This window comes from Parabacteroides sp. TM07-1AC (genome assembly GCF_003480915.1).
GTDB classification, from domain to species: Bacteria; Bacteroidota; Bacteroidia; order Bacteroidales; family Tannerellaceae; genus Parabacteroides; species Parabacteroides chongii.
This window is the reverse complement of sequence record NZ_QUKD01000009.1, coordinates 166,898-282,240: the sequence shown is the minus strand read 5'-3', so window position 1 is coordinate 282,240 and position 115,343 is coordinate 166,898. Positions and strand designations below refer to the sequence as shown.

Below are 115,343 nucleotides of genomic sequence, written 5' to 3'. Positions count from 1 at the left end.
GAACACCGCCACCAGCTACATTTACCGCGCTAGCGATAGAACGCAGTAAGGGATTAGACATAGATCGCTTGTTAATTATAGCTTCACCCCCCTCTGCCTCAATCTTAACACCTCCATTTGCATGGGATGGACCAACAATATCGCCACCATCTGCATATTTTGATGTCTCCAAACTTGGTGCCTTAACATTTGTCTCCACTTTGTTTACAGAACTCTTGATTGAAGCAAACTGAGCGGTAACAGCAGCTATCACAGTCGCTAAAGATGCAAGATAATCCCATGTAGTAATGCCTTTAGTACTGGAAGCTGCTCTTGAAAGCGCAACACCTTGATTTAGCATTACTTCTGCAATAGCTAAAGTTTTAGTTAGCGCTAGTAATGCGATATTGTCATCCGCTATACTACCCAATACGCTCCCTAATGATCCAACAATAGAAGCGATGGCTGCCCGTTTATCTCTAGCATCTTTCTCCAAGTCTTCATTCATCTGTTTTGTGCTTTCCGCAATCTTAGCACGTAATCTTAATACAGCGTTCACGTAATCCTCTTCAGTTTTAAACATAGTCGCCTTTGCCTGAGCATCCATATTCACTAAAGCATCATATTCTGACTGTGCTTGTTGAATCTTTATGTTATGCTCTTCCAAAGAACCCTCACGAACCTGTAGCAGCCGGTTCTCCCATTCTAGTTTAAGCATATCTATTTGTTTGTCAAATTGCTCTTTCCGAAAAGCTTTATTTTCATCTGCAACCTGTTTGTTATATGCGGCATTTATATTGGCTTCCGATTGCCGAAGCTCTTCAGCCAGCAACAAATTAGCAGCAAGCTCAGCCTGTCGGTTCTGCTCAATCAGAGAAAGACGGAGATTATGTTCCTGTTCTGTTCCTGCTTTAACCGCAGCAAGTTGTAACTGAATACGTTTAGTTTCTTTTTTTATCTGAACCTGGATAGAATCATCAGATAATTTCTTCAAATCTGCGTCACGCTTCTCTTCAGCCAGAATTATAGAATCATTCAACGCTTTCTTTGCTGCATCAGTTAAATTCTTTTCAGTACTGAGCTTGCGTTTCAAATCTTCGATCTGTCGATCATACTGAACATTTACCGTTTGTCTCTGTTTTTCTATCCCTTCTTTAACTAAAGATAAAGCTGCATCTTCAGCCTGACGGCTCAACTCTAATTCTTTAGCCTGCTGTTGCTTTTTTATCTCCAGGGCCTTTTTTGAACTCTCTTTTGTTATGGAATTTGTCTTATTCTGAAGTTCAATCTGTTTCGTATAACTATCACGTTGTTTGTCTACTACATTTTGAAACAAATCTGAAAACTCTCTCAAATCAGATATTGTACTCTCGGAAAGACCAAGTTTAGATATAGCATCATCGGCTTTCATAGACCCACTAGAAACAGCTTCTAACATATCCCGAACTTCCTGAGTGACTTCTTTCTGACCTAACAAATTAGCCAACTTCTTTTCCCCGAGTTCGATCTGTTGCTTCATATCGGCTTGTTCTATTTCACTAGCCTGTTTTGCTGCTGCAATACGTTCTTTGGTCGATTTTGTTGTATCATCGGAAATCATTTTTAGCCGTTCAATCTCTTTCCGCCCAGCTGCACGCTGCATATTCAACATTACTTCCTGCTTTTCCAACTGCTGACTGATATCGTTCAACTCATAAGCTAGTTTTATTTCACGCTGTAATTCATCACCAATCCCGGCAAAGGTCGCTTTCATATCTTGAGCTGCCCCTTTTAAGTCACCAGAGAATACTTTAACCAATGCACCTCCAAATTTGGCAACCCGATCAATTATAACATTAATAGCTGCTCCCAATCCGGCCATGACATTACTCAGTAACTCAGTTCCCTTCTGTGTTTTTGTCAAATAAGCGACAAGAGAACCCAGCGCGACAACGATCGCACCGATTCCGGTACTGATAAGGGCAATCTTCAAAATTTTCAGCCCCGTAGAAAGTAGATTTGAAGATATGGCAGCCGCTTTTTGGGCTCCAGACATTTGAGTTGTAGCAGCAGAGTTCAATTTATAATCGGTAGTAAGTAAACCGACCTCTTGCCGTACCTTTTTGTATAGGGGCTGAAAAGGGGTAATTACACTTTTCAGAGAACTATTCACTTTTGAAAACAGGCCGGTTTCATCAGCGGCCGTTTTAATCGCTTCCTCATATCCACCAACAGAACGACGAAAGTCACCTAAACCTTGTTCCGTTGTTTTAATTTCATCATTGAGAGTTTTAATTTTCTTCTGCAAATCACGTCCTTTCGCTGATTCTCTTTCGATTTGGCTTAGATTCACATATACCTTATTCAGCCGGGAAAGTTCAGCGCGCATAGATTGCAAACTGCCTTCCTGGTCCTCTATTGATTTATTATTGTTCCTGATCTCTTGATTTAACAGTACATTATGTTTCCTCAGATTCTTTATTTCATCTTCATACTGTTTATAGGCTTCCTTTCCTTCCAGTGTCGTTTTATTCAACAGGGCTTGTTCTTCCCGAAGTTCCGCAATATCCTGCTTATTCTCCTTGAGCCGTTTCGATGCTGCATCATTTTTAATAACTACTTCTAATATTACTTGTTCTTTATTATCCGCCATACCTCTAATTTTTTATATTTGATACTCCTACTAATTAGATCCTATAATTAGACTTTATTCAAAGGATTTTACATAATATCGGATTATTATTATACCCTGACACCCTCTTCCGGGACGAGAAAACTGGCCGCTAGAAACTCCCATGCCACCGCCACCGGATCCATAGAATGTACCATTTCCGGCATTGCCCTTAATACTGCCACCACCTCCGCCGGTTTTATTACCTGAATATCCCTGCAATTCACCATTAGAATATCTTACATAACCACCGGTTGCCGCATATTTTGTTGTTGCAGTCAATTCCGGGTCTATATGAGATAAGTCTCCAAAAGGACAAAGTGTACCATCTTTGGTATAAGGATATCCACCATTGCTTTCTTTTCCCGCTTCTCCTCCTGCTACAGTATATTCTCCAAATGTTGTTGGGTTTCCTTTTTCACCACCATACGATAAAGCAGTCCAATCCCCAACTGATAATTCAAATATTTGATTTTTTGTGAAAGAAATATCTTCTACATATAATACTTCTCCACCTCCGCCACCACTGACCCAGTCTCCATTAGTGTTTACAGAGTTTGAACCGTCACCACCACCTCCGCCACCTACTATAAAGATGTCTATTTTTTTTGTATTGTCAGGCACAGTCCAAGAGGTCCGAGATATATCAGTGATTATCTCAAATTTTTCAACAAGGGGTATTTCACTTTCTTTTATCATACGGGTAACTTTCAATATAACAATACCCTGATATCCTAATCCTGGATTTCTTATCGTATTACTAAAAGTTCTATAAATAGTGCCACCTCCACCACCAGCACCGTAAAAAGCAGCATTAGCAGCAGCTGTAGAACGATTAGCCCCTTTTCCTGCGCCAGTATTCCCTCCTACATTAGCCGTAGTGGTAGTACTTCCATCTCCACCATTTGCTCCAAATAAATCAGAAGACGTAATAGCTTCCGATTCTATATCTCCAAATGGACAAGCTGTTCCATCACTCCCGATTGATGGCGATGAATTTGTTCCGGCAGTTCCACCATTACCACCCAATGCAATGAGAGTTCCAAAAGATGTATCACCTCCTTTGTTTCCCGCATTATTGGCTGTTGTTGCAGCACTCCCACCTTGTCCGATCACAACATTTATTTCTTCTCCTTTAATGAATGGCATGTTTTCCTGATATACAACTGCACCACCTTCCCCAGCATATCCAGCTGTATAGGAACCATAAGATGTGGATGCTGCAGGCAGACCACCTCCACCACCAGCACCCACTATAAACACTTCAAGTTTAACAGTGTCAACAGGAATTGTATAAATCTCCGATGATTTGATTACAACCATCTGGGTGACCTCTATCATTCCAGAAGCAAATAGCATTGATCTTCTTCTGTTCATTATTCTACGTATTCATTATAAATAAAAGGTTCAGACGCACGAACAGTATATTTCCAGTCCGCCCATAATATGCTAAGTTCGCACGCTTCTTTACCTGCCAGTTCTGGCAATTCTGATACAATAAGCAGTTTTGAACCTTCTGAACCAGCATTGGCATTTAACTTGATGGTAAAAGTTATTTTAGTGGTTGAACTACTTGTGTTTCTAATTAGCAAAGTAGTAACCGAGTTATGAAGTGGATAAAATCCTGCTGGAACAATTAGCAAATTTTTGCTAATACTCATATCAAACACCACATAACCACCAGTAAAAGGTATATTCTCACCAGAAGTAATGACCGTCTTAGCGTATGTACATGCTGCCCTTACAGTAGCATCCTGCCAACCTTCACCTGCTACACCTCTCAAATCCAATAAATAATGATATATATTGTCAGAATTTGCAACACTTTCGGATATGATAAAAGATAACAAGTAATGAACTACAGTTCCATCAACCCTTTTCATAATGGAAGTACATCGTGAATAACCTATTTTGCCTGAATGATAATTAGTCTCTGTCATAGAATATATAGGTATATTTTCTTGATATGCCCTTTCCATATCCTCTATTGTGTTACCGTTTATAAATGAACCCCAATCCAATTCACTAGTGGTTCGTACTCTATTTATTTGAGTAACATCACCTATTTCGATATATTCACTATTTGAGTTTCCCCATTCAGCTACACCTGGAGCAGTGTTTGTTAAAACCTGTCCCACTGCCCCACCTGCCGGAATAAAGTTATATCCCTCCCCTGTTGGCAGGACAAACTTATTTGCACCGGATTCTATACCTTCCAGCTTTGCTCCTTCCGCATTCGTCATTAAACGTTTCCCTGCTTCCTTCAAAACATAACGTTCGTTGGCTTCATTCTTAGTATAGTAATCTGATAAATCGACAGAAGTAGAACCTATCAATTCAAATTTACTTGAAGTTTCATCCCAGATATACTCATTATGGACATCATTTCCCGATCCGGTTTTAGGAACTAAATAGATCGTTCCTTTTACTCCGGTATCCGGCAGTTCCGGGACCGCTTTTATATCAAATTGAACGATACCAGCTATCTGTTCATTGGTGTAAGTCTTGGCTGCAGCCAGATTATCGGCTATTTCCTTTCTAAGTGGGGTATCATCATATGCTTCAGGGGCGACATACTCGACAAACGCACCAGATGTACTTCCGTCCGATTCCGGGACAAACAAATACTTTTTACCAGCTACAAGCCCGGTACCATCGGCAGACACATTACCCGATCCGATTCCAGGTTTACCTACCTGGCCTCTGGGAATACTAAAGTTCAGGATATACTTGGGATTTCCTTCCGGAGTTGTCCCATTCTCAACAACTTCTACAGAGGCCGGTTCTGTCGGTTCCAATGTAGTCGTCGTTCCCTGTTCAAATATTGCCGGTTGTCCGTCTTTTCCGGCAGGTAATGTAAGATTCAGGATATACTTCGGGTTACCGGATTCATCTGTACCATCAGCGATGAAACTGCCGGAAGGAGTGTCTCCGGATTTGGCATTGACTGATTTAAGAACCGGGGTTTTACCGGGACTACCTGTATCTCCTTTCGGGATAGACAAAGAAATTACGTATATTGGGCTACCGTCCATATCGTACTCTTTGAAGCTTATTTCAGCCGAGGCCAACTGGCCCGGTTCCAGTGTCGAGACACTCCCGGCTTCGAACTTCGGAGTTTTTCCGTTTTCTCCGGTTTTACCTGCAGGTAACACAAGATTCAATTTATACTTGGGATTACCGGATCCGTCTTCTCCATCAGCAGTCAAGGTAGCAGAGGCCTTTTCGCCATCAGAGACATTCCCTATTCCGAAGATTGCTGTTTTACCAGCCTTACCGGCCGATCCACGCGGAAGGGTCAGGTTTAGCTTGTATTTAGGCGATCCCTCCGGTGTCTGCCCGTCAGGTACGACTTCGGACGATGCTCCGGTTCCTTCCTCCCCTGTGGTCGTCGTACCGCTGTTTAACACCGGAGTTTCTCCCCGGGCTTTCTCTCCTGTGCTAACACCATTAACGACCCAGTATCCATTTTCATTAATTGAAGGGGCCGCATCATTGGCCACCTGCTTTTTGAAGTTCCCGACAGTTATACCGGCATCCGTACCACCTAAATCGGTCTTTGTTCCCAACAGATAATCATTGTCCGATAAACTGGGAAACTTTGTGAAATCTTTTATATCTTTTGTTCCTGCCATATTACTTATAATTTAATAGTGTTATCCTTGCGAAACCTTTACGGTTGTTCCATCCCTCCAAAAAGCTCCTTTGATTTTGGGATCAATCGATGATAGATTTGGAAATGTCAAAGAAGATGGTGTTATTGATACTGTATTAGAACTGTCACTCCCCAGCATATAAAGTCCTCCTGCGTGTAATTTTATATGTCGCGCTAAACCACCATCGACAGTGTGCATATACATGTTTATTTCTGGAAACGATTGTTGTCCTACTGTATTCTGAAATGAAATATTAAAAACTTCTTTATTTGATGAATTTATCATCTTTAGAGACTGATCGTCCGGATCAATAATAATCCTATTGCCATTAAGTGAACTTATGACCTTACCTCCAAAAGTACCCTTCTCAAAATAAACTTCACCATTTTCATACATTCTTGCCGGTGCATTATCCCTATTCTCATACGAGGCCCCCAACGCTATACGGGGATGAGTATCGGCATTGCCGTCAATAACCACATTCCTATTTTGACTCTGGATTGTCAGGTCAGAGAACCACCAACCTGCAATATTTGCCTCTTCGATCAATGCCAGTCCCGTCGCTATACTTTCAAATTGACCTTGAAATCTTTCCCAATATGCAGACCCGGCACTCGGATATTTATTACTAAATGAACCGGCAGACGTTTTAGCCATCCAAAAGACTTTAGTCCCTGGAGTATCTTCAGTATAAACAGCATCAACATGTTGTTCCGTCCCGGTATAGATTTTCGAAGCATCATATTTTTTTCTGAATGTCAATGAAGGACCGGCTCCTCCATCTTGACCGTCTGTTCCCGATATTCTTACAGGAGCAGACCAAGGCCCCTTTTTAAAACCACTGCTAAAAAATACAGCCTTACTCATCCAGAGCGGAAGGGTTCCAGAAGGAGGATCCCGTGCCCAACCAGAAGGAGGCAATTTATCTTCCTCAGGAGTGTCCGGTTGCGTCTCTGACCTTCTATAAACTCCATATGTGGAATAACCATCTATACCAGGATCTCCATCTTTTCCATCTTCCGCCCATTTTGCGTATATACTGGGATTAGAAAAATTACTCCATCGCCCATCTTTTTTTACCCGTTGAGACACCCATAATACTTTATACTCTGCGGTAACGCTAAGAGGGGCAGAATACCATTCCATAGGGACATGGCCATCTTCCTGGCTGTTAGTTATCGCTGGTGGCGCATAATTCTTTGAAAGGGCATAGATGTATTCGGTACTAGTACCATCTTTACCCCATCTGGACCATAGGAATACTTCGGAGAATGATCCCCAAACACCATTCGCTTTTTCACGCTTACAACTCCACTCAAACTGATTCGTTATATCTGGACCTACCGGATCGTCTGTCCAACCCTCAGGAACAAAATCCGCCACATTTTCAGAGACAGTCGGTCTGGCCGGTTTCGCGGCTTCGGTTGCGGTACGCTGAAATATCCATTCCACATCTGTACCATCCACACCATCTATTACCCGGACAATTGTAAATGCCTGTTCATAGACAGCTAGTCCCTCACAATTAATCTCCAACTTTATTTCTGCCTTTTCCTCCGTTACGCTATGAACTACGACAAGGCCATCGGTTACTGTATATGTGCATCCTGTACCCACAGAGGAAACCAGATATTTACCTTCTCCAATAACAGTACTGTACCGTAATAACTCCGTACCTTTTGTTACCTGAATTTTGGTTGATATACGAAAGTTTTGTGCAACAACCTGACTCATTCCCGTCACAACATTTTTATCACCGGTAACGATATCAACCTGTTCAGTCAATCCATCTTTCGTATTATATACAGCACTATAAGTCGACAAGGTTACAGAATATGCATCCTGTCCCTTCAAATTGTTATCCAAGCCAGGAACGTTCCAAACGTTTCCTCCGAAATAAACATTGTTCAAATAGATTGATCCTTCGGCTAGGGACTCTCCATTTATGATAAGGTCGGAAAGATCACCCCATTGCGACGAAATATGTTTCCCTGGATTAATCTCCCACGTGCTGACATTACGAAGATATCGCTGATAAATCCTTGTTGAATAAGCGGAATTCTGCCGGTTCTTATCAGTAGGATGACCGTACACGGCAAACTTCATAGCCATGCTGGGATGAATCGTTGTACCGGGTTTCAGTTCATATCTGAAATGAGCATTATCTATGATCTCTACCGGAGTAAAATAAGCAGTCGAGAAACCAACCATTGTCTTAAATCCGGCACTGTCGGTTCCTTCCGTTGTCTCATTTCCGGTCAGGTTATGAAATATGCCACGACAAAAATCATTCACATGTAATCCGGCAAGTTCGCCCTCTTCCAGCTTCAATTTCACGATCTTATTCTCTGTATCGACAGACTCGATCAAACCGAAAGCTATGGCATTCCAAAGTTCACCCGAAACAACGTCGATACGGTTAAACCGTAGTTCAGGTACTTCCAAGAACTCCCATAGTTGAAGGCTACGCATTTCGCCTTCCCCTTTTTCATTTATCCTGGCACCGGAGCCATGAAAGCCGCCTACATAATTGCCAAAGGTAGCGCCTCCTTTAAAGGCGATCGGAAACTCAGTTGAATCCGGCTTGTCTTTACGAAGGAATATTCCTTCACTGTCACTCTGAATATTATCCTTGATAGTTTTTAAAGCAACTCTTTTAGCATCCCCCTCTCCTGTATCCAATGGCAAATACATATCATTTGTCACCGTCCCGGTTTCGTCTAATTCACGAATCAGCTTTCCATCAGTAGATGTTGCAACAGCCAAAGACATTGCCGTATAAAGAGCGACCGTAGTAGGTGAAAATTTCAACGGTGTTGTCGGATTTACCAATATGGCGTTTCTCAAAGAGGTTTCACCTTCCCCCGTTACATCTACCCCATCAATGAGAGCCAGTTCTAAATCAGCTTTACCAACTTCTGTATAGTTATTTACCGATAGCAACATGTAATAATTACCATCTGCATACAATGGTTTACAAAAAGATAGATTCGGGAAAAAGGTCGGATCAAGTTTCGCCTTTCGATATGAAATTCTCGGTTTATTTGCGTAAACACCTAAATACCCCGTCCAATATCTACGGACCAGGTTGTCATATTTCAAAGGTTCAAAAGTAAATGAACGGAAAGTGACAGTTTTCATATCTGCATCTATCCATTTCCCCCAAACTTCTAGCGCAACGGTCCCATTCTCCAACAATAACCGGCACTTTGACGTTTTATTCAAAGTATATTCTGCTTTCCCTTCTTCAACTTTATAAGTATATAGAGGAATGTTTTTGTTAGTAGCAGCATAAGGAGACTGATATACCGTATTCTCCTGCTTATCGTACGTGTCTGCTGTAAACGTATATGCTCCGAACAATTTATCAACCAAATCATCTTCTGCATATTTCAGCATATTCTTTTTAGTCAATCCATAGGAATATTCCAGCTTATCATCTTTTTTATCGATAAGCATTTTTGAAATATTAATCGCTCCGGATTTATTCAGGATTACATCATCCACATTGTAGAATGATAAAACACTTCCCTGCTGTTCAACCATCAAGCCAAACACCCCCATGACAGACTTTATAAAGTCCATCGTCGATATATCCGGAAGGTTCTCCCGTATAGGATAATCCAATAAGAATGCTGTCTGGGAATAATCCTTTTCATTCTCCGGAGCAAAAGAGATAGTCAAATCTATTTCAAAATTCCCAGTCTTAAAAGGATCGTAAATACCAAAACAAATATCACCTGCACCAATGTTTCTATACTCATCAATATCTTTTGATGCACTTTCAAATATATCGAACATAGGAGGCTCACCTTCCTTAAACTCAACAGAAGGAGTGAATATACCGAACTTCCACCCAGTTGCAGCATTATTCGCTTTTACTGTACCTTTTATCCGATATCGTCCACCTAATGGAATTTTAATAAAGGTTACAGGCAATGTGCGATATATAAGGTCATGCAGTTTCTGATGATAAGGAGCATTTTGGTAACTCAAATCAGGTAGAATATCATAACGTTCCCTACCGGAGATCAGATCAGATGTTGTTGTCCCCTTGAGACGGAAAGCCAGATTCTTTGCAACGTCCTCACTCCCATTTGTTGTAGGTAACATCAACCACATTTTTTCGATCACAGATCGATAAGCGTTATTCATGACAAACGACTGCCCAACAATCATATCGAATAATGTAGACACTTTAACTGCTGGCCGTAAATGTTCGGGATGCTGTCTTTGCATTCCGTCTAACTTTGGAACCCATTTTACAAAATCCGTTTCGGTCACACTATAGTCCCAAGGAATCAAACCACTATCCGGAAAAATATCTTTTAGCTTGTAATCATTGAGACTTGTCAACCGTTTATTTCCTCCGAATTTGATCAGAACTTCAATTGTTTTACTGGCAGATTTAACGACTGCAACACCATCATCAAACAGAGTGATACCATCCCTGATTACTTTTGCTGTGTGTTCTACATGTGGGTAGTCACTTTCTACATTCACCTCCGTTGAGAAACCAAACGTCTGAATGTTATGTGCTGTTTTAGGAAGCTGGATAGTATAAGAATATCCCGACAATATCGTTGACATATCAGCAGGCTTACTCACTGCACGATTCAATACGACACCCGATCCACCTTCCGGTAAATCAACCTCTACATTATCAATGAATAGTTTATCTTTCATTCGGTAACACTATTGTTATATCAAAATCCTGCAATGCGGCTTTTGTTCGTTTATACTCTTTTGCTTCAACCTCTACATTCAACCACCCATCAAGAACAGAGGCCTGTACAATAGCACTTTCCTGAATGGCCGTAAAGTCTTCAAATGTTTCCCGGTTCACCAAAGCTGTGAACAGAGTTATTTTATTAACCTGGCTGAATGATAATTTATAAGTCAATCCTCCGATACCGGCCGTTTGAATATTCTCTAATTTCCGGCTGTCCTGATGAATACAGAATTCGTATGAATCTAACTCACCGCTACGGCTAATCCAGCGTAATGTGATATGTGCCCCGTCTCCGGAGAAATTGACAACCTTATTGCTTCCATAGACAACTTCAAAGATTCCGGAAGCGAGAGATACACCGGCTTGCACCACGGACCAGGCAACATTCTTCCGTACCATCCCATTTGACAACGTATCAATAGTGAACAAGGACTTTAAAAGTCCTGATGCATCAAACACAGCAGTGTTAGCTATTGCAGACACTTTTGTCTTCACCCCTTCAATAGTGATATCATACTCCCCTGCTCCTTCCATTATGAAAAGAACCGGATCAAAAACATACTGCGTATCCGTTGGTGCGTTTACTGTTGCCATATTATTTGTTCAATTTTATAGATTCAAACTCCAATCTCATCAAGAAGCCGACACGATCCTTTATGCGTTCAATTGTATCTGGAACCTCTGTTGTATATACATCGGCTTCGGCGCCCGTACGGCAAAGTTGTGTTCCTTCCCTGGCTATTTTACGGGAAACCAAATAAGCAAAAGAATTGCGCTCTGACTGGCTATCGAAAGAGATACCTTTATCAATTACCCACTGCTTTATGATCTGATAAAATCCTGCCGGAACCTTACCCGGCTTACGTCCAGTCTCTAATGTTTCAAAAGCCATACGCCCGAACAATATCCCGCGATTCTCTGAAACATCTGTATGCATGGAGCCAGAAGTACGACCAGAAGCTTTACGCCCGGTACTGTCAATATTAGATATTATTCGTTTCCGAAGATCCTCCAATTCTTCAAATATTATGTTCTGTACTTCTTTCATAGATTACGTTCACATATTCCGGTTATCTCTTTCAATGTCACTTCAAAGACAATGCCTGATGTCACTGCATTGAGTTTATTATATGCAACCTGGTACTTCATCACTCCACCCAAAGGTTCAAAGTATCCCGTTTCGTTCAACTTCACAATAAATCTCATGGCTAATGATTTCATCCGATCAACAACACTGTCATTGTCCTGGCCATTACCATTCAACTCGACTTTATCTAAGAATGCCAGCATCCCGTTCTGGTTGTCACGGATATTTCCATTCTTAAAGTCCAGTTCCCCGGAAGCAGGAAGAACATACACGACGGCCGGAAGTGGTGTCCTGTCAATCTCCACATTAGCCAGGGTCCAATCCTCAAAAACGAACGGTACTCCTAGTGATTCAGCAACCTGTTTCAATTTATCCTGTACTGTCATTTCTGTTTACTTATTATTTGGTTCAACCTCCTTTGATACATTCCGTTATCATAGTCGATCTTCATCATTGCATATATCCGTCTCTCCGGCAAATCGAATACTGCTTCATGAGAAATAGACAGACGTTGGGCAATCCGATCGACAACGCCAAAAACACCGTGATCGATTCCATAAAATCCTGCTTTTACTTCTTCCGCCGTCGGATTATATTTGAATGTTTTTTCGTCACGGATTCTCATACGTTCCAGTTCCCGGTAAACAGACAGACCATAGTTGTAGACAGAGATAAAAGGTTTACTCATCACTTCCTTCTCTTCTAACCCTAACAATACTTTTTGAGGAATAAACAGAAGGTCATACCTTGTATTCATGGAGGATAAGTCAATACGTTGGCCGTATGTCAGTTCTGGTATTTTCACCGGAATAAATACAGTCTCCAGCTGATCCCAAAAGTCAATACCTTTTAGCATCAGAATCACATCTTCAATAGTAGTCTTACTCGTTATCTTCATTACCAGTTATATATTGAGTTACCCGTACGCGGGGCAACAAGTCTATACATTCCCATTATCAGCATATCTAAATAGTCCGGAGACCGCTTTATTATACCCTTCATTGCTTCCTTGCTGATGATATCCTTTTTCCGGGTATCCTTATCTACATTCGCTGCAATCAACAGCTGTAGTTCTTCAGCAATGTGTTCCGCCTGATCCGGTCGGCAAATGATCTGCAACTGCCGTTTGTCTATCATCTCAGCTAACTTGTATGCACATTCGGCTTTCAGGTTCGCATATTTATTATTGAATGCAGATGCACCATTCTTAAACTCTTTGATCCCGTTTAGATAGCTCTCCAGATAACTTCCCAAACCATCACTGTCTGCAACTGTCTGGGACCTGCCGACACCACGCGTAACCATGAGCTTTCTCAAATCTGTTTCAATCTCCCGACCAGATGATTTGTCTTTATCAATCTCGATTGAAACCCGTAAGCCTTCCCAGTAACCCGCGACAAAGTGATCTCGTCCTTTCATTGCCAGGTCGGCACTTATAGCCTTCCCGCCGATCAATGCACCGGTATTGGTAAAGCAATCCATCACTGCATCGTAATCAACTAGAGAGTTCGGATCACCGTCATACTCCCAGTTACCCAGATAAAGACGTTGATACGTTACTTTGTCCTCTGTCTGACGAAGGGTATCAACATAGTCCTCTGTTACAAACGGGTTATCTTGTACTAATGCCGGTATGAATGCATACGGTGCTTTGATCTTACCGTCTTTCCAAGGCTTATAAAAAGTCTTGTATAACCAGTTCTTTTTCGGGTTACAGGTTATCAGTATTTTCGACGGGATATTATAGACATCATTCAGGTGTCGACCTGTACGAGTTTTCAACACTTCAAAAGCCAGACCGTTGATCTCTCCGGCTTCCTCTATCCATCCCCCGGTAAACTCTTTCGATCCTAACCGTTCATACATTGGGTCTTTATATGGATAATAAGTCAAATCCAGATAAACGATCTCCGAACCGTTATCGAACTTGATTCCGTCGTTTGTGACACGGTAACCGGTAAACCCGTGATATTTTGCAACTTTACTAAACGTTACCGATACTGAAGCCTGTGAGTCCTTTAGATTGTTACGACCAACAAACCAGCGTGTACCAGGCAAATGAAAGGCACATTGCATCAACCATTCACACCCTAACCAAGATTTTCCACCACCTCCCGCACCGCCGTACAGGATGAATTTATGTTCACTATCCGCTAGATAGTTGTAGGCAAGCCGCTGTTTTAAATTTATCTTCATTCATCAGCTTGCTTTATTAGCTGTTCTACGTTCGGTGTCACCGGCAGGAAATTGAAACCGGTAAACTGTATCTTATTACCGCCCGTTGTCACATCAACTTTTTGAGTTCCGTTTATTCCAAGAAGTTTACAACGCATTTCAATACATCGTTCGATACCGGCCAGATAACGCGGATCGCCCATGTTGATAATTTCCTCTCCCAGAACACGGGTAGAAGATTTCTTTTTACCTTTTGCCGGATCACCCTCACAATCATCTTTCTTCTCAACAGACTTCTTTTTCTGGTCCGTCTTTGATTTCTCCCAGGCTTCCCAATACTCGCGTTCCAGCTTGTTGATTTTCCCGAGTTCTATTGTCAATTGATTATTAACAAAATCCTTCCGGGCCTCCTCAGACTCTTTCAGTATCTCCTTAACATCATTGAATACTGTTACATGGGAAATCGTACGGCCAGTAATGGCAGATACAGACTCCGCAATCTCACGGAATGTATACGCTTTAAAGTAAAGAGGGGCAATCAACTGTTTGTCCTGCTCTTTTTCTCCTGCTTTTCTTGTTGCTGCCATTTGTTAAACCTATATTGTTAAACTATTACTCTTCTTACAAAACCATTGCTTATATATCTCATAAGAGATACGAGCTGTCATAATAGGAGGAACACTCATACCTATCAAATATTCAGGTTTAATATCGGCAAAGTCATAATCTAAAGGATATGAGCCAATGAGACACATTTCTCTTTTGTTTAGACTTCTAGGGATATCATAAAGAGCATTCACACCGGCCCCGCTTGTTAATGTAGGCGCCACATCATCTGAATGAATAATAGGGTTAGAAAACATACTAAGGCGCTTTTCTAGCCGATCTATTACATCTCCAAATGATTTATCAGATTTCCGTTTGTTATTCCATAACATTCTTTGGTATTCGGTAAGATTGTCTGACTGATCGTTCTTATCCATGATTTCTCTAAACAGGATAGGTGTTTCATTAAAGCTTAGCCACAACTTTGAAAAGCCAAGATCTTTCCTTCTACAGATAAAAAATACACGTTCGCGTTTTTGAGGAATGCCCATACTTGCAGAATTAAGAAGGAAGACCTGCACATCATATCCTATCTTCTGCACACGTTTTACGATCTCCTTTGAATAGGCGCGGGCATTACCCTGTATTATTCCTTTTACATTTTCCAGTATAGCAACCTTTGGTCGTAACTTGCAGATCGTATCAATGTAAATGAAAACAAGATCATCCAGGCGCTGCATTGCCTGACCTTCCTTGAAGCGCTTCTTTTTACCCCATGCGTTTTCCCTTTCCCCGGCCATGGAAAATGTAGAACAAGGTGGTGAACCATCCAGAATATCCAAATTATACAATTCGTTAGGTAAATCTTCTCTTTCATTGAACAGTCGAATATCTTCTGTATATAAGTACTTTGGAGAATGATTCCTGTTATATACTCTTGACACCTGTTGATCTAATTCAACCCCTCCGAGATGGTCATAGCCGGCCAGTTTATATCCCATAGATGAGCCACCTCCACAAATAAAAGTGCCAAAGACCTTCAGCCTGTGAGGTTCCATCCCTTTAAAGGGATAACCGTTCTTTATATACCACTCAAATTGTAATTTCATCATTGACATTTTCAAAAAGTAATTTACATACGGCCTTACTGGGATCAGAGTCAATAGTCATTAATGACTCTTTAACTCGTAAATAAGTTTCAGCATCAAACTTCAATATCAGTTCATGCGCGTCTTCCCATTCTTCTACATCAATTTCTCTGTTTTTATCGGAATAATCTTTAGCCTCATTTATCTCTAATTCCCATGCTTCCAGTTCATCAACGCCAAAATCTTTTACGATAGCATCAAAATCAAAGAATGATGTATCAGATGTATGGTTATCCGCTAAAGCTAATGCCTTACGCCGGGCATCTTCTGTCGATAAGTCTTTACGTTTGATCGCAATAAGTTCCGTACCATCACTTTCAATAACACGGACTTTTAAACCTAGCTCCTGGGCCTGCTCATATACACCATTTCCAGCAATGATACAATCATCATTATCAAAAAGGATAGAACGCCCGGCACCACATTCTTCAAGGCTTTTCCGGATCAGACGTTTGTTCTTGTCATCATGGATACGATAGTTATTTCGATCAATCTTTATATTACTCATACATACAGATTTATGTAAAGACAAATATAATAAAAATATCATATTGAATAATATATAATCATTATGATATTTACAAAACACAACTGTTAAGTTTATGGTTCCTTAAATATCATCACATCAAATTAATTTATACCTTTGGAAATTCATACAATAATATTATATGGCTACAATAACTCTCGAAGACCTTATAGAAGAAGGTAACAAAATTAGGAAGGGGATTTCTTATATACCTACATTAGAAAATGAATGGAGGACTTTTGACGCTTATAATCTAAAAAGTATATCAGAATATGAAATTTGGAAAAATAAGACTATCAGGTTTTTATCTTTCAAATTTACAGGAGACAGATGTATTAATGATTTTGAAAAAGCTGCTGAAGATTTTACTAAATCCTATAATTCACCTAGTTTATTTGACAAATTACTAGGAATATTGGAATCATGTCTTGTTATCCCAGAACTCCCAAAAGTTCAAAATGAGAATAATAAGACAGACAATTCTATACATGTCAATGTTAATCAATCTCAAGAACAATCTCAAGAACAGTCTTTAGCTATTGACATCTTCATTGAAGCAATAAAAGATGAGTTAACAGGCAAACAACAAAAAGAGATTAAAGCAATCATAGAAAATGAATCTGATCCTGTACAAGCTAAAAATAGACTTATAGATAAGATTAAAAGTTTTGGTTCTGATGTTGCTTCAAATGTTATTGCCAATATTATAACAAACCCTGCTATATGGGGGAATTTTTAAACGACCTATTTATAAATTATATACAAATAAAAATGAACGAATCAATTACAAAACAGGCTTTACCGTCAGAAGAATACATAAAATTGTTGGGAATTGCTCTATGTGTTTTCAATTCAAATAATGCTTTTGTCATTGAAAATATTCTAAATAATAAAGGAAAACATCAATATGATTGGTATGATTTAATTGATACAACATCAGGATCTAAGATGATGAAATTTGCAATCAAAAATACAATTACAGAAAATTCAGATGATAAAATAGCTAATTTATTTGAAGAACTATGTGATAAGAGGAATCGAATTATTCATGGTTTTCAGATAACATCAAACGGAGAGCAAATATTAGCAACAAAAGAAAAAGAAACAAATAGACAATTTATTATTACAGAAGACTATCTTATAGATTTTATTAAAGAAAATGATTGCTTGTCAACAATGCTCGATGAATTTAGGAGCTTTAACCCAAACTGCAATCATAAATAAATTTTCACTATTATCAACACACCGAGATAACAAAATTAAAATACTGCACATTATGGCAAACTATCGTATTTCTTTTTATCACAATGGCGATTATTACAAATTCGACAGATCGCTTGGCCCATCACCTAAAGATGGATACATTTTTGAAATCGCTTATAGAAGTGAAATTAGATCATATATGGAAAGACATGGACTAAAAGGTAATTATGAAAGTCCTTATGTCGAGGCAATATAAGAGGCTGGGTAAACTCTGCCTCTTATATTTACTACCATTAAAGCATTATTCACAAAGTCCATGAAAGATTGACATACACGCGTATCCACCCTCTGGCCCAAACATATCCAATGTGGCATTTTTGTCAGAAACATACTTGAAAACTTCCTCTGCCATCGCGTACACTCCATTTTTGCAAAACCGTTTAGGAATAGTATCAATCGCAAAAAACGATCTGCCTACATACTTTTCAGCATCAATCAATCGTTGTTTCATAAGCTCATCTTTTAGTAACTCCCTAATCTCTACTTGCCGACACATAACACAAGGAAAACAGCCAACGCGAGAAAAACCTTTGTAATAAAGTGGATTAGGCTTCTGTTCAGCATTTAGAATACAGTCAATTACTTCCTGGGCAGACCAGTTGAATATAGGACGAATAACAGAAGCATCATATTTAGAACACCACTCCCTAACTTCTTTGCCCCGATATGTTTCCTTTCTGCCACTTCCATTCGGCTGGAAGTAGGATCGGAAGTACATACATTCCGGTTCCATAGCAGCACGAACAGAACTTTCACGTGCTCTAATCCCTTGAATGATAATACAGCTCTCTTTTAAGGAGAGAAGATAATCAATCATAGGTTTTATCTTTAGTTCGATAGTGCAAAATCGCCCGATAACCGAGGGGAAACGTTTCTTTTTCTTTGCTAATTCCACAAAGCCTAATTCAGGTTTGAGTGTAGTTAATTTGATACTCATCTGCTGACAAACATTTGTTATATGCTGGTATGTATCCGGATGTTCCCAGCCTGTATCGCAAAAAACGGCTTCTATCTTATCTGCTCCGTATCGGTTTGCGGCTTGGATCAGGCAAGCTTGGCTATCCTTACCGCCAGAGAAACTGACTATTATCTTCATGGTTTACTCATTTTTAAATTAAAATACAAGATAATCATCCTTATCATTGTCAGCAGGAGAATCAATCGTCTTTCTGTCATTATTTATTTCTGCCTGAATTTTTTCAAGCATAGACCTCGCATCCCATCTATCAATAGGAGCACAATTATAAACTTCTGCCCGATCCCGCGCTACTTCTTCTGTGATTGGATTAATAGCATAGATGGCAGCATGATTCAGGAACCGAGTAAATGCTGGCTGCATTTTCGTTTCCGGAACATCTACCCGGAGGAAATTATTCCCTGCTATGCTTTGTTCACTACATTTGCCTGCTATCCGGTTATGTCCGAATAATTCGACAATACACCATAAATTGAAATTCTCATTTGTTTCCATATCTACTATTTTATAACTTTTCTTATATTTGCTAAACCGAACCGTTAGCTCAGCTGGTTTAGAGCGCTGCCTTGACAGGGCAGAGGTCGCCGGTTCGAATCCGGCACGGTTCACTTTTTAAATATTATTTGTATAAGTTGCCAACATTATATACTACATGAAATATCTTTGTAAAGAAGATAATACATTTATGTTCATTTTAATGTCGACTTAACACTTAATTTTCAATTTTTTCGCGTTTGTTCGCCTTGCAAATAAGGTGAGCAAAAGTTCAGTCCTCTTCTAATTCCGGTATCGGCATCCAATGCGTTACTACTCCAAAAACCTTATAGGCATTTTCTCCGTAAATTACAAACCCGATATTATTGTCGCAATAATAAGCTGTAGATTTGCTTCCATATTGGCTCCTTACCAAGACGATATTTTGATCACATGGTAACCCTTCCTTAACGCTTATCCAGGGAGACTGTTTGGTACCATCTATAAAACCCTTCGCATATACCTGTCGAAGATACACTTCGATTACGGCTGGTTGGTTTATTCGGTTAGCCAATTGGCTTGCTATATCTTTTAGTTTCATCTTTTTTATCTCCTAATTGCCTGATTTCTTCTTTTAAAGCATCCATGTTATCTTCAATGTACGCCTGGACTTCCGCATTACATTTCTCATTGTTGTATAGCCACATCAAGTATGTAGCCGGAACATTTGCCATTTTCTCACCCTTATATTTTCCCCAGGGCATAAGGGAGTTATCTTCAAGTCTCATATTTATTTCTATTGCTAGTATATACAATTTTAAACCGTCTTCTCTATCGAATGTGCAAATCAAATGAGTTTTGTTATTCAATCTTTTTTGAATATAGCTGTCAATATTTCTACCAAAAACAGGAACATATTTCATAACAACTTAATATTTACGCCGTCAACCTTCGACGGATCAGGTTCATATTCTTTTTCACAAGTTCAAGTATCTGATTATGATACTTTGTATTATTATTTCCATGCCCATAACATTGATTGACCGTCATAGTCGTTAAATTTATTTCGATTGTCTCAATGTGTTTATCTCCAATTCGAGCGGAAAGAACAAGGGAATTAGTCTTTTTATAATACTCATTTGTAAATACACAGTGATTCAAAGCATCCCCTTCTTCTTTAAACTCTTCAACACTACGTAGTACACGTACCACTACAACACCATCATTGAATTGAACATCAAAGAATTTACCTTTCTGTTCTTGATATTTGAGATTGTCTTCCTTCATCTTTTCAAAAAGTCGTTTCCGTCGTTGTTCTGCATAAATAGCTTTTTCACGATCAAAGGCAGCTCGTTCTTTAGTCAATTCGCGATTCCGCTTATTCATATACTCATCATGAGCATTTCTTAAATTAACAGGACAGACATAGTGAGCATTGCGTAGATCCTTTTTGTAGTAACTGAGTAACATCAAATAATCAAGCCACATTTTTGCATCTTTCACAAGATAATGATTACGCATACATATTTTTATCGATGGCCAGTATCTTTTTATTTCATCATCATACCCTGCACACATTCTACGGAGCAAATCAAACTGACAGGCTTTAAGTAATGTTTCAGCTTGGTTATTTGTACTGATCAGATGAAAGAAGTTAAAAGGGAAAAAGCCATACATTTTACCTTTGAATCCGTACTTTCTCCAAACAGAAAGATATTTTCGAACTGGATAACATGCGTCGCATCCAACATTGTAGGCATGTTTATCTCTACCTCTCAATTCCATATCACTATCAAAACACCACGCATCATTATAATATTGATGTGTATTAGTAAGTTTTGCAAATGTTTCAAATCTACCATCAGGCAGGAGCCATCGCTGGACAACTTCCGCAATTTTATATTGTGCCTCACAACCAAATTTGAATTCCTTCTTAATCATAAAATAACGGAATACTTGAAATCCCTGGCATGTTGTTATGATACAGAAATACTCTGCTTGAAAATCATTTTTCCTCGTAGTTGTTTCGATCTTCAATTTACTTCCACAATTAGGACAGATATCAATTTCGCCATCTTCAAATTTCATTGTATCAGGAAAAACTTCACTACAATGAGTACAAGTAATAATACCTTTTTTCAATCGAAGACCAATACGATCAACGACATTTTCAATAGCCCATTGACGATGTTTCTCAGTAAATTTCGGTAATTGTGCGCTCAGTTTAACTACCAGCTTTTGTAATTTTGTTTTTGGCTTCATGGCTTAATCAAATAAAGATAATTGTAATTTGCTTTCTTCTCTCTTACCTCTCCCCCGCTTAACAGTGGAAAAAACAGGCCGTTCATATTGTATCGACAACTGTTCCACAGTTTGAACCTCAGGAACCTGTTTGCTACTTACAACCCGGCTTTTAACTGAATTACCTATTCTAGCATTCACTTTGATATTTTCCTCTTCGTAATAGTGTATAGCTAAGCCGAACACTTCATTATCAGTCATTACCACCTCATTACCGCGCTTCCGCGCTTCACCTAAAATATAGCGGCAACATTCATCAACGCTCTTCTTTGGGTTTGTAAACTTCGGAGCGAATAGTGTGTCCTCTGCTGCCCGCTGTTTCAAATAATCAGCGATTACTTCATTAAAGCTTTTTGTTCTCATAGGATATTATTTTTTAGTTTAGTTATCTTCTACTTTCTCCGTTCAACTCAATCAGGTTGAACATTTCACCACGTCGATCACGGATATAATCACCGTATTTGCGCTCGACGTCTTTAGGGTACAGGTTCGTTGTGACATAAGTTCTCAATCCGTACTGTTGCCAATAGCTGTACCGAATGTGAAATATATGCTGCATCACATTCAACTCATTCCCGAAATATTTTGCCGGGATCGGTTCACGGCCGAACTCGTCGAAACACATATCAACCGGGCCCAATGAAGACCATCCGGCATTATCCAGATACCGGCTCAAATCTCCGTGCATTGTATATTCTGTCGTAATCCGGCTACACACATACACTCGGAACCCCCTTTGTAAAGTTTGCATAAACCTGCTGAAAATATACATCAACGTAGATTTCCCGGTACCGACCGGACCGGCTAACCACAAACCTTTTTGGATATCGAGCGATCCCGGTTGTTTCAGGAAATACAGAAACAGGGAATACACGATCGCTCTGTTTCGCTCGTCGATTACAAATGTGCCTTTGGAATAGTGATCTGCTACCCGAAGAAACAATTTCTTATAGGCCGTTAGGTCAATCTTATTTTCCGGCGTATCCGTTACCGGACGCTGGATTGTTTGTCTTACTTCCTGTACTCCTTGCATCTCGTTTAATTTTTTCGTCTAAAATCCATTTGTTTGCTAAACTATCCCAGTCAGTAACCTGTACGCCGGTTCCTTTACGCCAGCCCTGGGAATTGTAATGAGAGAAAAATAACCGTCCCTGGTTCTCCCAATCAGGCAATAAGCTGCCGGAAAAGAATTTTAATACATCGTCCAGTACTGGAGGAATAAATTCTTTCTTTGCCCTACTGGATTTCTTTTTCGGCTTTTCTTCCGGAAAAGGCAAATTGTTTTCATGGGGGATTATAGGGGGTATATTATTACTTGTTTTATTTAGTTTATTTATAGGGGTCTGGTTAGGTATCAGATTAGGTGTTAAGTTAGGTGTCAAGTTAGGTATTAAGTTAGGTGTCAAAATTTGATACCTTGTTTTATCTTTTTGACCTTTTCCACCGGAAATAAATTTAATCAAACCAATCTGAGATAACCGGTTCCTGGCTGTTTTCATTGTATTCAATGACACTCCCACATTTGCAGATGTTCTATCATCCGAATGCGTCCAGTTATCCACCCAGCCTAAACGATTTGCTGTTTTTACCAAGTAAAAATACAGTCTCGTTTCACAGCAGGAGAATTGCCATTGCTCATCCAATTCCCAAAACCGATTTATTAATTCAATATAATTCATCGCTCAATACCTAAATAGTTCTTGACCTCTTTCATAAACTCATTCAATGACCGGCAGACAACGTATTTATTGCCTGCCGCCTCCGCTACCCTCTGCCAGTCCTTCTGCGAATCCTGCTGCGTACCTTTCTTATACTTCATCTCTATGCAAAGGCTACCGTGACCACCTTTTGGAAAAAGTAAAATAAGATCAGCAACACCAGCCCGGACACCCTGCCTTTTGAGATTGGCCGCTTCTATCTTGTTACGCCGGCCACCGTTCGGAACAGCGAAAAGAAGCAGTTTCAATTTTGGAAATTGTAGATTGAACCACTCTATACATGAAGATTGCAGACCTGCCTCACCTTTCATATTGCATTGCTGAATAGTGCACCATCCAGACGACGATCGAACGGAGACGTGCTTGTTTCACTTTTCTTGATTCCTGATTTAGCAGACATTTTCAAAATCATTGCATCGACAGTTTTCTCCGGTACCTGATCATCTGTCCCGGTTACATCGTTTGCTATGTCTTTCTTTGTCTGAATAATATCCCATATCGATTCATCAATTGTATTTTTTCCAAGGAAGTAATAACAATTCACACTATTCTTTTGACCGATACGATGCGCTCTATCTTCCGCCTGCTCGCAGTCGGCAAACGTCCACGGGAACTCAACAAAGGCAACACGGCTACTAGCTGTCAATGTAAGACCTACCCCTGCCGATTTATAATTACAGATGATAAGGTTACATTTCGGATCATTCTGAAACCGATCAACGGCATCCTGTCGTTCCTGGCTGGTATTGTCTCCAACGATGGTAACTGCATTAGGGAATACTTTCTTTATCTCCTGTACAACCTCTTTAAGAAAGGCAAAAACAATCAATTTTTCACCGGAATCAATTATGTCCTGGATAAACTCTACGGCTGCCGATATTTTTCCTCTAGCTGCAATTTGTCGGAGTTTCTGCATTTGTACCATCACTTTACCACGTTCGGCCCGTCGTAACTTTTCATCATCAGCATTTTCATAAGCAGCCAGATAACTAAGCAGATCATGTTCTGCATCCTGATATTCTTTTCTGTTTGTGATATCCACATTCACGACCTGACGCATCTTATCCGGCAGCTGATCCAAAACCTTTGCTTTCTCCCTCCGGAAGAAACCGGTATTCCATAATCGCCAGTTTAGCATCTCCAAATTACTTGCCTGCCGTGGCCCCTGCATAAAGTTTGCTTCAAAACTCTTATATCCTCCAAAATCATCCAAACGATTCATAATCTTTAATTGCTGGATCAGGTCACCCGGACCATTGATCGAAGGTGTTCCAGTGAGCAGGAAACGATATTCCTTTCCCTGGCATAACTTGTAACAAATCTTTGATTGCTGTGTCTTACTTGACTTACATCGGTGGCTTTCATCAATGATCACACACTTAAACAAACTGGCTACCGGCTTTAGCTTAATCGACCGGGTTACACCACCGGCAAAGTCTTCAACAAAAAACTTTTTCAATGATTCATAATTCGTAATGAAAACATCACAGCACCCCATTTCGTAATACCGGTGCCAGTTGTTTTTATTCCGATCATCAAGGATAATCGCATCTTTTCCAGTGAATTTCTTCCATTCCCGTTGCCAGTTGATCTTTAGACTGGCGGGACAGATCACCAATACCGGCCATGTTTTTGCTATAAAAGATGTACCGATAGCCTGCAATGTCTTTCCTAAACCAGGTTGATCCCCGAAAAAACACCTCTTTTTCTGTAAAGCATAGGCAATACCTTGTTTCTGATATGGGAAAGGCTCTATCTTTAGCCCATGCGGTGAAAGTAATTCCAGCATCGGAGGAAGCGTATAGTGAACGTCCGGTCTTGAAGCCTGAGCTCCTTTTTGTACGCTTTTCTCATAGCCTTTTTTCACAGCCCAGTTAGCAAAAATGTCGACATAGGCCTTTTGAGTATATTTTCCAGGTGGATAAAAACTTTTAGGTATCACCCACATATTTAGTTTGCTGTCAAACTTCCGTCCAGGAATACGTTTGACAACATCAATCATAAGCGGATGATACTTAAATTGCAGGAAATAATTCTTTTCGTCTTCTTGGATTAACATGCTGCTGCTGTTGCAAGAGGTTGATTTTTCGGTTTACGTCCTCGCTTCGGTTTCTCAACAGTGATCGGAGTAACTACTCCGGTATCCGTATCTACCATTTTTCCGGCTTCAAACGGAGCGTCCGGTACTGCTTCAAAGTCTAGCGTCGTTTGAGTTATAGCAAATTTTTGATTGAACAAATATTCTTTTACTTCATAAATCACTGCCTGTACAGCCAGGTTCAATTCATTAATGTAAGGATATTCAAATTCACTATCCGATGATTCCAACGCCTGAGCAGGAGAACTGAAATCAACTGAACCACCAATTTGAAGATACCGTTCACCCATCAAAATGACCGTATCGGTACTACTATCATTCTTTCCCATTTTGATACCGTAAACATCAGCATTCTTAAAATCATCGTCGTCACCAGTCAGATTATCCATTCCAACAATCGCAGCTCGCTCACTTACTTTATCGGATTCTTTCATTTCTGTGAGAAGAATAAAATGAGGAATCAGTTTCTTGAAAGCATTTGTACAATCAATATGTGCCGGTATCTCAGACTTAACAACAATATCCTTGTCACCCTCCGGACGGAACTCCGTATAAGTTACTGTCAACTGACGACCATTCAAAACGGCCTTTTTAATTTTAGGTTCTCTTTCTTCCATACTATCAACGAATTAATGTGTTATACTTTTCCGGGCATGTGGTCATTACTATTGCTGAACCAATCACTAACCGGATTAATTTCTTCGCTTTCAACAACCTTCTTTCAGTGGCTTTTACTGATTTAATCAAAGTCTGTTTAGCGGTTTCACTCTCATGTTCATGGGCGAGATTCCCAATCTTAACCTGTTTTTCCATCCTAATACCTTATATGTTCATACCTGTTTGTAAATGAGTTGAAATATTGATCGTCCGGAGACGGTAATCTTATACCGAATTCGCTAGCGGCATCCGCCTGTACTTTGTTGAGAAATACAGTCATTTCAGCCGTATTAAGTTTCGATGTAGTCCGGACGACAATTTCCTCTTTACCATTAATGAATACATTTCGCCAAAGGAACTTTTTACAGTAATATTCATATACATCTTGTTTCAGTGTACCTGTTTCATCTTCTATACAAGTAAGCCACATCCACATGAGGGCGTTTTGGTCAACAGTGCGTTTCTTTACTTTTTTCTTTATTTCAAGCGTATATTCACCGTTGACAACAAGATTAAAGAGAAGCTCGATCGGCTGACCTAGCCACTTGATTACTCCTTGTTCCTTGACAAATCGTGTTTTCATATTTCAGCAAAAATCTTTTTATCAGTGATTAGTTCCCGGTTCAATTCGAGAAATTCAATAAACCTTTCACAATGCCGGGTTAATAGTGTTCGGCTCTGTTCGTGGTCATATTTATAAAGTTCCGGAAATTGAGCACCGGTAATGAGTGGTGTCCGGCTTGTACCTCCTTTCAAATGATAAGCGGTGTATTCAAAAGAATCAATGTCTTTGACTAGTCCGGAAGAGATAAGGCAATAAGGATACACATGTCGTTGCCAACCTTCTGAGTACTTTCCAAACTCATACCGGGAAGTTGTCTTAATATCGTACACCCTATTTCGGTTCAGTTCATCAATATACCCGTACAACTCTACGGTCCCGTATTTTGTAGGAAGAACGGCTTTAACAAACAACTGACTAACTGATCCATGAAAGTATTCAGCAGCTTTACAACAGAAGTGATATGAAAATAAAAACGTTCTGTTGTTGTATGTCGCTGTAATTGTATCACTATTGATATCTTCCACTATCTGAGTTTTGACAGGCTTGTTGTGGATAAAGTAATCAACAATATCATTGAATGCTGTACCCTTATCCGCGGGTTCTGAATCGAACGGAACCCGGTTAATACTGTCAAGTAGAGACTGTTTCATTTCAGTCTCTATCTCTTCATACGTCTTTTTATACTCATCTGTCTCTTTGTCTCGATTGAAAAAACTCTCAAACTCACGATCAACATGCAGATACTTTTCAAACTGATCTAAAAGAGACGGGTAGAATTTATACTTAGGCTGTTGCTGCGGCATCGGCTGATTCATACTTCTTAGTTAATTTATTCAACTTTAATCCCAGGCTATTACATTTATCCCGGATCATCAGACCGGCTTTCAGTTTGCTATCCCAAATATGTTGTAGCTTTCCCATGTTTTCAGTGACACCGTTAGCGGTATCAGCATCAACAATCAATTCTACATTTTCCTTTACAACATCAATCAAAGCCTCATAATCATTACTGATATCTGCCTGTTTTTTTAAATAAGTCTGATAGCTATCGAATATACTTGATAAGAAAATGTTTTGTCCGGTAACATTGCCAGAAGCATCAATAATGATTGGTATCTTCTGCATGGGCGGGAGATTACATGTATTCTTTGCATAGAATTTCTCTGTAGGTGACCAGCTAATCGTGCGTTCACTTCCAATCGCTTGCATGTAACCAACCAAATCGAGTTCTTTAATCAGGTCCCCCGCAGATGATCCACCAATCTCCGGACGGACAATCCGGTTCTCTCCATCTTTCTCCTCCCGTTCATGGGCGACAAAAATCAAATTCTTTCCCATCATTGAACACTGAGAAAGAAAATTGATAAACATTGTCTTACGAACTCCATAGCCTTTTAAAGAAAGGGAGCCATCACGCTGGCCCATCTTCGGATCGTTTTTAATAATATAGACAGACATAAAATCCAACATCTTCCCGGCAGTATCAATAACGATTGTTTTAAATGGAGATAAATCTTCCTGCAATGCCTCAATCACCATGTCCCAATTTTTCACCTGTAACGTCGGACACTGAAAAGCGCCATTCACACGCTTTACACCTCCATCAAAATCCAATAATACCGGAGAAGGAGTAGACAAACCTAATGTTGACTTACCAAGACCTGGCTGTCCGTAGATCAGCGCTTTGATTGTTGTAGAAACTTCCAGTTCGGAAGGTTGTTTGAATAAACTCATAGCTTGAAAATTAATTTGTTAGTAATATTATTTAGTATTCTCTTTTTCCTTCAATTGTTTTTCCGTCACGACGACCGATACTCCAAATACACACGCCCAGAAAAAGACATTTCCAGGTTCCCATTTATCTGCGTTACACACAAGAAATAAGCATCCGAAAGACAGGAAAAAGAATAAGAATGATAATAGTAGTTTCATATAGTATTCCTCCTTAGTTGTTTTTGCAGTAGTTTAAAATCCATCTTCAATACATCAGACAACCGAAATAAATAATGTTCATCACGGCTGTTTCGTTCTTCTGGTGTTATCAATCCCCGTTGGATATACCGGAATACTGTCTGATAACTTATACCGTGAATTTTTGCGACCCATGAAGCAGGTATCAAAACACTATAATAGCGCTCATATACTTCTGCTTTTGCCTTTTCTGACAGCAATCCAGATACTACAGTCTCTAAATCACTTTGCGTCATTTGAATTATTTGATTTATTTGCATCACGCAGCCATATAAAATTCAACTTCATTCCTTCTCACCCTCCTAACTCGGCATGTTAACTGTTCTGTTCCACTCAATGTTGAAAGAAAAAGGATTAGTAAACATGAAGCCATTAATTGCCGGGCATCCTTTAGGTTAAATTCAACTCCGTATATCAACCGGAAGAATTCTTTTATCAATCCAATCTGGGTAGTTACACCCAGTTTAGCCATTGCCGATTTAATTTGATTTTTTTCGGTATGTTCCGATACACAGCGCTTATCGGCAGCAATCTTTACAACCTCATGTTCGGCCAGGTAAAGTACTGCATCAGTTTCCGAAGCGGTAAGCGGAATCATATCTGTGCAAGTTTTCTTTTAAGTTCCTCCGCCATCTTTTTGCGTTGAACAACTTTTGGTTTTAGATATGCGACAGCCTCACACAATACTTTGTATTCGGCATCATACCATTTCTCTTCATCAGGGCCTTTCTCATGTTTCATCATAGTATTAAATGTCTGGTGTGATACACCAGCTAGTTCACATATGGCCTTTTTATCTCCGTACTGTTTGTTTATACGGATAAATTCAATTGCTTCTTGTGTAGTCATAATTAATTTATTATTGATTTGATGTGGTCAACCGGGAGTCGAACCCGGTAACAAGCCTGGCAGAAAAATGAATATATTGTCAAATAATTTTGTTTACTCCGCTATACTTGTGACCGCCTGCTCTAGGTTGGTGTTCTCTCCTTCATATCGCAGACTCATTTAGTGGGTTATTTACTCGTAACCAGCGTGCCTACACGCCTTAATGGTTACATATCATATCTCGTAGTACGTCAAAGATCGTTTTCAATGTGGACGGTGCCGGTATCGAACCAGCCTCTTTACATCGTGCGCACTCTGTAATGTTTCATCCCAGATTACTGACCGCCCGTGTGCCGGGATTCTCACCCGGCTGAACCTTATTTTAGTCAATCATTAGCCAGCTTCACAGCGGTTTTCTACTTTGGCAAATTTGTTTCCTATCAATGTATATCCAATACCAAAAATTTCATCGACAACAAATGCATACAATCCAGCAAACTTCTTCGTGTTTATTGCCAATGTTTCAGTTGAATAGAATTTGTCTGAATAGACAACCTCATAATCCCGATCGGCACGTTGTACATGGACTGAAAAATATTTCTGGTTGGTGAATATTGCTATTGTGATTTCCGTTCCGAAACATTCACATTGTACCACTTGTACCATCTTTAAAATATCTCTTAATTCATTCATGGCTACCTCCTTCCTACACCCAGAAATCAATGATGTACTGAACAGCCTCTACTTTGCTATCAACGTTATACTCTCTGCATGCTTCTTCTTCTGTCATGCTTACTAAAGTTTCAATTTCCGCTTTCATTAGTTCAATCTTGTTACTCATATCGTTTACTTTTTTATCAAATTGACTATATCAGGTTATTTACTTTTCTTATATTTGCTATTTACTTTGTATTGTGATTATTGTTTGTTGTTAATCACATTGCAAATATACTCAATTGAGTTTTACAAATAACTCTTTTGAGGATTTTATTTCTTGAAATTGATATTATTTAACACTCAATTGAGTTATGACAATACAGGAAAGAATTCAAACTATTGTAGATAAGCTATTTAACGGAAATAAAAACCAATTCGCAAAAGCGATAAATGAACCGCCCACTAGCGTAAACAATATATTAGGAAGTAGACAAAGTGTTCCTTCTGCTAAATTCTTAGAGAGCATAATACACTCAATTGAGAATATAAATGCATCTTGGTTACTAGCAGACATAGGGAATATGCTAACTGAACAGAAAGAAGAAGCAATCCCTATCCAAAACGAATATCTTATGATGGTTCCGCTGGTCAACCAATATGCACAAGCTGGCTATATGATGGGTTGGGCTGACGTAGCCTACATTGAAACACTTCCTAAAATCCCGTGGATTGTTGACAAAGAATATAAAGGTAAGTACATCAGCTTCGAAGTCAGAGGTGACAGCATGGATGACGGTATGAAGCACAGCTATGAGCAAGGGGACATTTTGCTTTGTCGAGAAATTGGTTGTGATTACTGGAAAAGCAAATTACATATCAACGCATGGGATGCATTCGTCATCGTACATAAGACAGATGGTATTGTACTCAAACAGATTGTTGACCATGATGTTGAGAAAGGAATAATTACCTGTCATTCCTTCAATCCGATTTATCCAGACTTCACGGTGGACCTCAGAGATATAGCGCAACTATTCAATGTGGTCAAACAACAAAAGAATAAGTAAAACAATATGAGAAAAAACATGACATAGAAGTGCCTAAATAAAAATCACTAATTAAACATTTCACAAAATGAAGAAAACATTTTTACTATTACTGACCATTATTGCATTATCTAGCTGTGTCACTAGAAGCTATTATGTTGAAACAGGAAGTATTGATTATAGTCAATACACAAAAGAAGGATTTTTTATGACAGAAGCTTCATCCGTATCATTCAACTATGAACCAGTAGCATCTGTATATACTATTATATATAGTGGAGAGGACAAAGAGTGGGCAAAAAAACACAAGTCGAAAGAAAATCCATTTCCATCCAATCGCAGAAGGGCAACATACACAGATGGTATAGATGCCATATATAAAGATGCTGTCAGCAAAGGTGCAAACGGCATTATTGGTCTTAAATATCATGCAATATACGACGGTATATACCTTGATTATATCTATGTGGAAGGCATGGCTATTAAAAAGAAGTGATGTGATGATTAAAATACTAAATACATTACTGTTATTGTTCCTTTTTGCAGGATGCGAAAAAAAGGAGTCCATAGAAGTTGAAAAAACGATCGATATCATGACTCTAACTCCAGAACAAAGGTTAGAAAAAGCACAAAATGTAATAATCGAATATTCCAAGAATTATTATCCAATTTATTACAATCCTTTAAGTTGGAGCGAGTTGATAGAAAGTAAAACCCCTAACAACGGTACTACTTATTGGGATATAACGCATGAATACGTTGTTAAGAAAAAAGAAGACAATACTAAATACCTAATAAAAAGAAAATATTCACTAGACAAGTCAATAACAAAAGTTGCAGGATTTACTCATCAAGGTGAATATATACTATAAGTAGATGCAATGCTTTATATCTCCTATATAAAAACTAAGAATATGTTAGCGAACGAGAAGATTACAGAAAACAGGATTATAACCGACCGGTTCCTGGCTATCATGTACCAGCTGATCGGATTAAGGAAAATAAAAACAAAAAAACAATTTGCGGAGTCCGTCGGCCTCGCATCCTCTAACATATACCGTATGGAGATTGAAAACACAATGAATGTACCCTTGTATGCTATTCGCATGGCATACGAGCGGTACAATATAAATCTTGAATATATATTTACTGGAAAAGGAAAAATGTTTAATGAATAACCGCTCTATTGCCATCTGTTACGGTCAATACACACGTTCAGAGGACAAAGAACATCACTGCTGGGTCAACAACCGTTGTCCGGGTTGGGGATGCCGTAAACTTAATGCAATCGGTCCACAAAATTCATGTCCGGCTAGTGCTTTTAAATTTTGGTACTCATTTGGTAAGTTTACAAACAAAAAAATGAAGTTCTGGAAAGTCGATAAGGAAGAACTACTCAAACAACTAGAAAGGGAAATAGAACGTTTTGATATTATCGAATGCCCTGTATTCAATATTGATAAAGCTAAAGCAATGATAGCATCATTTCCGGATACAATACACATCGACGGAGATAAGTATGTATTATTGGAAGATTCCAAAACAGGAAAAGTACTAGGTATCTCACATTGGGATGATCCAGACGATTATTTAAATATGGATGATTACGAAATATAAATCAGCATTCCTATTTTCATTAAAAAACACATTTTGTTCCAAAATACGTTCCAACAGAAAACAAAAAAGTCCTACAAACCTTTAGTTTATAAGACTTCTTATTTTTCAGTTGTGACCCGGGAGGGATTCAAACCCTCGACCTTCAGAACCGGAATCTGACGCTCTATTCACTAAGCTACCAGGCCAAAGACGGGGCAAAAGTAATTATAATATCGGAAGAAACCAAACGAACGGCAGAAGAGTTTTATATCTCTTTCTTTTTTCTGCCCTACAACATAAGTTTTGATAATTTGCAACACACTTTACCACATATACTGCCATTTTGCAAATAAAAAAGGCTTCAACATTGCTATTTTGCCATTAATCATTATCTTTGCGTCGCATATTTTACAAACACAAAGCACAACAAGTATATGAGCTATTTAATTAAACCTGCGGGATATAAGGCTTTGCTAAACCTGTCACAAACAGAGATGGGAATCAAGAAAATCAAAGACTTTTTCCAGCAAAACCTGTCTTCGGAGTTACGCCTGCGTCGTGTCACGGCACCTTTGTTCGTTCTTAAAGGGATGGGAATCAACGATGACCTGAACGGAACCGAACGAGCTGTCACATTTCCGATCAAAGACCTGAACGATTCCAAAGCCGAAATCGTACACTCTTTGGCGAAATGGAAACGCCTCACTTTAGCAGACTATAATATCGAAGAAGGGTACGGCATTTATACCGATATGAATGCCATCCGCTCTGACGAAGAACTGGGTAACCTGCATTCATTATACGTCGACCAGTGGGACTGGGAACGGGTGATGAGCCCCAAAGAACGCAATGTCGAATATCTGAAAGAGGTCGTACGGCGTATATATGCAGCCATGGTGCGTACCGAATATCTGGTTTATGAGATGTTTCCGCAAATACGGCCGACACTTCCCCAGCATATTCATTTCATACATTCCGAGGATTTGTTGCAAAAATATCCTACCTTTACACCGAAAGAACGGGAAGACGCTATCGCCAAAGAATATGGCGCAGTCTTCATCATCGGTATCGGATGCAAGCTGAGCAACGGAGAGAAGCATGACGGACGTGCTCCTGACTACGACGACTGGTCGACTGTCGCAGAAAACGGACAGGTAGGACTGAACGGTGACTTACTCGTTTGGGACGATGTATTGAACCGCTCGCTCGAACTCTCTTCAATGGGTATCCGTGTAGATAAGGAAGCGCTGGAACGTCAGCTGAAGCTCTCCAACGCTGAAGAAAAGAGAGAACTCTACTTCCACAGACGCCTGCTGAACGGTGAACTGCCTCAGAGTATCGGCGGCGGTATCGGACAAAGCCGTTTGTGTATGTTCTATCTGCGCAAAGCTCATATCGGTGAGATCCAGGCTAGTATTTGGCCGGAAGATATGCGTCAGGAAGCCCGTGCTGCAGGAATGCTATTAATTTAATTGAAAATTGAGAATTGAGAATTGAAAATACCCAAAAGCGACTCTCAATTCTCAATTTTCAATTCTCAATTTTCAATTATAAAGTTATGGACGTAAAGATCGAACAAAGCTGGAAAGAGCGGTTAGCCCCCGAATTTGAAAAAGATTATTTCAAAGAGTTAATCAACTTTGTAAAACAAGAATACAGCCACGGTGCTATCTATCCTCCCGGACCATACATCTTTAACGCTTTCGAACATTGTCCTTTCGATAAAGTGAAAGTGGTCATTCTAGGACAAGACCCTTACCACGAACCCGGACAGGCACACGGCCTTTGCTTTTCCGTGCAGGACGGAACGCCTTATCCTCCTTCCCTGATCAATATTTTCAAAGAAATAGAAAGCGACCTAGGCAAACCCATGCCACCAAGCGGAAACCTTTTGCGTTGGGCAGACCAGGGTGTTCTGCTATTGAACGCCACCCTGACAGTCCGTGCACACCAGGCAGGCTCACATCAGAACCGGGGATGGGAAACATTTACCGATGCCGTGATCCGTACACTGGCAGAAGAGCGCAGCCACATCGTTTATATCCTTTGGGGCTCATATGCACAACGCAAAGGGGCGGTCATTAATGCTTCACGCAATCTGATATTGAAATCGGCACACCCTTCTCCCCTCTCCGCTTACCGGGGATTTTTCGGAAACAAACATTTCAGTAAAGCAAATGATTATTTGATAGCCACCGGGCAAGAACCGATAGAGTGGTAATTAATACCAGCTCTGTCCTTCCCGGGCAGAGCTACTCTGGTTATACTTCAAGTCTTTCAGCAGCGAAGAGCTTACCGCAATAGAGAATGTATATGATTTATAAGGCCCTACGGGTACAAAGCTTGCAGACATCTGGAAACAGTGCAGGTTACGTGTCACGTTACATGTCATGAACGAAATTTTGTTATTGTCAAAATCGTACGTGGCATTGAAATTAAAGCTCCAGTTCTTCGTCGGCTGAATATTTCCGTTAAAACTCAGGGCATGCGTCAGCTTATACTTATACTCTAACCGGTTAGGATCGAAATCACCGTAACGCAACTGCATACTGTAATTGAAAGAAAGGCTCCAGGGGATCTTCGAGATCAGATAACCGTCGGCATCATACTCACCGGTATCTTTCTTCTTGCCGCGCAAACGTCCGCCTTCAGACTTTCCTTCGCCATCCGGATTTTCTCCGTCCTGGTTTTCCGCAGTCAGATTTTCGAGTTCTCCGTCACCCACATTATCTTCCGGGATATTACTGTCCGTCTCACCTCCGAACCATTTCTTGAAGGTATCGTTATTGAAAGTATAAGAGAAGCTGGTTCCTGTCGAACGTAAACGCCCGATACCTTTACCGGCTTTCCAACGGGGAATATCCAGTCGAATCGGTTTTCCGTTCTTATCTGCACCATAGGTGTAGGTATCGAACTGCCCGTTCAGATTCAAGGTATAACTCTTCGAGAACTTCAAACGTAACCCGACAGACAAGTCACTCCACTTGAAAGAATCTGCCGCCATATTATAGCTCATGCCCAATGATAACTTGTCGATCAGACTGATCTTACGGAAACCGGTAGTATCCTTGTCTGATTTGATCTTCATTTCGACATTGTTATCCAACGAGAAGTTCAGGCTTCCCTGCTTTCCGCTAGGAATAGAACCGTTGTGGGCAAAAGGAGAATACACATAGTCGATCGGATCGCCATTGGTATCGATATACTGGTAATGATCATAGAACCCGAAAATACTGCTGCCAAAGTCAGGAGCGGCACTGATACTGATCGACGGTTCCATACGATGGCGAATCATCTGCACTTTATCTCCCAGGAAAGGTAGCGGTTTATAAGAACCATACAGTGTTGTAGATGCCGATAAAGATGCATTATAATTATAAATACGATAGAATCCGTAAGTCGTATCCCGATTTACCAGCGTGTTCAGCTGCGGATCGAACTGTTTGGTGATCTTGCTGGTATACCAGCTTTCCTTGTAGTTGAACGAAGGAGAGATATTGATATACTTGAATGCCGTAAATGTAGCACTGACCGGAATGCTATGTTCAAAAGAGTTTTTCCAGTCTTTAATAAGGTTCGACTTGAACAGCTGATCTTCTTTTGTCGTGATGCTATTTCTGAAATATCCGGAGTAACTCATGGAGATCTTCTCATACCAGCGTTCTTTACCGACCGGATTCTTCCGCTTAAAGGGGAATATACGGCTCAAAGTAATGGTCAGGTCAGGCAATGTCATAGAGATCATCGAGTCCTTGGAATTTTGGTTCACGTTCATGGTTGCCGAAAGCGTCAACGGATTATTCGGAAAACGCTGTGTTATATTAATACTGGAACCTTTTGTATTGTTCGTCGTATTAGGGTTGTAGATACCATAGGCACTGTTACGGTCGAAGCTGGATGTCTGAAAATTGACACTAGCCGAGAAAGTCCGGTACGGATTGGCTTTCGGGTCCTGGCTGTGCGTCCAGTTCAACCGGAAGTCTTTCGACAAGCTATAGTCTGCCAATCCTTTATCCCCATACTTACTTACTTGGTAAGCTGCATTGAAATTCCCTGAAAAACGATATCGCTTCTTATAAGATGATTGCGCCTGAAGCCCCCAGGAACCTTTCGTATAGACCTCCCCCGTCACAGCCAAATCGATATAATCGCTCAGTGCAAAGTAATACCCACCATCACGCAAACCAAAACCCCGCTGGGAGTCGTCGGCATAGGTTGGCATGATCACACCCGACGAATAGGTACTCGAAAACGGGAAGAAACAGAAAGGCAAGCCGATCGGATATAAAGGAACATCTTCTATTACCATGTAAACCGGTCCGGTCACAATATTCTTTTTAGGACGGACCTTCGCCTTTGTCATCTGAATATAAAAGTGAGGATGATCGTGTTCATCGCAGGTAGTATACTTACCGCCCACCATATTCAGCACATCGTCGTCCATCTTCTTCGTGCGTCCGGCAGTAACAAAACCTTCCCCCTGCTGGGTGATCACATCCGTGATATATCCCTTCTTGGTATTGAAGTTATATCGCATCGTTTTAGATTCATACTCTTGATCCCCGTCTTTAAACAAGGGATAACCGAACTCTTCACCAATAGAGTCAAGACCGAATTTGGCAAACACCAGGCTGCTGTCCAGGCTCATCTCGATATTCTCCGCCTGCAGCCCGATCTGTTGATATTTGACATCTCCTTCACCATACAGATATGCCCAGTTACCGGCTGTCATCACCATAGAGTCTTTTGCCTGATAAATAACCGGAGCATCCAGTCCTACCTGCTTAGACTGAGTAGAATCGGAAGCAAGGACCGTACTATCGGTGACAGCTGTCGCTATCGTATCCCCTATGACAGGCAATACGGTATCCCGCGGGGCTACCAGCTCCTGCGAATACATCATCAAAGCCCCGGTGAGGAAATATAATAGGATAAATAGCCCTCTGTGTCTCATTAATTAAGTTGACAGTTGACAGTTGACAGTTGACAGATAGGAGATGAAGCCACTGTCATCCGTCATCTGTCAACTGTCAACTGAATCGTTACAGCGTGCAAATGTATAATAAATTAATGAGCCCTTTAGCTTTTATTCCCCTAAAAAGAGTTTACACCAGTTATCAAAACGTATAACGGTCTCCTCTCCATACCTGGAAAGGCTCTGTTTCACTTTTTCAACCGGCTTTTCCTTATCCAGTTTTGTCTTACTGTAAAACTTATCGGCAAAACAGATGAGCTGCTCTTCCAACGATACCGGAACCATTACACGCGACGGAAGCGGAAGATGTCTTTCTTCTATCATCTCCGCCGTTATCCCGGTTCCTGTATGACGTTCACAGACCAGTGCATGCCGGGGAAAACCTTCTTTACGCATCAGGTCGGCACCCAGATAGCCGTGACAAATATATTCGGCATCACCCAGGCAACCGATCTCCGGTGCATTGCAAAGAAAGATACCGATGTCGTGAAGCATGGCTGCTTCTTCAATGAAAGGAATGTCCAGATTCATTTCCGGATGCATACGTGCCAGGCTCAATGCTTTCTCCGTCACGCTCCGGCTATGGGTTACCAGGATATGGTAGGCATCCGATCCTGCCGGATAATATTTAGATATAATATCAATAGGATTCATTTTATCTACGCTTTATTTTTAACCGATCCGACTGCGAAGATACTGATATTTTATATTGGCTATCCATTATCCGGCCGATAAAATGCTAACCTCTGCATCCGAGGCTGTTCAAATCCGGATTAATCTCCTTAACGGCATCTTTCACCTTTTTCTTTGTTACTTTACCTTCGGTAGACACCTGTTGTACCGGATACCGATCTTCTTTACGATCTAACACTAAAGCTTCGGTTTTCGCTTTTTCTTTGATTTTTGGAAGTCTTGTTGCCATATGATTATTCTTTTTGTTTGTAATAATCCAACACAAAAAGAAGCCTGATAGTTCAAGTCAAACATGTTAAATATAAACACATTTAACCGTTTCATAGCTTCAATAAGGCGAACATTTGCTACTTTTGCAGGCAATAAACAGTTGGATACGGATTATGAAAACAGTTTTCAGGCTTACACTTTGGTTTATCGGCATATTACTCACAGCAGAACTGCAGGCGGCAACAACTCAGGGTGCTTTGGTTTTAGGGGCCGAACGTATGGATGTGATCACTCGCTTACTGAAAGACAAACAGGTCGGATTAGTCGTCAACCAGACCTCTATCCTGGAAAAACAACAGAAACATTTGCTGGACGCACTGGTAGACCAGGGTATCCGGGTAAAAAAAGTGTTTGCCCCCGAACATGGTTTCCGGGGAACCGCCGATGCAGGTGAAGAAGTGAAAGACAGTCGTGACTTTAAAACCGGTATTCCTATTGTTTCCATCTACGGTAAAAACAAAAAACCGACAGCCGAGCAGTTAAGCGGGCTGGATGTGGTTGTATTCGATATTCAGGATGTAGGCGCACGTTTCTATACATATATAAGTACAATGCATTATGTCATGGAGGCGTGTGCTGAGAACGGCATTGAATTTCTTGTGCTCGACCGTCCGAATCCGAATGACTTCGTAGATGGTCCGGTGCGTCAGAAAGGCTTTGAATCGTTTGTCGGTGTCGACCCGATTCCATTGTTGCATGGTTTGACGGTCGGGGAACTTGCCTGGATGATCAACAGCGAGGGCTGGCTCAAAAGCAATCCGGACAGCTGCAAGCTTCATATCGTCAAGATGGAAAACTGGCGGCATGGCGATCCTTACTGGTTACCGGTCAAGCCGTCTCCCAACCTGCCGAACGACCAGTCGATCCGGCTATATCCTTCTTTATGCTTTTTTGAAGCGACCAATATCAGTATCGGACGCGGCACCTATTACCCGTTCCAGGTGATCGGATTTCCGGACCGAAAATATGGAGACTTTACTTTCACGCCCGTATCATTGCCCGGTTTTGACACGAATCCATTACAGAAAGACAAGGAGTGTTACGGTATCGATCTTCGGGAATATCCTTTCGAGGGAGGATTAACGCTGCATTTCTTCCTTGACTTCTACAATAAAGCCGGGAACGAACAGGCTTTCTTTTTCTCCCGTCCGCAATGGTTCGACCTGTTGGCCGGAACCAAGGAACTCCGTTATCAGATTGTCAGGGGATTATCGGAAGAAGAGATCCGTGACAGCTGGAAACCGGAACTGGACAAGTACAGGCAAATGAGAAAAAAGTACCTGTTGTATCCGGATTATCCGCAAAAAGCGACAAAGAGCCAATAACCGTTGATTTTATTTGGTTTTTAATTATCTTTGCTCACTCGTAACAAAGAATAGGACGACAGTGTTATGCCCTGATTATATTACATGCATAACACTGTTTATTATAATATTAAACTTACAGTGCAGGGTTAATAACGGAATACTCATTGAAACGTTTTTGGCACATATTGCTGTTCTTCTTTTTATTCGCTATTGGAATAAAAGGTTATATAGAGGCTGCCGGTAGCAACTCCCCCTATAAGGTGCTTATTATCCAGTCGTACACGGAAGACCTTATAAACTACTCCAGGTTTAGCGATCTGATTGCCCAAAAATTGAAGAAAAAAGATATCCTGGTAAATATGAAGACGTTCTTTCTAGATTGCGAACGTTACAATGAGCAGGAAGAAAACACCCGCATGTACCACTATTTAGATTCCATAAATAGTTGGGATCCAGATATTATTTTGGTTAATGACGATCAGGCAACTTATACCTTAATGGCCTGCGGTCATCCGCTTGGAAAAACCAAGCCTGTCGTCTTTTCCGCCGTAAACTTTCCCAACTGGGCTTTGTTGGAACAACATCTCAACTTCACCGGTTTTTGGGATAAGCCTAATTACTTGAAAACAATCGAACTGATAGAAAAATTATATGGTGCTTCCAATATTCTGTTTTTCAAGAATGCCCGTTTCATGAGCAGGGAGTCATTCAAAACAATCCAGGAAGAGATCAGAGGCACAGGAAGAAGTTTACGCATTGGTTTGTACCATCAAAAAAGGAATGAATATCCTAAGGAAATTTGCCCGGGTGAACCAGGGAAATCTGTCTTATACACGACTGAAACGGCTTTTCTTTCAGCCCAAAGCCTGTTAGCCATTTTCCAGAACAAACCGTATACGGCCTGTTTGCAAATCATCCTCGATTTTGATGTGCTGACGATAGGGCGCCTGGCAAATGTTCCTAATTTCACAGTGATCAACAACGGATTCAATGATGACAAAGGGATCACCGGAGGATACTTCACGACTTTGGATATACAGACAGATATTGTTTCTGCGCGGGCCGCCGACATCTTGTCCGGAGCGTCTCCCACCAACTATTCTATTATGGAAAGTCCGAAAGTATATGCTTTCGACTGGAACGAAATGGAACGCTTCAACATTAAGAAAGAAGATTTGCCGGAAGGCTGCATCATCTATAATCTCCCATTTTATGAACGTTATCATAAAGCGATGATCATTGGGGGGAGTTTATTTCTGATATTGATCATCTATGTTATTATCAAGTTAATTCTCATGTACAGGCGTGAGTTCAACCGCAAAAAACAAATACAGATTAATTTATTTAAGGAAAGACGGTTTCTGAGACTCGCGCTGGAAGGTGGTAATACCTATGCATGGAAACTGGAAAAAGGACTCTTCATTTTTGAAAATGATTTCTTTGCTGCTAACCAGGTCACGCCGAGGGATATGTCTCTTACTGAACTATTAGCCATAACACATCCGGATGACCGGGAACATTTGCGCAGTCATATCCGGGATATTTACACCGGACAATGGGATGAGACGACCATCCAATGCCGGTTCAGTTTTGATGGGAAAGGGTATTGCTGGTGGGAACTTCGTTATAATCACAGTGAGGAGATGGTCGACTCCGAACAAACGGTTATAGGTCTGTGTCTGAATATACAATCATTCAAAGACAAAGAGGAAAAGTTGATGATCTTACAGGAAAAGGCAGAAGAAGCCAATAAAATGAAATCTGCTTTTCTGGCAAATATGAGTCACGAAATACGAACTCCTTTAAATGCAATCGTTGGATTTTCCAATCTGTTACAGGAAGAGAACGATATCACGGAAGAAGAAAAAGAGATATTTAAAGAGACGATCAATAAAAACAGTGATCTGCTTTTAAAACTGATCAATGATATCCTGGAGTTGTCGCGCATCGAATCCGGCCGTATGACATTCAGCTTTGAAACATTCAAGCTAAATGATTTAATCAGTGAAATATATCAGACACACCATCTGCTGATCCCTGCACATCTCCAATTCATTAAAGAAGCTCCCCCTTCAAATATCGAGGTACATGTCGACCGCTTCAGATTTACGCAAGTAATCACGAATTTCATTAATAATGCAGTCAAATTTACCAAGAAAGGCTATATCAAACTGGGATATGAATACAAAAGGGAAGAAAACAATGTCTATATTTATGTAGAAGACTCTGGTATCGGCATTTCCCGGGAAGCCATCGAAAAAGTATTCGAACGTTTCTATAAACAAGACGAATTCGCCCAGGGGACAGGCTTGGGCCTTTCCATCTGCAAAACGATTGCCGAACGTTTGGAAGGCGATATCCTGATCTCGTCAGAAGAAGGGAAAGGGAGCCGGTTTACTTTAAAGATTCCGGTTAAATTATAATGTCACAATATATTGGTGACAAATAAAATATTTATTTGCATATTTACAGCAAATAAAGAATGTTATGAAAAAAGCCGTATACCTTATATTATCTACTCTGACAACCTTCACCTCCGTTGCTCAGAACATACCTCCAGATACTATCAGCAATAGACTTTGGCAGCAAAGCTGTCTGTTCCCTAACGAAAAAATTCATGTACATACAGACAGATCGGTATATGCCGGCAGTGATACGATTTGGTTCAGGGCATATCTGGTGAATGCCGTTAACAACCAACCGGAAACCACCAGCCGCTATATCTATTCCGAACTTATCAATCCTTTTGGGAACGTAGTCTCAAGAGTCAAAATAAGAGAGGATAAAGACGGCTTGTTTTATGGTTATCTGCCATTGGAGGAAGATATCCCTGCCGGAGAATATATCATAAGGGCTTATACCCGTTACATGACGAACAGCGGAGAGGAATACTTTTTCCGCAAACCGATACATATCGTTTCCCCTTTCAGCCACTCTTTGGCAACAACCGTCACTTTTGAAGGGAAGCCACAGCAAAACCAAATCAAAGGATTGATCGGACTGACCAATACCCTCACAAAGGAAAAAATTCCACTGGAAAACATATCCATTTACGACGAAAACGGTAAAATTGAATACTGGACAGAGGGAAAACAATGCCGGTTCAAAATATCTCCGGACAAATATAAACATAAAGTCATCAAACTGGAAGCAGCCAACTTCCAGCAATTCCTGCCCGTTTCGCTTCCGGCCAACGACTACCACGTCGATTTCATGCCTGAAGGAGGGAACCTGCCTGCCGGAGTTTCATCGACGATGGCATTCAAAGCACTAAATACTTACGGGTTATCCGAAGACATAACCGGAGCCGTTAAAGACGAAGCCGGAAAAGAAGTCTGTTCTTTCCAAACGCTACATGCCGGTATGGGACACTTCAGTTGGATTCCGGAAACAGGTAAAAAGTACTATGCAGAGTGCATCTCCAAAGCCGGTGTTGAAAAACGCTTCGAACTGCCTGCCGCCGAAACAAACATAAATACGCTGAAGGTAGAAGAAAGCAACGACGACTATCACATAAATATCCTCTACTCCAACGGGATCGCTACCGACGAAACACAAACTTTGCTAATCCACCAACGAGGTTTTCCGCTGTTTGTACAACCTTTCCGCCAAACCCATCGAATCAGTATCGACAAAAAGGCATTCTCGCCCGGCATCATACATCTGTTATTACTCTCTTCACAAGGTCAAATAATCAGTGAACGCCAAGTATTCGTTCAATCTGAAAAACAAGTTACAGCCCATATACAGACTGATAAGGAAACATATACCCAAAGGGAAAAAGTACGTCTGGATATCACATTACAGGATGCAGAAGGTAAACCCGTACAAGGTAACTTCTCTCTCGCCGTCACCGACAATGCCGATATCCTGCCTGATTCCTCCTATACCATATACACCTCTCTCCTGCTCTCTTCCGATTTAAAAGGGTATATCGAAGATCCGGGATGGTATTTCCGAGGAGACAATAACGTACGCAAAGAGGGGCTGGACCTGTTGATGCTGACACAAGGGTGGCGAAAATATAATGTAGAAAATGCATTGACAGCCGACTACAAGCAACCGGTCATCCTCCCCGAAGCCAGTCAACGAATTACCGGCTCCGTTAAACGGCTGGTCGGCAACAAAGCGATTGCCAATGCCAAAATACAAATCCATATCCCCAAAGAAAGGGTTTTGGAAGAGATTCATGCCAGAGAAGACGGTAAGTTCGAGTTCTATCTTTTCGAGTTCCCGGACAGCACGATCTACAACATACAGGCAACAACGAAAAAGAATGGCAGGAATGTACTGTTGTCGCTCGACCCGGAAACCTTTCCGGAAGCCGATCAAATATGGCCTGTCCGTTCTCATTCCTTCCAATACACAGCAAACTACCCCTATTCCGATCTTCCGGCATCAGTTGAATTTTTGGACAAGACAAACAGAAGAATGACATACGAAAACGGCATACGTAATATATTCTTGGAAGATGTTGTGGTAACAGCCAGAAAAAAAGGATATAAAACACCTTATGAAAGTATCCCTAGTGCTATAACCATCAAAGAGGAAGATATTAAACAGTCTTCGATGATAGAACTTCCCTCATTTTTAGCATCCAGACTACCTGGGCTAATAATTCTGCCACAAGGTTTATTCCAATCAAGGGAGTTAGGAAGTTCTAACCCAAAACCTATTCAGATCATTTTAAATGGATTTCCCATTTATGATACACAAACTACTAAAATGATATTAGAGACATTACAATTACGGGATATTGAACAAATCGACTACAACAAAGAAGCTGCAGAAGGATTAGCATGGTTCCCTATGACCGGATCAGCTTTTATCGCCATTACATTAAAAAAAGAAGCGGAACCATACGACTACATACCCAAAAACATACAACAAGTACAGTTACTGGGTCATCAGAAACCGATAGCTTTCTATTCTCCCAAATATGAGACTCTACAACAGAAGAACAACGAGACTTCCGATTTGCGTACTACCATCTACTGGAATCCTAATATCCAAACAAATAGACGAGGGAAAACATTTGTCGAGTTTTATACGGCAGATGGGAACAGTCCTTATTCAGTAGTTATAGAAGGGAGAACACAAAAGGGAGAACTTGTTCGAACTGAGAAAGAAATAATAGTCCAAGGCAACTGCATAGATTTTTCACTCTATAAGCAAGTCGGTGACTAACAAGATTATTATCAAGTGAAATTTAAAAAATCATATTATCTATAACATCTACAATTAACACTAAAATCTGTTGAAAACAAAAGCTTTAGATAAATATCCGGTTTGAATTAAGGAACGCAGATGACGCAGAATACGATCTGACTAGGTTCATATTTGCCAAATATTGAAAAATTCACATCTGACAATAATTGAACCAAACATCTTAAAAAGATTTATTATATAGACTTTTACCCCTCGATTATTTTTATAAAAAAAATACATAAAAACGTTTCTTCAAATAACGAGTACAAAATAATCATCCACAAATAAGATTTATAGAAATGCTATAATATTCACGAGTAGTAAAACACTATAACCTAAAAAAAGATTTTTTAGCCCAATAAACTCTTCTATAATCGACCTGAGTTCGTAGAGAACTATGGTTAATTATTTTGCAAATATTATAAAAAATATCGACTATTAGTTGACTATTTCCGATAATTAGTTTGCATAATCCGTTTTTAAGAGAAATAAAATTAGACAAAAAACACTCTTTTATGTTTAATCAAGCCATATACACCATAGTTCTCTACGAACTAATTAAATTAATAATATTATGACATTAACAGAGCCTAAAAAGCGTAGCATTACAGGGAAATTAACCCCTAACAAATTAACTGAACGCGACGACGGTCAATTAGCTGCCGTAAACAGTAAATTCTCCGAGTCAGAATAGGAAAATACTTACAACACTTTAAAAGAACAGGCTAAAATAGAACTTTAAAATCAGTTCAGAGAGTAGGAATAACACAGTTCAAAACGTTGGAAAGATCTATACCTATTTTTAATCAATATTAATTCAAACTAAATCAGTTATGTTGAAAAACTTAAAACCGATTGGTCTCATGTTGTTTGCAGGCATTTTATGTTCTCCCGAGAGCATAAAAGCAGACACGACTCCCAACAGACCGAGCGTGAACATTTCCCAGCAAAACGGGAAAGTGACGGGAACAGTAGAAGATGAATTCGGTCCCGTAACCGGAGCATCAGTCATTGTAAAAGGAACCACAAACGGTATTATTACCGACATAGACGGTAATTTTACATTGGAGGGAGTAAAAAATGGAAGTATCATCCAGATATCTTTCGTTGGTTATACCACCCAGGAAATCAAGTACACAGGACAACCATCCATTAATGTTAAGTTAGAAGAAGACTCACAAGCTTTGGACGAAGTGGTTGTAACCGGTTTTAGTGGTGTCCAAAAAACTAAAACCTTAACAGCCGCCGCTGTTAACGTAAAAATCGAATCGATAGCCAAGTTACCGGTAACATCTCCTAGTGATGGATTGGGAGGCCGTGTATCAGGTATCATCTCCCAGGCACGTTCAGGTGCACCGGGTGAAACTTCCAAGATCTGGATCCGTGGTGGTAGTAATATCTTATATGTAATCGACGACGTAGTAATGGAAACCAGCCAGGGGGAAGTATTCTTCAACCGTTTGCGTCCTGACGACATTGCATCTATGAGTATTTTGAAAGATGCGTCTGCTACAGCTGTATACGGTCCTCGTGCAAGCGATGGTGTTGTGGTGGTTACCACAAAAAAAGGGCAAGAAGGTCAGTTGGAAATATCATTAAGTCAGAAAATTACAATGATGACACCATCTTACAGACCTAAAGCAATGAGTACATGGGATTATGTAAATAAGAAAAACGAATTGTATGCCGCCAGTATGGCTGAGAATCCTGCTTTCAATGCGACGGAAATGTCAAAGTACTACATGGGATATTTGAACGGGCAAGGATATGGTCGTCAGGAAATCACCGACATGGTCAACCAGAAATACGATTTAGGATATTCACTCAGTGACATAAACGATTTGTTCAACCCATTCGTAACACAAGGGAAAGATATTGAAAATTATTATGGTGATTACGATGCCTGGGACTTCTTCGACCATACTCAGCCGATGACCCAAACAAACCTAAGTGTACGTGGAGGTAGTGAAAGGGTTAGATATTATTCCAGTTTAGGTTACATGAAACAATCCGGTATCAGTGACAGTTACGACTACGAACAGTATAATGCAATTGTCAACACAGATGCCTATTTATTGAAAGACAAGAGTCTGAAGTTTACATTAAACCTAAATGGGGTAATGGCAAAAAAGAAGCAACCACAAGGTGGCGACGGAATTTTCAATTCTGTCTTGATCGAAGGTAGTGAAATGCACAACCAGCCTCAGAACTGGACTACCGGTTTGGAGAAAGCCGGAGGGCTAGATTCGCGCTTACGTACCGGATTCAATAATACGGATGACTATCGTTTACAAACGAATATCGGACTTAAATGGAGCTTGCCCTGGGTAGAAGGGTTATCTGTCAGTAGCAGTGTAAACTTCAACTACAGTAATTCGATGAATAAAACATTCGAACATCCGGAAGTTGGTGTATATGCCAATCCTTATGCAACACAGGAAAAAAGTTATAATCCTAATGATGCTCATTTATCGCAGACATGGGACAACTATTCTTTGACAACCGGTATCCTGCAAGCTGATTACAGCCGTTCTTTCGGCAAACATAATCTGACAGCGATGATCAATTACACAAGTCAGAAACGCAGAACCAATTCGACCATGGCTAAAGCCTACGGTTATCCTTCCATTTATACTCCACAAATCGAAGCAGGAGCTACAATGCAACAAATGAAAGGAACTGAGGGACTGTGGGGGTCAGCATCCTATGTAGGACGTATCACTTACGACTATGATAGCAAGTATTTGCTACAATTAAGTGCTAACTACAATGGTTCATTATGTTACCATCCGGATAAACGCTGGGGATTTTTCTACGCAGCATCTGCCGGCTGGGTATTAACAGAGGAAGAGTTCATTAAAAATATCATTAACAAAGATATAATCAGTTCCTTCAAAATCCGTGCCGGTTACGGTGTTGTAGGTCAGGAACTGGCATCTCCATTCAGTTATATGAACCAATATGGATTATCCAAAAATGACGGTAAGGCTAATAACATCTTGTTGGGGGAGAACATGACCTCCAATTCTGTTTGGACAGAAACAAATGTATCCAGCAATCTGACCTGGGGAGAATCACAACAAATCAGTGGTGGTGTCGATTTCGGTTTCTTAAATGAACGTTTGACCGGTTCGTTTGATACCTATTTATACCTCAACAAAGGGGAAGAAATCGATATGAACCCAGAGATAACATACACTCCTATCTTAGGTTTACCAAATACTCCGAAAATGAATGCTCCTTATGTAACAAATCATAAAGGTGGTGTTGAATTTTCTTTGAACTGGAATGACCGCATCGGTGACTTCACCTACAGAATTGGAGCAAACTATACGTATTGGGAAAAAGTAGCAGTTAGACATGCCAAAAAAGATGAAAGCTATTACTATCCATACCTCAATGATTTAGGAAAGAATAATGAACAAAAGACATACAACGTTTCCTGGCAAACAAATGGTCTGTTTACTTCGTATGAAGATATGTATAACTCATATATGCACTTTGGACGCAACCACGCATTAGGTACTTTCCGTATGAAAGATCTGAACGGAGACGGCGTACTGAACGGAGGTGACCAGGTTGTGGATGAAAGAGGCGGTATAGTCCCCCAATCTCTTTACGGCATCACTTTAGGCTTAGGTTGGAAAGAATTCAGTTTTGAAGTATTCCTCCAGGGAGCAGGACATGTAACCGGCGATGTAACTTCACCGGCCCGCTCACAACAGGATTATTACTGGAATTATGGAAAGTATCTGTATCCGGAATCATATACACCAAGCAATCCTATCACCAATAAACTGCCGTTACCAACCAACTCCAGCTATGGCTGGGGATACAATTATGTCGATCAGTGGGTATATGATGCATCTTATCTGAAGTTGAAAAATATCAGCGTCAGCTATGACCTGAAACGTCGGGTTCTTAAAAACGTAAGTTATATCAAAGGTTTGCAAGTCAACTTTGTTGCCAACAACGTCTGTACCTGGGTTAAGAAAGGGAATCCATTCCACAATTTAACCGACCCTGAATACTTACCGGCAAACTCCATTTGGGGAGGCAACAAACTGGGTAGTTATCCTACTCAACGTTCGTTCACTTTGAGCGCTACATTAACATTGTAATCACATTAGAACATACACAAAATGAAAAAATTAAATATACTAGCTTTATGCACTGCGGTTTGTCTGTCCAGCTGCGATCCACTGGGAATCGATCCGACTACCAGCGTATTTGAAGATCAATTTTGGGCAAATGCACAGTTATCTCGTACTTTTGTCAATCAATTCTATCTATGGGGACCTGCGGGAGCCAACCAAGCATTCCAGGCAGAACAATGGTCTGATAATGCATGTGGAAATATAGACCGTGACCAGAACACATTTCGTCAATACGACTACAATGCCAGACGATATGACGAACTGAATAGTGCGGGCATAGTCGGAGCTCCTTGGGGAGATGGATATAAAAGAATTCGTCAAGCCAATATGGCCATCGAACGAATCCCAAGTGTTCCAAATATCACCGAAGCAGAGTCAAGTCAGTTATTGGCTGAAAGTTATGCATTCCGTGCTTTATATTATGCCGATATGGAACGATATTGGGGTATCATGCCGATTGTCACCAATACAATGACCATTTTCGATGAAACAATGCTTCCCCAAAACAGTCGTGAAGAAGTTTTCGATCAGATTCTGAACGATTACGATAAAGCGTTGGATTTATTCAAAAAAGTATCGGCTAAACCAACATTAGGTTTACTCAACGAAGATGCCGTACAAGTTCTGAAATCACGCAGTGCACTGGCAGCCGCTTGTGCAGCAGAAGCTTCAGCCAAAGGATTATACGATAAATTATCAGGTTCTGCCGAAAGCAAAGCGCTTTACAAATTCACAAAAGATGCCAAACATTATTATCAAATGGCTTATGACGCTGCTAAATCGGTAATAGGAAAATATGCTTTGGAACCTAATTATGCCGATTTATTTAACAAGCCTAATGCCCATACATCGGTTGAATCTATCTGGCCGGTCATGTTTAATGAATCAAACAGATCCGGTTTTAATCCTGGAAATTATTCACACCCCGTTTCCTGGGCTAAAATGTACGGAGGAACAACAGACTTTGGTCCTGACTGGGATGGCGGACGCGGAGGTGCATATCCGACTCAAGACTTAGTTGATTGCTACTATCAGAAGGACAAGGCTACCGGAAAATGGATGCAATGGTGGAAAACAACTCAGTCACAGGAACTCGGACTAAGTAAAAACGAAAATGGAGAATTTACCGCTACCAGTGAAAATTACTTGAACATGTATACTGATAGAGACAAACGTTTCTATGCAACGATCCTGTATGACAGTACTTATTATGCCGGTGTTGAAAATGAAAGGTATCTGATTCGTACCTGGATTGACTTTTCCGAACCGACTAAAAGTGAGAAATACAGCTCACTGGGAACCTATTATCATCACACCGAAAAATTAGATATTACCGGTGCTGCACAATCTACAGTGACAAGTTATTACGCAGCGAAATATACGATCGGACGTTTCAACGAAAACGGAACTGTTAATTACACACAATCCCCCTCCTGCTACTTCATGGTTCGATACGCAGAAGCTTTACTGAATTATGCCGAAGCTGCATATAAGTTAGGGGGTAAAGAAAACGAAACGTTAGACGCAATTAATCAGATTCGCAATCGTGCAGGGCTCGATAATTTCGACGCTTCAGTAGTAGGTCACGATCTTTGGGAAGAATACAAATTGCAACGTCGCATAGAATTTGCCTATGAAGTACCCGGACACCGTTATTTCGACTTGCTCAGATGGGGAGAATCAGAAGGTAAAACAGTCATTGACGAATTAAACAAAAACCCGAGAGGTATGTTTATCTTCCGTAAAGGTATTGAAAGTGAAGAAATAGGAAGCAACGGATATTTAGCACCGAAGAGTGATCCCAAATATTTCACACCTTACTTCTATGTTCGCACGATTGATCAAAGTGTATATTATGATCGAAAATTCAATGATGCCGTATACTACAAATTGCCATTTGCACGCTCTACATTGGAAGTAAACGACAATTTTGTTCAGAATCCGGGATGGGAAAACAGAAGTTACCAATAATCATTTTAACAGAAGACTAAAGTCATGAAAATTAAAAATATATTATTAGCATTAACACTCGGCTTAACGACTTTATCCAGTTGTCAGAGTGGAATTGAGTGGGATGAAGTTCCTGAATCGGTCTATTCGAATCTTGAACTTGGTACAGGTTTAGTCAGAAATCGTCCTCGTGAATTATTCACAAATAAAGTATGGCAAGTCAACCACAACAATGGCAAGGGGCAATGGTTGGAAAATTATATTGCTATGTCTTTGCTCGACGCTTTTGAAAATGGTATGGAGTATACAAACAATACCGGATCCAATGTTACAATTCTGAATAAAGTACTTGCTCCGGGAGAAAAAATGTTGGTGAAAAATACGCAGGAAATAGTAGAAGACAGTGCTGCACCGGAAGGTAAAAAATATATTGTCCACATGTTTACATTTGATAAAGTTAAATATCATACACCAAACAAAGGACATTTATTTGTCAAATCAGCATTTGATAATGAAACCGTCAAACCTATAAAGTTTGTCGAAGAAGTACAAGAAGGTATGTTTCGTTATGTTGTCATGCCTATAAAACAAAAAGAAATGGTACTGGAATTTATCATGTCAGACACTTATGCCTTCAAAGTAGAACCGGTTAACGGAGCGCCTACATTAGGGACTCCCAGTGATTATACGAAACCGCAACAATATATGGTAACCAATACAGCCTTCAGGCCAAAAGGCGTCCCTGAATATAAACGTTTATACGAAGTTCAGGTACATGTATTGGAAGTTACAGTTGACGAAGCCATTGAATTCACAAAACCATCTTTATAATACATTGAAATAACTCAAAAGAAAGTAGTGAGGAATTCTTCACTACTTTCTATAAAGTTCTCACATCATCTCTAAAGAATAATATGAAATATACTTTGATTCTATTCTTTATTTACCTAGGATTATCGAATGCTTCAGGACAGGACAGACATTCCTCCTACCTATTTCCTGAGTTTACAGATTCTTATATCTATTATAAAGATGGAAGAATCTTTCAAGTTCCGGTTAATTATGACTTATTTGAAAACATATTTGTCTTTATAGATAAAGATAATGAGAAGAAAGAGTTCTCAGATCCGGATATGATCGTATCTATAAAAACTGGCAACCGGACTTTTATTCCTGTATCAAGTAATGGAATGGCAGAGGTTATTCAAAATGAACCACTGATTTTAGTCCAATATATCGGAAATAAGCGGGTTAAAAAGGATTTAACCTTCGGAGGGAAAACAGAAACAGCTTCTGTCGATAGCTATTCTAATCTTATCTATGGAACAGGAAATGATGATAAAAATTCTGTCATCGTTAAAATAGACTACCAATTTTATATCAAAAAGAACAAGCGACTCAAAGGGTTCTCTACTAAGAAACAATTCTTAAAAATATTCTCTCAACATAGAGAACTACTCAAACAATATATTGATGGTAATAAGATAGATTTCGAGACTATTGGCGAAGTCAAAGAATTATGCAACTATGCTCTATCTTTGAGCTGAAAAGAGGTGGCCTCCTTCAACAGGGCCACCTCTCCTTTTTATGAAATTACTTATTTCTTCTTTTCAATAACCATCAGTTTGCCATTATCGGTACCGTAAAAGGCTACTGTATTCACTGGTTTGACATCGCCTTCCGCTTCAAAACGAACTACTTTGTTCAAAGCTTCCAGAAACTCCTGTTCACCTTTCAATTCCGGACAGGCCATGCGCGTTGTCGCTACTTGCGGAAACTTGATGATATTCTTCCGGGCTTCAGAATATTCAATGCTGCCGTTCATACGGTTGCATCCTGCATTTCCGGACAGATGGTTGCGCGCTACGTCTATGACGATAAGCTGGTTACTTTTGTCCGGATCTAATTTATTACCGTTCAGTTCCACCACGCTCCATTCACCATCTAGGTCTGAATAGGAAGCAACCACTGCTTTTTGAGATTTACAGGAAGCAAATACGGCTATCCCTACAACTGCCAGGCATAGATATAGATACTTCTTCATTTCATTTAGTTTTTAGATAAGACAAGCAGAACATTACCGTCCTGGTCTACTAACACCATTTCATTCTCTGAGCTACCGGCTTTTACAGCTTTCACATTACCCATCGCCTGCATGATAGCATCTTCTGTCGCCATGTCCGGACAAGCCATCATGGTAGCAGCACCCGGTGCTATCGTGATTGAAGAAATGTCCTTGTCATCTAACGTAAAAGAAGAATTGAACATGTTGCAACCGGCATTTCCATGCAATTTATTTTGTGCCATATCAAATTCCATATAAGGTAATCCTTCTTTCAGAATCTTTTCACCTTTTACTTCTATTACATTCCATTTACCTTCCAGTTTCTTTGCATCTGTTTTGGCTTCAGAACAAGAAATCATCATCCCAAGTACCATCGGGAGCATCAATACATAAAAAATCACTCTTTTCATATTCTATACTATTTGTTATATCACTTACAAAGATAAGACGCTAAATCCGTCGAAATTGTTCCCCAAAAGTACTGTATTTAGTTAACATTAACAATCCATTTTCACTCTGCCGCTCCTATCCTTCTGAGCATTTACATTATTTTCTGTAAGTTTGCACCCGACGAACAAACTATAAATGAGGATATAATGATGAGATCGGGCATTGCACCTATTTTGATTTTACTGTTTATATTAGGTATCTCCTGCAAAAACACACCTAAACAATGCGAAGAAGAAGTTGACAGCGAATGGATCGACAGTGTGCAACGCGCATATCAATACGGCATCTGTATCGACACGCTGGATATCAAAGAATACAAGATGAAAAACGGAGACAATCCTGCCGCCATTTTCTCAAACCTGGGTTTCTCTGCCCTGATGGCGGACAGCATCAGCCGCTCGTCAATCGAGGTACTGGATCCAACTAAATTACAGGCAGGAATGCACTACTATACATTCAGTATGCAGGATAGTGCCGCCCAAATCCGCTATATCGCTTTTGCCAAAACGAAAACGGACTATGCCGTAATCGACTTTACCGGTGATACGATCAGTGCCTATGAATTTAACAAACCGATCACTTTAAAGCGACAATATGTGGAAGGAACGATCAATTCCTCCCTATGGAACGTGCTGCAATCAAAAGGTGTAAACCCGTTGCTGGCAATTAATATTGCCGATGTTTTTGCCTGGCAAATCGACTTTTACGATGTAAAGGAAGGGGATTCTTTCCGCGTACTCTACGACATTGCTTATATCGATGATACCACCGCTTTAAATATAAGCGGTATCCAGGGAGCAGTCTTCACCCACCAGGGCAAAGATTTTGTAGCCATTCCTTTTACACAGGACAGCGTCTTCGAGTATTTCGATCAGGATGGTAATTCTCTCCGGAAAGCTTTCTTGAAGGCACCGCTGGATATCTTCCGTATCACTTCACGTTTTACCAATGCCCGCTTCCATCCGATTTTGAAACGCTACCGTGCACATCACGGGGTCGATTATGCAGCTCCGGTCGGCACTCCGGTCAAAAGTATCGGAGCCGGGACCGTGATCGCAAAAGGATATCAGAATGGCGGAGGAAATTTTTTGAAAGTAAAACATAACTCAGTCTATACGACAACCTATATGCACCTTAGCAAGTTTGCCAAAGGCATACAGGTGGGTAGCCATGTTCAGCAGGGCGAAGTGATCGCCTATGTCGGTTCGACCGGCCTTTCGACAGGTCCGCACCTGGACTTCCGTGTACATAAGAACGGACAACCGATCAACCCATTGAATATGGAAGCACCTCCATCACTTCCAGTCAAGCCGGAACTTCGCGACAGCTTTCAGATCGTAAAGCAACAAGTGCTTGCGGAGTTAGACAGTATGAGCAATGCCTATTCGTTTAAGGCTCAATAACTATTGCTTTTAATGAGAATTATGCTACATTTGTGAAAACGATAAATTCAGAGACATATGAAATTTTTAGGCAACATCATTTGGCTAATATTCGGCGGACTGATTACCAGTATTGAATATCTGATTTCAAGCCTGCTGCTGATGATCACGATCATTGGGATTCCTTTCGGGTTACAGACCCTAAAACTGGCACTACTAGCATTATGGCCTTTCGGGAGTACCGTTACAGATAATGGAAATTCGGGCGGTTGCCTTTGTATCATCATGAACATACTCTGGATTATATTGGGAGGTTTCTGGATTTGCCTGACCCATCTCGGGTTCGGTTTGCTGTTGTGTATCACAATCATCGGTATTCCCTGGGGTAGACAGCATTTTAAAATGGCAGCCCTCGCACTGACTCCTTTCGGAAAGAATATCAATTAATCCAGTACCGGATAACTTTGCCGGGCTTCTGCCCGGCTACAAGCATTGAAATGCCACCATTCATATGGAATGATGCGGAATCCGGCCTGTTTCATAATCCGACGTAGCAACCGCCGGTTGTCATAGGCTGTACGATCTATCTTACCAGCATTCAATAAAGCCTCCTCATTATTCGTATGGGCTTCTTCACCAAAGAAATCAAAAGGCGTTCCCATAGGAAGAGCTACGCCCGCTTCATCCAGGATAGTGACATCTACTGCCATCCCGTAATTATGCAGTCCTCCTCCATTCGCCGGGTTACTCACATAATTCACTTTGTCTGTTCCCCGCACAAGTGCCCACATTTTTCGTTGTACCGACATCGGGCGGGCGGCATCATATACAACCAGCGTTAAACCGGGCTGCTCTTTTTTCAATAATTGTTGTGCAGCCACAAGCTTTTTTGCCGCATCCGGGTGAAGCCATGCACGTGTTATTCCCGAGTAAACGGCTTTCCCCATAAAATTGTCGGATGTCGCATAGATCAATTGTACGCAAATAGTAGAGTCCAAAGTCGAAATATCCACCAGCCCTTTATTACGCAAATAAGTATCCGGCTCCTCCGCACTACTGCACGGACTAAAACACAGTATCAGCAACAGGAAAACATACTTTTGCCAACTCATAAACACTATTTAATCGATGGATATCTGTTCTACCTCTATCGGATCATTCAAGAAGACAGAAGCTGCATCTGAAAACTTTACAGCCGATTCTGTCGTTAGAAAACGACAGAATCCACCACGTGTAAGCCGCCTGTTCATCTCCGGATGTCTTTTTAAGTAGTCTACCAGACTCTCTGCCACGTATTCTCCTTGTGGGAGTACGGTAACCCCATCCGGCAAATATTGTCTGATTTTACCCATTAAAAGAGGATAATGCGTGCATCCCAGTACCAAAGTATCTATCTGTGGATCGATGGAAAGAATATGCTCCAAATGCTTTTTCACAAAATAGTCTGCTCCCGGCGAATCGAACTCATTATTCTCAACCAAAGGAGCCCACATCGGACAAGCCTCGCCTGTCACCTTAATATGCGGAAACATTTTACCTATTTCGAGGGAATAGGACTGTGAAGAGATCGTACCGGAAGTACCCAAAACACCGACATGTTTGGTCACACTGACCTGATCCATTATTTCCACTGTCGGACGAATAACCCCCAGCACACGGCGTTCCGTGTCCCATCCGGGAAGATCAAGCTGCTGGATGGATCGCAATGCCTTTGCCGAAGCCGTGTTACATGCCAAAATAACCAACTGGCAACCCTCTTCAAACAACTTCAACACCGCCTGGCGCGTAAACCGGTAAACGACTTCAAACGAACGCCCACCATACGGAGCACGTGCATTGTCTCCTAAATAAATATAGTCATATTCCGGCATGGCCTGACGTATCTTATCGAAGACAGTCAACCCGCCATAGCCGGAATCAAAAATTCCGATCGGTCCTGTTTGTTGTGAAAACATATTTCTTCCTTCTTTTATAATACAACAAAGGATGCCCCTCCATAGAAAGGCATCCTTTGTTATATCCTAATTAGAATCGATTATTTCAAACCTAATTTAGCTTTTACCAGCGGAGTTGCATCAATTGCTGAATTACCAGTATAAAGAACAATACCAGGATTGTTATCGAAGATATAAGCATAGCCTTTTTCATCACCTACTGCCTTGATAGCTGTTCTGATCTTGTCCTGGATCGGAGCCAACAGTTCCTGCTGTTTTTTGTCCATATCCTGACGAGCTACCTGTGTAAAGTTCTGAACACGCTGTTCGATATCCTGCAATTCCTGCATTCTTCTTACTTTGATATTTTCAGTCATTGAATCCTGTTGAGCGATATAATCAGCATATTTCTTCTGCCATTCATCTTCCATCGTCTTCATCTCGCCAGCATATTTGTCATTCATCTGCTTCATAGTTTCCTGCATAGCAGTCAATTCCGGCATTGCAGCCATAATTTCATTTGAATTTACGATTGCTACTTTAGCTTCCTGAGCAAAAACGCCTAACGGCAGGATCATCAACAAAAAAATAATCAGTTTCTTCATTTTCTATAAAATATTACTTGTTATTAATCAATCATATTTTTGTGCATAAAGCGCACAAATGTAAGCATTTATTTTGAATATCCTAACTTTAACAGCACTTCATTACTGATATCTATCTTCGGAGAAGCAAAAATAATGCTCATGGCCGATGCCCGGTCGAGAACGAGTTGATAGCCCTTGTCTTCCGAAATCTCCTTTACAGCGTTGTATATCTCATCCTGGATAGGCTTCATCAAACTCTCACGTTTCTTATACAGCTCGCCTTCCGGTCCGAAGTACTGACGTTTCAAATCTTGTGCTTCCTGTTCCTTCTTTACGATCTCTTCTTCACGCTTTGTTTTCATCTCAGCGGAAAGGAATACCAAGTCACTCTGATACGTCTTATACATATTCTGTGCTTCCTGCTGAATGGCTTCCACCTCGTTCTGCCACTTCTTCGATACCTGACTCAATTGTTCATTTGTCATCTCGTATGCCGGAATATTCTTCAGGATATATTCCATATCTATCAAAGCAAACTTTTGCGCCATACCGGCAAAAGAGCAGAGGAGCATCATACAACTCAAAACAATAATCTTCTTCATACGCTTTCTTTTTATAGTTTCACTCTCTGACCGCAAAGATAAGAGAATTGAAAATTGGGAATTGAAAATTGAAAATTAATAATACACAATTAACACTTTAACAGCATAACCAATTATCAATTTTCAATTTTTAATTCTCAATTAACTAAAACTCCTGTCCGATAATGAAGTGGAAGTTACTACCACCTGCACTACGTGAACCATCCACCTTGTCGAAACCATACGCCCAGTCGATACCCATCAAACCGATCATCGGCAGGAAGATACGAACACCGACACCGGCAGAACGTTTCAAGTCAAACGGATTAAAGCTCTTCAAATCTCTCCATGCGTTACCAGCTTCAGCAAACACTAGACCGTAAATAGTAGAAGACGGTTCCAGCAAGAACGGATAACGTAACTCCATTGCCAGACGGGAGTAAGCATAACCATACGAGTTATAGCCACCGTTACCGGCGATACTACCGTTTTCGTAACCTCTCAAACCGATCGTTTCCGTTGCGTATGTACTGGAGTATCCGCTCATACCGTCACCACCCATATAGAATGTTTCGAACGGAGAACGTTTATGTTTGTTGTAAGATCCCAGGAATCCGTATTCCACACGGGTCATCAATACCGGCGTACGTTTAACAGCCATAGGAGCCAACGGAGAGAAAATCTTTGCTTTGAACTTCCATTTATGGTATTCGATGAACTTAAATTTACTTTCATCATTGTCACTCATGTTTTCATAATCCTTTCCATCCCACAAAGAGTAAGGAGGAGTCGCACTGACGGAGAAAGAGAATTGTGAACCACGACGAGTATACAACGGGTTGTCGATAGAGTTACGCTGTAACATCAATTCCAGGTTTATATTATGGCAATTGCCATTCTGAACCAGGAAGTATGCCCAGTCATGCATCATATACAACTGATAGTTCAAAGTTGCCATGAACTGGAAGTAGTCATCAGGCCAGCTCAAACGTTTACCGTAACCGGCAGAAAGTCCGAACATCATGATCGATTTATCCGGGTCATAGGCAAGTTCGTAGTTATTATTATAGTAACCACCATAATTACCATAGTATCCGCCATACATGCCGCCATAACTACCATAGTAAGGATAACCTCCATAATAATTAGACATACTATTATTATAGTAGTTACTACTGATATCAGTCTGTTTAGAGAAATAAGCACTTACAGAAAGTGTATTCGGACGTTTGCCACCGAACCACGGGTCCATAAATGAAATACTGTATGCCTGATAGTATCGTCCGTTGGTCTGACCGCTCAATGTCAAAGTCTGACCTTCACCCTGCGGAATGATACCTTTATAGGTCTTCGGATTCAGGAAGTTCTTCATGGAGAAGTTCGTAAACTTCAGACTCAACTTACCGATCACACCTGTCTGTCCCCAACCGGCCGAGAACTCGATCTGGTCGTTGGCCTTTGACGTCAGGTTATACTGAATATCCACTGTTCCGTTTTCCGGATCGGGAATTGGCTTCGGATCCATGTTTTCAGGGTCGAAGTGTCCCATCTGGGCAATTTCACGAACGGAACGCATCAAGTCTTCACGACTGAACAACATACCCGGTTTGGTACGAAGCTCACGACGTACGATATCTTCATACAGACGGTCGTTACCATTGATGATTACACGGTTGATGGTAGCCTGCGGACCTTCCTGGATACGTACTTCCAAAGAGATGGAGTCGTTATCCACATCTACTTCCACCGGGTCGGCACTAAAGAAGATGTAACCATTATTGTAATACACATTGGACACGGCATCTTCATCCGTAGACAGACGTTCGGTCAGTTTCTTCTGGTTGTACACCTCACCCGGCTTCATTCCGAGGATAGCTTCCAGGTAATCTGAAGCATACTGTGTATTACCCACAAAACGAATGTCTTTCAGATAATACTTGTCTCCTTCTTCCAGTTTCAGGTAGATATCGACTTTCTTCTCATTGTAGTTCACAACACTATCAGCCAGCAATACGGCATCACGATAACCGTGTTCGTTATACTTGGCAATAATGTTCTGCTTATCTTTTTCGTATTCTTCAGTAGTAAACTTCTTCGTACTGAATGCTTCCAGGATACTGGTCTTCCAGTCGTTCGGCAGACTGAACTTTTCGTTTGTCTTCTTCATCGCCTTTTTCAGGTCACGGGCTGTAAGTTCCTTATTTCCTTCAAAGTAAATACGATGAATCTTAGTCTTTTCGTTCTTATCGATATTGATATCGACGATCACTTCGCCTTCCTTTGACAAGTCGTCGCGCTGTACAATATCAACGTCTACATTCTTAAAACCTTTGCCGTCAAAGAACTTCTGAATAACGATCTTTGTACGGTCTATCACGTTCGGAGTGATTTGGAATCCCTTCTTCAAGCCCAGCTTGGCTTCCAGGTCTTCCCGCTCTCCTTTCTTGATACCATGATAATTTACTTCCGATATACGGGGACGTTGCTTCAACTGAAATTCCAGCCAGATCTCGTCGCCTTCAATCTTGGTTGCCAGGATTTTTACATCCGAGAACAATCCGTGTTTCCAAAAACGCTTTACCGCTGCTGTAATCTCGTCGCCGGGTACGGTGACTACATCGCCGACCGATAGTCCGGAGAAACCGATTAACACGAAATCATCATAATTCTTAATACCCGTTACCTTGATATCGGCAATCTTATACCGCTTAGGAGTCATCGAGTAATTAATGACCGGCACTTCCGCCGGTGCTTCAACCTTGGTAGTGTCACTTTCCTGGGCAAATGCTCCGCAGGCAAAACCTAGGAAAATAAAAAACAGCACTATTCTTTTGTACATATAACAGCTATTGTTTATAAGATTAATTGCTCACTTGTCTTACCGAAACGGCGTTCACGTTGCTGGTAATACAATATAGCTTCATACAACTCTTCTTCTCTGAATGCCGGCCAAAAAACATCGGTAAAGTAGAACTCCGCATACGAACATTGCCACAGCAAAAAGTTACTGATGCGTTTTTCTCCTCCGGTTCGGATCAGAAGATCCGGATCAGGAATGCCTTTAGTCGTCAGGTGGTCCGAGACAACTGCCTCGGTTATATCGTTGGGGGTTATTTTCTTTTCCTCTACCAGGACGGCGAGCTGTCTGACAGCTTCCGTTATTTCCCAGCGGGATGAATAACTAAGAGCCAATACCAGAGTCGTCCCCGTATTGGCAGAAGTTTGTTCGATACATTTCAGCAACGTTACATGCGCATCTTTCGGCAGACGGTTCAGATTACCGATCGCCATCAGACGTACATTATTTTTCATCAGATCCGGTGTTTCCCGATGAATGGCAGAGACAAGCAAGCTCATCAGCGCCCTCACCTCCTCTTCCGGCCGGTTCCAATTCTCTGTAGAAAACGTATACACTGTCAGGTATTTCAGCCCAATAGCCGTTGCCGCCTCTACCACTTTACGAACAGAGACAACGCCTTCCTGGTGTCCATAGCTCCGGTCTTTCCCCTGTGCTTTGGCCCAACGTCCGTTTCCATCCATAATAATCGCCACATGTTGCGGCAAGCGATTTTTGTCTATTTCCTCTATCAATGACATAGTGTTTCTCAGTATCTAAACGTACTGTTACTGTTTATACTATTACATGGTCTGTTACGCGGACCGAAGTCCCAGGTAACAGATAGCAGTAAAAATGAATACCAATCCTTGTTCTTCAAAAAACTGCCGCTTATCTGATAAGGATTATCCAGCATTGCATTACTTCCGTCCGTAACATCGAAATTGTCTCCGAACAATTTACGGAAAGAGAACTCGCAACCCAGGTTGATCCTGTTCTTTATCTTATATTTCACGCCTACTCCCAAGGGAATATTCGGTCCGAAAAACGCTTCATTCCCTGTGCCGTATGTAATTCCCAGTCCCAGGAATACGTACGGAGTGAATCGCTTCGCCCCTGCGTAATCAAACTTATCACTGTACGGAAAGAAGTTAAACTCCATCTGTCCGCCCAGCTCCACCAGGCTACGGCTAAACGATGCCTGCGCATTGTCCGGAAAAACATTCTCCAGTCCTTCCGTGCTGCCCGAAACCTGTCCCCACATCAGATTTGCCTTAAAAGCCCATCTGAAGTTGGCGTTATAGCGGAACACTGCTCCCACCGCCGGATTCATTCCTTTGAAGAAAGCATTTTTGTTGGCATCCCCCATATAGAAAGCGCCTCCGGCCATTCCGCCTATTTCATATTTATATTCCTGCGCGTGAATACCGGTAAATGAACCGGCCAGCAGTATCAGTATAAGAACCCGTTGAAAAAAAGTTGAAGTCATATGGCAATGCTGTTATGTTACTACACCTCTTTTCTAACGCTAAATTCTTCTTAAAATTATACTACACTTCACGAACTTTCTCAATCCTTAAAACCTAAGCGGTTTATGCGACCTCTCCAGATCTGATCCAGATCATTTGCATTATTCGTCTCTTTTCCTCCGAAAATCAACATGAAATTATCTTTATCCACCGATACCGATGCAAAACCTCGTGCTTTATAATTATCCGGCATCACGGTTAATGTGTCGGACAACGTCCATGTCACACCACCATCTATAGAGAAATATAAATCTTTCCGTGCTTTATTTGCTTCGTCGATACCGCCTATCAGACAGAACTTATTATCATAAGCAGAAAGTATTACACCTTCCCGCTTATCGAAATAGTCAGATTCCTCGTCTGTCAGCAATATCCACTGTCCGCCATTCATGGTCGCCCAGGCAGAGTTGAGCAATTTACCGTTTTTGTCTTTTCCTGCAACAACCGTCAGACTGTTCTGCTTGCTGCCGGTAGAATAAGAAGCTAAAGAGCCGAAACCACTAACCGGGAATCCGTCAGGAACGGCATCACCGATTGTCCATTTCATCTCTTCGTTCAGATAAGCAAAATCCAACGTTCCGTTATTATCTACGATGGCAGACAGGAATGAAGGTTGCTGTAATACATTATTATCGACTGCTGCGATTGCTCCCAGCAATGCTTTTACATTATTAGACTGATCGACCAGAATCCAGTCCTGTCCGTTTACAGAGCGGTACAGTGCCCCTTTTGTGGTAGGCACAAACAAAGCATCCTCATATTCTGTCATCTGTGAAAGACGGACTTCGCCAGCAGGCAGCCCGCTCAACGTCGTTTCCGTCCAGGAGATAGCATTCGACACAGAAGAGGTGTGCAATGAATATCCTTTGCTTGCATCAGCAGCTTGTGCGTACATATAATAGTACTCGTTCTCCTGATCTCCCCAGGTAACCACTTTCTGTTCCTTCACCGGAAATCCCAACACGTTGCTAGCATACAGCTCCCAGCTCATGGAGTCAGGCACTACCTGATGGATATTGACCTGTGCGATATAAGTTTTCTTAGTGATGCCATCATACGCAGCCGTCACAAATTTAACCGGCTTGGAAAAATCCAATGAATCTTCCGTATTCCAAAAAAAGGTAGAATCCGGCAACGCCTCCTGTGTCACTTCAATAGAAGCCAACCCGGACGCACGCGATATCGTACAGACAACTTTCTCGATCTCAGTGCCGAAAGGCATAGAGTCCGGATTAAAAATACGTCCGTTTACCTGATCGATCACAAACTTCACTGCTTCCAACCCTTTGACAGAATCACTTTTTAAAGAAAAAGACGTTATCTGACAATCCTTAGGTATTTCATACTCCTGATCGTCCGAATTCAGACAAGAAGACAGAAACAATGCAATACATCCCGCTACAAATAGTACTATTCTATTTTTCATCCAAAAATAAGTTTGTTGCATATAAAGCCACAAAAGTAGAAACATTTTTTGCTTTATTCCCAATATCGGCTAATATTTATAATATTTTAGTTCCGTTAAACTACTTCGCTCACTGATTTTTCCGTAAAAAAACAGAGATTACATGATCCTGCACTTTTTTCACGTCTGTCAGCGACAGAGATGCCACCCTGCTAAGATCCGGCGCTTTCACGCCCGATTCCAGATTGACCGGGGCTGTTTCAACCAACATCTGATCCCATAAACCGTCCTCCAGAAAATGACCGAGAAGCGTAGCTCCCCCTTCCACCATCAACGAATCCAGTTTACGGACATACAACTCATGCATTACCTGCGGCAAAACCGGCTGCCCGAAATCAATCGTGACATATTCCACATTCTCCCGGCTGACAGCCTCTACCGCTGTAAAAATCAGCGTTTTCACCGCCCCGTCCAACAGATGATAATGAGGCGGGATACGTAAAGTCCGGTCGAGAACCACCCTTACAGGCGATTTCCCCGCCCAATGGCGTACCGTCAACGAGGGGTTATCCAGCAAAGCCGTTTGTGTGCCGACCATGATAGCCGCCACATTCGCCCGCAAATGATGTACCCTGCGCAAAGTCTCCGAAGAAGACAACACGACAGCCGGCAACGAATTATTCGTCCGCAGCCGATCCATAAAACCATCCGCACTCTGCGCCCATTTCAGATAGATATAAGGCCGTCGCTTTTCCTGGAAAGTCATAAACACCCGGTTCAACTCCCGGGCTTCCTCCTCCATCACGCCGGTCACCACCTCCACACCTGCCTCACAAAGCATCCTCACTCCTCTCCCCGAAACTTCAGGAAAGGGATCCAGACATCCGATCACAACACGGGGAATCTGCTTTTTGATGATGAGTTCAGCACAGGGAGGTGTTTTCCCATAATGAGAACAGGGTTCCAGGCTCACATATATCGTCGCCTCTTTCAACAAAGATTCATCACGGACCGAAGCGATCGCATTCACCTCGGCATGTGCCTCGCCATATTTCCGGTGATAGCCCTCTCCGATAATTTTCCCCTGATGTACAATCACAGCCCCAACCATCGGATTTGGCGCCACATTCCCGATCCCGTTACGGGCCAGAGAAATACAGCGCGCCATATATTTATTTTCAACCTCGACCATTTTCTTTGCGTATAAATGGTTTTTGCATTACTTTTGCATTAAAATTACATTGTTATGACTGAGACTGTCGCTTATATACAAAATACGCTCAAAGATTATTATCCGCTAAGTGAAATCAAAGCATTCATTCGCCTGATAATGGAGCGCGTGTGCGATATCCAGCCGCATCAATTCTTACTCTGCAAAGATAAAGAATTATCCGATAAGGAAAAGACCGAGATTCACAATATCGTAGAACGATTGACAAAATACGAACCGATCCAATATATTTTCGGCAAAACCGACTTTTACGGATTCGAGTTCCTGGTAAACCCGTCAGTCCTGATCCCGCGTCCGGAAACGGAAGAACTGGTCGAGTTGATCGTACACGATTATCCCAAGAAAAGTATCGACATACTGGATGTTGGTACCGGCAGCGGTTGTATTGCTATCACTCTGCGGAAATTACTGAGCAAATCACAGGTTTCGGCACTCGATATTTCGCCGGAAGCCCTGAAGGTAGCCCAAAGAAACGCTATACATAATCGCGTACAACTCTTTTTTTACGAAAGGGACATTCTTCAACCATCCAAAACAGCCGATTCCATAGAAGATGAGTTCGACGTGATCGTCAGCAACCCTCCTTATGTGATGGAGAAGGAAAAAGCGGAGATGGAGAAAAACGTCCTCGATTATGAACCGCCACTCGCCTTGTTCGTTCCCGACGACAATCCTTTGCTGTACTATAACAGCATTGCGCGTTTCGCCGAACAGAAACTGAAGAAAAAAGGATACCTGTATCTGGAGATCAACTCACAGATGGGTGAAGCCGTTGTGAACATGCTGCGCATGATGGAATTTAAGAACGTAGAACTGATCCAGGACCTGTCCGGGAAAGACCGCTTTGTAAAGGCACAGACATGGAACAGATAACCGAAGCGGAAATGTTGCGCCGTGCTGCCGCTTATTGTTCGACAGCCGAACGTTGCATCCAGGACGTGCAAAAGAAGATCAAAGCAGCCAGTCTCACCCAGGAGGAAGGCGAACGTATCATCGCCCGTCTGCTTCAGGAAAAGTTCATCGACGAACACCGGTTTGCCCGTTACTTTGTAAACGACAAGCTGCGCTTCAACAAATGGGGGCGCATCAAGATCGCTTATGAACTTCAAAAAAGAAACATCCCCGCTCCCATACGTGCGGAAGCCCTGGAGGGGATAGACGAAACAGAATATACCCATATACTCCAATCGTCTCTTAAAGCGAAAAAGAAATCGACCAAAGGGAAAGACGACCGGGATATTTATATCAAACTTCTGCGTTTTGCTGCCGGTCGTGGTTTTGAGAGCCGTGAAGCTTCCCGTTGCCTGAAACAACTATTCAATGGTAACAACTATGAGGAAGATTTTGAATGACCTGCTGAATCTCTTCTTCCCCAAGCTCTGCATGATATGCCAGACACCCCTCACCGGAGGAGAGGAACATATCTGCCTGAAATGCATTTGCGACCTTCCCCGTACAGGGCATGATTTCCGGAAAGAGAATCCCGCCACGTATCTGTTTGCCGGGAAAGTACCCGTTTACCGGGCAGCCGCTTTTCTGCATTACGAAAAAGGCGGCCATGTGCAACAGCTCATTCATTCCCTGAAATACCACGACAACCGCGAGATCGGTTTCCGCCTGGGACGCATGGCGGGTTTGAACTATCGGCAGGCTTTCCTGACAGATTGCCCGGATCTGCTCTTGCCTGTCCCGCTCCATCCCAAGAAGAGGAAGCAGCGCGGCTACAACCAGTCCGAATGGATAGCCCGGGGACTGAACAGTGTTTTAAAACTTCCGATAGATACCACCAGCCTCCGCCGTATCAAAGAGACAGACACGCAGACCAGCCGGCAGACATACGAACGCTGGCAGAACGTACAGGATATATTCTCGGTCGCAGACCATAAAGAACTGGAGGGGAAACATATTCTCCTGATAGATGACGTCATTACTACCGGCTCCACCATCGGAGCCTGCGCCGAAGCACTGCTGGCGATTCCCGAAGTACGGGTCAGCGTGTTGGCGATCGCAATCGCTTGAGAAAACAACTCATATTCATAAAATACAGAAAGCCCGGCAGAACTTCTAAACGGGCTTTCTTTCTGTACTCTCTCTTCACAGAGGTAAAACAGAGTTACTTTATTTTCATTACTTTAGTATTACTGATACCACTTGTTCTCCTGTCGCAGGGTACTTAGCGGGTATACATAGCTGCGTGGTATCTAAATTATTTGATTTTTAATTCTTATTTTACAATTGCTTTAACAGCAACTTCGCCTTCAACAGCTACAACTACTACACCAGCAGGAACGTTGATCTGAGCTTCGTCAGAAGACAGAACCGTGCTAGCAACAGTCTGACCCAGTACATTGCTGATCACAGCAGTCTTACCGGCAGCCCCCTTGATTGTTACTGAACCGTTACCTGAGATAACAGTGAATGTAGTTACAGAAGGTTCCTGTTCGTTAGCAACCGGATTGCCGTTGTAAGCTTCTTCCATGTTGAATGTTTCACCGTGTGTAAACTTATTAGTTACAACAACAGTACCATTCACCCAACGTAAGTAACCTTCGTTAGTTGCAGATTTTTCAAACAGATCCTTAGTAGGTGCACTATAATCTTTGTACTGTGTCTGGATCTTGAATGAATTTGCATCGTTATCTACATAACGGAAAGCAAACTTAGCCACATTGAAGTCAGGAGAATCCATACCCAATTTAACGACTTCACCACCCTTACGAGTAATATACAGCGTATCATCTTTATGATAACCTTCTACGAATGACAATTTAGCCAGGTTTTCGTCAGCTTCTATCATATTGATATACGGATTATTGTGCATATGTTCCTGTTTATAAGCATATGCCGTATCGATCAGGTTGATCAGGTAACGACCCTTCAATGCTGTAAACGATTTCGCATCAGAGCACGGACCACCGTTAGCTTCCAGCCATTCAGGTGTATTGTGTTCCGGATTATAGTCACAATGTGTTGTCGTTTCTTCCTTCACACTCAGACCCAGCAGATACTGGTAGCAAGTATTAGCGATACCGTCTGCATCCACACGGTTTACATAAGCTGTATCGATGAACAATGCAGGATTTGCACCAGTTACACTATTGTTCACATTCAGGAAGCTCAAAGTATCATTGTCTACAACAGACTTAACGTCAGCTTTTTCAAACAATACTTCTGTCGGATATTCTTCGCGATAGATCTTCACTACGTCACCCCATGCTTTTGCAACCTTACGGTATTCAGGTCTGTCGATCAAGTTCAGAACCATCAAAGAGTTATCGTCAGCTTTATAAGTTTCCATCGGTTTCAAAGAACCCCACTGGTTACTGTTACCTACATATATCTTATCAGCAGCGAGAGCGTCTTGAGAAACATTATTTTGACGATTAGGCAGAGTAACAATATTATATGTACCGTTAGGTTTTGCCTTCAAGGCGAAACGATCTTCAACTCTAGTATCAGCCACTTCGTGACATACATAATAATCCAGATTAGTAGCACTTTCCAGTCTTACATATTCCAGGTTCGCTTTGTTCTGAATCTGATACGGAAGAACTGCCAATGTATCGACAACTACATCTTTATCACCTACATTACCTTGTACCAACTTACCGTTCTGTATAGTAGCCATCGGAGTCAGGATGAATACTGTATCTACTTCAGAGATTTCACTACCGCTCTTCAACTTCTTATCCAAGCGCAAAGTCCATTCAGCAGCATTTGCAATATTATTAGTAACACCTAACTGGTGAGTACCATTACTCTGATGATTTTCTGCCCAGTAACCAGCTGTATTACCAGTTTCGTTATGATACTGACCGATATTGAATACCTGATTTCTCAGTTCGTTTACAGTTGCAGTTCTGAAACCATCGTACTTAGTACGGTTCGTTACAAATGCAATTTTGATAATATCGTCTTTCATATTTGTTACAGAAGCAGACTCAACAAGGTATTCATTACTTACTGTAGTTTCGCGTAAGATAACATTTGTAACAGTTTCACCACTTTCGCGGTTTGTCAAAGTCATCGGATTATTCGCTTTATTTACATCAACAGCAGTCACAGCCCACTGAGCTTCCGGAGAAGTCAATAATACAGTGCTCTTGTTTACATAGTCAGCTTCCTTACCTGTATAATCAGCAGTTGCTAAAACACCATTCTTCTTGTATGCAATATCCGAAGCAGTTTCAGTTTCATCACTTACAAAAGTAATGTTCATGAATTTACCCAGGAACTGCTTGTAATCAGCGATATTAGAAGATGTCAGGCTCAGATACGGAAGAGCATCACCTGTACCAAAATTATCTTTAGCTGTCAAATAATAATCGCTATTGATTTTATGAACAATTGCAGTCTTAGCGTTATTCATAGAAGCATCAGCAGCAACATGCAATTCAGCAACTACAGCTGTAGACGTATAAGCAGTGCTCTGCAATACACTAAAGTATGCCAAATGATCAGCTGTTACATTGTCTACCAGTTCGAACACGCCATCACCATTGTCACCGTTTGCTTTCTTTGTATTCAATACAAGGATTTTATCACTAGACATCAAGCAAAATTCTGTTTCGCTACCTGTCAGATCGTCACCATTTGTATTTTGAACAGCAGTCAGCTTGCCAGCAAAAGCAGCAGCATCTTTTAGAGTTTCACTTCCTGTAGCAGTTACTTTAACTGTCAGGTTGAAACCTGTTCTCAGTAATTTATTCAACTCTTCACCCACAAGAGCGTTCAATGTAGCTTTGTAGATACCGAAAGTAGCCTCATCTCCTGTTGAACCTGCATCAAATGCGCCATCAACAGGTACACCTGCAGAGATAAATAGCGTAAAACCTTTTGCATAAGCTGTATTTGCATAAAACTCAGACGTCACACCAATTGCTGCAGTTACTGATTTTGCTTTATTTACAAACTGATAATAATCAACTTTGTCATTACCAACTGTTTTTGTTGTTTTTACCACTTTCCATAAAGCAGCATCAACCTCTGCACTAGTCAAAGATGCAGCAACCTTATCTTCTGTTTTTCCTGTTCCATCATTATAAAATAAGACATTCCCTGCATTAGATCCGATGAAATAATATACATCTTTACCGAATTCCGGGCTTGCAACCAATGATACTTCCTGCCCAATCGCAGTCAGATCTAAAGTAGGTTCTGCTTGATTGGCAATAGTAATCACATTTGTTGCAGAAGCACCAGTTTTTAAATCTGTGTCTACAATTAAATATTCACCTGTAAGAACCTTACCTGCAGCTCCATCTTCAGCGACAACAATCTCATTGCCATCAAGTTTAAACTTCAAGGCATTAGCCTTATCTACAGCAGGAGTAGAACCCAGTTCAAGTTTACCTGGATCACTACCTTCTTCCAGTAAATAATTACCCGCAGCATCTCTCAGGTTAAAAACAGAAACACCACCTACTGTACCGTCAGCTTCAAATGTCCATTCTTTACCAAAAGCCAATACATTAGTTGTAGTAGGAGTTGTTACACTTTCAACCAAATCAGTTACCGAATTTCCGGACGCAGCAGTTCCCAACACATAAGATTTACCAATCGCAGGGGCATCAACCACTACAACTTCAGCATCCAGTGTCGTCCATGCGCCAGCTGTCAATAGGACAGCCATCAACGTAGAAAACTTTTTGTTCATAATCAATAAATTTAATTAATAATAAAACTATACTAAAATTCGAATTATAAATTCCTCTCAGACATTGATAATCGTCAAATGACGAATTTAAACGTCCCTTTTTTCTCGTCATTTTCTGGGTTCGGTTTTGATTTCATGTAAAAAAGAGATAACTTCGTCCTCGTTTTTCTATCATCCTGATAAGAAAGGACATATAAACAATAAAAAAGATTGGTTAAATGATTGTCGGTTAAAAATATTGTCGTATTTTTGTGACGAGAAAAAAGGGACGTTTTCTTTAGTCACTACAATTCACTACATAACTTACTGTTTTTCAAAATATAAAATCATGTTTTTCATCACGTAAATTTTAGTGTTTTAAACATTGTGTGTTCGAACACAACTACCCTCAAAAGAGTTTTTTTCATGAAATAAGGCACAAAAACTTAAAAAAGCCGGATTCTACCACTTTTTCTTCACTAATGAATAAACTCAATTACACGATCTATAAACCTTATACCCCAAAATTTCTTTACTTAAATTAAGTCAATAATACCTCATACGAAATGATGGTGAAAACATCACGCTCAAAACCTTATTTGATATCGTAGAACGTGGGCTCGGTGGCAAACTGAAAATCGAAGTACAGCTGTAAAAACATTGTAGAAATAGAGCACTACAACCCAAAAGCCCCGGCAGGAATTCCTGTCGGGGCTTACTTTTTGCCTGTCTTCACTCTTCACAGAGGTCGGACAGAAAGAACTTTTATTTCATTACTTTAATATTAATATCTCACCGCTTGTTCGCCCTCACGGGATACTAGTAGTGAGGGCGGTTCACGAACCGCCCCTACGACGCGCGGTAATTGATTTAGAATATTTTGATTATAAATTACTTCTTATTTTACGATTGCTTTAACAGCAGCTTCGCCTTCAACAGCTACTACAACCATACCGGCAGGAGCTGCGATTGATGCTTCAGAAGAAGAAACGACTGTGTTAGCAACCTGCTGGCCAAGTACGTTAGTGATTACAACGTTCTTGCCTTCAGCACCCTTAACGATTACGGCACCGTTAGTTGCAACAACTGATACACCTGTTGCTTCGATACCTTCGTTAGAAGTTGCTGTTTCGCCTTCAGCAGCAGCCATTACTTCGAATGTTGCAGCTTCAGCAATATTGTCTACCAATACAGGTACTGTGTTGTGAACACGTACATAACGTGCAGGACCATTTTCGCTAGCCGGAACAGCTTCGATAATGAATGTAGCCTTGTCGCCTTCAGGATCAACAGCACGGTCAACCAACTTGAATGCGAATGTAGCAGCGTTCATTCTCTGTTTGCCGTCTTTCTTAACGAAGCTCAATGTATCGTTCTTAGCAGTCTTTGTACCAGTATACTTAGAGCTTGCGATGATCAGAGAGTCGCCTACGTGTGTAGCATCAACGAATGCCAAACGAATGTTACCCTGATATTTAGCCTGTGCATAAGTAGCTACAGAATCGTCCAAAGTTACCAGGTAAGCACCAGTGCGATGGTCAGGAGTTCCTGCAGTCCAGTGCGGACAGTTCGGATCGAATCCGTGATCCGGACATGCAACAGCTTCTTTTCCTTTTACAAATTCATTACGTACAGACAGCAGATACAACGGTTTACGTGTTTCGTTGCGGATGTAAGCAGTATCAACCAAGAACGGCAGCTGGGCGTTAGCAGGCTTGTCAGCCAAGTTAGTTTCACCTAAGAAGTTCAGGCTAGCAGCACCGTTGTTAGCGTTGCGGTTCATTGTATTTTCATACAAGAACTGGTTTTCATCATTTGTACGGAAGAACTTCAAGATGTTCAAGTCACCTTCCATGTCGTTATAACCATCTTTCACTGTCTTACCCAGACGACGGTATTCCGGACGGTTGTTGTCAGCTACCATGAACAATGTGTTCTTGTTGTCGTCATACAAGCAGTTTACAGAATACATGTAAGAGTCGTTGTTACCTACATATACTTTACCATCCCATTTAGCAGTGTTCTTTCCTTCAATATCTTTAGCTTTAGCCAAGTTGAAGTGTTCGCCGGCAACACGGATAGCCATTGCTGTAGCTTCATCATCCAATAAAGCGAACTTGCCATCTTTATTCAAACCGAAATCCAAGTCACCTACAGTAAACTCGTAAACCGGAGCCTTCAGAACAGGTTCGTTCTTCTGCCATTCTTTCTTAGTTGCATCGTAGTAGTTGATCAACGTTTTAGCTGCCACTGTATCAACTGCTGTAGCAGTAAATTCAGCCTGTACAGCTTTCGTATCGATGAATGCCCAATCTTTGTCGTTGATAGCTACGTTAGCATAACCGTTGAATACTGTAGACCAGTAAGACATTACGAATGACTTTTCAGCCAAGTCAGGATCGTTCTTATCTGTACCTTCGCTCAAGAACTTGTAGTATTTACTGCTTGCGTCTACCGGTACAAATGTGATTTCGTATTTCTTACCACCGTATACATAGATGTTGTCTTCTTTGTCACCGTTTTCACGCAACTGAGTGTAAGGAACTTCTACACTAACCGCTGTATTTTCACGGTTCACCATCTTGTAAACTTTCTTTTCTACATCGTAAGAAACAGCCCATTGTTTTTCTACGTCGTTAACAACTGATTCAGCCAATGCAATTTTATTGTCACAAGTTGACGCAACAACGAACAAGTCTACATCTTCGTTCAACTGTTTGATAACAGCGAAACCGTTCTTCAAGAATTCTTCCGGTTTAACAGTGTAGTCAGTCAGGTTGATAGAAACCGGAGCCAATTCTGTTTCAAGAGAAGCACCCAGTGTCTTTGTATTGTCGGTTGTCAAACCGTACGTACCCAGTGTAGCCCAAGCTTTTACATTAGCTGTTTTAGTCGGAACATATACCTGGATGCTATCGATCTTCGTCAGCAGTGCATGGTTATCTTCCACGTTGATAGGCGTATGCCAGAAACGGAAAGAACTTGCTTCAGCAACTTTGTCTGTCAATTCGAAAGCATATACATATTCGTTCACATTAGAACCCGCTACGTTTGTAGCCTTAGCGATGATATAGCTGCCATCTTCGTTCTTCAAAACAAAGCTTGTAGCATTTGCAGCACCTTCAGCCACTAAAAGACCGTTGAATGCATCTGTACCAGCAACATCCTTGAAGCTGATATAGAAACCACCGTTATGCAGTGCGTTCATAACTTCTTTTTCCAACAGGTGAGAAGGCTGACGGTACAGACCGAAATAAAGAACTTCGTCTTTGGTCAAACCTTCCAATGCACCAAGTTCTTCTGACACTTTCAGAGCCACACCCTGTTTGCCATAAGCTGCCGGGTTAGCACTACAAAGTTCCAGTTCTACACCTGCCTTATTAACAAATACGTAGTCAATATGATCGTGTTTGTTGGAAGTTGCTGATTTTACAGTCCACAAATAATTGTCAGAAACTCCAGTAACAGCTGTATTAGCTTCTGCTGCCAGTTTACCGTCATTTGTGCTCAATAATTTAGAAGCATCAGTAGTTTTTACCACCAAGTAATAGTATTCACCGTCTACATAAGAGGCAGCCAAAGCTACTTTAGGATCAGTAGCACCGCTTCCAATAGTTAATGTTTCTTCCGGCAGTTTCACACCCGGAGTAACGGCACCGTCTTTTGTGTTGACTGTTATATTAGTTTTGTCTGTAATTCCACTTGTCGATGTAGCAAATTCTTCTGCTGTACCGTTGAAAGTGATTTCAGCACCCTCCAAAGCCTGTTTTACAGCATCAGCAACTTCGCCACCGTTTACTAACTTATCATCCTTATACAACGGTGTAATTAACGTTTCGATATAACCGCTTTGCGTCCATTTACCACTTTCCCACTGTTCTTCAGTGATGCAGTAATCAATCGCGCAACCTTCGAAAGTATTTCCGGACATCGAGATAGTCAAGTCAGAGTAAGCTGCAGACTCAGCACCTTCGCCTAACTTGTCTTTCTGCCAGGTTTTATCAGTCGGAGCCTCCGCTGTGATCAACAAACCTGAACCTGTCCAAGTACTTTCATCATCTTCCACTGATTGAGCAAATCCTTTAAACGAACAATTTTCCACCTTGATAGTCTGCTCACCACCAATCGGCCAGATAACCAAACCGTTGGTCCAAACATTCTCCACTTCTGTTTCTGCCAGTTCAAAATCACAATTTTGCACTGTCGCACCCTCAGCATTAATCATGATAGCGCTCGACATTGCATCTGTGTTTGCACGAGCGTAAACGACCTTCAAATCTTTGACAGTCACATTCTTTCCGAAAACAACGATGTTACCATTCAAGGTTTTACCCTGCCCATCGACAACAACATTGTCTTCAGTGATCTCGATATATGCCCCATCGGACAAAGTCGCATCACCTGTAAACTTGATTGTCTTCGGTGTCGAAGCTGTTGCGTCAACAACTTCAATTCCTGCCACCTTAGACAAGTCAGAAACAGGTTCAGCATTCAACGTAAACAACGCACCGCTTAACAGTAACGTTGCCACAAGCGTAGAAAACTTTTTGTTCATAATCAATAAATTTAATATTAATAATAGTGTTAATTAATGTCTAAATGACTAGCAAAAACGTACCTTTTTTCTCGTCACGTTTTTGCGCTCCTTTAGCTTACATTCAGAAAAGGGGGATTTTCGTACAGAGTTTTATATCTATCTGATAAGAAAGGATATAGATTAGGAAAAATATTTAGCAAAATAATTGGCGATTTAAAAAAGTATAGTACCTTTGCTGACGAGAAAAAAGGTACCTTTTTTTTAGTCACAGGTTTTTACGCTCCTAGCATATAAGACTCATACTCCACAAGCCATTTTAGCTTCCGGTGAATTTATCCCTTTTTCAGGCAAAACCCTCCGAACGGATGCCTACCCGTTAAGTAGCGGATGCTTAGGCATTTAAGAGCCGATAACTACTCAATAGAAAAAGAACGGTTTCGAGGGCAAATTTACTCATTTGTCTCAATTATCTCAAAAATCTCTAATCCGTTTCTGAATTTTTTACATTCTTACCCTCTTCCGTCTTGCGATAGCAACCCGCTCCTACTGAGATCAATAGCTTGTATTCTTGTGCCTTTTTCAGCATCCGATACACCGTTGCACGACTGATTCCGCGGACGCTCGCCAATTCGAGTATCTCGGTGATGCGGAACTCGTCCGGCATGTCGGCAAATAAATCCAACTGGATGGTCGGAATCTTGTAGTGATGCTCCGCCTTGCTATGCTTCATCGAAGTGCTGATCAGGAGCGAATGCTGCAACGTACGGGTGCCGATGTGGAAAGCCGTTTCGAAGTCTTCATCCGAAATCTCGATATGCGCGTCCGTACTCAGGCTTTCACCCTTGCGCAAGGCTGTCAGCACCATCGCCATACGGAAGATTATCAGGCGATGACGAAGTACCACCGAAGCCACGTCATTATTATTGAACACGCGTACATTATAATATTCGCGTTTGAAATAACGATCCAGCCGCTTGCGCTGCTTGTCGGAAAAGCTGACAAAGGTCGGCGACTTGTCCAAATGAATCGCTATATCGAGCAGACGCAACCCCAGCCCGTCATAATAGAACGCATTCTGACGCACATTATCCGACGAGGTGAGCGGACGATATTCCGTATGACCCGTGATTTTGTAAATCAACAGGCGACTGAACAAGCCGCTTTCGGTAGAAGGCACCAGTTGCGCCAGCATACCCGGCGTACCGGTAGCCAACAGACCCATCATAGGACGCCGCACCAGGAAAGAGCCGTTCGTCTTCGACGAGCTACTGATCGTTTCGTGATGGAATATCTGATTCAAAAGATACCCATACCCGCCGAAATCCTGCGTAAGAGTGACAGTGACCGACTCCAGCTCCGTCTCAAACATCAACGAAGCATAATGGTCGTTGATATGCAACTGTTCGATCATACGCGCCATCGTGGTGTAGCCGCTCATGTGCAGCTGTTTGAGGAAGACCGGCTTCGGCTCCGTGGGAACTGGCCCCGCGGTGGTCTTCTTCTTGCCGTAACGCTGCTGGAACTTGTACGTGTCGTAGGTCTCCTTCTCCTTTTTGTACTGCTCCACATCATGGCGCGACATGTCAGCCACGTATCGTTGCCAGGGTTCCACTACCTTGTGCATCGCATGGATACATCCCTTGCCGCTGCCCGAAGGACCGATCAGCAGGGTATAAAACGGCGGGGCATACGGTTCGTCCTTCAAATTGCCGGTCACGCCAGGCAAGGCGGTGCTGCAAACGGTCAGTCCGGCAAGCAGCATCAGGTCGAATTCCGTATCGTCGGCGGCCGGTGCCACCGCGTCCGCGAGGAGCTTCGGAAGACGGTCGAAAAGGTCTCTCCCGAAGTGGGGCAAACGGGCATCTTCGGCTTCAATATCAAAGCCCATCGAGCCGTCATCCTCCGGAGTGGAAAAATCAGGAGCCGGAGAGAGATTTTTGAGATTTTTGAGACAAGCTCCCGGCTTCGCGCCTTTCGACGGATCGTACGGATTGCAGCCGTGCGCACTGCGGTAACGACGGTAAATGTCCGCCACGATTCCCCGGATTTCTTTCTCCCCGAATCCCGGTTCGCTGTAGCGGCGCAGGCATTCGGTTTCCACTTCGTACTCCGAAAAACCGGCACTGTTCAGCGCCGAAGTCAGTCGTACCAGATAGCTGTGGCGGCCACCGTCGGCAAACGGGTTATCCGACTCAAAGCGGTCGATGTAGTTCGACAAGGCATTTGCGCCCGGTTGTCCGCCGCCGCGTCTGATGGCACGGACAGCCGGAGCAGCCGGTTGCTTTTCGGCTTTCAGCTCGTCGACCGGGACGTGCACTACCTGCGCAACCTCCTTGTAGAAGGCATCCGGGTCGTAGCTGACAAAACAGCTGCGGTTGGCATCCTTGCCCGAAGTGTCGACTTTTACGCCGGGCAGGTCGCGTTCGATCATCCGGCTGACATATCCGAATGCCGTCACATGGTCCGGTAGTGAACTGTCTACCAATACGAAGAGTTTATTTCCCGTTCCGGAAGGGCTGATATGTCCCGCCTTCACATAATCGAGCGTCTCAGCCCGACGCAGGAAATCGAGAGGGTCGCCCGGCACATCGTCCAGGTCGATCGTTGTACACCGGCTGTAGCGCACCATGTGCTCCAGCTTACGGCCACCTTCCATCACGCCTCCGGCAACGAGCAGGGGTAGTTTTTTCTTGGCGTTGTCCGCACGCTCCGTATCTCCGGCTGCCTTGTAGCTGCGCAGCCGTTTGACGAGAGCCTCGTATTTTCCGTTCTTTACTCCGGCCAGGTAACTCTCCAACGAGACGGTTACGCAGACCGCTGTCTTGAATGCCGATTCATAGAATGAGCATTCCACTTGTTGTTTTTTTAATTCACTCATGAATTTCTTATTAAATTTACGCCTGGTCAAGGTTCGCCCAGGTGATCGATCAATACGGCTACCTGTCTGGGGGTGTACAATTTCTGAAATTTCACCCATCCTGCCGCTTCGAGCTTTGCTTTGAGACCACGGGAGGTTCGTATCCATTCCCACATGCGCTTATAAGCCACCACCGGTGTTTGCCCCGGAAAGTACAATTGTGCAAATTCGGTTACACCATACGCGCGCCGCCAGGGCGACATCTCTCTTTTTTTGTCCTCCATAATATTTTATTTATTAAGTTATTAACTGGTTACAATATACAAATAATATACATACGTTGTATATCAAAAGGGGAATAATTATCAAAATAAATATACACGCTGATCATCACGTACCTTTCGTTAGCATCCGCTGGCGGGTAAAGGCTATAGTATCTTTGTATTGAAGTCCTATAAGAGCTATTTATTACACTAACCATTAAATATTTAACACTATGTCAGTAAAGTACAAACTGGTCCAGAAAAAGGACCTTACCAAAGGTGCTGCCGACGACGCCAAACGTTATTACGCCTCAGCGCCGGTCAGTGGCAAGATGGATTTCGACTCGATTTGCGAACTGATAGCCGACCGGTCGACAGCAAGCGACGGTGACGTGGCGCTGGTCGTACTGGGGCTGATCCGTGCCATGGAAGAGGCGTTGCTGCGCAACGAAGTGGTACAGCTGGGCAGGCTGGGCAATTTCCGCCTGTCGATCGGCAGCTCGGGCACAGTCGAAGAAAAAGACTTCCTGGCTTCCATGATCCGAAAACCCAAAATCATCTTCACTCCTGGCGACAAGCTCCGGGCAATGATCGAAAAGGTCAGCCTCGAACGCATCGACAAAGCGCCGGGGCAGTCGGGAAGCGACAATGACGATGATCGCCCGGTTATTGAGTAAGTAAAAAAAAACGTATTATGACAGCACAACAAATCAAATTCGTCAAAGCCTCCCTCCCCGCCGCCCTGGCGGCGGGAGCGGCTTTCAACATGAACCCCTCCGTGATATTGGCACAAGCTGCTTTCGAAAGCGGGTGGGGCACGAGCAACCTGGCTACAGGCAGTAACAATTTCTTTGGTATGACTGCCTACGGTGCCGGCAACCAGTATTGGCACGGCAGGAAAACACAGGTAAAGACAACTGCCTATTCGCTCGACTTCCGTCGGTACGACACACGTGAAAACTCGTTCCTCGATTTCGCCCGTCTGATCCGAAACAACTACCGATCGGCCTGGCAGGTAAGCAAAAATCCGGAAGCCTACGCCCGCGAGATAGCCTACAGTCCCTACATCAGCGAACTCAACGGTGATGACCGCGAAACCTACCGCCGCAGCCTGGTACAGATAGAGAAAACCGTACAGGCAGTAATCGCAATAATATACTAAAAAAACATCAATACTTATGTCCAAATTCAAACGTATCATCGAATTTATTCTTGCATTGCTGAACTTTTTGTTTCACTTTAAACCATCGGCAGATGATGAAACAGCTATCGTTACTGAAACGTATCCCGCCCCTGCTGCTCCGCCTGGCACGGAAAGGGATTACCCTGTATTTGAGCCTGTCCCTTAGGATCAGGCTCAAATTGTTGTAAAAGTCTCATTTTTTTCGGCTTCTACAAGGTTATATCATTCTGATTGCCTACTTTTGCAAACTGATATAAATATATATGTAGGATTGTATGAAAACACTGGAAAGATTAGTTGCAGAGAAATTATTAAAGATTAAAGCCGTTAAATTACAACCGGCAAATCCGTTTACATGGGCTTCTGGCTGGAGATCACCGATTTATAACGATAACAGAAAAACGCTTTCTTATCCGGCTGTTCGCAGTTTCATCAAATTGGAACTGGCTCGCGTAATTAGCGAAAAGTATGAAAATGCAGATGCTATCGCAGGTGTAGCTACAGGAGCAATCGCTCAGGGCGCATTGGTAGCCGACTTACTGGGACTACCTTTTGTTTATATCCGTGCAACGCCAAAGGATCATGGATTGGAAAATCTTATCGAAGGTGAATTGAAACCGGGTTCAAAAGTGGTTATTATCGAAGACCTGGTGTCTACCGGAGGTAGTAGCTTGAAAGCAGTACAGGCTGTACGTAATTTCGGTTGCGATGTAGTAGGTATGGTAGCGATCTTTACTTATGGATTCCCTGTTGCCGTAGAAGCATTCAAGGAAGCTAAAGTTCAGCTGACGACACTGAGCAACTATGACGCTGTCCTGGAAGAAGCAGTACGTACAGATTATATCGACGAATCTGAAATCTCAATCCTTCAGGAATGGCGTAAAGACCCTTCCAGCTGGAATCCGGGTGTTTAATTTTACAGGATCCGGAATGACAGAATTTGTAAGTGATATCAAAACGATCCCCTATAACGAGGACCGTGTCTATGCAATGCTGTCCGACCTTTCCAACCTGGAACGGATTAAGGACCGCATTCCACAAGATAAAATCAAAGACTTCGAGTTCGACAGCGACTCTTGCAGTTTCGCTGTCGATCCCGTAGGTAAAATACGCTTCGAGATCGTAGAACGCGAACCGAACAAGACAATCAAATTTACGACAACCAATTCGCCCGTGCCACTCTTCTTGTGGATTCAGCTGAAACAGGTGGAAGAAGCTGACACGCGATTGAAAATGACGATCCGCGCCGATCTGAATCCGTTTATCAAACCGATGGTATCAAAACCGTTGCAGGACGCTCTCGATAAGATTTCAACTGTGATTGCCTCCCTGCCCTATTAATTCTCCGCATTATGGCTCAGAAACTTTGGGAAAAAAATGTACAGGTAGACAAGGAAGTCGAAACATTTACCGTAGGCAGGGACCGCGAAATGGACCTTTACCTCGCTAAATACGACGTTCTTGGCTCAATGGCTCATATAACGATGCTGGAAAGCATCGGGCTGCTCGAAAAAGATGAACTGACGGTTCTGCTTGCCGAGCTTAAAAACATCTATGCCGTGGCAGACCGCGGCGAGTTCGTGATCGAAGAGGGCGTGGAAGATGTCCATTCGCAGGTGGAGCTGATGCTGACACGTCGTCTGGGCGATATCGGCAAGAAGATTCATAGCGGACGCTCACGCAACGACCAGGTGTTGCTGGACTTGAAACTGTTCACACGTGCACAGATACAGGAATTGGTAGAACTGACCAACGGGCTGTTCGAAGTGTTGATCAGCCAGAGTAACCGTTATAAGCATATACTGATGCCGGGATATACGCATCTGCAGATAGCGATGCCTTCTTCATTCGGCCTGTGGTTCGGGGCGTATGCCGAGAGTCTAGTGGACGATTTGCAGATGATGCAGGCTGCCTATAAGGTTTGTAACCGTAACCCGCTGGGTTCGGCTGCCGGATATGGCTCTTCTTTCCCACTGAACCGCCAGATGACGACGAACTTGCTGGGATTCGATGCATTGGATTACAATGTGGTCTATGCACAGATGGGACGCGGCAAGATGGAACGCACGGTGGCTTTCGCTATGGCAGGTATTGCCGCAACACTTTCGAAGCTGGCGTTCGACGCTTGCATGTTCAACAGCCAGAACTTCGGGTTTATCAAGCTGCCCGACCAGTTCACGACGGGTTCTAGCATTATGCCGCACAAGAAGAATCCGGACGTATTCGAGCTGACACGTGCGAAATGTAACAAGATACAGGGATTGCCGCAACAGATCACGCTGATATGCAACAACCTGCCGTCAGGTTATTTCCGTGACCTGCAGATCATCAAGGAGGTGTTCCTGCCTGCTTTCGACGAGCTGAAGGATTGCATCCGCATGGTGACGCATATGATGCGCGAAGTGAAGGTGAACGAGCATATTTTGGATGATGACAAATATGCCCTGTTGTTCAGCGTAGAGGAGGTCAACCGTCTCGTGCTGGAGGGTGTTCCTTTCCGCGACGCTTATAAACAAGTCGGTCTGAACATCGAAGCGAGTAAATTCACTCCGAATAAGGCGGTCAGTCATACACACGAAGGCAGTATCGGTAATCTGTGCAATGACAGTATTTCTGCTCTGATGCAAAATATTATCGACGGTTTCTCGTTTAGTAAAGTAAACGAAGCAGAAAAGGAACTGTTAGCATAATATATGAAAAGGATTATTTTTTGTCTACTTACTTTCATGGTTCTCTCTTGTAGTAAAACCATTGAACCCAGCTTAGGTCTCTATCCTGTTTATTTTGAAGTCAATTTAAATACAGAATGGAGACTTCAAGCGTCTCAAGCGTCTAAAATATTCACAGAGAAAAATACAAACCAACACGATGCTAGATTTGGGCTAGGTGGTATACTTGTATACAATGGGTTCAGTAATAACGGAGGTTCTCAAAATGTCTATTATGCATTCGATGCAGCCTGCCCTTATGAAGCATCTTCAAATGTAACAGTAGAAGTACAAGATGGGGTTTTTGCAGTCTGCCCTAAATGTGGAAGTAAGTATGACATATCGAATGGAGTGGGCAATCCTATGGAAGGTCCAGCAACTAAGGTCTTACAGCATTACCGTGTCGATCAGACAGATAAGACTTTATTGATAAGAAATTATTAAAAAAGTTCCTATTTTGTTTGCAAATAAAGAAAAATCATCTACCTTTGCACACGCAAACGAAAACAATGCGAAAGTAGCTCAGTTGGTAGAGCATAACCTTGCCAAGGTTAGGGTCGCGGGTTCGAGTCCCGTCTTTCGCTCATCTCTAAGAGAAGGGATGCTCGAATGGTGGAATCGGTAGACACGAAGGACTTAAAATCCTTTGGCCATTGCGGCTGTGCGGGTTCAAGTCCCGCTTCGAGTACAGTTTGATTTAATTGCGAAAGTAGCTCAGTTGGTAGAGCATAACCTTGCCAAGGTTAGGGTCGCGGGTTCGAGTCCCGTCTTTCGCTCGCTTCCAAAAGGCCTCGGTATTGCTTGCAATATCGGGGCTTTTTATTGATAGTCTATCCCTCCTATTGCTCTTTTAAAGAATAATATCTACTTTTGTTACAACTAAATACAAGGCATATGAACTTCTTCAGCAATTATCTACCAAAGATTATAGCTTTATGCAAAAAGCATAAGGTAAAGAATTTGTTTGCTTTCGGTTCTGTACTTACTAATCGATTTACAGACAAGAGTGATATCGATCTGTTAGTAGACTTCGAAGGTGTCAATTTAGAAGATTATGCAGATAATTACTTTGATTTAAAATACGCACTGGAAAGCCTTTTAGGACGAGATGTTGATCTATTGGAAGGTAAAGCTGTACGAAACCCATATTTGAAAGAAAGTATTGACACAACTAAAGTACAATTATATGGATAACTATATAAAAAAACATTTACAGGACATCATAACAGCCATCGAAGAAATAGAAAGTTTCTTTGAAAACCAACCGAAGTTATTTGAAGAATTTAACAGGGATCTACGTCTTAGACGCGCAGTGGAAAGAAATGTTGAAATTATTGGAGAAGCCATGAACCGGATCCTAAAAGTAAATTCCGACATTACAATCACTAACTCACGTAAGATCGTCGATGCTCGTAATTACATCATACATGGATACGACAGTCTGTCTATCGATATATTGTGGAGTATCGTTGTAAACCATTTGCCTAAATTAAAACAAGAAGCAATAGCATTACTAAAATCAGAATAACTAAATAAAAAAGGACCACAGCATTTCTGCCATAGTCCTCCCTTCATAGACACACTAATATTTATAACTATTGTATAAATACTACCTTTACCTCTATATGTCTTTTTTCTGAATGATCAGTTAAACGCAAATTTAAAAATAAATTTCTCATTTGCAACACCTTTTTACCGGAAGCTCTTAAAAATTGGAAGATATAGACATTTCATAACATTTATGCAAAGAAAAAGCCCGACCTGTCAGGACCGGGCTCCTATTTATAGAGTTATTCAGATCATTTTCCCTGCAGGGCGGCATCCATGGCAGCAGCAGCTTTACGGCCGTCACCCATCGCCAGGATCACCGTCGCGCCACCGCGAACAATGTCACCTCCGGCATATACATCCGGCAGCGCCGAACGCATGGTATCCTGATCGACTACGATCGTGCCCCATTTGCTCACTTCCAGGCCGCTGAAGGCACGCGGGATAAGCGGGTTGGGAGAAACACCGACGCTGACGATTACTTCGTCCACATCGATCGTATCGATGGCGCCTTCTATGGGTACAGGGCGGCGGCGACCGGAAGCATCCGGTTCACCCAGTTCCATCTTCTGCAGGCGCATCTGCTTAACACGGCCTCGTTCGTCGCCGATATATTCGATCGGGTTGTGCAAGGTCAGGAATTCCACGCCCTCTTCTTTGGCATGTTTCACCTCCTCGATACGGGCAGGCATTTCTTCTTCGCTACGGCGGTAAACGATCATGGCACGTTCGGCCCCTAGACGGCGGGCAGTACGTACAGAATCCATCGCCGTGTTACCTCCGCCGATCACTGCCACTTTCTTACCCTGCAACACAGGCGTATCGCTTTCGGGGTTGGCAGCATCCATCAGATTGACACGTGTCAGGTATTCGTTGGACGACATGATGCCGATCAGGTTTTCGCCCGGTATGTTCATGAAATTAGGCAGACCGGCACCGCTGGCAGCAAAGAAGCCTTTGAAACCCTCTTCGTGCAAGTCTTCATAACTGATCGTCTTACCGACGATACAGTTCGTGATGAACTTCACGCCCATCTTACGAAGTCCTTCGATCTCTACGTCCACAATCTTGTTCGGCAGACGGAATTCAGGAATACCGTATTTCAGTACGCCGCCAATCTCATGCAACGCTTCGAACACGGTAACATCATATCCGCGTTTCGCCATATCACCGGCAAAAGACAGACCGGCAGGACCGGAACCGATCACGGCCACTTTGATACCGTTCTTTTCTGCGATTTCCGGCACAGATATCTGACCGCTCTCCCGTTCGTAGTCGGCAGCAAAGCGTTCCAGGTAACCGATGGCTACCGGAGCTTTCTTCATCTTCAGATGAATACATTTGCTTTCACACTGTTTCTCCTGCGGACATACACGACCGCAAACGGCAGGCAGGGCACTCGTTTCTTTCAGTACCTTCGCTGCTTCGAGAAATTCACCCCGTTCGATGTTCTTGATAAATGTCGGGATATTGATACTTACCGGACAACCTTCCATACAGGTCGGATTCGGGCAGTCGAGGCAACGTTGTGCCTCCTGCATGGCCTGCTCCTTTGTCAGACCCAGGTTCACCTCTTCCAGGCGGGTATGGCTACGGTACTCCGGATCGAGTTCATTCATTTCTACACGGGGAATATCCGTGCGTTCTTTATTTTTTTTGCTCTTGCGCAGTTCTTCCCTCCAGGGTTCGGAACGGCGGGCTGCAATTAGTTCTGCTGTTGTCATTTGTTTAAGTGGTTATTTCTTTTCAATATCTTTATAAGCTCCCAGACGCATAAGCATCTCGTCGAAATCAACCTGATGAGCATCGAACTCCGGTCCGTCCACACAGACAAACTTGGTCTTTCCGCCCACCGTGATACGGCAAGCGCCGCACATGCCCGTACCGTCTACCATGATCGTATTCAGGGATGCGACGGTAGGTATCTCATATTTCTTTGTAAGCGCTGAAACGAATTTCATCATGATAGCCGGACCGATGGTTACACACAGGTCTACCTTCTCACGGTTGATCACACTTTCCACGCCGTTCGTCACCAGTCCTTTCGTACCGTAGGAACCGTCGTCGGTCATCACGATCACTTCGTCGGAGTTGGCTTTCATCTGTTCTTCCAGGATCACCAGGTCTTTCGTACGGGCAGCCAGTATGACAATCACACGGTTACCCGCCTTATGGAAAGCCTCGACGATAGGCAGCAGCGGGGCTACACCTACACCACCACCGGCACAAACTACCGTTCCAACCTTCTCGATATGGGTAGCCTGTCCCAGCGGACCTACCAAATCGGTAATATAGTCGCCTGCGTTCAAGTCGCAGATCTTCTTGGATGAGCCGCCTACAGCCTGGATCACCAGGGTAATGGTTCCTTTCTGAGTATCAGCTCCTGCAATGGTTAAAGGGATACGTTCACCTTTCTCTCCCACTTTTACGATCACAAAGTGACCGGCCTTGCGTGAGCGGGCAATCAGCGGAGCTTCCACTTCCAGCTTCACGACGTTGGCAGAGAAATGTTCTTTACTTACAATTTTATTCATTCTTATCGCTACTGTTGATAGTTTATTTTGTTGATTTGCTTGCAAAAATACATCAAAAAAGTATATCTATTAGTATTTTGCCAAAGAAAAAGGCTTTATTCGAACAATCCTTCGTCGCGAAGCAGCATCAGAATGGCAGAATGGGGCACGATCAGGAACTTTTCATCGTTAAACTTGATCTCATAGGCGGCATTCTGCAAATAAACAGCCAGGTCACCCTCGTGTGCCTGCAATGGCAGGTAATGGACGGCTTCATCCTCTTTCTTTTCCCATACTTCGTGCTCTTCTTTCTGCGAAGGCAGGGGGAAACCGGGACCCACCTTGATGATATAACCGCTCTGTATCTTATCCTGCTGTACCGTAGGCGGCAGGTAAAGACCTGATTTAGTCTGACTCTGCGGATTTTTCGGTTTGACAAGCACCTTATCGCCTATCATGATAAATTTATCTATGTCTTTTTGGTCGATTGATAATTGCATACTCGTTCGTGTTATCAGTTAGTTGAATGCAAAGATATAAAAAAAGAGACGTCGCAAAGCAACGTCTCCTTCATTCAGAGTATATCAATATATGTTTAAATGGAACGTCCCTTAAACACATTGGATTGTTCTGTCGGATACAGGGTACCGGTAAATGAGATACGGTTGCTGTTGAAGTTAGGACTTACAGTAGCCGTACATTTGTTGGTTCCCTTTGCCATACGGAAAGTTACGTTAGCTGAAACAGCTACACCTTGTACCATCATACTGAAAGTGACATTCCCTTTCTTGTCGGTCTTCATTTCGACATTCGAGGCGTTTCCTTCTACAGTGATCCCTCCGATACCGTTAGGACCGGCATATGCTCCGTTGAATGCCAACTGGATCGTTGCACGGTTACCGTCCATCGATACGAAGTTGGTACTGGGAGTGACATATACAAAGCGTCCGCGTTTAAATTCCACACGATCTGCTTCGAGCACGAAGTCTTTACTGTTAAGAGCCTGGACAGCCTGTTCAAACAACGCCATGTTTTCAGCTTCTTCTGCAGCTTTCTTAGCTTCTTTCTCCGCTTTTTTAGCAGCCTTTTCAGCCGCTTTATCCTGTTGTGCCATCATTGTCCCCGAACCGGCACTAAACAGCAGGACAGCTAGCAATAATAATACTCTTTTCATACTTCTATTCTTTATAATTACTACCTTGTGAATCACTTTTCATTATATAGACAAATAATATGCCAGGAAGTTCAATCAAGTCCTTTACTTTTTATGTTTTTAACATGATACCACAAGAAACCCCAGGCAGTTACGGCTGCAATGAAGTCTGAAAAAGGAGATGCATACCACACACCGTCCAGTCCCCAGATATTCGGAAACACCAGCAGGGCGGGTATCAGGAACAGGCACTGGCGGCTCAGGCTAAGGAACATGGCTTTCCAGGCGATACCGATACTCTGGAAGAACTGGCTGATACATATCTGCGAACCGACCACCACAAAGACCAGCAAACTGATACGAAGACCGTTTGCCGTCACCTCTATCAGTGCCGGATCGTTCGTGAAAGCACGTGAGATCACTTCAGGGAAGAGGACGCTGCACAGGCAGCCGATCCCCATAATGACGGTTGCCGTAATAATAACGAGCCACAAGGTATCCTGCACGCGTTTATGATGTCCTGCCCCGTAATTGAAACCGACAATCGGCTGCATTCCCTGCGCAATGCCGATGATCAGCATGACCAGCAGCATACCGACACTGGTTATGATCCCGTTCGCCCCCAACGCCAGGTCGCCGCCATGTACTTTCAGCGCATAGTTCTGGATAACGACCACCAGGCTGCCTGCCAGCTGCATGGCGAACGGCGAGATACCGATTGTCAGGATATTCCATACGACATGCCCCTCCAGCTTGAACGTTCCCCTGTGGAAACGGACGATGCTGTCTTTCTGAACAAAGTGATTCATCACGAAAGCGGTACTCAGCAGCATGGAAATGATGGTAGCAATCGCCGCTCCCTGTATCCCCATATCCAGCCAGAAGATAAAGATCGGATCGAGGACCACATTGGCGATCGCTCCGATCAGCATGGTGAACATGGCTTTCTTCGGATAACCGGAAGCACGCATGATGGCATTAAAGCCGAAACTCAGCGAGGTAAGGATTGTTCCGGGGACGACTATATTCAAATAGTCTTTAGCATAAGGAATGGTCTGTTCGCTACCGCCAAAGGCCTGCAGCAAGTCTTCCATCCAGATCATACAGGGGAGCACCGTGACGAGCGTGATGATAAATGTCAGCGTGAAAGCATTTCCCAACACTTTCTCTGCCATATCGTTCGCCTTTCTTCCCAGGTGGATGGAGACACGCGTCGCAGCACCGGCCCCCACCAACATACCGAACGCCTGCAGGAAAAGCAGGATCGGGAACGTCAGCGTAAGCCCGGCAATCGCCAGCGCACCGACACCCTGGCCGATAAAAACACGGTCTACGATATTGTATAAGGAGTTCACCATTGTCCCGATCACTGCCGGGATAGCATACTGTAACAGCAGACGGCCTACTTTCTCATTCTCTAACCGCCAGGTTATTTCATTTGCCATAATTCGTCTATACTTATCTTGTTATATCTTTTATTATTCTTTCATTCTTCGTAACACTGTCAAGTCACTGACATCCTCCCTTACGGCTTCCACCAAAGCAGCCACTCCATCCAGTTTTCTCACTTTTCCATTGGGCATAGTCAGCAGAAGCTCACTGGAAGACAGGCAATTCACGTTTACCTGTCCCTCTTTTGCCGGAGCAGGACGGTAACCGTTCCGGATAAGGGCATTCCCCACCCAGTAGGAAACCAGGAAGTCGCCCTCTACGCCTATCGGACGGACCGGAGCTTTCGTATTCAGCTTTCCGGTGGAGGGATCGAATACGATACCTTCCTTTCCGAAGAAAGACTCGAAAGCACCGCTCAATATCAGGTCTTCGGGTGTACCGCAGGCCATCGGACGACCTTTCTCCTGCAACCACAGGCAGTCGCCCATTTGGATAGCCAGATCGAGATCGTGGGTGGACAGGAGGATGGCTTTATGCTGTTCCATAGCCAGGCGATGCAGCAGCACCATGGTCTCTATGCGGCTGGTGACATCCAGGAAAGCGGTCGGCTCATCCAGCAGAATGATCGGGCATTGCTGTGCCAGGGCTTTGGCGATCATGGCTTTCTGCCGTTCGCCGTCGCTCAGTTCGGATACGTAATTTTGTGCTTTGTGGGCAATGCCGGCTGCCTCCAGCGATTGCTCGATGATCTCCTTGTCGTGCTTCTTCAGCTGGCCGAAGAAACCGGTGTACGGGTGACGACCCAGGGAGACAAGTTCGTAAACGGTGATTCCCCCGGCATTTGTCTTCTCCGTCAGTACAACACCTACCGTCAGCGAAAAGTTGCTTTGCGAATAGGATGCCAACGGTTTTCCCATCAGGCGGATCTCGCCCGACAACGGGGGCTGGAAACCGCAGAGGGTACGCAACAGAGTGGATTTACCGGCTCCGTTCAGTCCTAACAGGCAGGTGACTTCGCCTGCTTGCAGATGCAGGTTCAGGTCCTCATGGATGACCTTGCGCTTGCCGCCTTTCAGCAGGTAGCCGATACTGAGATGGCTGGCTTCTATGACAGGTTCCTGTGTCCTCATCAGTCAAAGTATTGGATATTTTTACGATTCACGATCACATAGATAATGACCGGAGCGCCCAACATAGGGGTTACGGCATTCAAAGGCAGGATATTGTTGGTTCCGGGCATGACCATCAGTATATTACAGAGTAGAGCGATACAGGAGCCTGTCAGCATCGTGACCGGCACCAGCATCTTATGATTGGACGAGCCGAGCATCAGACGGGCGATATGCGGAACAGCCAGACCGATAAAGGAGATGGGACCGCAAAAGGCAGTTGTCGTAGCCGTCAGCAGACCGGTACAGAACAGGATCCCGATACGGGTTCGCTTGATCTTTATCCCCAGGTTGGCGGCATACATCTCTCCCAGGAGCAAAGCATTCAGCGGCTTGATCAGCAGGATAGCCAGTAACAGACCTGCCAACGTGAAAAAGAAGAAGTAAGGCAGTTGCATCAGGGAGACACCCGAGAAATTACCCAGCCCCCACATGACAAAGGCATGTACCTTGTCGGTCGATGCATAATAATTCAGCACGGAGATCAAGGAGGATGCCATATAACCGATCATAATCCCGATGATGAGGAGCATGACGTTATTCTTTACCTTCGCAGAGAACCAGATAATCAGTCCCAGGATACAAGTGGCACCGGCAAAGGCGGCGATAACGACCGCCAGATAACCGCTGATGGGCAGTTCGGTCACCATACTGAGGGTTCCGCCGAAATAGAGCATGATGGCAGCCACTCCCAGGTTTGCACCGTCGCTGATACCCAGGATAGAGGGACCTGCCAACGGGTTTCGAAAAAGCGTCTGCAGCAATAGCCCGCTGGTAGCAAGCGAAGCACCGGCAAGCAACGCCGTTACCGCCTGCGGAAAACGGGATTGCAGGATGATGTTTTGCCATGCCGGACGGCCGATGTCCTTCCCTAAAAGGATATCGATGACACTTTCCAACGGAATAGATACGGCACCATATATCAGGCCACCCAAAAATAGCAAGACTATCAGGATGGTCAACAGTATGGGAGACCAGGTTATTCGTTTTTGCATAGAAGAATCAATACTCACTACGTTCCTTCTCTTTGATGAAACCGTTACGGTAGGCATACAGCAGTTTTTCCAGATCCTGGATCTGACGTTGCAGGTCGGCTCCCTTGTCGGTGTCTTTTACCATCTGACGATGGGAACTCAGCTCAACTACAATAGTTGTGGAACGGATATCACGGCCTTCCTTGATTGCCTGGTCGGTAGACAGGAACGGTTCGTGCTGTACCAGCTGGAAACCGCGGGAGTGGTAAACCAGCGTATAACCGGCAATACCCGTCTCCGGATGATACGCCTTTGAAAAGCCTCCGTCGATCACCAACAGTTTCCCGTTCGCCTTGATCGGATTTTCCCCCTGGATGGAACGTACCGGCACATGGCCGTTGATGATATGGCGATGTACGCCTGTCACACCAAACTCATCCAGCAACATGTCGCATATCTTTTCTTCTTCGCGCAAGGTATAATAAGCCCCTTTCTCCTCCTTCTGCACCTCTTTATCGTCGATAAAGGCACGTTCGAAAGTCGCCATCTTGCTCTTATCGAACAGCGGAGAGTCTTTTCCTCCCCAAAGATACCAGATATAATCCAGTGCGAAATCCTTCTCCGGAGAATCCTCCGAATCGAAATAAGCCGTACGGATCAGCTGGTCGACCTTGTCCAGCAAAGCCTTCCCTTTATACTCCTGCCCATTGACACGAACGCTCTTCAGCGTACCGTCGGTATTCATCGGCACAGAAGCATGGAACAAGAGATTCGAGTTACAAACCTGGTACATGCTACCATGACGGAAAAGGCAGCGCATATGTTTTTTCAGTTTCTCACTGTATTCGAACGAATGCTGTATCCGGTGGATCAGGTCTTCTTCCTCGATAGACAAGGCGTAAGGATCTTTCGGGTTGAGCGTAGGCCAATTCTTGTCCTTCAGCTCGTATTCTTTCCCGTCCAGATTGATGACGCCCCGTTTCAGGTCAATATGGTGAAGCAACAGGCGGTCGTCCATCTCGAACTCGGGACGGCGGCGGATGATTTCACCCTCCAGCTTGAACTGAATGATTGTAATCGCCTTGTGCATCTGTGAGATCAGCCGGGTGGTCTTCTCATCGAACACCGTATCGGAGCCGTTGCTTTTCGGCATGAACAGTTCGCAGGGATCGTCCCCGTACGTATCCATTGCAAAGGTAGCCAGCGGCAACAGGTTGATACCGTAGCCGTCCTCCAGGGTTGTCAGGTTTCCGAAGCGCAGACACATACGGATCACATTGGCAATGCTGCCTGCATTCCCCGAGGCCGCCCCCATCCACAGGACATCGTGGTTTCCCCACTGGATATCGAAATGATGGTAGTCGCAAAGTGTATCCATGATGATATGGGCACCCGGACCACGGTCGTATATATCGCCGATCACATGCAGGACATCGATCGTCAGCCGCTGTATCAGGTTACACATAGCGATAATGAAGTCTTTAGCACGTCCGGTCGAGATAATCGTTTTGATGATCTGATCGACATAAGCCGATTTGTTGGGCTCGTCCGACGACTCGTGCAATAGTTCCTGAATGATATAAGAGAACTCTTTCGGAAGCGCCTTACGCACTTTCGAACGGGTATATTTGGAAGATACATTCCGGCACACCCGCACCAGTTGGTTCAGCGTGATCAGGAACCAGTCGTCCAGATCGGATTCCTTGCATTTGACCAGCTCCAGTTTTTGCTCCGGATAGTAGATCAGTGTACACAATTCTTTCTTTTCATAATCGCGCAGCGTATTGCTGAATATCTCATTCACTTTACGCTTGATTGCCCCGGAAGCATTTTTCAGGACATGGTTAAAGGCCTGATGCTCGCCGTGGATATCGGACATGAAATGTTCCGTTCCTTTCGGCAGGTTCAGGATCGCTTCCAGATTGATGATCTCCGTACTCGCATCTGCAATGGTAGGAAAACTACGCGCCAGTAATTGCAGATAACGCAGGTCACCAAGCACATATTCGGGTGTTATATCTTTCGTCATAAATATTTACAAGCTTTTAGACTGCAAAGATAAACAAATACAAGGAGAGATTTCATCACAGAAGCATTATTTACACTCTGTATGCAGGTCAGAGTGTTCCTCTGCCATAACAAAAACAACAGGAACACTCTGTAAACTATCAATAAGAAACTTTCCTGTCCTGAATAAAAGGAAATATCAGCTCCTTTGGATAATGCCCGTAGTCCTCATCTGTAGGAGAGTTCAGAAATTCACTCTGAACGCCTTGTATCCGTATCGTCCGGTCCCTATCATCCAACATCACAAATTCATACAACGAATCTTTTATCTCCAGTCCTTTTTTAAAGCCCAGGGCACTGTTGACCGCAAAGAAGTGGACACCGTCGATCCGGTTATAATGATCCAGATGATCATGCCCGGCAAAACAAGCTATTATTTTATGTTCGCCAGTGGGTAAACGATCATTCACCTCTCTGATCACTTCACGCACCAACAAACGATTCGGTACCGGATTAGAACCTCTGATCTCTATATCATCAAATGTTTCATGTGAAAATACGATCACCTTTTTATCCGTCCTCATCACATCCTGCCTGAACCATTCTACCTGTTCCGGATCGATCAGGTCACGAAATTGTTTGTCTATATAATAATTGGCATTGGCATAGTCTCTATATTCACCATCTTTCAGGATAAAGTTACAATCCAATACGACAAAATGATAGTTTCCACAGTCAAAAGAATAATAGGTTCCCGGCATCTCCTGACGACCTACTATTTCTTCTTTGGTAGCATAATCCAGTTCATGATTGCCCAACACATGGTATTTTCGACCCGGATAAGTATTCCAGATCTCCAGCATCCTGACATTACTCTCAGGTTTTCCGTTCGACAAGTCGCCCAACTGAATAATAAAGTCCGGCTTTTCTTCCATCGCTTTATCCATAAAAGCTTGCAAACGCTCTGGCTGGTCGTGTACATCTGAGATAATGCCGATCTTTACCACCGAAGCAAGTTCATCACCTGTTGCAGCCTTCAACGACAGAGTGGATATCAGTATAAATACGGACAAGAATAAATAATTCATAACTTTCAACATACCTAATATTTCAGTTTTAATGAGGATATGACAGACGAACAAGGATACGGCTTTGTCTTCAGTAATTCCTTATCCGGTTCCGGCTTGACATACTTGCTCTTCGTTCCGGTGATCTTGATATTTCCTTTCGTATCGATCTCTACTGTTGCATACAAAGCTCTGTCATAAGGTATCACATATTTCAAAGACGGATATTTCCGATACAAAGAATCCGGATATCTTTCCATATTGACAAACTTCTCTCCCCCCCAGATATTGCTGGCTCCATTGACCTGCATATAATGGATACCGTCTATCTGATGGTAATTGTCACTATGCATATGCCCGCCAAAAACCATCGCGATTTTAGTTCCTTTCTCCCGAGCCTGAAGTAACATTTCATGCAGTTCCCTGTTCTGTGAAACTTCTGCATAGCGGTCGTTTACCGGTGCATGGGAAAAGAGCAGGCAAATACGCGTAGTATCCTGCAATAAATCCTGCAACCAAGCCATTTCCTCCTTGCTGTAACGATTCCTGTCTTCTTCTTTCACCCTGGCATAATTTCCCTTGTCATATGATTTTAACACACCATCCTTGTCTATAAAGAAATCCGAATCCAAAATGATAAAACGGAACGGGCCTTTATCGAAATGATAGTAGGAAGCAGGCATTCCCCAATATTCCATATAGGTTTTCTTATCAATCCGGTCTATATCATGATTCCCCAACGTATGGAACATAGGGATGGCACTCGAATTGATTTGTTCTTTCACTGTATCATATTCCGGTTTTGCCGGTATAAAATCTCCCAGTTCCAGCATAAAATCGGCTTTCTGCTTCTCCGCATGTTTGATAATGGCAGATAACCGTTCGTTACCGTCCGGCATACTGTCGTAATGAATGTCTGCAAAAAGAACGAACTTCACTTTATCCTGTCCCATCAGGCACAGACTCACATTCAACAGTAACAATAAAAATAGAATCTTCTTCATGGTATATTTCAAATAACGAAGCATAAAAGCACCCGATGAGGCATATCTTCCCGCAGATACTTTTATGCTTCTAAAAAAACAATTATTTATTAGTTTATCCAACCGTCATTTTGTACCAGATTACCATTCCGTTCGCATTCTGCTGCCGGAATAGGCCACTTATACATGTAATCTCCCAGCCAAATATTCTGATATATGATCTCACCCGTAGCTGCTTTAGTCCCGCAATTCACGCCATTGTTGAATTTCGACTCTTTCCAGGTCTTCCAACGCAACTCATCAAAGAAGTTAACCCCTTCGATCACAAATTCCCAACGACGCTCATTCTGTATCCTCTTACGCAAATCGTCCTGCCCTTTTACCCTCGTATACTCGTTACTGTTAAGCAATGCAGCCCCAGCACGCTCACGAACCATATTCACATAAGGAACAGCCTCGTCTGTTTTACCTTGCTCATTTAATGCTTCCGCCAATAATAAAAGGACATCAGCGTAACGGATCAACGGCTGATCCGTCGGGCAATAATCACGTGCCGGTGTTTCCGAAGCACCTTCATATACATATTTACGATACAGATAATAGAAGATCGTTGAAGTATGCGTACGAATGTCAAAAGGTTCCCTGTCATCATAACCTCTGTACGGCCAGCGAAGCGTATAGGTATTCTCATTCATATCTACAGCCCCGAAATAAGTGGAATAAGGAGTTATAATGGAAGCTGTCAGACGCGGGTCCCGATTCTCGTATACTTTCCGGATACGAGCTTCATTTCCTTCCGACAAATACTTAGACATATCAGCCCCTTTTTCCTTGAAAGTCTCTATCTCTTCGTCCGTCAAACCATCCCGCAGGAAAAAAACTTCACGCTGACGGGGTGTCATTGCATTGTATCCCGGAATATAATCATCCCAGTTGAACGGTGAACCATCGGCATTTTCGTATGAATCGACAAAATCCGGATTAGGCAGATAAGTATTCCAACATGAGCCGAAAGATACACGAGTTCCCAAACGGAACTGAGTAGTCGAACCATAATCCTTCACGCCTACATTCTGTACAGAGAAGATCATCTCGTCAGATTGCTCATTTTCTTCTTTGAAAAGCATTTTATAGGGTCCGTCAAACAGCTTATGCCCCAATTCACCCACTTTTCTGAGATCAGCTTCCGCTTTCGCATACTCTTTCATCCACATATATGTTTTACCCCGCAATGCATACGCGGCAGCTTTAGTAGCACGTCCGTAACTGGCACTTCCCTTCTCATACCGGTCAGGCAATAATGGTTCATTAATGCAGTCATTCAAATCGTTCAAAACGACTTCCCACACTTTTTCTTCGGTTTCACGTCCCTTAGTAAATTCATCGACAGGTGTCGGTTCCAGATAAACCGGAACTCCCTTATAAAGTTCGTTCAGACGATAGTAAAAATAAGCACGCATGAACTTGGCTTCTGCAAGTAAACGGCTTTTTTTCTCTTCCGTAACCGGAGATTTGACAGGGATATTCGCAATCGCATCATTAGCACGGCTTACTCCTTCATACAACTGTTTCCAGGTATCCGAAAATAAACTGTTACTTGCAGTAATCGATCCGCTGCACAAAGTTGTCACATCACGTCCTTGACCTGTAAAACCAAACTCATCGTAAAAATAAATCTCTACCCCTACCTTGCTGTAGCGAAGGGTTTCATAAATGGACATTACGCCCATATCCGTCAGGTTCTCATTCGTCCACATCTGTTCCGAACCGACAGAATCATATGGATTGGTATCCAATAAACCACCTTGGCAGCTTACAAATCCTGCCACCATTGCCAAAGCGACTAATATATTATTGATCTTTTTCATCGTTCTATTTTTTGTATTAGAATGTAATATTTGCACCAAATGATATTTGTTTCAGTGAAGGATAACCTATACTGTTACCTATTTCAGGATCTTGTCCGGGGAAAGAAGTAAAAGTACACAGGTTCTCGCCGGAAAAATACAAACGGATACGTTCAGCGAATACCTTTCCCGAGATATTGGACGGCAATGTATATCCCACCGACAGATTCTTCAATTTCAGGAAATTCCCATTATACAGATAAAAAGTGCTCTCCTGCTTGTTTTGTGCCGCATTGGAGTTATTAAGAAGACGAGGATATTTACCGTTCAGATTATCGGGTGTCAGATCGGAAGCGTTACCTTCGCCATAATAATAGTGATCATCAGCAACCCGTTGTCCCAAAGCACTTCCATAACCTGTTGTCGGCAGGTTAAAACCAAACTGTGCCCAATACAGATCAAATCCCGCACTACCGGACCACAACATGGATACGTCAAAGTTATTCCAGGAGACATTCAATTGTAAACCAAAGTTATATTTAGGGGTCATTGATGTTCCGGTCAACTCTTTATCATACGTGTTTCCATAAATACCGTCACCATTGGTATCTGCATAAATCAAATCACCATACCACAGCTGATTCTTTCCGATATTCTGGTTCGGCATGAATTTATAGCCTGCCGCCTGCATGGCTTCCAACCATGCCATATCATCTTTGGTCCGGATCATACCATCTCTCGGACCGCCATTGACATTGACAGAACCGTCGGCATTGAAATACTGCTGATTCCCCTGATAAGGTGACAGAAGATGAAACTCGTGTATCTTATGCCCCTCAACAACCCTGCGCTGGTCTTTAGAATCGGACACGTCTCCTAAGTTTGATTTGTAAACTCTTTCTCCCTTTTCATTCACAACCCAACCTTCGGTCAGTTTTCCTTTATATTTGGTCACTTCATTATGGTTATAAGAGAAATTACCAATCACACTGTAGTTTACCTGTCCGATCTTATCTTTCCATCCCAAAGTCAGATCGATACCCCGGTTAGTCACTTCGGCAGTGTTACGCGTCGGTGCTTTTTTATCACCAGCTGTTAAATAGATTGGAGGAGTTGTCAAAATCCCGTCCGTTACTTTATTATAGACATCCACCTCTGCAGTCAACCGACTATTCAATAAAGCGGCATCAACACCCACATTAACTACGGAAGTCGTTTCCCATTTTAATAAGCCATTAGCAATCTTCTCCGGCCACAAACCAGTTTGCAAAATGCCATTCAACGGATATTTAACAGCCTCGTAAAGGGCCTGATAGTCATATTCACCATCTGTTGCATTATTTCCAAGTTGCCCCCAGGATAAACGCAGCTTCAGGTTCTGAAATAAATTCTGGCTTTTCATAAAATCCTCTTCTGTGACACGCCACGCACCAGAGAAAGAAGGGAATACCCCCCATCGGTTTCCGGATGCGAAATGGGAAGAACCATCATAGCGCATATTGGCTTCAAACAAGTAACGCGATTTATAAGCATAATTGATACGTCCGAAGAAAGAACGTAGAGACTTATCTTCCGCGGTTCCCTTAATCTCCACCATATCCGTTGCTGATCCCGGAGTTGAGATGCTCGGGTCAATCAGTCCTTTCTTCGTCGATTCATGATCATATTCTTTATAATAATATTCATTATATCCCAGAAGTACGTTGATATCATGATCGTTTGCAATGGTCTTGTCATAGCGAAGCAAGTTCTCCAACGTATAACTATGGTCGCCGTAATTCTTATAGTTGGTAGTCATCTGCGATGGGTCGGCTGCCGGAACACGGATTTCACCGGTACTAAATTTCACGCGCGGATTTGCCGTACTGTGCTGGTTCGACTCATCGAAACGGCGATTATAGTTGAAATTAAAGTCCCACGAAAAGTCTTTAAGGAATTTAATCTTCGAATAAACAGTCGTGTTGAAACGGGATGATTCTTTTAATCCTCCCTGTTTATTCAGGAACCAGGCCATATTATCCGTCTGGGTAGATTCTTCCGCTGCTTCCGGAAAACCATATTGTCCGTTATATTTTGGAATAACACCCGGACAAGTCTGGCCCATACCATCATTCATAGCCTTATAATCTCCCAACTCCGTAGATTGTAACACTGCATAGGTATTTGTTCCGACTGTCAGCCAATCGGTCACAGTCGCCTGAACATTGGCTCTGAATGAATAACGCTTTAAACCTGTATTTTCCACCAGTCCCGGATTATCCATATAACCCGCAGACAGCAGGAATGTAGTCTTGGCACTTCCCCCGCTCACTGACAATGAATGATTCTGAGCCACATTGTTCTGGTACATTTCCCGTTGCCAATTCGTGTTAGGATATGCCAGCCAGTTAGGAACGCCATTTTCAGTCAATCCGTTCGGGTTCTTATTCGCTTCCTCCCAAGTATCAATTGTTTTCTGACCATAGACATCAGGAGAACCTGTATTACGGGCACTCTCGTTCATTAATCGCATATAAGTCGGATAATCAGAAACTAGATCAACCAGATGGCTCGGTTTGGATATAGATATATTTCCACTATATGAGATATTGATCCGGTCTTTATTTCCCTTTTTCGTTGTTACCAAAATAACTCCATTAGCTGCACGAGATCCGTAAATAGAAGCAGATGCTGCATCTTTCAGAACAGAAACAGATTCAATATCGTTTGGATTCAAGATATTCAGATCTCCTTCCATTCCATCAATAATAACCAGCGGATCACTATTATTCAATGTCCCGACACCTCGAATACGGATCGTTGCATCATCCTCTCCCGGTCGTCCGGATCCTTGTAAGACAGAAACACCCGAACTTAATCCAGCCAAAGCAGAAGAAACATTCGTCACCGGACGAGACTCAGCCTGGTTAGCAAAATTAACCGTCGATACGGAACCCGTCAGATTCACTTTTTTCTGGACACCATAACCGACAACAACCACCTCTTCCAGTAATTCTGAATCTACTTTCAGATTCACATTCACGGCAGTCTTTCCTTTAACGGCTATTTCCTGCGTTTGATAGCCGATATAAGAGACGATCAATACAGCATCCGAAGAGACATCCAAAGAAAAATGTCCGTCCATATCGGTTATCGTACCCTCGGTCGTTCCTTTTACAGCAACATTCACTCCGATGACAGGTTCGCCGTTTTCATCGATGATAGTACCGGAGACAACCTTTTTCTGCAGGGAGACAGCTGCAACTTCTTGTTTATCTTCCGATGTAATGATGATATGTTTACCTTTTACCTCCCATTTAACCTGTTGTCCATCAAGGAGAGCTGCCAGTATTTCACGAACAGGTCTATCTACCAGATCGACTGACACAACCTTGTGGACGTCCACATCTTTTGTGTCAATAAAAAATGAATAATTACTTTGTTTCTTTATTGTTTCGATAGCATCTTTCAATGTCACATTCTTCACCACCAATGATATTTTTTGATTCTGCGGTAAGGATGCAAAAGCCAACTGTGGGGCTACTGCTAACGAAGCAAGACATAAAGCCGTAATAAATAACGTTTTTTTAGGTACAAATAATGCGGCTTTCTCTTTTTCAAAAGGAATGTTTTCCATAATTTTGTAGTGTTGTTTTTAATAACAAATTAGTTTAACGACTATTTGAATCGGGAAATGTTCGTACCATTTTCCGATTCTTTTTTATCTCTCATTTCCACTGCATTTCTCTTTTCCTATAGGCTTTCAAATTTAAGGTGAATACTCTGCTAATAAATCTCTATTATATCGTGTGTCTTTCTATATTTGAATTTACCGCTGCTCGACATGATCATCAGGATATCTTCCAGTGAATCGTCATTTCGGAAATCACCATAGAAAGTCAGATTCTTCTTTTCTTCTTTTCTGAATATAAAAGTGACATCAAACGACTTTTCCAATTGTCTGGCAATCTGTTCGAGCGTCAGTTCATTAAAGAAATGAGCCCCGGTCGTCCAGTCATCCGCCTGCGAAGCCGGTACTTTCCGTATATCTGTATGCCCGCTCTCCCGGTTATATATGACTTGTTGCTCCGGTTTCATGATCAACGAGGCATCCAAATCTTTTTTATTTATGAAATTGACCGCTCCCTCAGCCAGTATTACTTCTATATTTTTCTCGTCTTTATAAGCTTTCACACTGAAACGTGTTCCCAAAACTTTCACATCGATATCATTCGTAGTGACTATAAAAGGACATTTATCATTATGAGTGACTTCAAAGTAACCTTCTCCTTCCAATACTACATTCCTTTCTTTCGGTGAAAAACCTGCGGCATAACTAAGTTTACTACCTGCATTCAGCCATACCACCGATCCATCCTGCAATACGATCCGGCTACGCGATCCCATTGGGACTTCAATTGTCTGTATTGCCTGTAAATATTGAGACTGACCAACCGACCGACGATCGCCCAAATAGAAACCTGAGCCAATCAATAAGATTCCCAACACAACTGCTGCGGCTATCCGCACAAAAGACAACGAAAATCTTCTCGATAACTTTGCTTTCGAAAGCCTGCCCCGGAAATGTTGAAACGCCCGTTCGCTTTCTTCCTTGCTGCCGGCGGTAGCGTTAGCTGCCAGCCATATTTCGGTCATTTCATAAAAATATTGTTTATGAGCGGCATCGGCTGCCACCCATTTTTCCAGTTCAATGCGCTGTTCTTTATTCAACTCATTATTCAAATAAGCTGCGATCAGTTCATCCGGGTAATATGTATTCTCTGTATTATTCATTTTTATGTTGTTATAAGGTAGACAAGAAAAGGGAGGAAATGGGGTAGTCAGAATAGTTACTTTTTTCAAAACATTTTCATCAGGCAGGCTAAAAGCACTAACTGATAATCTTTTAGACGATCCCGCAAAATAGACAGAGCTTGCTTAATATGGTATTTGACGGTATTAACGGATATGCCCAGACGTTCGGCTATCTCCTCATGTTTCAGTTCTTCCAGGCGACTGAGGATAAATACCTGACGTGTTTCTTTAGGAAGCCGGTTTATTTCTTCATGGAGTTTCTCTGACATTTCCTTTTCCAGCAAACGTCCCAACGGATATTCGTCCGACAGGAATAACAAAGGGGAAGTGATATCGAGACCGTTCAGGCTGACTTCTTTCTCCACATAATTCTTCTGCAGATAATTCAAAGAGAAGTTACGAACCATACGTATCAGATACGCATTCAGGGATATTTGTATATCCAGTGTCTTACGGGTTTCCCAAAGGTGAAAAAAGACATCTGAGACAATCGTTTCCGCCAGAAAATCATCTTGCAGATATTGCCGGGAAATACAGAAAAGACGATGATAGTAATTGTCATAAAGACTACGGAAAGCATTTTCATCGCCCTCCTTTACTCCTCGTATTATTTGTTTTTCATAATATTCCACGTATCTCTCTCTCAATAAGGATAGGCAAAATTAATCAAAACATTTTATTTTCAATGTCATAGTATCAATCATTTAAGTACAAAGCCCCGGAAGACGCATCTCCCGGGGCTTGTTTTTGGTCTGTCTTCGCTCTTCACAGAGGTCGGAACAGAAGAACTTTATTTCATTACTTTAGTATTAATATCTACCGCTTGTTCGCCTGTCGCAGGGTAATTATCAGGGGGCGGTTCGCGAACCGCCCCTACGACGCGCGGTAAACAATTTAGAATTATTTGATTTTAAATAATTACTTATTTTACGATTGCTTTTACAGCGGCTTCGCCTTCAACAGCAACTACAACGATACCTGCAGGAGCAGAGATTGTAGCTTCGTCAGAAGTGATCACTGCATTAGCAACAGTCTGACCAAGCACGTTACTGATAGTAACTTTCTTACCTTCAGCACCCTTGATGATAACTGCACCGTTAGCAGCTACAACACTGATTGAAGAAGCGTCGATTGTTTCGTTAGCAACCGGATCACGTTTAACGTTTTCTTCGATACCGAATACATCACCGTTTTCATAACCTTTTGTTACTACTACTGTACCGTTGATCCATTTCAGGTAACCTTCGTTAGAAACATAACCTGGGTTCTTTTCGTAAGCTTCTGCAAATTCAGCAGCTGTATCATATTCATTTTCATCACCCAGATATTTCTTCCATTGAGTCTGGATTTTGAATGTTTTAGCAGCGCTATCTACATAACGGAAAGCAAACTTAGCAACGTTGAAATCAGGAGCATTCATACCGATCTTAACTATTTCACCACCCTGACGAGTCAGATACAATGTATCGTTCGTATGGTAACCTTCTACGAATGACAGTTTAGCAAGCTTTTCACCAGCTTCATCGTCGTTTGTATACCAGTTGCTGTGGATATGGTTTACGCCATATACGTTAGCTGTGTCAATCAGGTTCACCAGGAAGCGACCATAAACTGTATCGATACCACCGATGATCGGTTCGTGACTCGGAATTTCACAATCTTCTGTATGAAGACCAAATGAAGGATTCAGCGTCAACAGATACTGATAAGTTGTATTCAATACGCCATCAGCATCCCAACGGTTGATGTAAGCAGTGTCAGCAAAGATAGCCGGGTTTACATTGAACTGGTTGATGTTGTCGATGTTCAGGAAGCTCAAAGTATCTTTTTCGACGATTGACTTTTCATCCCCTTTTTCAAACAATACCTGGGAGTTGTTTTCGTCACGGTACAAGCTGATAGTATCACCCCATTCTACACCAATCTTATGATATTCTGAAGCGTCTGCAGCTTCCACTACCATTATAGAGTTGTTGTCGTCAGCATAAGTTTCCATCTTTTCCAGGTAACCGTTGTCCGGGCTGTTAGACAGAGACACCTTAGAATCGAATGCTTCGTCATTAAGTTCGATGAAGTTATAACCGTTCGGTTTTACCTTCAAGGCGAAACGTGCTGCTTTTGTATAATTACCAACACTGTTATCTTTGTTCTTTGCATCACAAGCATAATAGTCGAAGTGAGTCTTGCTTTCCGGATTGAATGCAACGAATTCACGGTTTTCTACTTTCTGGAATGTATACGGAAGGATAGCTAATGTATCTTTCTTGATCTTCTTAGCGTCAGTTTCTCTCCCATTACCATCTTTGTTAAGTATATAATACTCAGTGATGATCTTTACAGTATCCACTTCTGTATACTTACCATCTTCGTCAGCCTTCATTGCGAAGTGCAGTTTCCACTTGTCTGCAGCTTCTGAATCAGCAACAGCACCGATCTTATGGCTATTGTCATGATTTTCCACGAAGTAAGCATTATGGTTACCTGCGATTGCATGATATTGACCCAGGTGATAGTTATTGCTTCTCAATGTATTTTCAGTTGTCTGCATATAACCCTGGAAGTTGTCAGCTTTAGATGATTCTTCCAGATAAACGATATCGTTTTCATCACCTTTAAGGTTATCCTGTGAAGTAGAGTTCAGACTATTAACCTTAGTCGAATATACTTCAAACTTACCATCACGTTCACGCAAGCTAAGATTCATAATCTTCACAGACGGATTTTCACGGTTTGTCAAAGTAAATGTATTCGTGTTCGGATCAGCATCTGTAACCAACCACTGTGCTTCAGGAGCAGATTCAGCTACGGTGTTAGATGCTACATAGTCAGCAACAGCAGTAGTCGTTCCTTGTACCCATGCAGAAGTCGATGCATCCCATTTAGGAGCTTCACCGTTCTTGTCATAAGTTACAGCCAGAATACCGTTCAGCTTATATTCCTCATCTTCAGCTTTTGCGTTAGCTCTTGAGTTTGCATAAGAAATATTCCACAGTTTGCCTAACAGATTCTTAACAGGATAAATATTGTCACCACCCAGTTTGATATACGGCAATTTAGCTTTTGCATCTGTAGAAGTTGTCAGATAATATTTGCTATCATTGAACAGGATAGAAACATTTCCTTCACCTACTACTACCAGCTTAGTGATAACAGACTCATTACCCTGAGCATACTGGAACTGGAATTTACTTACGTATTGACCAGCCTTTCCTTTATTAATCTCTTTTTCAGTCAACCATTTGAAAGCACCACTAACCTTACCGCCTACTGTTGCTTCAGTATCCAATACTAATTTCTTAGCACCTGTACCTTGGTCAAACTCTTCATTATCCCACAATTCTACTTCAGTAGCGTTCGCACTTGTACCCTTCGGATACATCTTTTGCTGGAATACACTGATATTTTCGATTGTCTTATCTTCGTCTTTTTCGTACTTAACAGTCAGTTCGAAACCGGGTTGCAGAAGATCATTCAATTCTTTTTGTGTATGAGCCAGAGGGAAAGCCTGATAGAAACCGAAAATAGCAGGAGTACCTCCGGTAGTTCCGGTTACATTAATAGCGTTACCACCTTTATCAGATAAAGTAATACCATTTACAGAATACTTTGTATTTGCCTTGAATTCTTTCTGATAAGCATTGCCATCAGCATCTTTTGCCAAGCTTGTGAAAGTATAATAGATATCATCACCCATTACAGTCTTTTCAGAAACTTTCCACAAGTACTTTTCATAATCATCCATGTCTGACGGACTGATAGCACCTGCATTAGCATCAGCTGTCAGATAATTAACAGTACTTCCTGATTTTAATGCAATAACAGCATATCCGGAAGGTACACTTTCCAACAACTTCAGGTCACCACTTACAATATTCTGAGCTCCAGTAATATTCATTGACGAATGTAACTGAGAACCTGCCAATACAGCAGAAGCATAGAATGTTTCAGTACCTGCACCACCAGTCAATGCACCGCCTGCTATACCAAATGTTGCACCCAAAGTAGGATCAGTAACAATTGAATAAGTAGGCGCTGCATAGTTCAAAACCGCAGTTTTGTCAGCCTGTTCAGCTGCAACTGAATACAATTTACCATTATCCCACAACCAAGAAGCACTTAATGCATTGGCTGCTGTCGGAGCACTAGATAATTCCTTAATTACATATGCACCATCTTTCAGTTCTACTGCAAGATACTTATTTCCAGATGTTTTAACATAAACAGGAGTATTATAAGTAGGAGCAACTTCATCTGCTGTTGCAGCGAAATCCAAAGCGCCGTCATCACCAGCAGGCAGGTCGAAACCAGGAACATCTTTGTAAGCACTTGAAAGGTAAGCACCTACTACATAAGAAGAACCATTATTTTCAATAGTCAGTGTACCATTAGCATTCTTAAACTCGTAAGTTTCGTCATAGCTGGTATGCTTACTTGTTGTAGCAGCCCAATCGGTGTTTACTGTAAACTTCACAGTACCATCCGAATTAACGGTAACATCAAATTCTACACGCTTAGTAGCAGCTACATCAGCAGCATTGGACAACGTTACAGCTCCAGTCGCTGTATTACCATCATCCACTGTTACATAATAACCTTCACTAGTCTTTAAAAAAGAACCATTAGTACCTGCTTCCAATTCCCAACCTGCAGAATTTGCATCTGCAATAGCCATAGCACTCCATGAAGCTGTAGTAGTAGTAGCAGTCAAGGCATTTGTTAATCCCTCTCCATCAGCTGTAATAGCATCTCCCAACAAATACTTAACCCCAACTGCCGGAGTAGTAACCTGTACTACCTTAGCATCCAGCGTCGTCCAAGCTCCGGCTGCCAAAAGGACAGCCACTAACGTAGAAAACTTTTTGTTCATAATCAATAAATTTAATATTAATAATAGTGTATATAAAAGTTCTTTTCAATAAGCGTTTAAACCTCGTCCGATATCGAGTGACTAATTTAAACGTCCCTTTTTTCTAGTCATTTTTTGAGAGTTCGTAATCAAAAGGGCGAAGTTCGTACAGACTTTGCTATCGTGTTGATAAGAAAGGAAATAGGAACAGGAAAAAATAAACAAGAAAAGATTGCCGGTTAAAAATATTGTCGTAATTTTGTGACTAGAAAAAAGGGACGTTAAAATTAGTCATTCATTTTTCGCCTTCTAGTCTTTAATTATCATACTCCACAAAGGCATAAATCAATTATTTTCTTTTTATAGGTTTCAGTCTTACTATATATAATGTACGCGCACGTACATTAATATTATTATATACCTGGAGCTTCTCAAATGCGATTATTACGAATTTTCGCATTTTCATGCACAAAACCACCGATGAAAAGACTTTTCACGACCAAAAGGTTCATCATTCATCCTACATTCATCCATCAAAGTTTACCCCACATATTATAATAAAAGTTCTACATATTATGGAACCAGAGTTCTATATATTACGGAACTAAAGTTCCATATATTGCGAAACTTTAGTTATATAATATATGAAACTTTTATTCCATATTATATGAAACAAAAGTTCCATTCCATGAAAAAACAATGAAACTGGAATATACTAATTATCAGGCATTAACCCAAATCGTAATACTCCCGGTATTCGTCATATTTCGGTTCATCCTCGATATCTTGACGGAGAAACAGCTTTTTGATATAAGCCTGCTCTTTGGGTTTGACCATACGCTCCTTCCGCTTGCAACGGTAAAAGTTAGAACGCCCCATATAGCTCATTATTTGACCTTTGATGATATTGGCTTTGCGGACGGGAAGGTCATCGAACAAGCCGGTTATGCCTATCGCAAACCGCTGGGGCTGATCGAGCAGGAAGAAACGACAGGTCTCGCCGGAAAGGGATTCCAGGTAACCGGGATTGATTATATACAAGCCAGCGCGCTCCTTTGGAACACGAAGAGCCATTTGATGTCGTAAGCAACTATCACAACGCCGGCACTGTTCATTGAAGCAATGAGCGAAAGTAGCAGGAAAATCAGCATAATTGAAATCAGCTTTCATAATTTATAGATTTTACGGATACCATGATTTACAAAGATAGCACATTATACTCGTCATCCTATAAAATAGTTTCGGATTTTATCCCTATCTTCGCCTACAAATAGTGCAAAAGCCATGAGAAAAACGATCATACTATTCATCTTCCTGCATGTCCTTTCTTACGCCTTCCCTATCTATTTTAAACATATCGGGATGAAAGAAGGGCTTTCCCAACTTTCCGTAATGTCCATCTACCAGGATGAACTGGGGCGCATGTGGTTCGGGACGGAAGAAGGACTGAGCGTTTTCGACGGTGTCCGTGTCACCTCACACAAACCCACGCTGAAAAGCGGGACGGACAAAGAGACCACGATCGGCAACAGCATCAATTTCATAACCGGAGACCAGCAGGGAAATATCTACTTCACTTCCGATAATGCGCTCATACAATACAGTCTGCATACGCAGGAGTTTACCTGCCTGGAACGATCGATAGTCACAGCCGTTGCATTCGGTGGCGAACAACTCTGGGTCGGGATAGCGGATTCTGTCTTTATCTGGGAGCCGCAAAAGAAAGAGCTTCAGTTCCAGTTCAAGCTGGAGTTTCGTTACCAGCATGCCACCCGTATCCTCGTCGATTCGCAGAAACAATGCTGGGTCGGGACGAATGCCGGGTTATACATGAGAGAAAAGGATAAACCGTTGAACTGTATCATTCCGAGCGAAGATATCTATGCCCTGTTCGAAGATTCGCATGCCAACCTGTGGATCTCGGCACGAATGAACGGACTTTATAAAAGGGAACCTTCCGGTAACTTCGAACGTTTCCGCTATGACCCGACGAAAGCAAACAATATCTCCAGCAACCAGGTCAGAGGGATTGTGGAAGATAACTTCGGTAATCTCTGGATAGGCACTTTCACGGGACTGAACAAATACAATCCGCATAACGGTCATTTCCAGGTCTATACCCGCGACAATCTTCCGGGCAGCCTCGCCCACTCTTCCGTCTTTCCGGTTTTCAAAGACCAGCAGGGAAGTATCTGGCTGGGGACTTATTACGGAGGTGTCCATTATTTCAATCCCGAAATGGATCTGTTTACCTTTTATACGGCGGATAAGTCCAGAAACGACTGTGTCAGTTTCCCCTTTGTCGGACATATGGTGGAAGATAAAGACGAGAATATCTGGATCTGCACCGAAGGCGGCGGACTGAACCTCTTCGACCGGGAAAAGAAGACATTCACCTATTTCATGGCCGACCCGGATAAGAACTCCATCGCCCACGACAATCTGAAAGATATAGCCTACAGCGCCAAACGCAACAAGCTGTATATCGGTACGCACACCGGCGGACTGTCCATTTTCGATATTCCCCGCAGACGATTCAGAAACCCTTATTTTGAAACTCCTTCGTATGCAGTAGTGGCAGGCGACCGTATCAACCAAATGCAGATATGGAAAGATAAATACCTGATATTCCTGACCCAGTGGGGAAGTGTCAAGATGGATCTCGACACGGAGCAGATCACACCGATATTTCCCAGCGGCAAACAATACGGCAACCACAGCTTCACAATCGACTCGAACGATTACATCTGGATAACTTCCGGTAAGATTATCTATAAAATCAATCTGAACAATGAAGAGGATAAAACCGTCTTCCGTTGCGGACAGGACGGGCTGGGAGATCAGCCTATCTCGACTATCCGTGAAGACAAAAAAGGAAATATATGGTTTGGTACGCATGGAGCCGGCTTATATTTATATGATCGGCAAAAGAATAAATTCAAAGGATATACTACGGAAAACAGCCTGATCCTCAGTAACTATTGCTACGAGATACAAGACTCACAGCAGGGTTATCTGATTATTTCCGGTGATAAAGGGCTCTCTTTCTTCGATCCGGAGCAGGAACTGTTCAAAGTGGTCGAACTCGGCACGGCGCTTCCTCTGTCGGGAATCAATAAAGGGTGCGGGCTTCTGGTATGTGACAACGGCGAGATATTTGTCGGAGGCATAGACGGTTTGAGTACGTTCTTCGAACAGGATATGTTTCGTCCCGCCAAAGATTATCAGTTGTATTTCTCCGAACTTTATGTGAATAACGAGTTGGTTTCGCCTAAAGACCCGACACGTATTTTATCCGAAGCACTGCCTTATACCCAGGAGCTCCACTTGAACCACAATCAGAACAATCTCATTATCGCGTTCAACTCGAACAACTATATCAATACTTTGAAAGAGACAGCTTACGAATATATGTTGGAAGGGTTTGACAGCAAATGGATCGGCAACAACGACAACAGTATCCAATATACGAACCTTAATCCGGGTAAATATACATTGGTCGTACGCGAAAAACAATACGACACGCGGATTGAACCGCAGACGATCCGGATGGGGATTACAATACATTCGCCGTTCTATGCTACGCCTCTGTTTTATATCTTATATGTGCTGGTTGGCGGCGGTCTGATCTTCGGTTTCTTCCGCTTCAAACAGTCGCAATTGCTTCTTAGGACTTCCCTGGAGTATGAACGGAAAGAGAAAGAGCGGATCGAGGAACTGAACCAGGCGAAGTTACAGTTCTTCTCCAATATATCGCACGAATTCCGCACGCCGCTGACGCTGATCATTTCACAGATAGAACTATTGCTGCAAAGCAGTTCACTGGCTCCTTCAACCTACAACAAGCTGTTGAAGATATATCGCAACACGCATAATATGAGGGCATTGATCAGCGAGTTGCTGGACTTCCGCAAACTGGAACAAGGGCATGTCAAATTGAAGGTGTACGAGCAGAACATCGTGCCGTTCCTGAAAGAGATCTATCTGTCGTTCTATGAATATGCTTCCAGCCGTTCGGTAACCTATCTTTTTACTTCCGGAGAAGAAAACATTCCCTGCTGGTTCGATCCCAAGCAGATGCAGAAAGTCTTTTATAACCTGCTGTCGAACGCTTTCAAATACACCAAGCCGGGAGCGAGTATCGAGATGGTGATCGAAGAGGATGAAACGACGATCATTGTCAAGATCATAGACAACGGAATCGGGATCAATAAGGAAGATATCGATAAGATATTCGACCGTTTTTATCAGGCGGGCAATCAGACACCGGATACACCACAGCCGAGTACCGGTATCGGACTGTCGCTCACCAAAAGCATCATCGGACTGCATCACGGTAAAATACAGGTGGAAAGTACGCCCGGATACGGAAGTATCTTCATCGTGCGGTTGCCTAAAGGGCGGACGCATTTCAAGGAAGGCGAATGCCAGTTCGTTGAACCGAACAACGAGGCTATACGGAACGAGATTCTCCCGGAAAGTATCCGTGCAGAGCTTCCTGAAAGCACTCCCGAACTATCTTTTGCTGAAACGGATGCGACCTATACGGTCCTGCTGGTCGATGATAACGAGGAATTGCTTCAGATACTTCATTCCCTGTTCTCGCCGATGTATAAAGTATTGCTGGCACGGAACGGGAAAGAGGGATTGGAGGTTGCGCGCAGTGAAAAGCCGGATATTATCGTAAGCGACATCATGATGCCGGAAATGTCCGGTACGGAGATGTGTCTGAAGATCAAGAACGATTTTGATGTCTGTCACATTCCGGTGATCCTGCTTACGGCACTCAGTTCGACGGAACAGAGCATAGAAGGGTTACAACGCGGGGCGGACGATTATATCAGCAAGCCGTTCAATGCCAAAGTGCTGCTGGCCCGCTGCAACAACCTGGTGCGTAACCGTATTATCCTGCAAAAGAAATTCAATGAGCAGAGGGATTTCGATACGCAGTCGCTTGCCAGCAATCCGATCGACCAAAAGTTTATGGATGCCGTAAACAAGATCATCGAAGAGAACCTCAACAACATCGAATTCGATATGAACACGCTGGCAAAGGAACTGGGATTGAGCCGCAGTTCTTTATATGCCAAGTTCAAAGCTCTTACCGGTATGACTCCGAATGATTTCGTGCTGAATTGTAAACTGAAGCGGGCAGCAACGTTGCTGATCGACCGTCCCGATCTCCAAATAGCCGAGATATCGGATATGCTGGGCTTCGGCTCTCCCCGTTATTTCACCCGTTGCTTCAAGGCACAGTTCGATACGACACCGGCGGAATACAGGAAGAAATCACTTCATTCATAAAAAACGGATAGGCACCGCTTACAGCACGGGTACCTATCCGTTTTATAAGTAATATCTCATTTACTATTTAGCTTCTATATCCTTTTTACGTTTCAGGGCTTCGACGAAATAATAATCGGCATAGTTCAACGGAACATCGATTTCCGAATTATGAGGAATACTACCCACAGAATGCATCAGGATAAAGTTGCCGTTCGTACCTAAAGCCGCACGATAAGCCGGAGAAGCCAGCGATGTCATGATGTTGTCGGCATATGTTTTATAGTCTGCCGCATTCTCAACATCCAGCGTGCTGATCTCATACAAAGCGGAAGCGATACAAGAAGCAGCCGAGGCATCGCGCGGTTCGTTCGGAATATTCGGTGCATCCATATCCCAGTAAGGGATCAGGTCAGCCGGCATTGCCTTATGATTCTTCATGAAGTTGAATGTCTTCAGCGCCTGATCCAGATACTTACGGTCGCCTGTTTCACGATAGCAAACCACAAAACCGTAGATTGCCCACGCTTGTCCGCGGCTCCAGGCTGATTCGTGTGCATATCCCTGTGCCGTATGGCGGTGACGTACGGAACCATCTTCCAGGCTATAATCGATCACATGGTAACAGCTGCCATCCGAACGGAAGTGTTCCTGCAGCGTGCGGTCGGCATGCGCCAGGGCTATTTTATAGAAAGAAGAATCGCCGGATAAACGAGTGGCTTCGAACATCAGTTCCAGGTTCATCATATTATCGATGATCACCGGACATTCCCAGCCACGTTCCGACTGCCAGCCACGATCGACATTCCAGGACTGGATCACCTGTGGAGCTTCACGAAAACGGGTAGACAATGACTTGGCGGCCTGCACCATCACTTCTTTATAAGACGGATCGGCAGTCAGACGCAAACCGTTACCGAAACTGCAGTTGATAATGAACCCGATGTCATGATGCCAGGTCAGGTTCTTGGCTTCTTCGATTGCCAGCGTATATTTCTGGGCAAGCGGGAGCAATGCCGTATCGCCCGTCAATTCATACAGATACCACACTGACCCAGGGAAAAATCCGCTGCGCCAGTCTGCATAACCGCAATAATAGACGGAACTGTCTTTTTTCAACGTGACAGGATTCATAAATTTACCATTGGCTTCGATGATTTCTATTTCCTTACCGATCTGCGCGCGGGCGAAATCGGCATTCTCATCAACAAAGCTTTTCTCTACTGTTTTAGGTGCTCCTCCGCACGATATCAGGAAGGTGGAGAAAGCAAGAGCGATCCAATTTTTCATTCTTTCTTTATTTATTGTTTTGTTTGATTGTGTACACATACGTTCCGGAGAGGGCTTTCTTCTTTGCCGTCAAAGAAAGGCGGTATATCTCTTTTCCCCACACATTGGATAAACGCGGATCATCCAGCGTAATAGTCTCGAGCGAAGGAGTAAAAGTGTTTTTATCATATTGCAGGTTAACCTTTTCGCCATTCACTTCGATAGCGACTACACCGGGAGTGGCAATATCCACTTGCCCCCAGGTCAGGAAGTTAACGCGGTTGAAGTCTTTCAACTCATTCAAAGTGAATGTGTCTTTGATCTTCAATTCTCCTTTGCCCAGCGTATAGGAACGAAGCCATTTATTGACTCCGGCTTCTTCGGGGTAAGCAGTAGCGATGTTAGCCGAGAACGTACTGCTTTTCGGATAAAAAGAAACGTCCGTTGCTTTATATTTTGCTCCGAATGATTGGGGTACACCGTTTATCATCGGTAAGTTATGATAGTTGCTTTGCATGGTCCAGATCGTATATCGTTCGCTGCTGAACGTCTGACGGGTATACGTTCCTACGCCGGCATCGATAAAAACCGGAGTCGTATGCAGGTAGAGCGAGAAAGTTCCGGCATCGTTGTGATTATGACTTTCATTATTATAGCCTCCCTTGGCAGCGAAGAAAAGACCGGATTTGTTTGTCATATAACAGAACTCTGTTTCCGGGTACCAGGTATAAGCGGGCGATTCGTAGACAGGTTTTACCTGCTCCATGTCTTTGGCATAAAGAATACTTTGCAATGTGCGGAATATATCCCGTCCGGAAGAAGGGGCTTTCTGCTTCGACAGGCTGCTGAGATAAGCAGCATACTGCATCATCACATCGCTGCCCACTGCTTTTCCATAGCGGAAGATGATCGGTGCATCTCCTCCCCCTTTGGCGGAAGCATCGGCAAAGTTCACCACCCAGCCGTTCCCTACGTATGAACGGGCAATGTATTCGCCCATGTTCCTGATCATCGGTTGGTCGAACAGACTGATCTTACCACCTGTTCCGTCATATAATAATTGCAGATAGTCATACATCTTTCCGGCAGCATGCCCCCAATAGGAAGGGCCTTCTTCACAAGCTCCGTCGGAATGAGTATAGTTGATGAATTTATCGACTGAAACCATCGTACGGTAAACGGCTTTTGCCAACGTTTCTTTATCATTTTCCAATAACAGAAAACATTGCAGGACATTCGAGTTACACCACGGATTCCAGTTGTTAACCAAAGTTCCCGGCTTATAGTTGAAAGCCATCCACCAGAAACGATCTTCTTTCATATAGGTATCGAGAATACGTTCCTGCAACTCATGGCGCAAGCGTTCGGAGATAACCGGATTTACCTTGTCAAACTCGGAGTGGAAGAAGTAGTAAGTCCATGAAAGCAATGATCCCAAATCACCGGAAGTTAGGTCGATCACGTGTTCTTTATAGTCCGGCAAAGACCTTTTCGAATGCTGTGCGCTCAAATGGGCGGACAAAACCCAGGAAGTCATTTCACAGGATTGGTACACACCATTGATTAGCTGGTCGATAAAACGGCCTTTTCCTTCGGCCAGTTCTGCCATCAACAGATCGGCAAGGGCTGTATTATTACTACCGAAAGGATCTTCCATGATCCGACGGTTGCCGCTACGTTCATATTCTATATAATCGGTAGCTTTTACGACTTTCCATTCGTAGTCCAACCACTTCTCTCCCCGTTTGATATACTCATTCTTGTAGTTACCCAGAAACTGATCCCAACCGGCACGGTCGGTATAAAGTGGGTAAGTCACCCACTCCTGGTTGAGAATCAATACAGATTCCAGTTTTTCCACATTGGCAGCCTGTTGTAGCAAATCCCGTTCAACATATGCATGGACAGGGGTTGTTAATAGTAGTAACAGGCACAATAAAGTTACATTTTTACATACATTCATAAGTCGCATTTGTTTCATGGTAATACACAAAAGTAGAAAGAAAGTCCATAAACTACAGGATTATTTATCCAATTCATGTGCCCCAATCGTCCAAAAGGGAGGTTTTAACGGGTTTTCTCATAGTCGTAGTTCGTATAGAACTA

Annotated in this window: 98 protein-coding genes, 5 tRNA genes and 1 pseudogene (1 of these 104 cut by a window edge); 36 read left to right on the top strand and 68 right to left on the bottom strand. The window is 42.5% G+C overall.

The features are described 5' to 3' along the window. The 12 genes in view from DXD68_RS18095 to DXD68_RS24555 are tightly spaced (at most 54 nt apart) and all read right to left on the bottom strand, a layout consistent with a single transcriptional unit that may run on beyond the window. Window positions 1–2,611 carry the 5' portion of a hypothetical protein gene (locus tag DXD68_RS18095; protein WP_122362897.1) on the bottom strand. The gene continues 209 nt to the left of window position 1, outside the view, so the window shows 2,611 of its 2,820 coding nt (coding positions 1–2,611); it begins with the start codon at window positions 2,609–2,611; the stop codon falls past the left edge of the window. Window positions 2,612–2,665: 54 nt separating this feature from the next. Beyond that, window positions 2,666–4,006, bottom strand: a complete 1,341-nt coding sequence (locus DXD68_RS18090; protein WP_147383007.1) for a glycine-rich domain-containing protein — start codon at window positions 4,004–4,006, stop codon at window positions 2,666–2,668. After that, a complete protein-coding gene (locus DXD68_RS18085; protein WP_122362895.1) occupies window positions 4,006–6,264 on the bottom strand; it encodes a hypothetical protein in 2,259 nt (752 codons plus the stop codon). Before DXD68_RS18085 ends, DXD68_RS18090 begins: the two co-directional genes overlap by 1 nt. Window positions 6,265–6,285: 21 nt before the next feature. After that, window positions 6,286–10,971: a hypothetical protein gene (locus DXD68_RS18080; protein WP_122362894.1), complete on the bottom strand. Its 4,686-nt coding sequence runs from the start codon at window positions 10,969–10,971 to the stop codon at window positions 6,286–6,288. Then, window positions 10,961–11,611, bottom strand: coding sequence for a hypothetical protein (locus DXD68_RS18075; protein WP_122362893.1), 651 nt, complete (start codon window positions 11,609–11,611; stop codon window positions 10,961–10,963). The genes DXD68_RS18080 and DXD68_RS18075 overlap by 11 nt, the downstream gene beginning before the upstream one ends. Before the next feature lies 1 nt (window position 11,612). Then, on the bottom strand, window positions 11,613–12,065 hold the full coding sequence (locus DXD68_RS18070; protein ID WP_122362892.1) for a hypothetical protein: 453 nt from the start codon (window positions 12,063–12,065) through the stop codon (window positions 11,613–11,615). Beyond that, entirely contained in the window at window positions 12,062–12,490 is a 429-nt protein-coding gene (locus tag DXD68_RS18065; protein WP_122362891.1) for a hypothetical protein, read from the bottom strand. Before DXD68_RS18065 ends, DXD68_RS18070 begins: the two co-directional genes overlap by 4 nt. Then, the gene (locus tag DXD68_RS18060) at window positions 12,487–13,002 is read right to left on the bottom strand and encodes a hypothetical protein (RefSeq protein ID WP_122362890.1); all 516 of its coding nucleotides are present in this window, start codon (window positions 13,000–13,002) and stop codon (window positions 12,487–12,489) included. Before DXD68_RS18060 ends, DXD68_RS18065 begins: the two co-directional genes overlap by 4 nt. After that, entirely contained in the window at window positions 13,002–14,300 is a 1,299-nt protein-coding gene (locus DXD68_RS18055; protein WP_122362889.1) for a phage terminase large subunit, read from the bottom strand. Before DXD68_RS18055 ends, DXD68_RS18060 begins: the two co-directional genes overlap by 1 nt. After that, window positions 14,297–14,866 (bottom strand): hypothetical protein, encoded by a 570-nt coding sequence (locus tag DXD68_RS18050; protein WP_122362888.1) that lies wholly within the window; start codon window positions 14,864–14,866, stop codon window positions 14,297–14,299. Before DXD68_RS18050 ends, DXD68_RS18055 begins: the two co-directional genes overlap by 4 nt. 9 nt (window positions 14,867–14,875) lie before the next feature. Beyond that, entirely contained in the window at window positions 14,876–15,937 is a 1,062-nt protein-coding gene (locus DXD68_RS18045) for a DNA cytosine methyltransferase (RefSeq protein ID WP_229058357.1), read from the bottom strand. Next, on the bottom strand, window positions 15,918–16,481 hold the full coding sequence (locus DXD68_RS24555) for a hypothetical protein (protein ID WP_229058356.1): 564 nt from the start codon (window positions 16,479–16,481) through the stop codon (window positions 15,918–15,920). The genes DXD68_RS18045 and DXD68_RS24555 overlap by 20 nt, the downstream gene beginning before the upstream one ends. A 160-nt stretch (window positions 16,482–16,641) precedes the next feature. On the opposite strand from DXD68_RS24555, the gene DXD68_RS18035 reads away from it, so the two are divergent. Both DXD68_RS18035 and DXD68_RS18030 read left to right on the top strand, forming a co-directional pair. Further along, a complete protein-coding gene (locus DXD68_RS18035) occupies window positions 16,642–17,238 on the top strand; it encodes a peptide chain release factor 1 (RefSeq protein ID WP_122362887.1) in 597 nt (198 codons plus the stop codon). 32 nt (window positions 17,239–17,270) lie between these two features. After that, on the top strand, window positions 17,271–17,723 hold the full coding sequence (locus DXD68_RS18030) for a selenium binding protein (protein ID WP_122362927.1): 453 nt from the start codon (window positions 17,271–17,273) through the stop codon (window positions 17,721–17,723). 280 nt (window positions 17,724–18,003) lie between these two features. Here the strand turns inward: DXD68_RS18030 and DXD68_RS18020 are convergent, their stop codons facing one another. Both DXD68_RS18020 and DXD68_RS18015 read right to left on the bottom strand, forming a co-directional pair. Beyond that, complete coding sequence (locus DXD68_RS18020) at window positions 18,004–18,858, bottom strand: phosphoadenosine phosphosulfate reductase family protein (protein ID WP_122362885.1); 855 nt, start codon at window positions 18,856–18,858, stop codon at window positions 18,004–18,006. 18 nt (window positions 18,859–18,876) lie between these two features. Further along, complete coding sequence (locus DXD68_RS18015; protein ID WP_122362884.1) at window positions 18,877–19,233, bottom strand: hypothetical protein; 357 nt, start codon at window positions 19,231–19,233, stop codon at window positions 18,877–18,879. Window positions 19,234–19,271: 38 nt separating this feature from the next. On the opposite strand from DXD68_RS18015, the gene DXD68_RS18010 reads away from it, so the two are divergent. Beyond that, window positions 19,272–19,346, top strand: a tRNA-Val gene (locus DXD68_RS18010). Between the two features lie 158 nt (window positions 19,347–19,504). On the opposite strand, the gene DXD68_RS18005 is transcribed toward DXD68_RS18010, so the two are convergent. The 17 genes from DXD68_RS18005 to DXD68_RS24670 all read right to left on the bottom strand — a co-directional run bounded on the left by DXD68_RS18005 (window position 19,505) and on the right by DXD68_RS24670 (window position 30,191). Beyond that, the gene (locus tag DXD68_RS18005; RefSeq protein WP_122362883.1) at window positions 19,505–19,813 is read right to left on the bottom strand and encodes a DUF551 domain-containing protein; all 309 of its coding nucleotides are present in this window, start codon (window positions 19,811–19,813) and stop codon (window positions 19,505–19,507) included. Then, window positions 19,779–20,135, bottom strand: a complete 357-nt coding sequence (locus DXD68_RS18000; RefSeq protein ID WP_028729669.1) for a putative quorum-sensing-regulated virulence factor — start codon at window positions 20,133–20,135, stop codon at window positions 19,779–19,781. The genes DXD68_RS18005 and DXD68_RS18000 overlap by 35 nt, the downstream gene beginning before the upstream one ends. A gap of 13 nt (window positions 20,136–20,148) precedes the next feature. Beyond that, window positions 20,149–21,474 carry a PcfJ domain-containing protein gene (locus tag DXD68_RS17995; RefSeq protein ID WP_122362882.1) on the bottom strand — a complete coding sequence of 442 codons (1,326 nt, stop codon included), beginning with the start codon at window positions 21,472–21,474 and terminating at the stop codon, window positions 20,149–20,151. A gap of 3 nt (window positions 21,475–21,477) precedes the next feature. After that, the gene (locus tag DXD68_RS17990) at window positions 21,478–21,876 is read right to left on the bottom strand and encodes a PcfK-like family protein (protein ID WP_122362881.1); all 399 of its coding nucleotides are present in this window, start codon (window positions 21,874–21,876) and stop codon (window positions 21,478–21,480) included. Window positions 21,877–21,898: 22 nt separating this feature from the next. Then, entirely contained in the window at window positions 21,899–22,546 is a 648-nt protein-coding gene (locus DXD68_RS17985; protein ID WP_229058355.1) for a hypothetical protein, read from the bottom strand. Continuing rightward, window positions 22,482–23,192: a hypothetical protein gene (locus DXD68_RS24335; RefSeq protein WP_195370765.1), complete on the bottom strand. Its 711-nt coding sequence runs from the start codon at window positions 23,190–23,192 to the stop codon at window positions 22,482–22,484. Before DXD68_RS24335 ends, DXD68_RS17985 begins: the two co-directional genes overlap by 65 nt. Then, window positions 23,189–23,542 carry a VRR-NUC domain-containing protein gene (locus tag DXD68_RS17975; RefSeq protein WP_028729673.1) on the bottom strand — a complete coding sequence of 118 codons (354 nt, stop codon included), beginning with the start codon at window positions 23,540–23,542 and terminating at the stop codon, window positions 23,189–23,191. Before DXD68_RS17975 ends, DXD68_RS24335 begins: the two co-directional genes overlap by 4 nt. After that, complete coding sequence (locus DXD68_RS17970) at window positions 23,539–25,290, bottom strand: DEAD/DEAH box helicase (RefSeq protein WP_122362880.1); 1,752 nt, start codon at window positions 25,288–25,290, stop codon at window positions 23,539–23,541. Before DXD68_RS17970 ends, DXD68_RS17975 begins: the two co-directional genes overlap by 4 nt. Continuing rightward, the gene (locus DXD68_RS17965) at window positions 25,284–25,946 is read right to left on the bottom strand and encodes a hypothetical protein (RefSeq protein ID WP_122362879.1); all 663 of its coding nucleotides are present in this window, start codon (window positions 25,944–25,946) and stop codon (window positions 25,284–25,286) included. Before DXD68_RS17965 ends, DXD68_RS17970 begins: the two co-directional genes overlap by 7 nt. A gap of 197 nt (window positions 25,947–26,143) precedes the next feature. After that, window positions 26,144–26,569 (bottom strand): hypothetical protein, encoded by a 426-nt coding sequence (locus DXD68_RS17955; RefSeq protein ID WP_122362877.1) that lies wholly within the window; start codon window positions 26,567–26,569, stop codon window positions 26,144–26,146. Further along, window positions 26,566–27,366, bottom strand: coding sequence for an HNH endonuclease (locus tag DXD68_RS17950; RefSeq protein ID WP_147383006.1), 801 nt, complete (start codon window positions 27,364–27,366; stop codon window positions 26,566–26,568). Before DXD68_RS17950 ends, DXD68_RS17955 begins: the two co-directional genes overlap by 4 nt. Continuing rightward, window positions 27,335–28,285: an ATP-binding protein gene (locus DXD68_RS17945; protein ID WP_122362875.1), complete on the bottom strand. Its 951-nt coding sequence runs from the start codon at window positions 28,283–28,285 to the stop codon at window positions 27,335–27,337. The genes DXD68_RS17950 and DXD68_RS17945 overlap by 32 nt, the downstream gene beginning before the upstream one ends. Window positions 28,286–28,479: 194 nt before the next feature. Further along, on the bottom strand, window positions 28,480–28,782 hold the full coding sequence (locus DXD68_RS17940; RefSeq protein WP_028729679.1) for a MerR family transcriptional regulator: 303 nt from the start codon (window positions 28,780–28,782) through the stop codon (window positions 28,480–28,482). Then, entirely contained in the window at window positions 28,782–29,120 is a 339-nt protein-coding gene (locus DXD68_RS17935; protein WP_028729680.1) for a helix-turn-helix transcriptional regulator, read from the bottom strand. Before DXD68_RS17935 ends, DXD68_RS17940 begins: the two co-directional genes overlap by 1 nt. Further along, complete coding sequence (locus tag DXD68_RS17930) at window positions 29,117–29,371, bottom strand: hypothetical protein (protein ID WP_028729681.1); 255 nt, start codon at window positions 29,369–29,371, stop codon at window positions 29,117–29,119. The genes DXD68_RS17935 and DXD68_RS17930 overlap by 4 nt, the downstream gene beginning before the upstream one ends. Window positions 29,372–29,743: 372 nt before the next feature. Beyond that, a complete protein-coding gene (locus tag DXD68_RS17925) occupies window positions 29,744–30,043 on the bottom strand; it encodes a hypothetical protein (RefSeq protein ID WP_028729682.1) in 300 nt (99 codons plus the stop codon). Between the two features lie 13 nt (window positions 30,044–30,056). Beyond that, window positions 30,057–30,191, bottom strand: coding sequence for a hypothetical protein (locus DXD68_RS24670; protein WP_255419288.1), 135 nt, complete (start codon window positions 30,189–30,191; stop codon window positions 30,057–30,059). Between the two features lie 397 nt (window positions 30,192–30,588). On the opposite strand from DXD68_RS24670, the gene DXD68_RS17920 reads away from it, so the two are divergent. The 5 genes from DXD68_RS17920 (at window position 30,589) to DXD68_RS17900 (ending at window position 32,670) form a co-directional block, all read left to right on the top strand. Next, complete coding sequence (locus tag DXD68_RS17920) at window positions 30,589–31,074, top strand: helix-turn-helix transcriptional regulator (RefSeq protein ID WP_233577215.1); 486 nt, start codon at window positions 30,589–30,591, stop codon at window positions 31,072–31,074. A 67-nt stretch (window positions 31,075–31,141) separates the two neighbouring features. Then, complete coding sequence (locus DXD68_RS17915) at window positions 31,142–31,549, top strand: hypothetical protein (RefSeq protein ID WP_028729683.1); 408 nt, start codon at window positions 31,142–31,144, stop codon at window positions 31,547–31,549. A 4-nt stretch (window positions 31,550–31,553) separates the two neighbouring features. Beyond that, entirely contained in the window at window positions 31,554–31,925 is a 372-nt protein-coding gene (locus DXD68_RS17910) for a hypothetical protein (RefSeq protein ID WP_028729684.1), read from the top strand. Window positions 31,926–31,967: 42 nt separating this feature from the next. Then, window positions 31,968–32,231: a hypothetical protein gene (locus DXD68_RS17905; protein WP_044193335.1), complete on the top strand. Its 264-nt coding sequence runs from the start codon at window positions 31,968–31,970 to the stop codon at window positions 32,229–32,231. After that, entirely contained in the window at window positions 32,224–32,670 is a 447-nt protein-coding gene (locus DXD68_RS17900) for a hypothetical protein (protein ID WP_122362872.1), read from the top strand. Before DXD68_RS17905 ends, DXD68_RS17900 begins: the two co-directional genes overlap by 8 nt. Window positions 32,671–32,782: 112 nt before the next feature. On the opposite strand, the gene DXD68_RS17895 is transcribed toward DXD68_RS17900, so the two are convergent. Beyond that, window positions 32,783–32,855, bottom strand: a tRNA-Arg gene (locus tag DXD68_RS17895). A 228-nt stretch (window positions 32,856–33,083) separates the two neighbouring features. Between DXD68_RS17895 and asnA the strand changes: the two genes are divergently transcribed. Both asnA and ung read left to right on the top strand, forming a co-directional pair. Further along, a complete protein-coding gene (gene asnA, locus DXD68_RS17890) occupies window positions 33,084–34,121 on the top strand; it encodes an aspartate--ammonia ligase (RefSeq protein ID WP_122362871.1) in 1,038 nt (345 codons plus the stop codon). Window positions 34,122–34,207: 86 nt separating this feature from the next. Further along, entirely contained in the window at window positions 34,208–34,870 is a 663-nt protein-coding gene (gene ung / locus DXD68_RS17885) for a uracil-DNA glycosylase (protein WP_122362870.1), read from the top strand. On the opposite strand, the gene DXD68_RS17880 is transcribed toward ung, so the two are convergent. The 3 genes from DXD68_RS17880 to DXD68_RS17870 all read right to left on the bottom strand — a co-directional run bounded on the left by DXD68_RS17880 (window position 34,871) and on the right by DXD68_RS17870 (window position 38,546). Beyond that, window positions 34,871–37,603 (bottom strand): putative LPS assembly protein LptD, encoded by a 2,733-nt coding sequence (locus tag DXD68_RS17880; protein WP_122362869.1) that lies wholly within the window; start codon window positions 37,601–37,603, stop codon window positions 34,871–34,873. It abuts the gene before it with no gap. Window positions 37,604–37,735: 132 nt separating this feature from the next. Continuing rightward, complete coding sequence (locus DXD68_RS17875; protein ID WP_122362868.1) at window positions 37,736–38,278, bottom strand: HDIG domain-containing metalloprotein; 543 nt, start codon at window positions 38,276–38,278, stop codon at window positions 37,736–37,738. 85 nt (window positions 38,279–38,363) lie between these two features. Next, window positions 38,364–38,546 carry a hypothetical protein gene (locus DXD68_RS17870; RefSeq protein WP_122362867.1) on the bottom strand — a complete coding sequence of 61 codons (183 nt, stop codon included), beginning with the start codon at window positions 38,544–38,546 and terminating at the stop codon, window positions 38,364–38,366. A 154-nt stretch (window positions 38,547–38,700) separates the two neighbouring features. Between DXD68_RS17870 and DXD68_RS17865 the strand changes: the two genes are divergently transcribed. The 7 genes from DXD68_RS17865 (at window position 38,701) to DXD68_RS17830 (ending at window position 52,756) form a co-directional block, all read left to right on the top strand. Further along, window positions 38,701–39,912, top strand: a complete 1,212-nt coding sequence (locus tag DXD68_RS17865) for an exo-beta-N-acetylmuramidase NamZ domain-containing protein (RefSeq protein ID WP_122362866.1) — start codon at window positions 38,701–38,703, stop codon at window positions 39,910–39,912. Window positions 39,913–40,058: 146 nt separating this feature from the next. Continuing rightward, entirely contained in the window at window positions 40,059–42,317 is a 2,259-nt protein-coding gene (locus DXD68_RS17860) for an ATP-binding protein (RefSeq protein ID WP_122362865.1), read from the top strand. Between the two features lie 64 nt (window positions 42,318–42,381). After that, complete coding sequence (locus tag DXD68_RS24550; RefSeq protein ID WP_233577213.1) at window positions 42,382–45,081, top strand: TonB-dependent receptor; 2,700 nt, start codon at window positions 42,382–42,384, stop codon at window positions 45,079–45,081. Between the two features lie 854 nt (window positions 45,082–45,935). After that, window positions 45,936–49,223: a SusC/RagA family TonB-linked outer membrane protein gene (locus DXD68_RS17845; RefSeq protein WP_122362864.1), complete on the top strand. Its 3,288-nt coding sequence runs from the start codon at window positions 45,936–45,938 to the stop codon at window positions 49,221–49,223. Window positions 49,224–49,244: 21 nt separating this feature from the next. Then, window positions 49,245–51,230, top strand: coding sequence for a RagB/SusD family nutrient uptake outer membrane protein (locus DXD68_RS17840; RefSeq protein ID WP_122362863.1), 1,986 nt, complete (start codon window positions 49,245–49,247; stop codon window positions 51,228–51,230). A gap of 24 nt (window positions 51,231–51,254) precedes the next feature. After that, window positions 51,255–52,040 (top strand): DUF5018-related domain-containing protein, encoded by a 786-nt coding sequence (locus DXD68_RS17835; protein WP_122362862.1) that lies wholly within the window; start codon window positions 51,255–51,257, stop codon window positions 52,038–52,040. A gap of 83 nt (window positions 52,041–52,123) precedes the next feature. Further along, window positions 52,124–52,756: a hypothetical protein gene (locus DXD68_RS17830; protein WP_199715740.1), complete on the top strand. Its 633-nt coding sequence runs from the start codon at window positions 52,124–52,126 to the stop codon at window positions 52,754–52,756. Between the two features lie 50 nt (window positions 52,757–52,806). Here DXD68_RS17830 and DXD68_RS17825 read toward each other — a convergent pair whose 3' ends face one another. Next, window positions 52,807–53,253 carry an META domain-containing protein gene (locus tag DXD68_RS17825; protein WP_122362861.1) on the bottom strand — a complete coding sequence of 149 codons (447 nt, stop codon included), beginning with the start codon at window positions 53,251–53,253 and terminating at the stop codon, window positions 52,807–52,809. Between the two features lie 5 nt (window positions 53,254–53,258). Then, complete coding sequence (locus DXD68_RS17820) at window positions 53,259–53,684, bottom strand: META domain-containing protein (RefSeq protein ID WP_122362860.1); 426 nt, start codon at window positions 53,682–53,684, stop codon at window positions 53,259–53,261. A gap of 186 nt (window positions 53,685–53,870) precedes the next feature. Between DXD68_RS17820 and DXD68_RS17815 the strand changes: the two genes are divergently transcribed. Both DXD68_RS17815 and DXD68_RS17810 read left to right on the top strand, forming a co-directional pair. Beyond that, window positions 53,871–55,127: a peptidoglycan DD-metalloendopeptidase family protein gene (locus tag DXD68_RS17815; RefSeq protein ID WP_122362859.1), complete on the top strand. Its 1,257-nt coding sequence runs from the start codon at window positions 53,871–53,873 to the stop codon at window positions 55,125–55,127. Window positions 55,128–55,184: 57 nt separating this feature from the next. Continuing rightward, window positions 55,185–55,553: a YccF domain-containing protein gene (locus DXD68_RS17810; RefSeq protein WP_122362858.1), complete on the top strand. Its 369-nt coding sequence runs from the start codon at window positions 55,185–55,187 to the stop codon at window positions 55,551–55,553. Here the strand turns inward: DXD68_RS17810 and DXD68_RS17805 are convergent. The 9 genes from DXD68_RS17805 to ribD all read right to left on the bottom strand — a co-directional run bounded on the left by DXD68_RS17805 (window position 55,550) and on the right by ribD (window position 65,170). Beyond that, complete coding sequence (locus DXD68_RS17805) at window positions 55,550–56,218, bottom strand: M15 family metallopeptidase (RefSeq protein WP_122362857.1); 669 nt, start codon at window positions 56,216–56,218, stop codon at window positions 55,550–55,552. The two genes, DXD68_RS17810 and DXD68_RS17805, sit on opposite strands and share 4 nt — an antisense overlap. Window positions 56,219–56,227: 9 nt before the next feature. Continuing rightward, window positions 56,228–57,061, bottom strand: coding sequence for a glutamate racemase (murI, locus tag DXD68_RS17800; RefSeq protein WP_122362856.1), 834 nt, complete (start codon window positions 57,059–57,061; stop codon window positions 56,228–56,230). An 80-nt stretch (window positions 57,062–57,141) separates the two neighbouring features. After that, a complete protein-coding gene (locus tag DXD68_RS17795) occupies window positions 57,142–57,645 on the bottom strand; it encodes an OmpH family outer membrane protein (RefSeq protein ID WP_122362855.1) in 504 nt (167 codons plus the stop codon). Between the two features lie 68 nt (window positions 57,646–57,713). After that, window positions 57,714–58,229: an OmpH family outer membrane protein gene (locus DXD68_RS17790; protein ID WP_122362854.1), complete on the bottom strand. Its 516-nt coding sequence runs from the start codon at window positions 58,227–58,229 to the stop codon at window positions 57,714–57,716. 145 nt (window positions 58,230–58,374) lie between these two features. After that, window positions 58,375–61,047 carry an outer membrane protein assembly factor BamA gene (gene bamA / locus DXD68_RS17785; protein ID WP_122362853.1) on the bottom strand — a complete coding sequence of 891 codons (2,673 nt, stop codon included), beginning with the start codon at window positions 61,045–61,047 and terminating at the stop codon, window positions 58,375–58,377. Between the two features lie 14 nt (window positions 61,048–61,061). Further along, on the bottom strand, window positions 61,062–61,805 hold the full coding sequence (locus DXD68_RS17780; RefSeq protein WP_122362852.1) for an isoprenyl transferase: 744 nt from the start codon (window positions 61,803–61,805) through the stop codon (window positions 61,062–61,064). 8 nt (window positions 61,806–61,813) lie between these two features. Beyond that, window positions 61,814–62,533 (bottom strand): DUF6089 family protein, encoded by a 720-nt coding sequence (locus tag DXD68_RS17775; protein ID WP_122362851.1) that lies wholly within the window; start codon window positions 62,531–62,533, stop codon window positions 61,814–61,816. 80 nt (window positions 62,534–62,613) lie between these two features. Next, entirely contained in the window at window positions 62,614–64,044 is a 1,431-nt protein-coding gene (locus DXD68_RS17770; RefSeq protein WP_199715738.1) for a DUF6242 domain-containing protein, read from the bottom strand. 64 nt (window positions 64,045–64,108) lie between these two features. Beyond that, a complete protein-coding gene (gene ribD, locus DXD68_RS17765) occupies window positions 64,109–65,170 on the bottom strand; it encodes a bifunctional diaminohydroxyphosphoribosylaminopyrimidine deaminase/5-amino-6-(5-phosphoribosylamino)uracil reductase RibD (RefSeq protein ID WP_122362849.1) in 1,062 nt (353 codons plus the stop codon). Window positions 65,171–65,224: 54 nt separating this feature from the next. Here ribD and prmC point away from each other — a divergent pair, with 54 nt between their 5' ends. Genes prmC through DXD68_RS17750 form a run of 3 tightly spaced genes read left to right on the top strand, consistent with a single transcriptional unit; the run spans window position 65,225 to window position 67,228 of the window. Further along, on the top strand, window positions 65,225–66,082 hold the full coding sequence (prmC, locus tag DXD68_RS17760; RefSeq protein WP_122362848.1) for a peptide chain release factor N(5)-glutamine methyltransferase: 858 nt from the start codon (window positions 65,225–65,227) through the stop codon (window positions 66,080–66,082). After that, a complete protein-coding gene (locus tag DXD68_RS17755; protein WP_122362847.1) occupies window positions 66,070–66,561 on the top strand; it encodes a regulatory protein RecX in 492 nt (163 codons plus the stop codon). The genes prmC and DXD68_RS17755 overlap by 13 nt, the downstream gene beginning before the upstream one ends. After that, the gene (locus DXD68_RS17750) at window positions 66,542–67,228 is read left to right on the top strand and encodes a ComF family protein (RefSeq protein WP_233577212.1); all 687 of its coding nucleotides are present in this window, start codon (window positions 66,542–66,544) and stop codon (window positions 67,226–67,228) included. Before DXD68_RS17755 ends, DXD68_RS17750 begins: the two co-directional genes overlap by 20 nt. Before the next feature lie 205 nt (window positions 67,229–67,433). On the opposite strand, the gene DXD68_RS17745 is transcribed toward DXD68_RS17750, so the two are convergent. Beyond that, window positions 67,434–70,865 (bottom strand): DUF6383 domain-containing protein, encoded by a 3,432-nt coding sequence (locus DXD68_RS17745; RefSeq protein ID WP_147383004.1) that lies wholly within the window; start codon window positions 70,863–70,865, stop codon window positions 67,434–67,436. Between the two features lie 538 nt (window positions 70,866–71,403). Between DXD68_RS17745 and DXD68_RS24545 the strand changes: the two are divergent. Continuing rightward, window positions 71,404–71,499 (top strand): annotated as a pseudogene (locus DXD68_RS24545) (transcriptional regulator); the annotation flags it as partial. Between the two features lie 243 nt (window positions 71,500–71,742). Here DXD68_RS24545 and DXD68_RS17735 read toward each other — a convergent pair. The 3 genes from DXD68_RS17735 to DXD68_RS17725 form a co-directional block, all read right to left on the bottom strand. Further along, on the bottom strand, window positions 71,743–75,399 hold the full coding sequence (locus DXD68_RS17735; protein WP_122362845.1) for a DUF6383 domain-containing protein: 3,657 nt from the start codon (window positions 75,397–75,399) through the stop codon (window positions 71,743–71,745). 463 nt (window positions 75,400–75,862) lie between these two features. Further along, a complete protein-coding gene (locus DXD68_RS17730) occupies window positions 75,863–78,259 on the bottom strand; it encodes a DUF3987 domain-containing protein (RefSeq protein ID WP_122362844.1) in 2,397 nt (798 codons plus the stop codon). Between the two features lie 26 nt (window positions 78,260–78,285). Further along, window positions 78,286–78,522: a DUF4248 domain-containing protein gene (locus tag DXD68_RS17725; RefSeq protein ID WP_122362843.1), complete on the bottom strand. Its 237-nt coding sequence runs from the start codon at window positions 78,520–78,522 to the stop codon at window positions 78,286–78,288. Window positions 78,523–78,734: 212 nt separating this feature from the next. On the opposite strand from DXD68_RS17725, the gene DXD68_RS17720 reads away from it, so the two are divergent. The 12 genes from DXD68_RS17720 to DXD68_RS17670 all read left to right on the top strand — a co-directional run bounded on the left by DXD68_RS17720 (window position 78,735) and on the right by DXD68_RS17670 (window position 83,920). Further along, on the top strand, window positions 78,735–79,178 hold the full coding sequence (locus tag DXD68_RS17720) for an HU family DNA-binding protein (RefSeq protein ID WP_122362842.1): 444 nt from the start codon (window positions 78,735–78,737) through the stop codon (window positions 79,176–79,178). Window positions 79,179–79,195: 17 nt separating this feature from the next. Then, window positions 79,196–79,663: a glucosaminidase domain-containing protein gene (locus tag DXD68_RS17715; RefSeq protein WP_122362841.1), complete on the top strand. Its 468-nt coding sequence runs from the start codon at window positions 79,196–79,198 to the stop codon at window positions 79,661–79,663. A gap of 16 nt (window positions 79,664–79,679) precedes the next feature. Next, complete coding sequence (locus tag DXD68_RS24330) at window positions 79,680–79,850, top strand: hypothetical protein (RefSeq protein ID WP_199715735.1); 171 nt, start codon at window positions 79,680–79,682, stop codon at window positions 79,848–79,850. 109 nt (window positions 79,851–79,959) lie between these two features. Then, entirely contained in the window at window positions 79,960–80,598 is a 639-nt protein-coding gene (gene pyrE / locus DXD68_RS17710; RefSeq protein ID WP_122362840.1) for an orotate phosphoribosyltransferase, read from the top strand. A gap of 16 nt (window positions 80,599–80,614) precedes the next feature. After that, window positions 80,615–81,025 carry an SRPBCC family protein gene (locus DXD68_RS17705; protein ID WP_122362924.1) on the top strand — a complete coding sequence of 137 codons (411 nt, stop codon included), beginning with the start codon at window positions 80,615–80,617 and terminating at the stop codon, window positions 81,023–81,025. A gap of 11 nt (window positions 81,026–81,036) precedes the next feature. Continuing rightward, the gene (gene argH / locus DXD68_RS17700) at window positions 81,037–82,374 is read left to right on the top strand and encodes an argininosuccinate lyase (protein ID WP_122362839.1); all 1,338 of its coding nucleotides are present in this window, start codon (window positions 81,037–81,039) and stop codon (window positions 82,372–82,374) included. A gap of 3 nt (window positions 82,375–82,377) precedes the next feature. Then, a complete protein-coding gene (locus tag DXD68_RS17695) occupies window positions 82,378–82,836 on the top strand; it encodes a Rieske (2Fe-2S) protein (protein WP_122362838.1) in 459 nt (152 codons plus the stop codon). Between the two features lie 67 nt (window positions 82,837–82,903). After that, window positions 82,904–82,976: transfer RNA gene (locus tag DXD68_RS17690), tRNA-Gly, on the top strand. 19 nt (window positions 82,977–82,995) lie between these two features. Continuing rightward, a tRNA-Leu gene (locus DXD68_RS17685) sits at window positions 82,996–83,080 on the top strand. Between the two features lie 15 nt (window positions 83,081–83,095). Continuing rightward, window positions 83,096–83,168, top strand: a tRNA-Gly gene (locus tag DXD68_RS17680). A 118-nt stretch (window positions 83,169–83,286) separates the two neighbouring features. After that, window positions 83,287–83,586: a nucleotidyltransferase family protein gene (locus DXD68_RS17675; protein WP_122362837.1), complete on the top strand. Its 300-nt coding sequence runs from the start codon at window positions 83,287–83,289 to the stop codon at window positions 83,584–83,586. Beyond that, window positions 83,579–83,920, top strand: a complete 342-nt coding sequence (locus tag DXD68_RS17670) for a DUF86 domain-containing protein (RefSeq protein WP_122362836.1) — start codon at window positions 83,579–83,581, stop codon at window positions 83,918–83,920. The genes DXD68_RS17675 and DXD68_RS17670 overlap by 8 nt, the downstream gene beginning before the upstream one ends. A gap of 271 nt (window positions 83,921–84,191) precedes the next feature. Here DXD68_RS17670 and gltA read toward each other — a convergent pair whose 3' ends face one another. The 16 genes from gltA to DXD68_RS17590 form a co-directional block, all read right to left on the bottom strand. Continuing rightward, window positions 84,192–85,664, bottom strand: a complete 1,473-nt coding sequence (gene gltA / locus DXD68_RS17665; protein WP_122362835.1) for an NADPH-dependent glutamate synthase — start codon at window positions 85,662–85,664, stop codon at window positions 84,192–84,194. Window positions 85,665–85,676: 12 nt separating this feature from the next. After that, complete coding sequence (locus DXD68_RS17660; protein WP_122362834.1) at window positions 85,677–86,474, bottom strand: sulfide/dihydroorotate dehydrogenase-like FAD/NAD-binding protein; 798 nt, start codon at window positions 86,472–86,474, stop codon at window positions 85,677–85,679. A gap of 95 nt (window positions 86,475–86,569) precedes the next feature. Next, window positions 86,570–86,953 (bottom strand): co-chaperone GroES family protein, encoded by a 384-nt coding sequence (locus DXD68_RS17655; RefSeq protein ID WP_122362833.1) that lies wholly within the window; start codon window positions 86,951–86,953, stop codon window positions 86,570–86,572. 95 nt (window positions 86,954–87,048) lie between these two features. Next, window positions 87,049–87,627, bottom strand: a complete 579-nt coding sequence (locus tag DXD68_RS17650) for a DUF4251 domain-containing protein (protein ID WP_122362832.1) — start codon at window positions 87,625–87,627, stop codon at window positions 87,049–87,051. Between the two features lie 71 nt (window positions 87,628–87,698). After that, window positions 87,699–89,051 (bottom strand): MATE family efflux transporter, encoded by a 1,353-nt coding sequence (locus DXD68_RS17645; RefSeq protein WP_122362831.1) that lies wholly within the window; start codon window positions 89,049–89,051, stop codon window positions 87,699–87,701. Window positions 89,052–89,084: 33 nt separating this feature from the next. After that, window positions 89,085–90,128: an ABC transporter ATP-binding protein gene (locus DXD68_RS17640; RefSeq protein WP_122362830.1), complete on the bottom strand. Its 1,044-nt coding sequence runs from the start codon at window positions 90,126–90,128 to the stop codon at window positions 89,085–89,087. Continuing rightward, window positions 90,128–91,162 (bottom strand): iron ABC transporter permease, encoded by a 1,035-nt coding sequence (locus DXD68_RS17635; protein WP_122362829.1) that lies wholly within the window; start codon window positions 91,160–91,162, stop codon window positions 90,128–90,130. Before DXD68_RS17635 ends, DXD68_RS17640 begins: the two co-directional genes overlap by 1 nt. 7 nt (window positions 91,163–91,169) lie before the next feature. Continuing rightward, complete coding sequence (locus DXD68_RS17630; protein ID WP_122362828.1) at window positions 91,170–93,170, bottom strand: fructose-1,6-bisphosphatase; 2,001 nt, start codon at window positions 93,168–93,170, stop codon at window positions 91,170–91,172. A 139-nt stretch (window positions 93,171–93,309) separates the two neighbouring features. Then, window positions 93,310–94,236 carry a metallophosphoesterase family protein gene (locus DXD68_RS17625; protein ID WP_158585907.1) on the bottom strand — a complete coding sequence of 309 codons (927 nt, stop codon included), beginning with the start codon at window positions 94,234–94,236 and terminating at the stop codon, window positions 93,310–93,312. A gap of 14 nt (window positions 94,237–94,250) precedes the next feature. Beyond that, the gene (locus DXD68_RS17620) at window positions 94,251–95,219 is read right to left on the bottom strand and encodes a metallophosphoesterase family protein (RefSeq protein WP_158585906.1); all 969 of its coding nucleotides are present in this window, start codon (window positions 95,217–95,219) and stop codon (window positions 94,251–94,253) included. An 89-nt stretch (window positions 95,220–95,308) separates the two neighbouring features. Further along, a complete protein-coding gene (locus tag DXD68_RS17615; RefSeq protein ID WP_122362825.1) occupies window positions 95,309–97,066 on the bottom strand; it encodes a RagB/SusD family nutrient uptake outer membrane protein in 1,758 nt (585 codons plus the stop codon). A gap of 16 nt (window positions 97,067–97,082) precedes the next feature. Next, window positions 97,083–100,661, bottom strand: a complete 3,579-nt coding sequence (locus DXD68_RS17610; RefSeq protein WP_122362824.1) for a TonB-dependent receptor — start codon at window positions 100,659–100,661, stop codon at window positions 97,083–97,085. 149 nt (window positions 100,662–100,810) lie between these two features. Continuing rightward, complete coding sequence (locus DXD68_RS17605; RefSeq protein WP_122362823.1) at window positions 100,811–101,818, bottom strand: FecR family protein; 1,008 nt, start codon at window positions 101,816–101,818, stop codon at window positions 100,811–100,813. 65 nt (window positions 101,819–101,883) lie between these two features. Beyond that, window positions 101,884–102,471: an RNA polymerase sigma-70 factor gene (locus DXD68_RS17600; RefSeq protein WP_122362923.1), complete on the bottom strand. Its 588-nt coding sequence runs from the start codon at window positions 102,469–102,471 to the stop codon at window positions 101,884–101,886. 290 nt (window positions 102,472–102,761) lie between these two features. Further along, complete coding sequence (locus DXD68_RS17595) at window positions 102,762–106,706, bottom strand: DUF6383 domain-containing protein (protein ID WP_147383003.1); 3,945 nt, start codon at window positions 106,704–106,706, stop codon at window positions 102,762–102,764. A 708-nt stretch (window positions 106,707–107,414) separates the two neighbouring features. Next, window positions 107,415–107,855, bottom strand: a complete 441-nt coding sequence (locus tag DXD68_RS17590) for a DUF6078 family protein (RefSeq protein WP_122362821.1) — start codon at window positions 107,853–107,855, stop codon at window positions 107,415–107,417. 114 nt (window positions 107,856–107,969) lie between these two features. Here DXD68_RS17590 and DXD68_RS17585 point away from each other — a divergent pair, with 114 nt between their 5' ends. Beyond that, window positions 107,970–111,989, top strand: a complete 4,020-nt coding sequence (locus DXD68_RS17585) for a two-component regulator propeller domain-containing protein (protein WP_122362820.1) — start codon at window positions 107,970–107,972, stop codon at window positions 111,987–111,989. Between the two features lie 63 nt (window positions 111,990–112,052). On the opposite strand, the gene DXD68_RS17580 is transcribed toward DXD68_RS17585, so the two are convergent. Both DXD68_RS17580 and DXD68_RS17575 read right to left on the bottom strand, forming a co-directional pair. Next, window positions 112,053–113,258, bottom strand: a complete 1,206-nt coding sequence (locus DXD68_RS17580) for a glycoside hydrolase family 88 protein (RefSeq protein ID WP_199715733.1) — start codon at window positions 113,256–113,258, stop codon at window positions 112,053–112,055. Window positions 113,259–113,265: 7 nt separating this feature from the next. Beyond that, window positions 113,266–115,200: a heparinase II/III family protein gene (locus DXD68_RS17575; RefSeq protein WP_122362819.1), complete on the bottom strand. Its 1,935-nt coding sequence runs from the start codon at window positions 115,198–115,200 to the stop codon at window positions 113,266–113,268. Between the last annotated feature and the right edge of the window lie 143 nt (window positions 115,201–115,343).

Coding starts and splice junctions, on each gene's coding strand:
- DXD68_RS18015 (WP_122362884.1), bottom strand. CDS start 19,233: ATGGAAACAAATGAGAATTTCAATTTATGGTGTATTGTCGAATTATTC.
- DXD68_RS17840 (WP_122362863.1), top strand. CDS start 49,245: ATGAAAAAATTAAATATACTAGCTTTATGCACTGCGGTTTGTCTGTCC.
- DXD68_RS17625 (WP_158585907.1), bottom strand. CDS start 94,236: ATGAATTATTTATTCTTGTCCGTATTTATACTGATATCCACTCTGTCG.
- DXD68_RS17575 (WP_122362819.1), bottom strand. CDS start 115,200: ATGAATGTATGTAAAAATGTAACTTTATTGTGCCTGTTACTACTATTA.
- DXD68_RS17940 (WP_028729679.1), bottom strand. CDS start 28,782: ATGCAAATAAATCAAATAATTCAAATGACGCAAAGTGATTTAGAGACT.
- DXD68_RS18045 (WP_229058357.1), bottom strand. CDS start 15,937: ATGATGAAATTACAATTTGAGTGGTATATAAAGAACGGTTATCCCTTT.
- DXD68_RS17610 (WP_122362824.1), bottom strand. CDS start 100,661: ATGGAAAACATTCCTTTTGAAAAAGAGAAAGCCGCATTATTTGTACCT.
- DXD68_RS18090 (WP_147383007.1), bottom strand. CDS start 4,006: ATGAACAGAAGAAGATCAATGCTATTTGCTTCTGGAATGATAGAGGTC.
- DXD68_RS17955 (WP_122362877.1), bottom strand. CDS start 26,569: ATGAAAACACGATTTGTCAAGGAACAAGGAGTAATCAAGTGGCTAGGT.
- DXD68_RS17995 (WP_122362882.1), bottom strand. CDS start 21,474: ATGAAGCCAAAAACAAAATTACAAAAGCTGGTAGTTAAACTGAGCGCA.
- bamA (WP_122362853.1), bottom strand. CDS start 61,047: ATGTACAAAAGAATAGTGCTGTTTTTTATTTTCCTAGGTTTTGCCTGC.
- DXD68_RS17670 (WP_122362836.1), top strand. CDS start 83,579: ATGGATAACTATATAAAAAAACATTTACAGGACATCATAACAGCCATC.
- DXD68_RS18000 (WP_028729669.1), bottom strand. CDS start 20,135: ATGAAATATGTTCCTGTTTTTGGTAGAAATATTGACAGCTATATTCAA.
- DXD68_RS18065 (WP_122362891.1), bottom strand. CDS start 12,490: ATGACAGTACAGGATAAATTGAAACAGGTTGCTGAATCACTAGGAGTA.
- DXD68_RS17930 (WP_028729681.1), bottom strand. CDS start 29,371: ATGACTACACAAGAAGCAATTGAATTTATCCGTATAAACAAACAGTAC.
- DXD68_RS17585 (WP_122362820.1), top strand. CDS start 107,970: ATGAGAAAAACGATCATACTATTCATCTTCCTGCATGTCCTTTCTTAC.
- DXD68_RS17915 (WP_028729683.1), top strand. CDS start 31,142: ATGAAGAAAACATTTTTACTATTACTGACCATTATTGCATTATCTAGC.
- DXD68_RS18070 (WP_122362892.1), bottom strand. CDS start 12,065: ATGAAAGAAGTACAGAACATAATATTTGAAGAATTGGAGGATCTTCGG.
- DXD68_RS24335 (WP_195370765.1), bottom strand. CDS start 23,192: ATGAATTATATTGAATTAATAAATCGGTTTTGGGAATTGGATGAGCAA.
- DXD68_RS18085 (WP_122362895.1), bottom strand. CDS start 6,264: ATGGCAGGAACAAAAGATATAAAAGATTTCACAAAGTTTCCCAGTTTA.
- DXD68_RS17935 (WP_028729680.1), bottom strand. CDS start 29,120: ATGATTCCGCTTACCGCTTCGGAAACTGATGCAGTACTTTACCTGGCC.
- DXD68_RS17945 (WP_122362875.1), bottom strand. CDS start 28,285: ATGAGTTTATTCAAACAACCTTCCGAACTGGAAGTTTCTACAACAATC.
- DXD68_RS17695 (WP_122362838.1), top strand. CDS start 82,378: ATGAAAAGGATTATTTTTTGTCTACTTACTTTCATGGTTCTCTCTTGT.
- DXD68_RS17905 (WP_044193335.1), top strand. CDS start 31,968: ATGTTAGCGAACGAGAAGATTACAGAAAACAGGATTATAACCGACCGG.
- DXD68_RS17925 (WP_028729682.1), bottom strand. CDS start 30,043: ATGAATGAATTAAGAGATATTTTAAAGATGGTACAAGTGGTACAATGT.
- DXD68_RS18035 (WP_122362887.1), top strand. CDS start 16,642: ATGGCTACAATAACTCTCGAAGACCTTATAGAAGAAGGTAACAAAATT.
- DXD68_RS18030 (WP_122362927.1), top strand. CDS start 17,271: ATGAACGAATCAATTACAAAACAGGCTTTACCGTCAGAAGAATACATA.
- DXD68_RS17750 (WP_233577212.1), top strand. CDS start 66,542: ATGAGGAAGATTTTGAATGACCTGCTGAATCTCTTCTTCCCCAAGCTC.
- DXD68_RS18020 (WP_122362885.1), bottom strand. CDS start 18,858: ATGAAGATAATAGTCAGTTTCTCTGGCGGTAAGGATAGCCAAGCTTGC.
- DXD68_RS17900 (WP_122362872.1), top strand. CDS start 32,224: ATGAATAACCGCTCTATTGCCATCTGTTACGGTCAATACACACGTTCA.
- DXD68_RS17725 (WP_122362843.1), bottom strand. CDS start 78,522: ATGGAGGACAAAAAAAGAGAGATGTCGCCCTGGCGGCGCGCGTATGGT.
- DXD68_RS17635 (WP_122362829.1), bottom strand. CDS start 91,162: ATGCAAAAACGAATAACCTGGTCTCCCATACTGTTGACCATCCTGATA.
- DXD68_RS17595 (WP_147383003.1), bottom strand. CDS start 106,706: ATGAACAAAAAGTTTTCTACGTTAGTGGCTGTCCTTTTGGCAGCCGGA.
- DXD68_RS18060 (WP_122362890.1), bottom strand. CDS start 13,002: ATGAAGATAACGAGTAAGACTACTATTGAAGATGTGATTCTGATGCTA.
- DXD68_RS17790 (WP_122362854.1), bottom strand. CDS start 58,229: ATGAAGAAGATTATTGTTTTGAGTTGTATGATGCTCCTCTGCTCTTTT.
- DXD68_RS17620 (WP_158585906.1), bottom strand. CDS start 95,219: ATGAAGAAGATTCTATTTTTATTGTTACTGTTGAATGTGAGTCTGTGC.
- DXD68_RS17780 (WP_122362852.1), bottom strand. CDS start 61,805: ATGTCATTGATAGAGGAAATAGACAAAAATCGCTTGCCGCAACATGTG.
- prmC (WP_122362848.1), top strand. CDS start 65,225: ATGACTGAGACTGTCGCTTATATACAAAATACGCTCAAAGATTATTAT.
- DXD68_RS17975 (WP_028729673.1), bottom strand. CDS start 23,542: ATGAAAGGTGAGGCAGGTCTGCAATCTTCATGTATAGAGTGGTTCAAT.
- DXD68_RS17965 (WP_122362879.1), bottom strand. CDS start 25,946: ATGGAAGAAAGAGAACCTAAAATTAAAAAGGCCGTTTTGAATGGTCGT.
- DXD68_RS17745 (WP_147383004.1), bottom strand. CDS start 70,865: ATGAACAAAAAGTTTTCTACGTTGATGGCTGTCCTATTGACAGCTGGC.
- DXD68_RS17660 (WP_122362834.1), bottom strand. CDS start 86,474: ATGAATAAAATTGTAAGTAAAGAACATTTCTCTGCCAACGTCGTGAAG.
- DXD68_RS17775 (WP_122362851.1), bottom strand. CDS start 62,533: ATGACTTCAACTTTTTTTCAACGGGTTCTTATACTGATACTGCTGGCC.
- DXD68_RS17985 (WP_229058355.1), bottom strand. CDS start 22,546: ATGCAAGGAGTACAGGAAGTAAGACAAACAATCCAGCGTCCGGTAACG.
- DXD68_RS17720 (WP_122362842.1), top strand. CDS start 78,735: ATGTCAGTAAAGTACAAACTGGTCCAGAAAAAGGACCTTACCAAAGGT.
- ribD (WP_122362849.1), bottom strand. CDS start 65,170: ATGGTCGAGGTTGAAAATAAATATATGGCGCGCTGTATTTCTCTGGCC.
- gltA (WP_122362835.1), bottom strand. CDS start 85,664: ATGACAACAGCAGAACTAATTGCAGCCCGCCGTTCCGAACCCTGGAGG.
- DXD68_RS17950 (WP_147383006.1), bottom strand. CDS start 27,366: ATGAATCAGCCGATGCCGCAGCAACAGCCTAAGTATAAATTCTACCCG.
- DXD68_RS18005 (WP_122362883.1), bottom strand. CDS start 19,813: ATGAAACTAAAAGATATAGCAAGCCAATTGGCTAACCGAATAAACCAA.
- DXD68_RS17920 (WP_233577215.1), top strand. CDS start 30,589: ATGCTAACTGAACAGAAAGAAGAAGCAATCCCTATCCAAAACGAATAT.
- DXD68_RS17770 (WP_199715738.1), bottom strand. CDS start 64,044: ATGTTTCTACTTTTGTGGCTTTATATGCAACAAACTTATTTTTGGATG.
- DXD68_RS17845 (WP_122362864.1), top strand. CDS start 45,936: ATGTTGAAAAACTTAAAACCGATTGGTCTCATGTTGTTTGCAGGCATT.
- DXD68_RS17615 (WP_122362825.1), bottom strand. CDS start 97,066: ATGAAAAAGATCAATAATATATTAGTCGCTTTGGCAATGGTGGCAGGA.
- DXD68_RS24330 (WP_199715735.1), top strand. CDS start 79,680: ATGTCCAAATTCAAACGTATCATCGAATTTATTCTTGCATTGCTGAAC.
- DXD68_RS17645 (WP_122362831.1), bottom strand. CDS start 89,051: ATGGCAAATGAAATAACCTGGCGGTTAGAGAATGAGAAAGTAGGCCGT.
- DXD68_RS24555 (WP_229058356.1), bottom strand. CDS start 16,481: ATGAGTAATATAAAGATTGATCGAAATAACTATCGTATCCATGATGAC.
- DXD68_RS18050 (WP_122362888.1), bottom strand. CDS start 14,866: ATGGCAGCAACAAGAAAAGCAGGAGAAAAAGAGCAGGACAAACAGTTG.
- argH (WP_122362839.1), top strand. CDS start 81,037: ATGGCTCAGAAACTTTGGGAAAAAAATGTACAGGTAGACAAGGAAGTC.
- DXD68_RS17870 (WP_122362867.1), bottom strand. CDS start 38,546: ATGGCAACAAGACTTCCAAAAATCAAAGAAAAAGCGAAAACCGAAGCT.
- DXD68_RS17650 (WP_122362832.1), bottom strand. CDS start 87,627: ATGAAAAGAGTATTATTATTGCTAGCTGTCCTGCTGTTTAGTGCCGGT.
- DXD68_RS17910 (WP_028729684.1), top strand. CDS start 31,554: ATGATTAAAATACTAAATACATTACTGTTATTGTTCCTTTTTGCAGGA.
- murI (WP_122362856.1), bottom strand. CDS start 57,061: ATGTTTTCACAACAAACAGGACCGATCGGAATTTTTGATTCCGGCTAT.
- DXD68_RS18055 (WP_122362889.1), bottom strand. CDS start 14,300: ATGAAGATAAATTTAAAACAGCGGCTTGCCTACAACTATCTAGCGGAT.
- DXD68_RS17715 (WP_122362841.1), top strand. CDS start 79,196: ATGACAGCACAACAAATCAAATTCGTCAAAGCCTCCCTCCCCGCCGCC.
- DXD68_RS17795 (WP_122362855.1), bottom strand. CDS start 57,645: ATGAAGAAACTGATTATTTTTTTGTTGATGATCCTGCCGTTAGGCGTT.
- DXD68_RS18075 (WP_122362893.1), bottom strand. CDS start 11,611: ATGGCAACAGTAAACGCACCAACGGATACGCAGTATGTTTTTGATCCG.
- DXD68_RS17830 (WP_199715740.1), top strand. CDS start 52,124: ATGAAATATACTTTGATTCTATTCTTTATTTACCTAGGATTATCGAAT.
- DXD68_RS17755 (WP_122362847.1), top strand. CDS start 66,070: ATGGAACAGATAACCGAAGCGGAAATGTTGCGCCGTGCTGCCGCTTAT.
- DXD68_RS17880 (WP_122362869.1), bottom strand. CDS start 37,603: ATGAGACACAGAGGGCTATTTATCCTATTATATTTCCTCACCGGGGCT.
- DXD68_RS18080 (WP_122362894.1), bottom strand. CDS start 10,971: ATGAAAGATAAACTATTCATTGATAATGTAGAGGTTGATTTACCGGAA.
- DXD68_RS17675 (WP_122362837.1), top strand. CDS start 83,287: ATGAACTTCTTCAGCAATTATCTACCAAAGATTATAGCTTTATGCAAA.
- DXD68_RS24550 (WP_233577213.1), top strand. CDS start 42,382: ATGAAAAAAGCCGTATACCTTATATTATCTACTCTGACAACCTTCACC.
- DXD68_RS17590 (WP_122362821.1), bottom strand. CDS start 107,855: ATGAAAGCTGATTTCAATTATGCTGATTTTCCTGCTACTTTCGCTCAT.
- DXD68_RS17970 (WP_122362880.1), bottom strand. CDS start 25,290: ATGTTAATCCAAGAAGACGAAAAGAATTATTTCCTGCAATTTAAGTAT.
- DXD68_RS17825 (WP_122362861.1), bottom strand. CDS start 53,253: ATGAAGAAGTATCTATATCTATGCCTGGCAGTTGTAGGGATAGCCGTA.
- DXD68_RS17580 (WP_199715733.1), bottom strand. CDS start 113,258: ATGAAAAATTGGATCGCTCTTGCTTTCTCCACCTTCCTGATATCGTGC.
- DXD68_RS24670 (WP_255419288.1), bottom strand. CDS start 30,191: ATGAGTAACAAGATTGAACTAATGAAAGCGGAAATTGAAACTTTAGTA.
- pyrE (WP_122362840.1), top strand. CDS start 79,960: ATGAAAACACTGGAAAGATTAGTTGCAGAGAAATTATTAAAGATTAAA.
- DXD68_RS17655 (WP_122362833.1), bottom strand. CDS start 86,953: ATGCAATTATCAATCGACCAAAAAGACATAGATAAATTTATCATGATA.
- asnA (WP_122362871.1), top strand. CDS start 33,084: ATGAGCTATTTAATTAAACCTGCGGGATATAAGGCTTTGCTAAACCTG.
- DXD68_RS17990 (WP_122362881.1), bottom strand. CDS start 21,876: ATGAGAACAAAAAGCTTTAATGAAGTAATCGCTGATTATTTGAAACAG.
- DXD68_RS17630 (WP_122362828.1), bottom strand. CDS start 93,170: ATGACGAAAGATATAACACCCGAATATGTGCTTGGTGACCTGCGTTAT.
- DXD68_RS17815 (WP_122362859.1), top strand. CDS start 53,871: ATGATGAGATCGGGCATTGCACCTATTTTGATTTTACTGTTTATATTA.
- DXD68_RS17810 (WP_122362858.1), top strand. CDS start 55,185: ATGAAATTTTTAGGCAACATCATTTGGCTAATATTCGGCGGACTGATT.
- DXD68_RS17735 (WP_122362845.1), bottom strand. CDS start 75,399: ATGAACAAAAAGTTTTCTACGCTTGTGGCAACGTTACTGTTAAGCGGT.
- DXD68_RS17730 (WP_122362844.1), bottom strand. CDS start 78,259: ATGAGTGAATTAAAAAAACAACAAGTGGAATGCTCATTCTATGAATCG.
- DXD68_RS17640 (WP_122362830.1), bottom strand. CDS start 90,128: ATGAGGACACAGGAACCTGTCATAGAAGCCAGCCATCTCAGTATCGGC.
- DXD68_RS17835 (WP_122362862.1), top strand. CDS start 51,255: ATGAAAATTAAAAATATATTATTAGCATTAACACTCGGCTTAACGACT.
- DXD68_RS17805 (WP_122362857.1), bottom strand. CDS start 56,218: ATGAGTTGGCAAAAGTATGTTTTCCTGTTGCTGATACTGTGTTTTAGT.
- DXD68_RS17865 (WP_122362866.1), top strand. CDS start 38,701: ATGAAAACAGTTTTCAGGCTTACACTTTGGTTTATCGGCATATTACTC.
- DXD68_RS17875 (WP_122362868.1), bottom strand. CDS start 38,278: ATGAATCCTATTGATATTATATCTAAATATTATCCGGCAGGATCGGAT.
- DXD68_RS17820 (WP_122362860.1), bottom strand. CDS start 53,684: ATGAAAAGAGTGATTTTTTATGTATTGATGCTCCCGATGGTACTTGGG.
- DXD68_RS17605 (WP_122362823.1), bottom strand. CDS start 101,818: ATGAATAATACAGAGAATACATATTACCCGGATGAACTGATCGCAGCT.
- ung (WP_122362870.1), top strand. CDS start 34,208: ATGGACGTAAAGATCGAACAAAGCTGGAAAGAGCGGTTAGCCCCCGAA.
- DXD68_RS17705 (WP_122362924.1), top strand. CDS start 80,615: ATGACAGAATTTGTAAGTGATATCAAAACGATCCCCTATAACGAGGAC.